94 protein-coding genes and 1 tRNA gene are annotated in these 104665 nt (G+C 62.7%); 84 read left to right on the top strand and 11 right to left on the bottom strand.

Going from position 1 to position 104665, the window contains the following annotated elements:
* Window positions 1-1077 (top strand): hypothetical protein (locus KA419_07710; GenBank protein MBP7865822.1); only part of this gene is annotated, 1077 nt, incomplete at its 5' end.
* Window positions 1078-2164: 1087 nt separating this feature from the next.
* Here the strand turns inward: KA419_07710 and KA419_07705 are convergent.
* The 3 genes from KA419_07705 to KA419_07695 all read right to left on the bottom strand — a co-directional run bounded on the left by KA419_07705 (window position 2165) and on the right by KA419_07695 (window position 4257).
* A complete protein-coding gene (locus KA419_07705; protein ID MBP7865821.1) occupies window positions 2165-2581 on the bottom strand; it encodes a polymer-forming cytoskeletal protein in 417 nt (138 codons plus the stop codon).
* Between the two features lie 70 nt (window positions 2582-2651).
* Window positions 2652-3503 (bottom strand): ParB/RepB/Spo0J family partition protein, encoded by an 852-nt coding sequence (locus tag KA419_07700; protein MBP7865820.1) that lies wholly within the window; start codon window positions 3501-3503, stop codon window positions 2652-2654.
* On the bottom strand, window positions 3481-4257 hold the full coding sequence (locus tag KA419_07695; GenBank protein MBP7865819.1) for a ParA family protein: 777 nt from the start codon (window positions 4255-4257) through the stop codon (window positions 3481-3483). The genes KA419_07700 and KA419_07695 overlap by 23 nt, the downstream gene beginning before the upstream one ends.
* Before the next feature lie 1069 nt (window positions 4258-5326).
* Between KA419_07695 and KA419_07690 the strand changes: the two genes are divergently transcribed.
* Complete coding sequence (locus tag KA419_07690; GenBank protein MBP7865818.1) at window positions 5327-6112, top strand: N-acetylmuramoyl-L-alanine amidase; 786 nt, start codon at window positions 5327-5329, stop codon at window positions 6110-6112.
* 1058 nt (window positions 6113-7170) lie between these two features.
* On the opposite strand, the gene KA419_07685 is transcribed toward KA419_07690, so the two are convergent.
* Window positions 7171-9735 (bottom strand): fused MFS/spermidine synthase, encoded by a 2565-nt coding sequence (locus KA419_07685; protein MBP7865817.1) that lies wholly within the window; start codon window positions 9733-9735, stop codon window positions 7171-7173.
* Between the two features lie 1836 nt (window positions 9736-11571).
* Here KA419_07685 and tnpA (KA419_07680) point away from each other — a divergent pair.
* The 72 genes from tnpA (KA419_07680) to KA419_07325 all read left to right on the top strand — a co-directional run bounded on the left by tnpA (KA419_07680) (window position 11572) and on the right by KA419_07325 (window position 83401).
* A complete protein-coding gene (tnpA, locus tag KA419_07680; protein ID MBP7865816.1) occupies window positions 11572-12033 on the top strand; it encodes an IS200/IS605 family transposase in 462 nt (153 codons plus the stop codon).
* 1038 nt (window positions 12034-13071) lie between these two features.
* Complete coding sequence (gene tnpA / locus KA419_07675; GenBank protein MBP7865815.1) at window positions 13072-13530, top strand: IS200/IS605 family transposase; 459 nt, start codon at window positions 13072-13074, stop codon at window positions 13528-13530.
* Between the two features lie 1192 nt (window positions 13531-14722).
* The gene (locus tag KA419_07670) at window positions 14723-16441 is read left to right on the top strand and encodes a GDP-mannose dehydrogenase (protein MBP7865814.1); all 1719 of its coding nucleotides are present in this window, start codon (window positions 14723-14725) and stop codon (window positions 16439-16441) included.
* A 560-nt stretch (window positions 16442-17001) separates the two neighbouring features.
* Window positions 17002-17760, top strand: coding sequence for a hypothetical protein (locus KA419_07665; GenBank protein ID MBP7865813.1), 759 nt, complete (start codon window positions 17002-17004; stop codon window positions 17758-17760).
* A 546-nt stretch (window positions 17761-18306) separates the two neighbouring features.
* Entirely contained in the window at window positions 18307-18711 is a 405-nt protein-coding gene (locus tag KA419_07660) for a nucleotidyltransferase domain-containing protein (GenBank protein ID MBP7865812.1), read from the top strand.
* Window positions 18696-19157 (top strand): DUF86 domain-containing protein, encoded by a 462-nt coding sequence (locus KA419_07655; protein ID MBP7865811.1) that lies wholly within the window; start codon window positions 18696-18698, stop codon window positions 19155-19157. The genes KA419_07660 and KA419_07655 overlap by 16 nt, the downstream gene beginning before the upstream one ends.
* A 472-nt stretch (window positions 19158-19629) precedes the next feature.
* The gene (locus KA419_07650) at window positions 19630-19962 is read left to right on the top strand and encodes a hypothetical protein (GenBank protein ID MBP7865810.1); all 333 of its coding nucleotides are present in this window, start codon (window positions 19630-19632) and stop codon (window positions 19960-19962) included.
* 3 nt (window positions 19963-19965) lie between these two features.
* The gene (locus KA419_07645) at window positions 19966-20646 is read left to right on the top strand and encodes a nucleotidyl transferase AbiEii/AbiGii toxin family protein (protein ID MBP7865809.1); all 681 of its coding nucleotides are present in this window, start codon (window positions 19966-19968) and stop codon (window positions 20644-20646) included.
* A gap of 915 nt (window positions 20647-21561) precedes the next feature.
* Complete coding sequence (locus KA419_07640) at window positions 21562-21792, top strand: DUF433 domain-containing protein (GenBank protein ID MBP7865808.1); 231 nt, start codon at window positions 21562-21564, stop codon at window positions 21790-21792.
* A 3-nt stretch (window positions 21793-21795) separates the two neighbouring features.
* On the top strand, window positions 21796-22158 hold the full coding sequence (locus KA419_07635) for a DUF5615 family PIN-like protein (GenBank protein MBP7865807.1): 363 nt from the start codon (window positions 21796-21798) through the stop codon (window positions 22156-22158).
* A gap of 244 nt (window positions 22159-22402) precedes the next feature.
* Complete coding sequence (locus KA419_07630; protein MBP7865806.1) at window positions 22403-23368, top strand: Gfo/Idh/MocA family oxidoreductase; 966 nt, start codon at window positions 22403-22405, stop codon at window positions 23366-23368.
* A gap of 189 nt (window positions 23369-23557) precedes the next feature.
* Entirely contained in the window at window positions 23558-23866 is a 309-nt protein-coding gene (locus KA419_07625) for a DUF4258 domain-containing protein (GenBank protein MBP7865805.1), read from the top strand.
* Between the two features lie 2 nt (window positions 23867-23868).
* A complete protein-coding gene (locus KA419_07620; GenBank protein ID MBP7865804.1) occupies window positions 23869-24099 on the top strand; it encodes a YgiT-type zinc finger protein in 231 nt (76 codons plus the stop codon).
* Window positions 24100-24699: 600 nt separating this feature from the next.
* Window positions 24700-25350 carry an N-acetyltransferase gene (locus KA419_07615; protein MBP7865803.1) on the top strand — a complete coding sequence of 217 codons (651 nt, stop codon included), beginning with the start codon at window positions 24700-24702 and terminating at the stop codon, window positions 25348-25350.
* Window positions 25351-25683: 333 nt separating this feature from the next.
* A complete protein-coding gene (locus tag KA419_07610) occupies window positions 25684-25941 on the top strand; it encodes a UPF0175 family protein (GenBank protein MBP7865802.1) in 258 nt (85 codons plus the stop codon).
* The gene (locus KA419_07605; protein ID MBP7865801.1) at window positions 25934-26446 is read left to right on the top strand and encodes a DUF3368 domain-containing protein; all 513 of its coding nucleotides are present in this window, start codon (window positions 25934-25936) and stop codon (window positions 26444-26446) included. Before KA419_07610 ends, KA419_07605 begins: the two co-directional genes overlap by 8 nt.
* A 431-nt stretch (window positions 26447-26877) precedes the next feature.
* The gene (locus tag KA419_07600; GenBank protein ID MBP7865800.1) at window positions 26878-27165 is read left to right on the top strand and encodes a hypothetical protein; all 288 of its coding nucleotides are present in this window, start codon (window positions 26878-26880) and stop codon (window positions 27163-27165) included.
* A 1222-nt stretch (window positions 27166-28387) separates the two neighbouring features.
* A complete protein-coding gene (locus tag KA419_07595) occupies window positions 28388-29335 on the top strand; it encodes a DegT/DnrJ/EryC1/StrS family aminotransferase (protein MBP7865799.1) in 948 nt (315 codons plus the stop codon).
* A gap of 194 nt (window positions 29336-29529) precedes the next feature.
* On the top strand, window positions 29530-30654 hold the full coding sequence (locus KA419_07590) for a DegT/DnrJ/EryC1/StrS family aminotransferase (protein MBP7865798.1): 1125 nt from the start codon (window positions 29530-29532) through the stop codon (window positions 30652-30654).
* A 218-nt stretch (window positions 30655-30872) separates the two neighbouring features.
* Window positions 30873-31997, top strand: a complete 1125-nt coding sequence (locus KA419_07585) for a TDP-N-acetylfucosamine:lipid II N-acetylfucosaminyltransferase (protein MBP7865797.1) — start codon at window positions 30873-30875, stop codon at window positions 31995-31997.
* A 217-nt stretch (window positions 31998-32214) separates the two neighbouring features.
* Window positions 32215-33369: a GNAT family N-acetyltransferase gene (locus KA419_07580; protein MBP7865796.1), complete on the top strand. Its 1155-nt coding sequence runs from the start codon at window positions 32215-32217 to the stop codon at window positions 33367-33369.
* Complete coding sequence (locus KA419_07575; GenBank protein MBP7865795.1) at window positions 33369-34136, top strand: ChbG/HpnK family deacetylase; 768 nt, start codon at window positions 33369-33371, stop codon at window positions 34134-34136. The genes KA419_07580 and KA419_07575 overlap by 1 nt, the downstream gene beginning before the upstream one ends.
* Before the next feature lie 197 nt (window positions 34137-34333).
* On the top strand, window positions 34334-35809 hold the full coding sequence (locus KA419_07570) for a lipopolysaccharide biosynthesis protein (GenBank protein ID MBP7865794.1): 1476 nt from the start codon (window positions 34334-34336) through the stop codon (window positions 35807-35809).
* 177 nt (window positions 35810-35986) lie between these two features.
* Window positions 35987-37291, top strand: a complete 1305-nt coding sequence (locus KA419_07565; protein MBP7865793.1) for an O-antigen ligase family protein — start codon at window positions 35987-35989, stop codon at window positions 37289-37291.
* A 58-nt stretch (window positions 37292-37349) separates the two neighbouring features.
* Complete coding sequence (locus tag KA419_07560; protein ID MBP7865792.1) at window positions 37350-38630, top strand: glycosyltransferase family 39 protein; 1281 nt, start codon at window positions 37350-37352, stop codon at window positions 38628-38630.
* Window positions 38627-39826, top strand: coding sequence for a DegT/DnrJ/EryC1/StrS family aminotransferase (locus tag KA419_07555; protein ID MBP7865791.1), 1200 nt, complete (start codon window positions 38627-38629; stop codon window positions 39824-39826). Before KA419_07560 ends, KA419_07555 begins: the two co-directional genes overlap by 4 nt.
* Window positions 39823-40332, top strand: a complete 510-nt coding sequence (locus KA419_07550) for a GNAT family N-acetyltransferase (GenBank protein MBP7865790.1) — start codon at window positions 39823-39825, stop codon at window positions 40330-40332. The genes KA419_07555 and KA419_07550 overlap by 4 nt, the downstream gene beginning before the upstream one ends.
* Window positions 40333-40444: 112 nt before the next feature.
* Entirely contained in the window at window positions 40445-41515 is a 1071-nt protein-coding gene (locus tag KA419_07545) for an ATP-grasp domain-containing protein (GenBank protein MBP7865789.1), read from the top strand.
* Window positions 41508-42218, top strand: coding sequence for a glycosyltransferase family 2 protein (locus KA419_07540; GenBank protein ID MBP7865788.1), 711 nt, complete (start codon window positions 41508-41510; stop codon window positions 42216-42218). The genes KA419_07545 and KA419_07540 overlap by 8 nt, the downstream gene beginning before the upstream one ends.
* 149 nt (window positions 42219-42367) lie before the next feature.
* Window positions 42368-43069 carry a class I SAM-dependent methyltransferase gene (locus tag KA419_07535; GenBank protein MBP7865787.1) on the top strand — a complete coding sequence of 234 codons (702 nt, stop codon included), beginning with the start codon at window positions 42368-42370 and terminating at the stop codon, window positions 43067-43069.
* Window positions 43070-43073: 4 nt separating this feature from the next.
* Window positions 43074-43463 carry a DUF2304 domain-containing protein gene (locus KA419_07530; GenBank protein MBP7865786.1) on the top strand — a complete coding sequence of 130 codons (390 nt, stop codon included), beginning with the start codon at window positions 43074-43076 and terminating at the stop codon, window positions 43461-43463.
* Between the two features lie 60 nt (window positions 43464-43523).
* Entirely contained in the window at window positions 43524-43715 is a 192-nt protein-coding gene (locus KA419_07525; protein ID MBP7865785.1) for a hypothetical protein, read from the top strand.
* Window positions 43716-44096: 381 nt separating this feature from the next.
* On the top strand, window positions 44097-45269 hold the full coding sequence (locus KA419_07520; protein MBP7865784.1) for a glycosyltransferase family 4 protein: 1173 nt from the start codon (window positions 44097-44099) through the stop codon (window positions 45267-45269).
* Window positions 45266-45985 (top strand): NTP transferase domain-containing protein, encoded by a 720-nt coding sequence (locus tag KA419_07515; protein MBP7865783.1) that lies wholly within the window; start codon window positions 45266-45268, stop codon window positions 45983-45985. Before KA419_07520 ends, KA419_07515 begins: the two co-directional genes overlap by 4 nt.
* Window positions 45982-46914, top strand: a complete 933-nt coding sequence (locus tag KA419_07510; GenBank protein ID MBP7865782.1) for a GDP-mannose 4,6-dehydratase — start codon at window positions 45982-45984, stop codon at window positions 46912-46914. The genes KA419_07515 and KA419_07510 overlap by 4 nt, the downstream gene beginning before the upstream one ends.
* Window positions 46911-48098: a glycosyltransferase family 4 protein gene (locus KA419_07505; GenBank protein ID MBP7865781.1), complete on the top strand. Its 1188-nt coding sequence runs from the start codon at window positions 46911-46913 to the stop codon at window positions 48096-48098. The genes KA419_07510 and KA419_07505 overlap by 4 nt, the downstream gene beginning before the upstream one ends.
* A 21-nt stretch (window positions 48099-48119) precedes the next feature.
* Entirely contained in the window at window positions 48120-49343 is a 1224-nt protein-coding gene (locus KA419_07500; protein ID MBP7865780.1) for a polysaccharide biosynthesis protein, read from the top strand.
* 256 nt (window positions 49344-49599) lie between these two features.
* Window positions 49600-49785: a hypothetical protein gene (locus KA419_07495; protein MBP7865779.1), complete on the top strand. Its 186-nt coding sequence runs from the start codon at window positions 49600-49602 to the stop codon at window positions 49783-49785.
* Window positions 49782-51251, top strand: a complete 1470-nt coding sequence (locus KA419_07490) for an ISNCY family transposase (protein ID MBP7865778.1) — start codon at window positions 49782-49784, stop codon at window positions 51249-51251. The genes KA419_07495 and KA419_07490 overlap by 4 nt, the downstream gene beginning before the upstream one ends.
* A 638-nt stretch (window positions 51252-51889) precedes the next feature.
* Window positions 51890-52342: a hypothetical protein gene (locus KA419_07485; GenBank protein MBP7865777.1), complete on the top strand. Its 453-nt coding sequence runs from the start codon at window positions 51890-51892 to the stop codon at window positions 52340-52342.
* Window positions 52335-53267: a glycosyltransferase family 2 protein gene (locus KA419_07480; GenBank protein ID MBP7865776.1), complete on the top strand. Its 933-nt coding sequence runs from the start codon at window positions 52335-52337 to the stop codon at window positions 53265-53267. Before KA419_07485 ends, KA419_07480 begins: the two co-directional genes overlap by 8 nt.
* A 12-nt stretch (window positions 53268-53279) precedes the next feature.
* Window positions 53280-54473 carry a glycosyltransferase family 4 protein gene (locus tag KA419_07475; GenBank protein MBP7865775.1) on the top strand — a complete coding sequence of 398 codons (1194 nt, stop codon included), beginning with the start codon at window positions 53280-53282 and terminating at the stop codon, window positions 54471-54473.
* A complete protein-coding gene (locus tag KA419_07470; protein MBP7865774.1) occupies window positions 54470-55528 on the top strand; it encodes an ATP-grasp domain-containing protein in 1059 nt (352 codons plus the stop codon). Before KA419_07475 ends, KA419_07470 begins: the two co-directional genes overlap by 4 nt.
* A 285-nt stretch (window positions 55529-55813) precedes the next feature.
* Window positions 55814-56119: a hypothetical protein gene (locus tag KA419_07465; GenBank protein MBP7865773.1), complete on the top strand. Its 306-nt coding sequence runs from the start codon at window positions 55814-55816 to the stop codon at window positions 56117-56119.
* A gap of 210 nt (window positions 56120-56329) precedes the next feature.
* Window positions 56330-57262 carry a GNAT family N-acetyltransferase gene (locus KA419_07460; protein ID MBP7865772.1) on the top strand — a complete coding sequence of 311 codons (933 nt, stop codon included), beginning with the start codon at window positions 56330-56332 and terminating at the stop codon, window positions 57260-57262.
* Between the two features lie 146 nt (window positions 57263-57408).
* On the top strand, window positions 57409-58836 hold the full coding sequence (locus KA419_07455; GenBank protein MBP7865771.1) for a glycosyltransferase: 1428 nt from the start codon (window positions 57409-57411) through the stop codon (window positions 58834-58836).
* Complete coding sequence (locus tag KA419_07450) at window positions 58836-59498, top strand: sugar transferase (protein ID MBP7865770.1); 663 nt, start codon at window positions 58836-58838, stop codon at window positions 59496-59498. The genes KA419_07455 and KA419_07450 overlap by 1 nt, the downstream gene beginning before the upstream one ends.
* Window positions 59495-60469 (top strand): aldo/keto reductase, encoded by a 975-nt coding sequence (locus KA419_07445; GenBank protein MBP7865769.1) that lies wholly within the window; start codon window positions 59495-59497, stop codon window positions 60467-60469. Before KA419_07450 ends, KA419_07445 begins: the two co-directional genes overlap by 4 nt.
* Window positions 60466-61740, top strand: a complete 1275-nt coding sequence (locus tag KA419_07440) for a glycosyltransferase family 4 protein (GenBank protein MBP7865768.1) — start codon at window positions 60466-60468, stop codon at window positions 61738-61740. The genes KA419_07445 and KA419_07440 overlap by 4 nt, the downstream gene beginning before the upstream one ends.
* A 386-nt stretch (window positions 61741-62126) precedes the next feature.
* A complete protein-coding gene (locus KA419_07435; protein ID MBP7865767.1) occupies window positions 62127-63098 on the top strand; it encodes a thiamine pyrophosphate-dependent dehydrogenase E1 component subunit alpha in 972 nt (323 codons plus the stop codon).
* Window positions 63091-64086 carry an alpha-ketoacid dehydrogenase subunit beta gene (locus KA419_07430; GenBank protein ID MBP7865766.1) on the top strand — a complete coding sequence of 332 codons (996 nt, stop codon included), beginning with the start codon at window positions 63091-63093 and terminating at the stop codon, window positions 64084-64086. The genes KA419_07435 and KA419_07430 overlap by 8 nt, the downstream gene beginning before the upstream one ends.
* 269 nt (window positions 64087-64355) lie before the next feature.
* The gene (locus KA419_07425; protein ID MBP7865765.1) at window positions 64356-64649 is read left to right on the top strand and encodes a hypothetical protein; all 294 of its coding nucleotides are present in this window, start codon (window positions 64356-64358) and stop codon (window positions 64647-64649) included.
* The gene (locus tag KA419_07420) at window positions 64646-65035 is read left to right on the top strand and encodes a hypothetical protein (GenBank protein ID MBP7865764.1); all 390 of its coding nucleotides are present in this window, start codon (window positions 64646-64648) and stop codon (window positions 65033-65035) included. The genes KA419_07425 and KA419_07420 overlap by 4 nt, the downstream gene beginning before the upstream one ends.
* A 182-nt stretch (window positions 65036-65217) precedes the next feature.
* Window positions 65218-65466 carry a UPF0175 family protein gene (locus KA419_07415; protein MBP7865763.1) on the top strand — a complete coding sequence of 83 codons (249 nt, stop codon included), beginning with the start codon at window positions 65218-65220 and terminating at the stop codon, window positions 65464-65466.
* On the top strand, window positions 65463-65951 hold the full coding sequence (locus KA419_07410) for a DUF3368 domain-containing protein (protein ID MBP7865762.1): 489 nt from the start codon (window positions 65463-65465) through the stop codon (window positions 65949-65951). Before KA419_07415 ends, KA419_07410 begins: the two co-directional genes overlap by 4 nt.
* A 109-nt stretch (window positions 65952-66060) precedes the next feature.
* Window positions 66061-67218: an aminotransferase class I/II-fold pyridoxal phosphate-dependent enzyme gene (locus KA419_07405; GenBank protein ID MBP7865761.1), complete on the top strand. Its 1158-nt coding sequence runs from the start codon at window positions 66061-66063 to the stop codon at window positions 67216-67218.
* A gap of 545 nt (window positions 67219-67763) precedes the next feature.
* Window positions 67764-68033: a DUF4160 domain-containing protein gene (locus KA419_07400; protein MBP7865760.1), complete on the top strand. Its 270-nt coding sequence runs from the start codon at window positions 67764-67766 to the stop codon at window positions 68031-68033.
* A gap of 11 nt (window positions 68034-68044) precedes the next feature.
* On the top strand, window positions 68045-68320 hold the full coding sequence (locus tag KA419_07395; protein MBP7865759.1) for a DUF2442 domain-containing protein: 276 nt from the start codon (window positions 68045-68047) through the stop codon (window positions 68318-68320).
* Between the two features lie 296 nt (window positions 68321-68616).
* Entirely contained in the window at window positions 68617-68937 is a 321-nt protein-coding gene (locus KA419_07390; GenBank protein MBP7865758.1) for a UPF0175 family protein, read from the top strand.
* A 19-nt stretch (window positions 68938-68956) separates the two neighbouring features.
* Window positions 68957-69304, top strand: coding sequence for a UPF0175 family protein (locus tag KA419_07385; protein MBP7865757.1), 348 nt, complete (start codon window positions 68957-68959; stop codon window positions 69302-69304).
* A 324-nt stretch (window positions 69305-69628) separates the two neighbouring features.
* On the top strand, window positions 69629-69865 hold the full coding sequence (locus tag KA419_07380) for a hypothetical protein (GenBank protein MBP7865756.1): 237 nt from the start codon (window positions 69629-69631) through the stop codon (window positions 69863-69865).
* A 162-nt stretch (window positions 69866-70027) separates the two neighbouring features.
* Complete coding sequence (locus tag KA419_07375; protein ID MBP7865755.1) at window positions 70028-70249, top strand: hypothetical protein; 222 nt, start codon at window positions 70028-70030, stop codon at window positions 70247-70249.
* A gap of 244 nt (window positions 70250-70493) precedes the next feature.
* Window positions 70494-70679: a UPF0175 family protein gene (locus KA419_07370; GenBank protein MBP7865754.1), complete on the top strand. Its 186-nt coding sequence runs from the start codon at window positions 70494-70496 to the stop codon at window positions 70677-70679.
* A gap of 10 nt (window positions 70680-70689) precedes the next feature.
* Window positions 70690-71934: an ATP-binding protein gene (locus KA419_07365; GenBank protein ID MBP7865753.1), complete on the top strand. Its 1245-nt coding sequence runs from the start codon at window positions 70690-70692 to the stop codon at window positions 71932-71934.
* Between the two features lie 428 nt (window positions 71935-72362).
* A complete protein-coding gene (locus KA419_07360) occupies window positions 72363-73271 on the top strand; it encodes a nucleotidyltransferase family protein (protein ID MBP7865752.1) in 909 nt (302 codons plus the stop codon).
* 1421 nt (window positions 73272-74692) lie between these two features.
* On the top strand, window positions 74693-76567 hold the full coding sequence (locus KA419_07355) for a polysaccharide biosynthesis protein (protein ID MBP7865751.1): 1875 nt from the start codon (window positions 74693-74695) through the stop codon (window positions 76565-76567).
* Between the two features lie 404 nt (window positions 76568-76971).
* Window positions 76972-77217: an AbrB/MazE/SpoVT family DNA-binding domain-containing protein gene (locus tag KA419_07350; protein MBP7865750.1), complete on the top strand. Its 246-nt coding sequence runs from the start codon at window positions 76972-76974 to the stop codon at window positions 77215-77217.
* 3 nt (window positions 77218-77220) lie between these two features.
* Window positions 77221-77628: a DNA-binding protein gene (locus tag KA419_07345; GenBank protein ID MBP7865749.1), complete on the top strand. Its 408-nt coding sequence runs from the start codon at window positions 77221-77223 to the stop codon at window positions 77626-77628.
* Between the two features lie 657 nt (window positions 77629-78285).
* On the top strand, window positions 78286-78681 hold the full coding sequence (locus KA419_07340) for a VanZ family protein (protein MBP7865748.1): 396 nt from the start codon (window positions 78286-78288) through the stop codon (window positions 78679-78681).
* Window positions 78682-79599: 918 nt separating this feature from the next.
* Window positions 79600-80763, top strand: coding sequence for a GDP-mannose 4,6-dehydratase (gmd, locus tag KA419_07335; GenBank protein MBP7865747.1), 1164 nt, complete (start codon window positions 79600-79602; stop codon window positions 80761-80763).
* 970 nt (window positions 80764-81733) lie between these two features.
* On the top strand, window positions 81734-82798 hold the full coding sequence (locus KA419_07330) for a GDP-L-fucose synthase (protein ID MBP7865746.1): 1065 nt from the start codon (window positions 81734-81736) through the stop codon (window positions 82796-82798).
* A gap of 228 nt (window positions 82799-83026) precedes the next feature.
* Window positions 83027-83401, top strand: coding sequence for a hypothetical protein (locus KA419_07325; GenBank protein ID MBP7865745.1), 375 nt, complete (start codon window positions 83027-83029; stop codon window positions 83399-83401).
* 679 nt (window positions 83402-84080) lie between these two features.
* On the opposite strand, the gene KA419_07320 is transcribed toward KA419_07325, so the two are convergent.
* The 6 genes from KA419_07320 to KA419_07295 all read right to left on the bottom strand — a co-directional run bounded on the left by KA419_07320 (window position 84081) and on the right by KA419_07295 (window position 92822).
* Complete coding sequence (locus KA419_07320; protein MBP7865744.1) at window positions 84081-86009, bottom strand: aminotransferase class I/II-fold pyridoxal phosphate-dependent enzyme; 1929 nt, start codon at window positions 86007-86009, stop codon at window positions 84081-84083.
* 807 nt (window positions 86010-86816) lie between these two features.
* Window positions 86817-87713, bottom strand: coding sequence for an aldose 1-epimerase family protein (locus KA419_07315; protein MBP7865743.1), 897 nt, complete (start codon window positions 87711-87713; stop codon window positions 86817-86819).
* A gap of 438 nt (window positions 87714-88151) precedes the next feature.
* Window positions 88152-90116 (bottom strand): hypothetical protein, encoded by a 1965-nt coding sequence (locus KA419_07310; GenBank protein MBP7865742.1) that lies wholly within the window; start codon window positions 90114-90116, stop codon window positions 88152-88154.
* A 221-nt stretch (window positions 90117-90337) separates the two neighbouring features.
* The gene (locus tag KA419_07305; protein ID MBP7865741.1) at window positions 90338-90874 is read right to left on the bottom strand and encodes a hypothetical protein; all 537 of its coding nucleotides are present in this window, start codon (window positions 90872-90874) and stop codon (window positions 90338-90340) included.
* Window positions 90875-90960: 86 nt separating this feature from the next.
* The gene (locus KA419_07300; GenBank protein MBP7865740.1) at window positions 90961-91740 is read right to left on the bottom strand and encodes an RsmE family RNA methyltransferase; all 780 of its coding nucleotides are present in this window, start codon (window positions 91738-91740) and stop codon (window positions 90961-90963) included.
* A gap of 8 nt (window positions 91741-91748) precedes the next feature.
* A complete protein-coding gene (locus KA419_07295) occupies window positions 91749-92822 on the bottom strand; it encodes an NADH-quinone oxidoreductase subunit H (GenBank protein ID MBP7865739.1) in 1074 nt (357 codons plus the stop codon).
* 754 nt (window positions 92823-93576) lie between these two features.
* Here KA419_07295 and uvsE point away from each other — a divergent pair.
* The 6 genes from uvsE to KA419_07265 all read left to right on the top strand — a co-directional run bounded on the left by uvsE (window position 93577) and on the right by KA419_07265 (window position 98966).
* Window positions 93577-94458: a UV DNA damage repair endonuclease UvsE gene (uvsE, locus tag KA419_07290; GenBank protein MBP7865738.1), complete on the top strand. Its 882-nt coding sequence runs from the start codon at window positions 93577-93579 to the stop codon at window positions 94456-94458.
* Between the two features lie 706 nt (window positions 94459-95164).
* Window positions 95165-95743 carry a hypothetical protein gene (locus KA419_07285; GenBank protein ID MBP7865737.1) on the top strand — a complete coding sequence of 193 codons (579 nt, stop codon included), beginning with the start codon at window positions 95165-95167 and terminating at the stop codon, window positions 95741-95743.
* Window positions 95744-96064: 321 nt separating this feature from the next.
* Window positions 96065-97024 (top strand): L,D-transpeptidase, encoded by a 960-nt coding sequence (locus KA419_07280; protein MBP7865736.1) that lies wholly within the window; start codon window positions 96065-96067, stop codon window positions 97022-97024.
* Window positions 97021-97689: a L,D-transpeptidase gene (locus tag KA419_07275; GenBank protein ID MBP7865735.1), complete on the top strand. Its 669-nt coding sequence runs from the start codon at window positions 97021-97023 to the stop codon at window positions 97687-97689. Before KA419_07280 ends, KA419_07275 begins: the two co-directional genes overlap by 4 nt.
* A gap of 9 nt (window positions 97690-97698) precedes the next feature.
* The gene (locus tag KA419_07270; protein MBP7865734.1) at window positions 97699-98370 is read left to right on the top strand and encodes a hypothetical protein; all 672 of its coding nucleotides are present in this window, start codon (window positions 97699-97701) and stop codon (window positions 98368-98370) included.
* A 443-nt stretch (window positions 98371-98813) separates the two neighbouring features.
* Window positions 98814-98966: a hypothetical protein gene (locus KA419_07265; GenBank protein MBP7865733.1), complete on the top strand. Its 153-nt coding sequence runs from the start codon at window positions 98814-98816 to the stop codon at window positions 98964-98966.
* A gap of 798 nt (window positions 98967-99764) precedes the next feature.
* Here KA419_07265 and KA419_07260 read toward each other — a convergent pair.
* Window positions 99765-100775 carry a diguanylate cyclase gene (locus KA419_07260; protein ID MBP7865732.1) on the bottom strand — a complete coding sequence of 337 codons (1011 nt, stop codon included), beginning with the start codon at window positions 100773-100775 and terminating at the stop codon, window positions 99765-99767.
* A gap of 261 nt (window positions 100776-101036) precedes the next feature.
* Here KA419_07260 and selD point away from each other — a divergent pair, with 261 nt between their 5' ends.
* The 4 genes from selD to KA419_07240 all read left to right on the top strand — a co-directional run bounded on the left by selD (window position 101037) and on the right by KA419_07240 (window position 104220).
* A complete protein-coding gene (selD, locus tag KA419_07255) occupies window positions 101037-102014 on the top strand; it encodes a selenide, water dikinase SelD (protein MBP7865731.1) in 978 nt (325 codons plus the stop codon).
* 30 nt (window positions 102015-102044) lie between these two features.
* Complete coding sequence (locus KA419_07250) at window positions 102045-102287, top strand: hypothetical protein (protein ID MBP7865730.1); 243 nt, start codon at window positions 102045-102047, stop codon at window positions 102285-102287.
* A gap of 25 nt (window positions 102288-102312) precedes the next feature.
* A complete protein-coding gene (locus KA419_07245) occupies window positions 102313-103539 on the top strand; it encodes a metallophosphoesterase (protein ID MBP7865729.1) in 1227 nt (408 codons plus the stop codon).
* A gap of 605 nt (window positions 103540-104144) precedes the next feature.
* Window positions 104145-104220: transfer RNA gene (locus KA419_07240), tRNA-Ala, on the top strand.
* Window positions 104221-104665: the final 445 nt, after the last annotated feature.

Raw genomic sequence — 104665 nt, 5'->3', positions numbered from 1 at the left:
CCGCCCGCCCGCCCGGCCCGCCGCCTCCTCCCGTTCCTCGTGCTCCTCGTGTCCGCGCCGGCGTCCCCGGTGGCGTTCGACGGGTTTTCCCAATCCACCGGGACCTTCCTCCAGGGGCCGGCCGTCCCCGAGCAGGCGTTTCTCCAGGAACTTCTCGAGGCCGCGGGCCCCGACGCCCCGATGCTGCGCAAGCTGGGCGTCAAGCGCTGCGAGAAGGTGAGGGGGAGCGTCGGGAAGATGCCCATCGACGTGGAGACCTACGAGTTCCCCACCGTCGACCGGGCGTACAGCGCCTTCTCCTTCTTCCTGGAAACGGGCGCGAAAGCCCTGTCGGAAGGCGATCCCCCCGGGTGTTTCCTCCAGGGGGACCGGGTGGTTTTCTGGAGCGACCGGGTCGTGATCCGGACCACCTTCCCGGACCGCTTCGGGGCCCGGCTCTTCAGCTACGTGGAGTGGCTCCACAAGGAACACCCCGCCCGCGACGACGCCCCCGCCCTGGTCCTCAAGGCGCCCCGCCGGGACCGCTGGGGGACCTCCTCCCGGCTGGCGCTGACGGACCTCCAGGGCGACAGCCTGTTCCCGTCCCTGGCGAAGGGCTTCTGGAACCTGGACCGCGGCAACGCCCTCTACCTCGACGCCTACGTCCGGGCCGGGGTCCGTTTCCGCGCGGGGTGGGTCCTCCCGAGGACGCCCGCGGAGCGGTCCCGGCTCCTGGCCGCCGACGGCGCCCCGACGGGGGTGGCGGGCGAGGTCCTCCGGCTGCGGGCCTGCGGCGACGCCCTCGCCGTCTACGCGGGCCCGCCGGCGCCCGCCGCCGAGCGCGAGATCCTCGCCGAGCAGGAGCGGCGCTTCGCCTGGGACCTCAAGGGCGAGGACCCCGACCTGGCCGGGAGCTTCCGGCAACGGGACCTGACCGCCATCGACCTCTTCCTGACCGGCATCCGCCTCATCGGGCTCATCGTCCTGATCTGCGCCGGGGGCGCCGCCCTCGTCAGCCTCGTCCGCTTCGCCCTGCGTCGCCGCGCCCGGAAACGGCGCGCCGAAGCGGACCTCAAGTCGCCGCTGGGGCTCTCCTGAAGGCTGTTAGGCTGAAGGCTGTTAGGCTGAAGGCTGATTAGACTGAAAGTTGCCGGATGCTTTGACGGCTGCGTTCTGATCCGCATGGGGTCGATTCCGCTTGCCTGCCGGGGCCGCGGTTGCCGGGGGTAAATCGTGCCCCGGGGCGAAATCCCGGCCGGCGGCGCGCGGGGCGGGCGGAAATGAAAACAACGCCGTTTCTACACAGATTCATCCCCTGACGGGGATGAAGAAAGCCGTGGGGGGGAGGGAAACCCGTTCGTACGCGCCGTCCCGGGGCGAATTTCAGGTTCACCCGTTCGTACGCGCTGTCCCAACGGGGTGGACCGCCTTTCGCGGGAGGGATTCAAGGGTCTCTTGAAACAACGCCCACGAATCTCCTATCCCGAAGGGATAGAAGAGATTAGCCGGTGGGAGTTCCCCCGGAGGGGCGAACTCCCACCGGTCGTAACCCCTTCAACCCGCCGCACCCCGGAGGGGTGCCGGAAATCCACGAACGATCCAGGCGCCGCCTCCGGGGCGCGGCCCGTCAACCGGACCGGTTTTCCGGTGGGAGCACCGCCTCCGGCGGAGCACCCACCGGCTAATCTCTTTAATCCCTTCGGGATAATGTGTTCCCATCGGCTTTTCCCCGATTCCCGGGGCAATTCCTGAATTCCGTGGGGATTCCAGGTTTGTCGCGAGGGCGGCGGGGGCGCCGTCCAACCGGCCGGAAACAGCATTTCACAACCTATGATTTCTAGGTGTTTTGCGAATATGCTTCTGGAGAGCCCAAGGGCGCACGAAGCTTTGTGCCAAAAACCGGCGAGAATCGAACACATCGCTTCCTCCCGCCGCCTTCGGGGCGGGTTTGCCCCCGCGATGCATCGTCTTGTACCCGGGGCGGCGAGGGATGGAAACGCACCCTGAAAGGGTGCGGGGAAGACGGGTCCGTCCCGGGCCGAATTCCCCGGACCGAAAACGGCATCCGGAGATGCTGTCACTTTTCATCCCGGCCGGGATTTCCCTCCCAAGACCGGTCCTTGTTCGTGTGGTTCGTGGTTATAATCTGTCTTATCTGGGTCTTACTGTTCGTGGGGTTCGTGGTTTACTCTTCGTGCGTGCCGTGGTCACCGGCCGGGGCGCTCATCTCCATCCCCCGCCGGGCCGCCACCTCCCGCAGGGCCCCCTCGGCGAAATCCCCCAGCCGGCAGTGGCCGTCCAGGAGGGCCCCCTCCCGGATGCAGAGCGCCCGGGCCACGATGTTCCCGCTCATCTCCGACCCCCGCTCGAACTCGGCCATCTCCAGCACGAAGAGGTCGCCCTCGAGTTTCCCGGAGGCGTTCATCCGCCGCACGACGATCTCCCCCCGGATCCGGCCCGTCTCCCCCAGGACGAGTTCGTCCCGGGCCACCACGAGCCCTTCCACGCTGCAGTCCAGGCGGAGCGTGCAGCCGGTGGCCAGCGTCCCGCGGATGGCCACGGGCGTCCCGATGAACCCGGCGACGTCGGACGGATCTCTCATGCTCCCTCGGTTTGGCGCTTCGCCCCCCCCGGCCGGGGCCTTCGGTTTTCCGGGCCCGCGGCGGGGAGCCTCAGGCCTCGACCCGGCAGATCTCCTCGAAGAGGCGCTCCAACTCGTCGTCGGAGGTGAAGTGGATCACGATCTTCCCGCCCCGGTTCCCCGTCTCGATCCGCACCCGGGCCCGCAGGTGGCGGGCCAGGCGTTCCTCGGCGGCCAAGAGGTTCGGGTCCCCGGCCTTGCCCGCGGCTTTTGCGGCGTTTGCCGCCTTCTTGATCCGGTCCACGAGCTTCTCCACCTCCCGGGCCGACAGGCCCCGGCGGACCACGGCGTCGGCCAGCCGCGCCTGGAGGGCCGCGTCGTCCACGGCGAGGAGCGGGCGGGCCTGCCCGGCGGTCAGGGTGCGGGTCTCCAGGAGGTCCTGGACGTGGCGGTTGAGCTGCAGGAGCCGGACCGCGTTGGCCACCGCCGCCCGGGACTTGCCCAGCCGCGCGGCGAGGTCCTCCTGCCGGTAGCCGCGGTCCTTCAGCAGCATCTCGTAAGCCCGCGCCTCCTCCACGGGGCTGAGGTCCTCCCGCTGGATGTTCTCCAGGAGGGCCAGCTCCAGCAGCTTCTCGTCGGGGACGTCCAGGACCACCACGGGGACCTTCGGCAGCGCGGCGAGCTGGGCGGCCCGCCAGCGGCGCTCGCCGGCGATGATCTCGTAGCGGTCGTCGCCCGACCGCCGGACGACGATGGGCTGGAGGATGCCGTTCTCCCGGATGGACGCCGCCAGTTCGTCGAGGGCCTCGGGTTGGAAGCGCATCCGCGGCTGGCGGGAGTTGGGCGCCAGGAGGTCGAGGTCCACCGCGAGGGGCTGGCCCTCCTCGACCCCGAAAGAGGGGAGAATGGCGTTGAGGCCTTTACCGAGCGCTTGCCTTTTCATGGTCGATGATTTCCTTTGCCACGGAGATGTAGGCGTTCGCGCCCCGCGAACGGGCGTCGTGGAGGATGATGGGCTTGCCGAAGCTGGGGGCCTCCGCCAGCCGGATGTTGCGGGGGATGATGGACTGCAGCACCTGGTCGCGGAAGAAGTTCCGGAGGTCGTCCTTCACCTGCTGGGAGAGGTTGAGGCGCTCGTCGTACATGGTCAGCAGCAGCCCCTCCACGGCCAGCCGCGGGTTGAAGCCGCGCCGGATGCGGATCAGGGTGTCCCACAGCTCCGAGACGCCCTCCAGGGCGAAGTACTCGCACTGGATCGGGACCAGGACCGAGTCCGCCGCCACCAGGCTGTTTATGGTGAGGAAGTCGATGGCCGGCGGCGAGTCGATGACGATGTAGTCGAAGACCTCCCGCAGGGGGGCGATGGCCTCCTTGAGCACGAACTCCCGGTTCTCGCGTTCCGCCAGCTCGATGTTGGCCCCGGCCAGGTTCTTGTCGGACGGGGCGAGGAAGAGCCCCTCCATCTCCGTGGGGCGGATGATCTTCTCCATGGGTTCGCCCATGACCAGCACGTGGTACATGGTCCGGGGCAAACCCTGCCGGCGGCACCCGAGGCCGCTGGTACAGTTGGCCTGGGAGTCGCAGTCCACCACCAGGACCTTCTTCTCCGCCAGGGAGAGCGAGGCAGAGAGGTTGATGGCCGTGGTGGTCTTGCCCACGCCCCCTTTCTGGTTGGCGATCGTGATGACTTTGCCCATGCGCCGCAGCCGGTCCTTGTTCGGGTTTCGGAAAACGCGAAGGGTCGCCGAATTGCGTAAATTATCACAAAAGGGGGGAAGGCAGAAGGGGAAATGTGGGAGGGGGGAGGAAACAGGCTGCAGGTGGTAATAGTTACAATTTCGACATATTTGACGCGGTCGCAAAAAGTTCTGATTGAGATCTCACAGAGGCACGGAGAAGAATCATAAAGAGTGTTGATTCTATTGAATACGATTTGCATTTCTCCGTGCCTCCGTGCCTCTGTGAGAGAAAGGACTTTTTGCGAACGCATCAATATCGAACCGCTGACGGGGTTCAGGCCAGTTGCCCTCGCCGGTCGACGGCCCCCAGCCCGCCGTCCTGCGGAGTGCGGCGCGAAGGCTGCCGGAGCGCCGCTTTGACCGCGCCGCGCAGGCCGCCGGAGCGGCGCGACCCCGGCGATGAACACGGATGGACACGGATCATCCGGACGCTCCAGAAAAAACAGGCGGTCTTTACCTCTCGCAAAGGCGCAAAGACGCCAAGCCTCACAAAGCCGGAAGCGGAAAAAGGGGATTCCGTTGCGAGGCTTTGCGTCCGGACGTCTTTGCGACAGACCGGATCCGTCGATTCCGGACCCGGATCGGCACACGCGGGGCCTTTTAGCCCCGGGGCATCGCCCGGAAAAGTGGCCTCGGAAGGCAACCGGGCTCGACAACATGGTGGTAAGGACGCAGCCGCTAAAGCGCCTAAAGGAGCTGACGGGGCCGACGGGGAAGATGGGTTGTCGGCGGTCATCGCGCGCCTCGGCTCGACACGCGTACCCCCATCGCGCGCCTCGGCTCGGCGCGCGTACCCCCATCGCGCGCCTCGGCTCGACACGCGTACCCCGATCGCGCGCCTCGGCTCGGCGCGCGTACCCCGATCGCGCGCCTCGGCTCGGCGCGCGTACCCCGATCGCGCGCCTCGGCTCGGCGCGCGTACTCCGCCGCCTTCGGGGAACGTTGCGAATTTCGTGCGTGCGGCGGGTGCGCTTGCCGGTTATAATGCCCCTGCCCCGCGAGTTCCCCCGCACCCGGAGGCCGGCCCGTGAAAAACGCCCTCGTCGCCCTGCTCGTGCTGCTCGCCGCCGGGTGTTTCCGGGGGCCCCGCATCGACACCTCCCGCCACGCCCGGAGCCAGGACAGCCGGGTGCGCTTCCTCGTGCTCCACTTCACCCAGGAGTCGTGGTCGAACTCCCTGCGGATCCTCACCGAGGGCGACGTGAGCAGCCACTACCTCGTACGGGACAACCCCGTCCGGATCTACCGGCTCGTGGACGAGAACCGGCGGGCCTACCACGCCGGGCTCAGTTCCTGGAAGGGCCAGACCCAGCTCAACAGCGCCTCCATCGGCATCGAGATCGTCAACGGGGGGGCGCGGGAGGGCCCCGAAGGCCTGTCCTTCGCCGACTACCCCCCCGCCCAGGTCGACGCCGTGATCGACCTGGTCCGGGACATCGCCGCCCGTCACGGGATCCCGGGAGAGAACATCCTCGGCCACGCCGAGATCGCGCCCCAGCGCAAGCTCGACCCCGGCCCGAAGTTCCCCTGGCAGCGCCTGGCCGACGCGGGGCTGATCCCCTGGCCCGACCCGGCAGCCGTGGCCGGGAAACTCGCGGCCTACAGAAGCCGTCTCCCCGCCGTCGCCTGGTTCCAGGCCCGGCTGGCCCAACACGGTTACGAGACACCGCGGACGGGCGAACTCGATCCCCCCACCCGCCGGGTCTTGGGCATCTTCCAGATGAAGTACCGTCCCCGGTGCTGCGACGGGACCCCCGACGCCGAAACCGCCGCCCTCCTGGACGTCCTGACGACGCCCCCGCCCGAGGGGTGACCCGTCGCTTTCCGGCCGGGAGAGCGGCCGTCAAAACAGAAAAGCAGGTCGAATTTCAGCATGCCCCCTCGTTTTTCGATCAACGGCCGAAACCCGAGCCATGGAAGCGCTTTCGTCAATCCACCCAGATTTCCAGGTGGTTATCCGGGGGGTCGTTTTGATAGTCTACCGTCACATTCAGCGCGTGTCTGCGCCCTCACCCCGTCAGGGGTGTAATATTTGTAGTATAAGAGGTTGTATTAAATCCCCCCGCGCGCCGCCGGGGGTGAAGCGTGCTCCGGAGCACCCTCCCGGCCGGCGGCGCGCGGGGGAGGAGAATTTTTATAACTGCCCTTTCTACAAACATTTCACCCCTGACGGGGTGAAGACACAGCGGGCACGATTCAGGTTCAGGACACCCACCCGTGATTCAGACCCAGGACACCCACCCGTTGCTGAGGTGGACGTTCCGTGCTCATGAAACTCTCGCAGAGGCGCTGGGGCGCGGAGAAGTCCCGGGGAAATGCGTAGTACCTTCAGGGCAAAGTCGTTGTCAAATTGAGCGACACCAGGGAAGTTCGCTTTGCTCCCGCCGCCTTCGGGGCGGGTTTGCCCCTGCGATGCGATGTCTTGTCCCCGAGGCGGCGGGGGAAGCGGGGAAGGCGGGTTCTCCCCGGCCGCTACCCCTCGGACCGGAATTGCGTTCCCGGAGGCACGGCGATACGGCGCAGGCGAGCTTTCACGGCCCTTGGCCGTATCCGGGGGCTCTCCGTTCTTCTTTGCGTTCTTTGCGCCTTTGCGAGGTCAAAATCCGGATCAGCTCTCGCCAAGGCGCAAAGGGGATGCGGTCGCAAAAAGGCCTGTTTCCTCACAGGGGCACGAGGAGATGCAAATCGTATTCAATACAATCAACACTCTTTATGATTCTTCCCCGTGCCTCCGTGCCTCTGTGAGATCACAATCAGGACCCTGCGAGGTCGTCAACCGTCGCCAAGACGGACCGCACCCGCCGCAAGGTCCGCTCCCGGCCGACCTTTCAAGCGATCGGCCCCACGATTGTGCGCGATTGGGCAACGAGATCACTTTGAAGGGACGACCGGGTCGAGCGCCTCCTTCAGCCGCAGCGCCGGGGGGTAGCCGGGGACCAGGGCGAGGCTGTCGGCCACGCGGCGGCGGGCCTCCCCGGCGTCGCCCCGCCGGACGGCGGCGGCGGCGAGGTCGCACAGCAGCAGGGCGCGCTCCGGGGGCGTCCGCGCCGTCTCCAGGCCGGCCCCGAACGCCGCCGCCGCCTGGTCCGGCAGGCCCGTGTCGAGGTAAAAGCCGCCCAGCAGCCGGTACGAGTCGAGGGCCCACCCCTGCCGGCAGCGCTCCGCGTCCGGGGAGGGGCTCAGGGGAAGCCGCTCCGCCAGGCGCTGCCGGTACACGGCTTCCAGGGCCTGCGCCTCGTTGAGGCCCAGGAGGCCGACGACCCTCCGCCCGCCCAGCCACAGGGGCGCGTGGGTCTCCAGGAGGGGGAAGTCGTCGGTGACGAGCGCCGCGTCGCCGGCGACCCGCCGGGCCCCGTCGGGGCCCAGCATGTACAGGTCCACGAACGCCGCGGCGCCCCTCACCCCGAAGCGGGCGAGTTCCCCCCGCAGGCCCGGGTCGGCCAGCCGGGCGCTCACGCGCCCCGGGTCGATCTCCACGGGCCCGTCCGCGCGGGCGACGATGATCCCCGTGAGGCCGTGAACCCACAGGGTCGTCTCGGGGAACACCGCCTGCACCGTCCCCAGGATCGACCAGGCCTCGGAGGCGCTCACGAGGTGGAAGGGGAGCCACTGGACCAGGAGCCCGCCGGGCTTGAGACGCCGCCGGGCGAGTTCGTAGTACTCGCGGGAATAGAGGTTCGTGACGCCCGCGAAGACGGGCGGCATGGGCTCGGAGGTGATGACGTCGTAGCGGCGGAGGGTGGTGAGCAGGTAATTCCGGCCGTCGTCCACCACGAGGCGGGCACGGGGGCTTTCCGCCACGCCGCCGTTCACCTCCCGGAAGTGACCCGCCATGGCGAGGACGTTGGCGTCGATGTCCACCACGTCCACGCGCGCCCCAGGGTAGCGCAGCCCCGCCCCCGCCGTCGTCCCGGTCCCGAAGCAGATCACCAGCACCGCGCGCGGGTCGGGGTGGAGCAGCATGGGGATGTGGGTCATCATGCCCATGTAGGCCCCCACGGCGTCGGAGGAGGCCGCCTCGAAGCCGTCGATGCGCAGGGACTTCCCCCCGCGCTCGTTCCGCACCACGCTGACCGACGCCGAGACCCCGTCACGGTGGGCCACGACGTCCCTCCCCGGCACGGGATCGAAGGGGTTGGGCCCGCGCAGCAGCACCGCCGCCCCCGCCACCCCGGCCAGCAGCCCCAGGCCGGAGAGCAGCGCGAGCCGGCGGGCCGCGGCCCGGCCTTCCGCCCAGGGGAGCAGGGCCCAGCCCATGGCCGCCTGGACGGCGGCCAGGGTAACCAGGGCGCCCTTGAGCCCCAGGAGGGGGATGAGGACGAAGCCCGTCGCCAGCGACCCGAGGACCGCCCCGACGGTGTTGACCATGTAGGCCCGGCCGATCCCCTTCCCGGCGTGGCGGAGATCGGGGGTGAGCAACCGGCTCACCATGGGGAACACGAAGCCCATCAGGGTGGCGGGCAGCAGGATCACGAGGCCCGCGGCGAGCGCCATGCCCGCCGTGACGGCCCCCGGGCCGCTCGACGCCCCGGCCGCGAACCAGCGGACGATCTCCGTGGCGCGCAGGCTGAGCGGGACCATGACCAGGGCCAGCAGCCCCCCGAAGGACAGGGCCGCCGAGAGGAGCCGAAGGCGCGGCCCCCGCCGCTCCACGAGGGCGAAGAGGCCGCTCCCCAGGGCGAGCCCCGCGAGGAAGGTGGCCAGGATCAGGGCGAAGGCCTGCAGGGTGCTGGTGAAGGCGAAGAGCAGCACCCGCGTCCACAGGACCTCGTACCCCAGCGAGGTGAAGCCGGAGACGAACGCGGTCGCCGTGAGCAGGGCGCGGAGCCGGTCCGCGGGGGGCCGCGCGACGGGGGCGCCCCCGCCCGCCGTTTCGGTGACCGCCGCGGGCCCCCGGTCGCGCGCGTTCCACGCCAGGGCCGCCAGGCCAATCCCGAGGTTGGCCAGGACCGCCGACACCGTCGCCCCCCGAAGCCCCAGGGCGGGGATCAGCAGGAAGGCGGCGGCGAGGCTTCCCAGGCACGCCCCGACGAGGTTGGCGCCGTAGAGGGTCCCGAGCTCGCGGCCGAAAGTGCGCTCGCAGCGGCCCACGAAGCGGGCGAGCACCGGCAGCGTGCCGCCCATCAGGATCGTCGGCGGGAGCACCAGCACGGCGCCGTAGGTCGCCCGCAGGACCAGCAGGAGGGCGGGGCTCTCCGGGACGGACCGGGCCAGCGCCACGTAGACGGGGCCCGCCCAGGACGCCAGGACGGGAAGCAGCAGGGCGTACAGGCCGATGGCGAGTTCCAGGAGGGCGTACAGCCGCAGGGGGGCCCGGCTCCGGTCGACGAGCCGCCCGAAGGCCGCCGCCCCCAGGGCGAGGCCGCCCATGTAGACGGCCAGGAGGGTGCTGACGGCCGCGGTGGTGGCGCCCACCGTCAGGCGGATTTCCCGCATCCAGACCACCTCGTAAACGAGGGCGCTCGCCCCGGACAGGAGGAAGCAAACGACGATGAAAACCCGTGTCGGGAGGGCCAGGGGCGCTCGTCCCGGGGCGTCCCCGCCCGCCCGGCCCCCTGAAGTGCTTTCGCTTTGTTGGGCTGACATGGGGCGAACATAGGGCGTAAGGGGCGGGAAGTCAAGCGAAATGCGCGCCCTCGCCCCGGCCCCGGAACCGGCGGCGCCCGCCCCAAGCCGGATAATCCGGAAAGAAACCACGGATAAACACGGATGGACACGGATCATCCGGACGCTCCAAAATAAACAACAGGCGGTCTCAACCGCTCGCCAAGACGCAAAGCCGCCAAGCCTCGCAAAGACGGGACCGGAAAAGGGGGATGCCTTTGCGAGGCTTTGCATCCTGGCGTCTTTGCGAGAGGCCTTTCTTCTCCGCACCGGTGAGGAAGAAGGCCAGGAGCAACGGTCAGGGATTGGACCAGCCCCATCCGCGGAGAGGCGGCAATGAACTTTTTCGTGTCTTCACCGCGCCAGGGTCGGGTACGCCGCGTCCCCACCCTGCCGGGATCGTGCCCTCTGCGCCTTCGCCCCACCGGGATCGCGCCCTATGCGTCTTCGCCCCAACGGGACCGTGCCCTCTGCGTCTTCGCCCCAACGGGATTCTACCCTCTGCGTCTTCGCCCCGTCGGGATCGTGCCCTCTGCGTCTTCACCCCGTCGGGATCGTGCCCTCTGCGTCCTCACCCCGCCGGGATCGTGCCCTCTGCGTCTTCGCCCCGTTGGGATTCTGTCCTCCGCGTCTTCGCCCCGTCGGGATCGTGCCCTATGCGTCTTGGCCCCAACGGGACCGTGCCCTCTGCGTCTTGGCCCCGTCGGGATCGTGCCCTGTTCGTCTTCACCCCGTTAGGGGTGAAACATTTGTAGAAGAAACAGTTACAAGATCCCCCCCCCGCGCGCCGCCGGCCCGGGAGGATGCTCCGGAGCACGCTTGGCCCCCGGCGGCGCGCGGGGGGAATTAAAAACAACCGCTATTCTACAAATATTACACCCCTGACGGGGTGTGGACCCGGCGGCGCGCGGGGAAAATGAATAATAACCTCTTTTGTCATTTCAAGGGTCTCTCGAAACAACGCCCATGGATCTCCTATCCCATAGAGATCGAAGAGATTAGCCGATGGGAGTTCCCCCGGAGGGGCGAACTCCCACCGGTCGGAGCCCCTTAAACCCGCCGCACCCCGGAGGGGTGCCGGAAATTCCCGAACGATCCAGGCGCCGCCTCCGGGGCGCGGCCCGTCAAACGGACCGGTTTCCCGGTGGGAGCACCGCCTCCGGCGGAGCACCCACCGGCTAATCTCTTTAATCCCTTAGGGATAATGTGTTCCCATCGACTTTTCCCCGAATCCCGGGGCGATTCCTGAAGTCCGTAGGGATTCCATGTTTGTCGCAGGGGCGGCGGGATGGCCGTCCAATCGGCCAGAAACCGCATTTCGCAACCTCTTTTTTTGCGAATTTGTTTCTGGAGAGCTTGGGGGGGCCGCGTTTCCCCCCCCCCGCGCGCCGCCGGCCCGGGAGGGCGCCCCGGAGCACGCTTGGCCCCCGGCGGCGCGCGGGGGAAATTAAAAACAACCGCTTTCACTACAAACATTACACCCCTGACGGGGTGTGGACCCGGCGGCGCGCGGGGGAAATACTCAATAACCGCTATTACTACAAATATTTCACCTGCGGGGTTCGAGGACAGGAGCCAAATTTCATCTCTACCTCCCTAAAAAACTTCGGAAAAATCCCGAGAGAAACGTTAGTAAAGGTGAAGGCACACGCTCCGGAGGAACCAACCATGCCAAACACCTTCACCCGGATTTACATCCATTTCGTCTTCGCCGTCAGCGGACGGTGCAATCTCCTCCACGGTGACCGACTGGACGACGTCTGCCGGTACGTCACCGGCATCGCGCAGAACCAGGGCCACAAACTCCTCGCCATCGGGGGCATGCCGGACCATCTCCATGTCCTCGTCGGCCTCAACCCTACCGGGGCGATCTCCGCCCTGGCCCGGGACATGAAGAGCGGATCCACCCGCTTCATCAAGGAGAAGGGTTGGTTCGGCGGATACGCCTGGCAAAGCGGGTTCGGAGCCTTCTCCTATTCCCGTTCGCAATTGGACCGGGTGGTGCGATATATCCTCAACCAGAGATCCCACCATGCCCGGGTCCCCCCCTTCCGAACGGAATATCTCACGCTCCTGGACCGTTTCGACATTTCCCATGACGAACAATACCTTTTCGAATTCTACGATTGACGGTCGAGCCGGCAAACCGTGTTTTCACAAGGAACAATCAACCGCGGCCTTTCGTGCTGCCGTCGTTCGCCCCCGCGGCCGACCGTCACCGTCCCCGCAGGAGACGAACATATGTAGCCTGGCGGGTTACCGGTTTTCCTCCCCCCGCGCGCCGCCGGCCGGGAGGGCGCCCCGGAGCACGCCTCACCCCCGGCGGCGCGCGGGGGGAAATTAAAAACAACCTGAAGCGTGTGGATCAGCCCAGGCATCCCCCGGAATGTCTCCGCGCCACAGCGCCTCTGCGAGCGCTTCAGGAGCACGGAACGCCCCCGCCGGCAACGGGTGGGTGTCCTGTCCCTGGGTCACGGGTGGGTGTCTTGGACCTGAATCGTGCCCGCCACCCCTTTGCCCCGTGCGGATCGCGGCCTTTCGTGTCTTCACCGCGCCAGGGGCGTGTACCCCGCGTCCCCACCCCGCCGAGATCGTGCCCTATGCGTCTTCGCCCCACAGGAATCATGTCCTCTGCATCCTCGCCCCATCGGTATTCTGCCCTTTGCGTCTTCACCCCACCGGGCTCATGCCCTCTGCGTCTTCTCCCCGCCGGGATCTTGCCTTCTGTGTCGCTACCCCACCGGGATCATGCCCTCTGCATCTTCGCCCCACCGGGACCCTGCCCTCTGCGTCTTCGCCCCGTCGGGATTCTGCCCTCTGCGCCTTCACCCCGTCAGGGGTGAAACATTTGTAGAAGAAACAGTTATAAGATCCCTCCCCCCGCGCGCCGCCGGCCCGGGAGGGTGCTCCGGAGCACGCCTCACCCCCGGCGGCGCGCGGGGGGAAATTAAAAACAACCGCTTTCACTACAAACATTACACCCCTAACGGGGTGTGGACCCGGCGGCGCGGGGGGGAAATACTCAATAACCGCTATTACTACAAATATTTCACCTGCGGGTCTCGAGGACAGGAGCCAAATTTCATCTCTACCTCCCTAAAAAACTTCGGAAAAATCCCGAGAGAAACGTTAGTAAAGGTGAAGGCACACGCTCCGGAGGAACCAACCATGCCAAACACCTACACCCGGATTTACATCCATTTCGTCTTCGCCGTGAGCGGACGGTGCAATCTCCTCCACGGTGACCGACTGGACGACGTCTGCCGGTACGTCACCGGCATCGTGCAGAACCAGGGCCACAAACTCCTCGCCATCGGGGGCATGCCGGACCATCTCCATGTCCTCGTCGGCCTCAACCCTACCGGGGCGATCTCCGCCCTGGCCCGGGACATGAAGAGCGGATCCACCCGCTTCATCAAGGAGAAGGGTTGGTTCGGCGGATACGCCTGGCAAAGCGGGTTCGGAGCCTTCTCCTATTCCCGTTCGCAATTGGACCGGGTGGTGCGATATATCCTCAACCAGAGATCCCACCATGCCCGGGTCCCCTTCCGAACGGAATATCTCACGCTCCTGGACCGTTTCGACATTTCCTATGACGAACAATACCTTTTCGAATTCTACGATTGACGGTCGAGCCGGCAAACCGTGTTTTCACAAGGAACAATCAACCGCGGCCTTTCGTGCTGCCGTCGTTCGCCCCCGCGGCCGACCCTCACCGTCCCCGCAGAGACGAACATATGTAGCCTGGCGGGTTACCGGTTTCCCTCCCCCCGCGCGCCGCCGGCCCGGGAGGGTGCTCCGGAGCACGCCTCACCCCCGGCGGCGCGCGGGGGAAATTAAAAACAACCGCTATTCTACAAATATTACACCCCTGACGGGGTGTGGACCCGGCGGCGCGCGGGGAAATACTCAATAACCGCTATTACTACAAATATTTCACCTGCGGGGTTCGAGGACGCCGCACCCCTGCGGAGTTCAAGGCCGCGGCACCCCGAGGGGTTCGCAGACGCAGCACCCCAGCGGGGTTCAAGCCGGCGCGACCCCAAAACGCCCAGCGGGTGTGGCCGAACCCCGCCCCCCCGGCCCGCATCGAAACGGTTGGCGGGGGAGTGAAGGCTCCCGCCCGGGGTCGGTTTCAAGATTTGTGTGATATAGGACTTGATTTGAGCGAAACGATTGACTAAAATACGGCTTCCGGTGTTTTCCAGATGCCGGAAACGTCATTTGGGTTGTGAGCGCGAAACAAGTGAACCCGGCCTTTCACCGTGTGCCCCGTGCACATCACGGCGGAGCTACGTACTGGGGAAGGCTGAAGGCTGTTAGGCTGAAGGCTGTTAGGTCGGAGCAAATCTTATCGGTATCGGTATCGGTATCGCAGTCGGAATCGCAGTCGCTATCGCCATCGCCATAGGGTTTCCCCGTCGCCATCGCCTCGCCGTCGCTCTCGAACACGAAAGCCGGCCTTCACCCAGTCACCGCACCGCCGAAAGAGACCTTCCGGACTCTCTCTCTCACGAAGGCCCGATGAGGAATCACAAGTTTTTTCTATCAAATACGATTTGCATTTCTCCGTGCCTCCGTGCCTCTGTGAGAGAAAAGGGCTTGTTGCGAACGCCTCGCTTGTAGCCCGGGTTGACAAAAACGATCCGCTGAAGGGGCGACAAACCTTTCCGATAGCGATACCGATACCGACTGCGATACCGATACCGATACCGTCTGCGATACCGATTCCGACCCCGATTCCGACCCCGAAAAGATTTTCTCCGGCCTAACAGCCTTCAGCCTAACAGCCTTCAGCCTACCCAGAGGAGCCCCCCCCATGCCCAAGCCCGTTTCCCTCGCCCCCGACGGCAGCGCTTGGCCCCTCCCGGCCGAGTCCGACTACCCCGCGGAATTCGCGCGGGTGAAGGCCTTGGCCGACGCCGCCCGGGCCGAGGGCCGCGAGATCGTGGTGGTCATGGGCGTCGGCTTTGTCGGCGCCGTCATGGCCGCCATCGTGGCCGACACCGCCTTCCCCGACGGCCGCCCCGCGAAGTTCGTCATCGGCATGCAGCGCCCCAGCGCCCGCAGCTTCTGGAAAATCCCCTTCCTCAACCGCGGCGAGAGCCCGGTGCGCGCCGAGGACCCCGAGGTGGCGCCCCTGATCGCCCGCTGCGTCCTGGAGAAGAAGAGCCTGACGGCCACCTACACCTACGAGGTCCTCACCCTGGCGGACGTGGTGATCGTGGACGTCCAGCTCGACTACGCCAAGAAGGACCTGGGCAACGTCCGCTCCGGGCACGTGGAGATGGGGGCCCTCGAGGAGTCCCTGGAGATCATCGCCCGGAACATCCCCCCCCACGCCCTGGTGCTCATCGAGACCACCGTGGCGCCCGGGACCACCGAGCAGGTGGCCCTCCCCACCATGCGCAAGATCTTCCGCCAGCGCGGCATCCCCACCGACCCCCTCCTGGCCCACTCCTACGAGCGCGTGATGCCGGGGCGCCAGTACGTGGCCTCCATCCGCGACTTCTGGCGGGTGTGCTCAGGCGTCAACGAAGCCGCCCGGGAGAAGGTGGTGAAGTTTCTCAACGAAGTCCTCCACACCGAACAGTACCCGCTCACCGTCCTGGACCGCCCCATCGAGTCCGAGACCGCCAAGATCGTGGAGAACAGCTACCGGGCCACCATATTGGCCTTCCTGGACGAGTGGAGCCTCTTCGCCGAGCGCAACGGCATCGACCTCGTCAAGGTCATCGAGGCGGTCCGGCGCCGGCCCACCCACTCCAACCTGATCTTCCCCGGCCCCGGCATCGGCGGCTACTGCCTCCCCAAGGACGGCGGCCTGGGGGTGTGGGCCCACCGGCACATCCTGGGCTTCGACGACGACATCTTCCGCTTCACCCCGCTGGCCATCGACGTCAACGACACCCGCGCCCTCCACGCCGCCCAGCTGGTGCGCGACGCCCTCAAGGAACTGGGCGTCCCCGTCGCCGGCGCCGAGGTGCTGGTGCTGGGCGCCTCCTACCGCGAGGACGTGGGCGACACCCGCTACAGCGGCTCGGAGGTCCTGATCCGCAAGCTGGCGGAGATGGGGGCGGAGATCCGGGTCCACGACCCCTACGTGGACATCTGGTGGGAGTTAGCCAACCAGGAGGACTACCCGGGTCACTCCAAGGCGGTCTTCTTCCGCAACCAGAAGAAACTCAAGGACCTGAAGGTGGAAAAAGACCTCGACGCGGCCCTGGCCGGCGCCGACGCGGTGGTCCTGGCGGTGCGCCACGCCCCCTACCTCGACCTCGACCCCGACGCCGTCGTCGCCGCCGCGCGGAAAAGCCCGTCCCCCGCCCCGACCCCGGGCGGGACCGGGATCCCCACGGGGCCGGAGGCCCGGCGCGACACCCCCGCCACCCTTCCCGAGAAGCCCCTGGCCGTCGTCGACTGCTTCGGTATCCTCGACGACGCCCGGATCCGTCGCTACCTCGAGCTGGGCTGCGAGGTGAAGGGCCTGGGAAGAGGCCACATCCACCGCCTCCGTCCCGCACAGTCAAGGCTGTAGGGGTTTAGGCTGTAGGCTGTAGGTTCGGAGGGATTCCCATCGGGGTCGGTATTGGTATCGCAGTCGCCATCGCCATCGAAAGGTGGATAGACTGAAGGCGGTTAGGCTGAAGGTCGGAGTAGAATCCCTCGGTATCGGTATCGGAATCGGGGTCGGTATCGGGGTCGCCGTCGCAATCGCCGTCGCCATAGAAAGGTCGCCAGGCTGAAGGCTGTTAGGCTGAAGGTCGGACCAGAGCCTCTTCTCATGAGTGCCCATTAGTGCAATTAGTGGTTAACGATCCCATCTCCTGTCTCCTTTGTTCGTGTGGTTCGTGTGGTTCGTGGTTCAAATCCCCCGTCCCCTTTTCGTCTGATTCGTGGTTGTAAATCCATCCGTCCGAATCGGTTTGTGACCGGCCCTGAAGCAACCGGAGTCCCCCGTGATGCCGATCCTTCCTTTGTTCCCCGCCCCCGAAACCGTCGAGGACGAGTGGCTGGACTGGTACCGTCTCACCCCCGCCCGACGTTTCACGGAGTCGGAAAAACTCTGGGCGGCCTACCTGTCCCTCGGAGGAAGCCTTGATCCTGAACCCGATTCGCAGAGTCCTTTCGACCTTCTCCGCGAGGAAGGTGAAGGCCCTGCTGATGGGCGGACAGGCCTGCATCTTGTACGGCGCGTCTGAGTTCAGCCGGGACAGCGACTTCGTCGTCCTGCCCGACCCCGGCAACCTGGAGCGCTTGAGGGAGGCCCTTTCCGACCTGGCGGCCCAACCCGTGGCCGTCCCGCCCCTGGGGCCCGAGGTGCTCCGGCGCGGGCACGCCGTTCACTTTCGCTGCACCCACCCCGACGTGGCGGGCCTGCGTATCGACCTCATGTCGAACCTGCGGGGGGTGGATCCCTTTGCGTCCCTCTGGGAGCGCCGCACCACCGTGACGCTGGAGGACGGCCTGCCGGTGGACCTTCTCAGCCTTCCCGACCTGGTTGCCGCCAAGAAAACCCAGCGGGACAAGGACTGGCCCATGATCCGACGCCTGGTGGAGGCCGACGCCCTCTCCGCAGTGGACGCTACCCCGGAAAGGGTCCGTTTCTGGCTGCGGGAGGCGCGGACCCCCGGTCTGCTCGCCCGACTGTGCGACCGATACCCAACCGAGGCGTCGGACGTCGCCAAGTCCCGGCCGGCCGTCAAGCGGGCCCTGGACCACGACCTCTCCGGGATGTCGGGCGCCCTCGACCACGAGGAGCGTGAGGAACGCCGCCGCGACGCGGAATACTGGGCCCCCCTCCGCCAGGAACTCGAAACCCTGCGCCATAATCGTCCCCGCCCGGAAGAAGGCTGATAGGCTGAAGGCGGTCAGACTGAAGGTCGGAACGGATTTAATCGGGGTCGGAATCGGTATCGCCGTCGCAGTCGAAAGGTCGATAGGCTGAAGGCGGTCAGGCTGAAGGTCGGACCGGAGCCTCTTCTCATAAGTGAGCATGAGTGAAATCAGGGGTTCGTTCCCCTTCCCCGTCGCCGCGCGGTTCGCTCCGTGGAGTGCGGCGCGCAGGCGGCCGGAGCGCCGCTTTGACCGCGCCGCGCAGTCTTCGGAGCGGCGCGGCTTGCACTCAACAAGCGTGCCACCGGGCTCGGACGAGAAAAGAAAGCGGGACCAGGCCAAACGCGGTCTCCGGCCTCCTGGCCCCTTCTCTTCCGCCTCCGGTCTCCGGATTGCCGACTCTCCGCTCCTGACTTCCGCCTCCTGGATTCTGGATTCCGCCTGTCTCGTCCGTTTATTTCGTGTATTCCGTGGTTCATTCTCCGATCAATCCGCGTTCATCCGTGGTTAGAATTTCCGGTTTGCGGTTTACGCGACGGCGCCCCCCCCGAAACCGGGTCCAATTCCATGTCCTTCCCTCACGACATTCTTGAATCCTGCATCCGCCTCTGCCAGGAGGATCCCCGCCTGCAGCTGGCCTTTCTCTTCGGATCCGTCGCCCGGGGCGAAGCCGGGCGGGAGAGCGACCTGGACCTCGCCGTGGCCGACGCGGACCGGATCGGGTGGGAGCGCAAGATGGAGCTGATGGAGCGATTCTCCTTGGCTTCGGGCCGCCCCGTGGACCTCGTGGACCTCCGGACCGCGACGGGGCCGCTGCTGAGGGCCGTCTTGTGCCGGGGGACCCGGCTTCTTTGCCGGGACCCGCTGCTGCTCGCCGAGCTCCTTCGCCGCCTGTGGTACGATGCGGCGGATTTCCAGCCGCTCGTCCGACACATCCGGGAAAGCAGGGTGTTGCGATGGACCACGATGTGACCCTCGCCAAGCTCGAGTCCCTGGAACGCTGCCTCCGGCGGTTGGAGGTAAAGCGCCCCGAGCACGTCGAGGAACTGACGGACGACCTCGACCGGCAGGACATCCTGGCCGTGAACCTGGAGCGCGCCGTCCAGCTGTGCGTGGACCTCGCGGCCATGCGAATCGCCGATGGAGGGGTCCCCGCGCCCGAGACCATGGGGGAAGCCTTCGCGGTTCTCCGCGACACCGGCGTTCTGAGCGCGGTTGTGGCGGATCGGATGATGAAGGCGGTCGCCTTCCGCAACATCGCCGTCCATGCTTATCGCCGCATCGACTGGGAGATTGTCTTCGCCATCGTCCACCACCACCTCGAAGACTTCCGCGCCTTCTCCCGGGAGATCCTCGAGTCGCCGGGGGCGAGTCCTCGAACTCCCGGGACCGGGCCCGTGCCCCCCCCGGAGGCCTGAAGGGCCGGCCAGGGAATCCGGGGCGAAGCGGACAACTCGACCGCCGGAAAACGACAGGGACCAAAAGGACGTAAAGGACCAAAAGGACAGCGGGGGTGGGGTCCTGTATCCGTGTACATCCGGGGTTCAGATTGGGTTGCGGCCAATGGCTGCCCTGTGCTCCCTGCGGCCATCCCCCGTTCGTGTCTTTCGTGTGGTTCGTGGTTAAAAAAGGCTGTAGCTGTTTAGGCTGTGGGCTGTAGGTCCGGAAGGATTCCCCTCGGGATCGGGATCGGTATCGCCGTCGCCATCGAAAGGCCGATAGACTGAAGGCGGACAGCGAGGCGGCGGGATCGCCGTCCATTCGACAGAAACGAATCGGAGCCGCGCGCGTAAGCAAGCGGTAAGTTTTTCTAATATTTCCCGCTCCCTGGCAGTCGTGGCTCTGGAAATGGCTGCTGGAGAGGTCCTGACGCCGTCTGACTTCTGACCCATGACGACTACTGACACAAATCCCGAACCGGACCTCTCCCGCCCCCTCCCCTTCGTCTGGGACTACCGGGTTTCCGAAGGGGAGTTCCGGGAGATCCTGGCCGGCCGTCTCCGACGGGGTCGGTTCGGCCGGGACTGGGCCTCCCTCAGGCTCCTGGAGTACGGGTCCTGGGCCGACATCGTCGGTTTTCTCGGTTATGCCGGGCTGGTCTCTGGGTGGCCCTCCTGGCGTGACCGGGTTCGCTCCGAATCCCGAAGGCGTGGCCTGGACTTCATCTGCCGATGGGTCCCCCGCCGCCACCCGGAGTGGATGACTTCCCCGTCTCGGGACTGACCCATGGACAGCCACCTCTACCTTGAACGGCTCTACCCTTTTCAGGACAAGGTCCTCGGTGTACTTGCCCCTTTGGGGACCGGTTTCTACCTGACCGGCGGGACCTGCCTCTCCCGTGCGTACCTCGGTCACCGCTTCTCCGACGACCTGGACTTCTTCGTCAACCACCGTCCGGAATTCGGACTGTGGCGCGATCAGGCCATCCACGCCCTCGCCGCGGACGCCCGGTGGTCCTGCGAGGTCCTTTCCCGCGAGGAACGCTTTGCCCGCCTGATCCTCAGGGACGGGGAGACCGCCCTCCGGATCGAGTGGGTGAACGACGTCCCCTGCCGGATCGGAACACCCCGGGAGCACCCCGCCCTGGGGCGGATCGACTCCCCCGAGAACATCCTGTCGAACAAAGTCACCGCGCTGGTGGACCGGGAGGAACCCAAGGACCTGGTCGACATCTGGGGTCTGTGCACGACCCTCGGCCTGTCCCTCTCCCGGGCGGTGAGCGACGCCGCGGGAAAAGCGGCCGGCGTTTTCCCTCCGGACGTGGCCCGGCGCCTGGCCTCGGCCACCGAGGAGGACTGGAAACTCGTCAAGTGGATCGCCCCCCCCGACCCCGCCCGTTTCCTCTCCGACCTCCAAAGCCTGGCCGAACAACTCCTCTCGGAAACCGCCTCGAGAGAAGGTGGATAGGCTGAAGCTATTTAGGCTGTAGGTCCGGAGAATTTCCCCTCGGGGTCGGTATCGGAATCCCAAGCCGGCGAAGCCGGAACCTAACCCGGGATCTTTCTGGTTGGCTGATGGCCGTATCTCCGAAATACATGCATGAGGCTCGGAGCATCGGGTCGGAACGACCTTGGGCTTTTTCGCCCGTCTGATCGCTCTCATCCTGTCCATCCTGACCATCCATGTTCGATCATTGCTGGTGGATCCGGAATTTCTCTCTCACAAAGGCGCCAAGGCACGGAGAAAACCGGAAGGCCCTCAGAATCGGTTTTTCGACACTCGGTCCTCTCTGTGCCGTGCCTCCGTGCCTGGTGCCTCCATGCCTCCGTGCCTCCGTGAGAACTCCTTCCGGGCTTATTTTCACCACGGCAGCACACGGAACCAACGGAGAATCGGAAGCCGGAAGGAGTGATCCGCGGGCGCTGCGGGATTTGCGACCCATGCCGTCTTCCTTTGCGAGCTTGGCGCCTTGGCGAGAGCCGCCCCGGATCCTGATCTCGCAAAGGCGCCAAGATCGCAAAGAAAACCGGGGCGCCAGGGATGCGGCCAAGAACCACGAAAGCCCGCCTTCACCGGGTCGCCCCGCCTCCGGGAGGATGCTTCCGGAATGTCTCTCACGAAGGCACGGAGAAGAGGGGTTTCCGTTCACCGTGAACCGACCAGGCACCGTCTCCGGTTTACGGTCTCCCGACCAAGGCCTCCAGAGGGCTGTCTCTTCCTCCTGCCTCCTGAATTCTGAATTCTTCGTCCGTGTGGTTCGTGTGGTTCGTGGTTCTTATTCCGTGTATTCCGTGTATTTCGTGGTTGATATTCAGTTTCTTCCGCGTATACAAAACCGCGACTGTGCTCTTCCGGCAATCCTGCTTCAGGAGGGAAACAACGATGAACTGGCGCGACCGTATCAAGGCCGATCCGGCCATCCTGGTCGGGAAACCGGTAATCAAGGGGACCCGGCTGGCCGTCGATTTCATCCTCTCCCTGATGGCCCAGGGGTGGACAGAGGCCGACCTGGTCTCAAATTACCCCGGGCTTGCCCACGAGGACATCCAGGCCTGCCTCCAATATGCCAGTGAGGTGATCGGCGGGGAGAAAACGTTCCCCCGGGCGGTATAAAGGATGCGTCTCCTGGCTGACGAGAACATTCCCGGGATGCTCATCCGAGCATTGAGGGACAACGGGGTTGATGTTCTTTGGATTTTGGAATCGCACCGGGGGGATTCGGACCGTGCGATCCTCGACCTGGCCCGCGGGGAGAATCGCATTCTCCTGACCTGCGACAAGGACTTCGGCGAACTGGCCTTTCACCAGCACCTGCCGGCCGGGTGCGGAGTGATCTTGCTTCGGGTGGCCATGATTCCGTCGGTCGACTGCATGGCGACTCTTGCGGCTATCCTTGCTTCCCGCACGGATTGGGGAGAGCATTTCTCAGTGGTCGAAACGGACCGGATTCGCATGCGCTCTCTACCTTCAGCACCATGAGTTTTTCCCCACTTCGCCCGTCGTTCGTGTGGTTCGTGGGATTCGTGGTTCTTTTTCCGTGTCTTCCGTGTATTTCGTGGTCCTAAAATGCTGTTAGCGATTCAGGTTCCAACCGGAAGGATCATGACCCTTTTGAATACCTATTCCCCGCTTCGGCCTCCCGTTCGTGTGGTTCGTGTGGTTCGTGGTTAAAATCCCCTCCGTCCCCTTTCGTGTATTTCGTGTATTTCGTGGTTAAACCCGCATGAGTGCCCCCCCCCTCAACTTCGCCCTGGTCGGCGCCGCCGGCTACATCGCCCCGCGCCACCTCCAGGCCGTCCGCGACACCGGGAACCACCTGGTGGCCGCCGCCGACCCCCACGACGCCGTGGGGATTCTGGACAGCTACTTCCCCGAGGCCCGGTACTTCCGCGAGATCGAGCGCTTCGACCGCCACCTGGACAAGCTGCACCGCGCAAAGGCCGAGGAGCGCATCCACTGGGTCAGCATCTGCTCCCCCAACTTCCTCCACGACGCCCACGTCCGCCTCGCCCTGCGCAGCGGCGCCGACGCCCTCTGCGAGAAACCCCTGGTCATCAACCCCTGGAACCTGGACGCCCTGGAGACGCTCGAGCGGGAGACGGGCCGGCGGGTCCGCACCGTGCTGCAGCTCCGCGTCCACCCTTCGCTGGCGGCCCTGCACCGTTCGATGAGCGCGGCGCCGCCCGCCGCCCCGCGCGACGTGGTCCTCACCTACGTCACCGCCCGCGGCCCCTGGTACCGCTACTCCTGGAAAGGGGACCCGGGCAAGTCCGGCGGGGTGGCCGTCAACATCGGCATCCACTTCTTCGACCTGCTCACCTGGCTCTTCGGCCCCCCCGAGCGCGTCGAACTCCACCGCCACGAGCCCGGCCGGATGGCGGGCTTCATCGAACTGAAACATGCCCGGGTGCGCTGGTTCCTCTCCATCGACGCCGCGGACCTCCCCTTCCCCCTCGAGCCGGGCAAGAAGTCCACCTACCGCAGCATCACCATCGACGGCGAGGAGATCGAATTCACTGAAGGTTTCAAGGACCTCCACACCCGGGTCTACGAGGAGACCCTCGCGGGCCGCGGCTTCGGCATAAACGACGCCCGCCCCTCCATCGAGCTGGTCCACCGCCTGGTAACGTCTCCCCTTGTGACCCCGACCCCCGACACGGCGCATCCCTTTTTAGGCTGTAGGCTGTAGGGGTTTAGGCTGTAGGTCCGGAGGGATTCCCCTCGGGGTCGTTATCGGAATCGGTATCGGTATCGCAGTTGCCATCGCAAGGTCGATAGGCTGATGACTTCCAGCCTGAAGGGGTTTAGGAAAAATCGCCCCGGGGTCTTCTCCTCCGGACCTTCAGCCTGTCTTCCTGTCCCCTGACCTGTCTTTGTCATGAAATCGATCCAGAGCATACGCCAGGATTTCATCTCCGGTGATGTTGAGTTCACCCGCCACGCTCTTCGAAGAGTGGTGGAGCGAAATATTTCGCTTGACCAGATTCTTCAGGCATCATCCAACGCCGAGATCATCGAGGACTATCCGGACGACAAGTACGCCCCCAGTTGCCTGCTGCTTGGGTTCACGGCCGATGGACGCCCTTTGCATTTGCAAATCACGCGCGATGAAGAAACCGTTACCCGCATCATTACGATCTATGAACCCGACCCGGCCCAGTGGTTCTCTTACCGGGTGAGGAGGTGACCATGTTCAAGTGTTCCGCCTGTGGTTTCACGGAGTCCGTGGATCATCCCGTTCAGGAGGTGTTTTTTATCGATGGACGCCACGTCCTCGTCGAGGAGATCCCCGCCCGGGTCTGCACGCGATGCGGGGAACCATCGTTCTCACCGGAAACGGTGGAGAAGATCCGCCGGATGATCCACGAGCACATCCCCCCTCTCCGGACGATTCCCCTTGACGTTTTCCGCTGCGCCTGACTGATAGGGAAGAATGCTCGTTCTTTGTCACACCGATCGGGAGGAATCCGCCGTTGGGGCGACCGTCCGCATCATCTCCTGCCGCAAGGCGACAAAATCGGTATCGCAGTCGCAGTCGAAAGGTCGATAGGCTGAAGGCTGATAGGCTGAAGGCCGGAACAGAAATCCTCGGGTTCGGTATCGCAGTCGCAGTCGAAAGGTCGATAGGCTGAAGGCTGATAGGCTGAAGGCCGGAACAGAAATCCTCGGGTTCGGTATCGCAGTCGCCGTCGCCTCAGGGCTCGACATCGAAACCGCCCCCCGAATTATTAATTATTAGTGCTCATTAGTGCAATGAGTGGTTAACGATTCCGTCTCCTTCGTTCGTGTAGCTCGTGTAGTTTGTGTGGTTCGTGGTTAGAATAGGCTGTAGGCTTTAGGTCCGAAAGCATCGGAATCGGAATCGGGATCGGAAACGGTATCGCAATCGCCGTCGCAATCGAAAGGTCGATAGCTGAAGGCTATTAGACTGAAGGGGATTAGGGTAAATCTCCCCGCAATATCCCCCTCCGGACCTACAGCCTACAGCCTAAACCCCTACAGCCTTCCCTGGAGCCCCCCATGCCCGACTACTTCAAGCACGCCTCCGCCTTCGTCGACGAGCCCTGCGCCATCGGCGAGGGCACGAAGATCTGGCACTTCTGCCACGTCCTGAAGAACGCCCGCCTCGGCCGCAACTGCATCCTGGGCCAGAACGTCCACATCGCAGGCGACGTGGTGATCGGCGACAACGTCAAGATCCAGAACAACGTCTCCGTCTACACCGGCACGGTGATCGAGGACGACGTCTTCCTGGGCCCCTCCTGCGTCCTGACCAACGTCACCAACCCCCGCTCCCAGGTGAACCGCCACAGCCTCTACGAGCGCACCCTCCTGCGTCGCGGCTGCACCATCGGCGCCAACGCCACGGTGGTCTGCGGCATCACCGTGGGCCGCTACGCCTTCGTGGCCGCCGGTGCCGTGGTGGCGAAGGACGTCCCCGACTACGCCCTGATGGTGGGCGTCCCCGGCCGCCGCAAGGGCTGGATGAGCCGCCACGGCCACCCCCTGACGAATCCGGACGCCGACGGCGTCTACCGCTGCCCCGAAAGCGGCTTCCGCTACAAAGAAGTAGAGCCCAACATCCTCCGCTGCCTGGATCTCGATGAAGACTCCCCCCTCCCTCCGGCCCTAGCCGTCGGCCACAAGCCCTACGACGACTTCAAGAAGTAGGGGTTTAGGCTGAAGGCTGTCAGACTGAAGGTCCGGAGCCCAAATCCTCGGGGTCGGAATCGGTATCGCAGACGCAATCGAAAGGTCGATCGACTGAAGGCTTTTAGACTGAAGGGGTTTAGCAAAATCACTCCGTGCCGCCCCTCCGAACCTTCAGCCTTCAGCCTAAACCCCTTCAGCCTGTCCTCCTGTATCCTGTCTCCTCCGTTCGTGTGGTTCGTGGTTTAAATTCTGTGTATTCTGCGTATTCTGTGGTTGAATAGTCTGTAACGGTTCAGTGCTCCGCAACCCGCGGCCCCCTCCGGACCTTCAGCCTTTGAATTGGAGACCCGTATGAGCAAATCGCTTCTGACCGTTGAATACCCGGACACCCTCCCCGACGCCCTGCAGGAAACCCGGGAAGAGTTCGAGCAGGAAGCCCGGTTGGCCATGGCGGTAAAGCTGTTCGAAAGGGGGCGAATCTCTTCGGGGACCGCGGCGAAGATGGCCGGAACGGAACGTGTCCCTTTTCTCCTGGCCCTCCATCAAGCCGGTGTGCCCATGATCGACCTGAAGGAAGACGAACTGACCCGGGACCTTCTGAATGCCTGAAAATTCCCGCCAAACGCTCATCATCAATACCGGGCCGATTCTGGCCCTGATTGCAGCGACAGGCTCGTTGGAGGTTCTTCGCGGCCGGTATGGAACGGTCAGGACCACCTGGGAAGTCGCCCGGGAACTCGAAGCGGGCGGGGGGGACAGATTCGGTGCCCGTGCGTTTCGGGAAGCTTCCTGGCTGCAACTCGAGGAACACCCTCTGACCCTCACGCCTTACCTTGTCAATCTCCTGGATCCGGGTGAGGCTTCCGTGATCCAGCTTTGCCTGCAGGTGAAAGAAGCGATGGTTTGTATTGATGAGGTGGTCGGAAGGAGGGTGGCACGCTTGCACAATATGAAGTTGACGGGATCCATCGGCATTCTCTTGAAAGCCCGCGCCAAGCGATTCCCTGTTTCGATCCCTGACGCGCTGCGAAACATGAGGGAGAAAGGGATCTGGCTGAGCGAAAAGGTGATCCAATTTGCTCTCGACCATGATCCCGACAGGTGCGAACGGTGACGCTTGATGAGTGCCGATGAGTGTGATGAGTGGTTAAATCCCTTCTGTGTTCTTTGTGCTCTCTGCGTTCTCTGCGGCCCTCCCCCGTTCGTGTCTTTCGTGTAGTTCGTGGTTGAAAAAAGGCTGTAGCTGTTTAGGCTGTAGGCTGTAGGTCCGGAGGAATTCCCCTCGGGGTCGGTATCGGAATCGGTATCGCAGTCGCCGTCGCAATCGAAAGGTCGACAGGCTGAAGGCTGTCAGGCTGAAGACCGGAAGGGGTGTAAACACCCTTCAGTTAGAAGGACCTGAACCACAAGTCCGATGAGTGAAGATTAGTGCTATTAGTGGTTAATTCCTTTCTGTTTTCTTTGCGCTCTCTGCGTTCTCTGCGGCCCTCCCCCGTTCGTGTCTTTCGTGTGGTTCGTGGTTAATCCTTCTCCCGAGGCTGTCCCATGCAAGTCAAAGCCCGAAAAACTCCCTACGGCCTCCTGATCCCCCTTGACGGCGAACTGGCCAATCTCCCGGACGACGTCATCGACCTTGAGGTCACCCTCCTCCCTCGGGAGAAGACAGACAAGGCCCTCGTCGCCGAGGCCGCGGTGGAGCGCTACCTGGAAAAGCAGCGCAGGGAGGTGCCTTCGACCCTTTCCGTGGAAGAACGCGAGGAAGCGTATCGCCGGCTGGGTGTGGAGGAAGTCCATTCCATCGAGGACGCTCTCCACCGCCTCCCGAAAAATTGACACCTTCAGCCTGTCCTACTGGCTCATGTCTTCTTCGTTCGTGTGGTTCGTGTGGTTCGTGGTTAAAATCCGAACCGCCCCCTCCGAACCTTCTGCCTCTCCTCCTGACTCCTCCGTCCGTGTATTTCGTGGTTGAAACAGTTTGAAAGGACCCCCTGACATGTTCCTCCTGGACGTGAACGTCGTCATCGATGCCGTCAGCGGACGCCCGCCGAGGGGTGAAGACTCTGCCCGGCTCCTGGCGTCCCTCCTCGAACGTCGTCTCGCCGCCGTATCGTCCGCTTCCCTCCCCATCATTCAGTACGTCGTGGGACGGCGATACCCCGACCGCCTGGAAGCGCTTCAGCGGCTTTTTCGCCAATGTCCGATCGTTAAGACCCCCGCCTACGTCGACTTCGACGACGACCTGGCCCGTCACGACCTGGAGGATTATTTGGTCGCCTTGTCCGCCAGGGCGATCGGCGCGAAGGTCCTCACCGCCGACGCCGCCTTCCTGGACCGCTGCCCGGATGCCGTCCACCCGGACGAACTGCTGTCCGAACCGGCCAAAACAGCCCCGTTGATCCCCTTCTGCGACCTCCGCCGCCTCCACGAACGCCTGGCCCCCCGGATCGAGCATCGCCTCGACACCGTCTTCCGCCACGCCGGCTTCGTCAACGGCCCCGAGGTGAAGGAACTGGAGGAGCGCTGCGCGGAATGGGTCGGGGTGGACCACGCCATCGGCACCGCTTCGGGCACCGACGCCCTGCTGGTGATCCTGATGGCCCTTGGCGTCGGCCCGGGAGATTACGTCCTGACTACTCCGTTCACCTTCATCGCCACCGCCGAGGTCATCGCCTTTCTGGGCGCAACCCCCCTCTTCGCGGACATCGACCCCGAAACCTACAACCTCGACCCCGGGGCCGTTGAGCAGGTCCTGGCCGACCCCCGCGACCCGAGAACCGGCGCCCCCATCCCCCTCGAACGCCTCAAGGGGATCATCGCCGTGGACCTCTTCGGCCAGATCGCCGACTACGACGCCCTGTCCGCCGTGATAAACAAGCACAACCCCGGCATGTTCCTGATCGAAGACGCCGCCCAGTCCTTCGGCGCCGAATGCGCCGGCCGGCCGGCCGGCGCATTCGGCCACGCTGCCGCCGCCTCCTTCTTCCCTGCCAAGCCCTTGGGCTGCGCGGGCGACGGCGGCATGGTCTTCACCAACGACGCGGCCCTCGCCGCCGAGATTCGAAAAATCGTCAACCACGGCCAGTCCAAGCGCTACCACCACGCCCGCTTGGGTCTCAACGCCCGGCTCGACACCCTCCAGGCCGCCCTCCTCTTAGCCAAGCTCGACGACTACCTCGGCCCGGAGAAGACCCATTCCACTGGTTCGTCCCCTGCTCCGGAGGCGGCCAGTCAAGCATCTTCGTCCCCTGTCCCGGAGGCAGCCAAGCCCACCGGGCCTCTCCCCGGCCAAGAGACAACCGAACACGCCGCCATCACCCCGAACCCGTCGGCACCCGGGCACACTGCGCCCCCCATCCCGCCGGCACCCGATAATGACACGCTCCCCCCTGGCCCGGCCCAACGCAACCAGGTGGCCGCCGCCTACACCGAAGCCCTGTCCCCCCTGGCCGCCCAAGGCCTCCTCCACCTCCCCACGCCGATACCGAACCCAAAGTGGTGGCGCAGGCTTCAGCCTGCGCGGCACGATCAAGCCAAATCCTCCTCTTGCGCCCCAACACCCGACACCCCGCCCCGCCAGGGGCGCAATGTCGGTAGCTCCGAGTCGTTAGTTCTGTCCGTTCCACCCCGGCAGGGGTGGGACCCGTGCTGTGAATCCTCCGGATCGCAACGGGATGAAACACTCCCTGATTCCCCGGCCTCCCTCTCCGCCTGGTCCCAATATTCAATCCAATTCCTGACGGGCCCGGCCCCCGCAACCCGCGACGCCGCCGCCGACTTCCTGAAAAACCATGGCATCCCCACTGCCGTTCACTACCCGGTCCCCCTCCACCAGCAACCGGTCTTCGAATCCCTCGGCTACCAGCAGGGCGCCTTCCCGGTCGCCGAGTCCGTCTCCCAAAGAATCCTCAGCCTCCCCTTCGACGCTTTGAAAACAAAGGAAGAAATCCACCAAGTCACCCAATCCCTCACCGCTTTCTTCCACACAAATATCAGTGAAGATTAGTGCAATTAGTGGTTGATACCTCCCCGGTTCATGTGGTTCGTGTGGTTCGTGGTTAAATCCGTCCCTTGCCGGACCTACAGCCTACAGCCTAAAATGCTACAGCCTATCCTCACCATCGTCGGCGCCCGCCCCCAGTTCATCAAGGCCGCCCCTGGAAGACAACAACAAAATACTCCACTCAAGCGAAATTCAAAATGGCACATGCTGATCAACCTCACAACATCTACGTCACCCAACCCTTCATGCCCCCACTGGACGAGTTTGTGGCCTACTTGGAGAAGATCTGGGACAGCCGCTGGCTTACCAACGTGGGAGAGTTCCACCGCGAACTGGAGCGAGCCTTGGCAGAATACTTGGGGGTCAAGTATATCGCGCTCTTCGCCAACGGCACCCTTGCTTTGATCACCGCCCTTCAGGCCCTGCGGATCACGGGGGAGGTCATCACGACGCCCTTCAGCTTCGTGGCCACCGCCCACGCCCTTCACTGGAACGGCATCAAGCCCGTCTTCGTGGACATCGAACCGGAATTCTGCAACCTGGACCCGGAGAAGGTGGAGTCCGCCATCACCCCCCGGACCACGGCGATCCTCCCGGTTCACGTCTACGGCAACCCATGCAATGTCAAGAGACTCCAGCAGATTGCGGACATCTACGGTCTCAAGCTGATATACGACGGTGCCCACGCCTTCGGTGTGACCCTCGACGGCATGTCGGTCTTCAACCATGGAGATCTCTCCGTACTCAGCTTCCACGCCACGAAAGTCTACACTACCATCGAGGGGGGCGCCATCGTCTGTCCCGACGAGAAGATGAAGCAGCGCATCGATTTCCTCAAGAACTTCGGTTTTGCAGGCGAGGTAACCGTGGTGGCACCGGGGATCAACGCCAAGATGAACGAAGTTCAGGCCGCCTTCGGCCTCCTGCAGCTTAAATACGTGGGCGAGGCTATCGCCCGCCGGGGACGTATCGCCAAGCGCTATCGGGAAGCGCTGGCGGACGTGCCGGGGATTCGCCTCCTCCCCGAGATGGACGGCGTTCGACAGGCTCACCCCTACTTCCCCATCTTCATCGACATCAAAGATTACGGGGCCAGCCGTGATGATGTCTACAACGCTTTCAAACGCGAGTCAATCCACGTCCGCCGATACTTCTATCCTCTCATCAGCCAGTTCCCGACCTATCGTAACCTGGAGACCAGTCGAAAAGGGAACCTGCCTGTCGCTGAATGCATCACCGACCAGGTTCTCTGCCTCCCGATCCACCCGGAATTGCTCGAAGACCAGCAGGACCGGATCATTTCGATCTTGAGGGAAGCTTGAACAGTGCTGTCGTGGAACCTGCCGCTTCCTATCAAATCGGCAATTACAACAACCCTAAAGAGCCGATTTCCGGTAATGTCCCCATAACATTGACATCCAACCGGGTAGGCCAACTTTTGTGCAACTGACCAGACATGATCGGTAACACCTGCCGCCATGGTCGGAGTTTTTGCACGGAATACTTTTAATGCAACTTCCATCCTCATGGGGGAAGACCAATGAGAATTGTTCACATATTGTCTGGAAGTAGCGGCAGGATAAATCCACAGATTGTAAAGTTTTTTTTAGATTATGTAGCACTGATTGACGGCCGAATAGGCGAACAGGTATTCTATCTTTTTCAAAAATATGAGCTAATATCCGAAAGAGGCAAGCAGGATTACGGATCTTTGATTGACAACAATGCCAGTATTCATTTTGTCAATCCAACAAAATTCAATATACTTAGAACGTTTCTGAAATTTAGACGTGATGATATTGTAGTTTTACATAGCGGACGATTAACGAGGCTCTGGTTCATACTGATGCTTCTTCCCTGGCTATGGGATAGGATTGCGATGATTTGCTGGGGATGTGATATTGGGAATTTCATTGGATATAGTGAGTCCAGGGCCTTTAGTGGGAGGTTCCTCCATCAAATTCAGAGTTGTATAGTTCCTAAGTTGCGTGCGGTCTGTACGTTAACCCCAGGCGAATTCCCTAGAATTCGCTCAATCTTCAGAAATTGCGATAATTACCTTAACGTGTTCTATTCAACGATATCTCCGGAAGAGGGGATTGCAGAGTATCCTGAAGACAAGAAAAAAACCGACGTTACTCGTGTAGTTGTCAATCATGCCGCATCTCCTCATGGCAATCATGAAGAAGTATACGGCTGGTTGTCTGAGTATAAGGATGAACAACTACAGGTACTGAGTATACTGTCGTCAGGTCCAAGCACAGAGGCGTCCAGAATAGCTCAACTAGGTTCGGATATTTTCAAGGACAAATATTCGACATTGAGTGAGATCCTGCCTTATGTCGAATATGTAAAATTTTTTGATGAGTATGATATCCTGGTAATGAATTACAAGGTACAAGCGGGCTTGGGGATCACTAAGATATTCTTATCTAAGGGGAAACCGGTCTATCTCCGTAGCGAATCTCCGGTGTTCGAGATGTTGAAAGGTATGGGTATTGAAGTGAGAGATACCAATTCAATACCATCACTTTCATATGATGATTTCACAAGACCTTTGAGCCGCGAAACGATTGAGAACAACGCCCGGATATTGTCTCAAAAGCTCTCTCTGGAATCATCACTTATGTCTTGGAAGCGTTTGTTTGTTCGCATGGCCAAATGACGTTGCCAGTGACTACCTGCGTCTCAATTGGTCCCATGCTCTGTAGTGATGACTCGACCTTGCGACCACTGAGGGCTAGCAACTCATGAGGAGGACCAAACAAGTGACATGCGAACAAAAGCCGCGGGTCTAGATCATCGCATGCACGTGCGGGTTCTATATGAGGTTGGAACCGAAGTGGCGCAGGCCGATCTGAGAGCCGGGAGGTTTTTTCCAGATGGATGTTACTGTCAGGCAAGCTAGCTATGACGATGCAAGGGAGTTGGAAAAATACTACTACTTTGCGTACGGGAAAAGGGCTCGCTATAAATATCCTGAAAGATGGAATTGGCTGTTCAGAGATAATCCTTGGAGTAAAAAAGACAAACCAGATATCTTTGTTGCTGAATCAGTTGATGGCGAGATCGTTGGGCACGTTGCATCTTTTAGCGTTCCTTGCAAAGTATTGGAGAGATCAACTGTTCTTGGATGGGGCTGTGATGCAAAAGTTTCTCCTTCTTTGAGGGGACAAGGCGTAGGCAAAAAACTCTATGAACGGAGGCAGGACTGCAGTCTGTTCGGTAGTTTTAATAGTGCAAAGATATCTACAAAAATAAAACTCAGTCTAGGGGCAATAGTTGGTCCATCGGCACGTTTCTTCGTATATTTCAATAAATTCACTCACAAATATACTTTGGAAAGTCTTAGGTCCAGATCGCTTGAGACAATTCCAAGGTCCTTGCTCAATTGCCTGTTGTTTTTAAGATACTATCGCTTGATTAGTAAATTGCATTGCACCCCAAATAGGTCAGATGTGGCAATAGAAAGCCGCATCGGTGACCCCAAGCCGGCCGATTTCGGAGATCGTGATACCAAGTTATGGACAACGGTTCGGAACAAATACGATTTCGCAATAGAGAGGAACGCAGATTATCTGAATTGGCGATACAGGGAAGAACCTTGGGGAAAGCACTATTGTTGTCGAGCATATGACAATACAGACAATGTTATTGGTATATCGATATTTAGAATCTCTGAGAGACAATCTATCCGCTGTGGGGTGTTGCTGGAATTGTATGCCGTTGATGGCAATGCAGATTTACTGAATGCATTGTTGATCAAGTCAATGCACTTCCTGGCAAAGCAGCGAGTTCACCAGATTCATATTGCATCAAGTGAAAGAGTATTGGCAGAAGTGGTTAAATCAACCGGATTTTGGGAGGTTAATCAGTTTCCGGTTCTTTTGAGTGGTGATGAGTCCATAATCATGAATATCAACTCTGAGTCTAGCGCCATGCTTTCTTTGGGGGATCATGACTGGGATCGGCCACCAGAATTCTATTTATCTATTGACCCCCTTGATTTCGTAAGGAAGCTCAGTCGGGAGAGATGATGGCATTCATAATTAATGCGGACGATTTGGGGCAAAGTCAGACAATAAATCGTGCCATCAGGGAATATGCCGAAAGAAATCTGATCTCATCAGCAACCATTCTCGCGAATGGCCCCTGTTTTGATGAAGTTCGGAGCATTGCCCAAAACTACCCAAACATATCTTTCGGTGTTCATTTGAATATCACCCAGTTCGAAGCATTGACAAGCTTAAATGATTTGAAAGAATACGGTATCGTTGATGGCGGCAATACACTCAAACGGTTTGCGACATGGGGAAATTTTCGTTGGAATAGCAGAATCAGGGCAGCTATCCATGGCGAGTGGGCGGCGCAGATTGAAAGACTGCTAGATAACAAGATTCGAATTTCGCATATCGATGGTCATCAGCACAAACATCTGCTCAAAGAACTCTTTGTCGTTCTGAAACGTCTGCAGATGAAATATCGGATAAGAAGAGTAAGGGTCGTCAGTAGGGGACCTTTGGCGGCCAAGATTGATAAGGCATTTCTGTCGAACCGTATTCACTATTACATGCTCAAGTATATTTATCGCACAAAAACACCGGCTATTTTTAGTACATATTTGGATATGTATAATCTCCTGAAAGGTGGACATAAATTGCCCGCTAATCGTGTAATTGAGCTAATGACCCATCCTGGTGGTACGAGTTTGCCGTATTTTCGGGAAGAAAATGAATTGATGGAGCAATCGAGCATTCCGAAAGTTGTCGCAGGTTTTAAGCTGATATCCTATTGGGATCTATAGGGTATTGATTCGCTTTTTGCTGCGGGGCAGTAACTGCTCCAAACATGACTATATGCGCTGGGCGTGACCGTTGGCCTTTATCGTCTCGGCCGGTCTCTGCCCGAACCTGATTTTCCTCCGGAGTGGTGTACACGTGGGTAGTTGCGGTGTGCCCCTTTGTCTAGACAAAAATCAACCAATTCATCTTCGATAACTTAATGTCAACAGAACGTCTCAAGAGCAAAACAATCAGGGGAATACTCTGGAGTTTTACTGACCGAATTGCTCAACAGGCCGTCGGATTCGTCATTTCGGTGCTCCTGGCCCGATTGCTTCTCCCGGCCGAGTTTGGGTTGATGGCAATGTTGACGGTTTTCATCGCCGTTTCCCAAGTGCTCATCAATGGAGGCTTCGGGGCTGCCCTGATACAGAAGAAAGACGCGTCCTTCCTCGACGAGTGCTCGATCTTCTACTTCAACATCGTGGTCAGCATCCTTTTCACCGCCATCCTGTTCCTTGCTGCGCCGCTCATCGCAGACTTCTTTCGGATGCCGCTCCTCGTGCCGATGACGAGACTGCTGTCACTGAACCTCATCATCAGCGCCTTCGGCCTGATCCAGGTCTCGTTGATGATCAGGCGCATCGACTTCCGGAAACAGATGATCGTCAGCCTCGTTTCGGCGGTCTTCTCGGGCATCGTCGGAGTCACGATGGCCATGCGCGGCTTCGGGGTGTGGAGCCTGGTCTGGCAGGCCCTCCTGGGAAACCTCCTTCGGGTCACTCTGCTCTGGTTGGTTCACAAGTGGCGGCCGGCTTGGAGATTTAGCTTGTACTCCTTGCGCCAAATGTTCAATTTTGGGGCGAAAATGCTCTTCATCGGTCTGATCGACCAGCTTTTCAAGAATATCTACCTCGTGGTGATTGGCAAGGTTTTTTCTCCCGCAGATCTCGGGTTCTACGTCCGCGCCCAGTCCATCCAGCAACTTCCGGGCAAGGACATCGCCATCAGCTCGGATCTGGTTTCTTTCCCGGTGTTCTCCTCGATCCAGGACGATAAGGCCAGGATGAAGAGGGGCCTTCGGCAAGGAATGATGATGCAGGCGTTGCTGAACATCCCCATTATGATCGGTCTCGCTTGTGTCGCAGAATCTTTCGTGCGCGTTCTCTTGACCGACAAATGGCTCCCCTGCGTGCCCTATCTACAGGTTCTTTGTCTTGCGGGGTTGTTCTACCCGTTGAGTGTCATGAACATCAGCGCCCTGAAGGCCCAGGGTAGGTCGGACCTGTTCTTCCGGTTGGAAGTCATCAAGAAAACCCTGGCTCTAATCGTTATCGCCGTCACATTCCGATGGGGAATTATGGCGCTGGTCATCGGGCAAGTGATTATCAATTGGCTCTGCTATTACCTGAATTCATATTATACGGCCCGGTTCCTTGATTATTCGATCAAGGAGCAGATCGTCGATGTACTGCCGACCCTTGGCATCGCCGGCCTGATGGGCGCGGGAGTCTTCTTCATGGGTCTATTTAGTCTCTCCTCGCCGACATTGACGCTTTTGCTGCAGGTAGCTGCTGGAACTACTCTCTTCCTGACGCTTTGCCTGATTTTTCGATTGGCGCCCTTCATGAACTTACTGAGAATGGCCGAGAACCAATGGGCAAAGTTCAAGAAGGTGGATCCGGCCCTTTCGTGAATCGGTAGGGAAACCAGGTTTGCTTCGACTCGGTCGGCATTGAGCGGCGAGCGATGTACATATTGGGTGAGTCACGGAAGCGACTATCTTGCAGAGCGATGGGTACCTTCGAGAGACACGCACCGAGAGCATCGGTTCGGTGGAACGATAACCCACCTCACCGGGAGCAGAATCAGGATGAGAACCAACCAATTAATTTCACATAATATTGGCATTGGAGCCAACAGTAATTCGCATGGCGCAGAGCGGTTGAATCGACCCCCTCACTCACCAGAGGATATACCCAAACCAATACAACCAATCCTGTTCGCTTTTCTGGCCATGGTCTATTTACCTGTCCAGATTGTGGAAATGAACCTCTTCAAGTATATTGGTTTCATTCTGGCGGCAATTGCATTAATTTCAGTGTTGCGCACAAAAAACAGACTATTAGTTCATCCTTTTTCAATAGCTTTATTCGTGATGATCCTTGCTGGAACTCTGGGCACACTGGATAGTGGTCTCGGGGCGATTACAGGAATCATAAAAATGGTAATGAACCTATTGCTGTTTTGGATTATCGCCTATTACATCTCATCTCCAAGAGCGGAGACATTCCTGGTGTTCTCTCTGGCATTTGGAGGACTCCTGACTGTTATCTCTGGTCTGGCCGAAATTGGGAATTTCGAGACTGCGATGAGGTTGTCGGGTTTCATCGGCAATCCAAATGGTTATGGCCAGACCTGTATACAGTCGGCCATATTGGCGATTGGTTTTATAAACTATTTCAGATATAAGCGGCAAAGATTACTTAGTCTGATTATCCTGATGCTATGCGGAATCGGCCTCCTTTTTTCTCAATCTCGCGGTGCCACGGTAGCCATGCTCTCCGTCCTTTTCGGTCTTCTTATATTGAAACACACGCGTAATTGGGGCCTGGTGTTAGCCGCAGGAGTGATGATTGCTGCCAGTGTTATAATTCCGGCAAAGCTAATAGACAGATGGGAAACAGCATTCTCTACTCAGAAAGGAGGGAGAGAATCAGGGATAGAAATGCGCCTCGACCTAGTGAATAGAGGTTGGCGTATTTTTGAAGAACATCCTTTAATAGGTGTTGGCTTTAACAATACTCGCTACGAGATGTTGAGGGACGACCCAAATAAATCGAAAGTAACACATAATTTTTTTGTAGAAGGCCTCTCGGAAACCGGAATCATCGGTATGGCGGGATTTCTTTTCATCCTGTTTAGAACCGGTTGGGCATTTTTTACCAGAGCAAGACAGAAGACTCTAACACGTGACTTCTTGGGCATAACTTTTTACCTATTATTAATCTCCGTTTGCATCGGCCAACTATCCAGCGGGAATTATCTTCATCCGATTTGGTATATATTATTTGGAATTGGCGCCAACGTTTCGAGAAGGACAAACAAGAATACGCAAATAGCGATAAATTATCTGGGAAATGGTTATGTTGTTTCAAGAAGGACTTCGACCGCTTAAAATCAAAACCCTTTCCGCTGAAAAATCCAAAAGCTATCAAACGAAGCTGGATTGATAAATGAAAAAGAACATCTATAGCTCACCGTTGATTTGGGCATTGATCTTTTTAGGCCTGATCCTGCGCACAGGTTATGTGCTGACACTTCCCAACGAAAAACTCATGCCGGATGAAAGAGACTATGTTCAATCGGCCATAAATCTTTTGAACGAAGGCTCCTTCGACAGGACAGTATATTACCATGTTCCACCCGGTGTTCCGGTTCTCTTTGCAGGTCTGTTTGCAATAACAGGGCCCGATTACAGGGCGGCAAGGCTCTTTCAGGCTCTGCTCTTCATCCCTCTGGGTTTTATTCTCTTTTCTCTTGGCCGTGAACTGGCAGGGTCAGCCGCCGGGTTTCTGACCCTCGTCGGAGGTGCCATCTACCCATCCTTCATCTTTTTTACAGGCTATGCGCTGACCGAGACCGCTACCACCTTGGCCATCACAGCTCTGGTGCTGACGGCGATTCAGGCTGTGCGATTGCCGGGATGGCGGCCTGCCGTATTGTTCGGAGCAATCCTGGTGGCAGGGGCCCTAACCCGAGCCTCGATTTTTTATTTTGTCCTGTCTGTCCCCTTCATCTTCATCCTGGGAAGAGGTATTCGACTTAGGGCCTGGCTGAAACCGGTATTAGTGACCTTGGCAGTTTTCATTGCCCTTTACACCCCCTGGGTGCTGGTTAACCGGTACTACTTCGGGGAAGTGATCCTTGCCCCCACCATCGGGGGAGGCGTGATGCTCTACCAGACTGCCCTCAGGCTCACTATACCAGATGAAAAGGAACGTAGCGCTTTTCTCAAGCATGAGATACTGCCAAAGTACTATTACCCGGCAGGAGCCGGACACCCTGAGCGTCTGGCTGGAGACCGTTTCCTGACCACAGAGGGAAAACGGCTTATCCTCGAGAACATCAACCAGTATCCGGCCGTGATCTGGCATAACATCAAGTGTTTTTGGCAGTTGTACCCAGAGAATTCGGAAGACAACCGAAAAGCCAGGTTCTATTTTATCGTCGGTCTCGGTTCATTCGGCCTCATTCTGCCTCTGGCCATCGTTGGCGCATGGGGAATCCGCAAAGAGTTCCGGAAATTCGCCGCCCTCTACGGTTTCATCGCATACTTTACCATCCTGCATGCATTACTTTACGGAAAACTCCGCTACCGGGTGCCCATGGACGGATTACTCATTGCCCTGGCAGCCTGCGGGGTCATCTTCCTCCTATCACGCTTCAGGCCCACGTGGCAAAAAGCAGTTGAACGTCTGATATCCTATCCTGAACTCAAGGAGAATTCCCCATGAGCGAACGCTTGGCGTTAGAAGGCGGCACCCCGGTCCGCGAATCCTTCCTGCCCTTTGCCCTGCCCTCCATTGGGGAGGAGGAGATCGCCGAGGTGGTGGATACCCTCCGCTCCGGTTGGCTCACCGTGGGCCCCAAGACCCGACGCTTCGAGGAGGCCTTCGCCGAATACGTCGGAGCATCCTATGCCGTTGGGGTCAATTCCTGTACCGCTGCTCTCCATCTTTGCCTTCTGGGTTACGGGATCGGACCGGGGGACGAGGTTATCACCAGCCCGCTTACTTTCGCAGCAACCGGCAATACCGTGATGATGGTGGGAGCTCGACCCATCTTCGTGGACATCGAAGAATCGACCTACAACCTCGACCCTTCCCGGATCGAAGATGCCATCACCAAGAAAACTCGGGCGATCATCCCCGTCCATATCGGGGGATTGCCTACGGATATGGAACCCATCCTCAAACTGGCAGAGCGGTACAACCTTCGTGTCATCGAGGATGCTGCCCACGCCGCGGGCGCCCGTTACGGTCAGGAGCGGATCGGCAATGTCTCCGACGCCACCTGCTTCAGTTTTTATGCCACCAAGACCATCACCACCGGGGAAGGCGGTATGATCACGACCCGGAGCGAGGAATTCGCCAACCGCACCCGGATGCTTTCACTTCATGGGCTATCGCGTAACGCATGGCTGCGATATTCGAAGATGGGATCCTGGTATTACGAGATTGTCGATCTGGGTTACAAGTACAACATGACCGATGTTCAAGCGGCAATTGGCCTTTGCCAGATCAAGAAGATCGAATCTTTCACCCGTCGCCGGAGGGAAATAGCACAGCGGTATGACCAAGAATTCAAAAGCAAGAGCGAATTGATTCTGCCGCCCAGAGACAATTCAAATTCCGAGCACATTTATCATCTTTACACTATCCGTCTGTCACCAGATTGCAGGAGACTCTCCCGAGACCACTTCATCGAGGCGCTGCGGGCAGAGAACATCGGCACCAGCGTCCACTTCATTCCTTTGCATCTGCATCCCTTGTACCGCAAGGAATTCGGTCTCCGCGCCGGAGCCTATCCCAAGGCGGAAGCGGTTTTCAATAGCATCATTTCCCTGCCCATCTATCCTACGATGACCGACGCGGATGTTCATGACGTAATCCATGCGGTGGAAAAAATCATTGCGGGTTCAGTTCTATGACATCCTCTCAATTCATACTGAGAGAGTATACCCAAGCGGATCACGAGCACACCTTCCGCTGGTTGCAGCAGATTGAACTCCGGCGTTACCTGGGAACCCGATCTGCTCCGACAGAGGCATCCCATGTCGACTGGTTTGCACGGATGCGAAGCAGAACGGATGTGCGACTGTTCGCTGTCGACTTCAAGACTATACATGTCGGTAATCTCTACCTGGTTGATGTTGATACAGGCGACAGCCGGGCTGAAGTTCAGCTCTTCATCGGAGAAGCCAAACTCAGAGGGCAAGGTATCGGAACTTGCACGCTCCGGCTGATTCAGGAGGAGGCTTTTAAAAAGATGAACCTTCACCGCCTTTATGCCTATGTTTTCGACTTCAACCACCGTGCCCTCAAGTGTTTTCTGGAGTCCGGATTCGTTCGGGAAGGCTTTCTCCGGGACCATAGACATACGGAGAATGGATTTGTGGGAGTTCATATCCTGGGAAGGTTGAGACACGATGGCTAGAATCCTCGTGGTCGGGGCAGGCCCCCTGCAGGTTCCGCTCATCCGTGCTGCCCGCGAGCGTAAGCATCGGGTCATTGTCGTGGACCAGGACGCTAGAGCGGCAGGCCGCCCAATGGCCGATATCTTCGAGACCGTAAGCACCATGGATGCCGAAGGGCTTGTTCGGGTCGGTCGCTTGCATGCGGTGGAAGCCATCGTCACGATGGCCACCGATCAACCTCTCAATGCCATCGCTCACGCCAACAAGGAACTGGGACTTCCTGGAATATCGCCTGAAACTGCAAGGATATGCACTCGAAAGGATCTTCAGCGCAGGGCATTGTCCGCCAAAGAAATACCCTCCCCTCTATCCATTGCGACTCAGACCGAAGCAGAAGCCCTCTCCGCTTTTGAAGCTCTGCATGGGCCAGTTGTCTTAAAGCCCGTAGATTCTTCAGGCAGCCGTGGAGTTTCACTGGTGTCAGAACCAGACCGGATACGCCAGGCCTTCCATCATGCAAGGTCCTTCTCCCGCATCGGGAAGGTGGTCGTTGAACAATTCGTGCAAGGTCCTGAGTTCAGTGTGGAAACCCTGTCGCATCAGGGTGAGCTCTCGGTAGTCCAGATTACGGCAAAAAAAACCTCCGGGCCTCCCCATTTCGTGGAAACTGGGCACACTCAACCAGCCAGGCTCGGGAACGAGGTCCGGTATGCCATTGAAACCCTCACCCGCCAGGCTGCCCTTGCCCTCGGTATACTGGAGGGGCCCACTCATACCGAGATTATCCTCACAGAAGGCGGTCCCGTAATCGTCGAAGTCGGAGCCCGCCTCGGAGGAGATTTCATCACATCGGACCTGGTACCCCTCTCAACAGGCGTGGACCTGGTCGGTCTGGTTCTGGAGAGCGCTCTCGGGTGTGTTTGTAAAATGAAACCTTCATGGGAGCGTGGAGCAGCCATTAGCTATTTCCAACCGGGCACCGGATATCTTGTCGGCGTTCAGAACCTGAGAGAAGCAGCGGCTCTCCCCGGAGTCGTCAGGCTGGAACTCTATGCCACGGAGGGCCAGATGCTCCGCCCCTTGACCGGGAGCCATGAACGGGCTGGTTTTGTGATCACCCAAGGGGATACCGCCGAGGAAGCTGAGCATGCCGCCGAAAATGTTCTTTCCACACTGCATTTCGAGGTTATACCCCATGCGTGAGTCGGAGATTCTGGTCCTGGTTCCGGCCTTCAACGAGGCAAACAACCTGCCACTGGTCTTGAAGGAAATTCAAAACTGCGAAGAAAAAGTGGATATCCTGGTGATCAACGATGGTTCTACCGATGGCACCGAAGAGGTTGCACGCCGGATGGGGGCAAGGGTCATCAGCCTCCCGGTAAATGCCGGAATGTTCTGTGCGCTTCAAGCGGGTTTCAAGTATGCCCATCGCAACGGATATTCCGTTACTCTGCAAGTTGATGCGGATGGTCAGCATGACCCTGCCTCCATCCCGGACCTTGTTCGTCCCTTGCGTGAAAATCGCGCAGATATAGTTATAGGCTCTCGATTCCTGGGCCGGACCGACTATCGCATGCCAATTGCCCGGGCAGTGGGTACACGGGTCTTCGGTTGGATCACTTCCCTGATTGTCGGGCAACGGATTTCCGACACCACGTGCGGGTTCCGATCTTACAACCGCGAAGCTATAGCTTTATACGCAAAGGACCAGAGCTTTGAGTATCGGGATGCCATCGGGTTGGTCATGCTTCATTTAAAAAGATTTAAGTTAGTCGAAGTCCCCATCGTCATCCGGCCCCGTCGGAGCGGTCGCAGTTCAATCAATTGGGGAATGACCTTCATCTACCCCTTTCACTATCTCCTGGCCTTGATCGCGCTGCTGCTGAGAAAACCGGAAGATCGATGATATCCATGGCCACTACCGGTCATTTGCCGTCCTGCATACTCTGCGGTCCAGATCAGGTCAAAGAATGGACCGTAAAGAATCGAATTAATCTGTATCGATGCATTCGTTGTGGTTCCCATTTCGTTGATCGAAAACAGATTCCTGATCGAATGGATCAGTACTACGAAGAATCCTATTACCGAAACGAAAAGGGAGTTGCTTATCTTGATTATGAGGCTGAACACGCAAACATCCTTCGCAACGCCTTCCGGTTGATCCGATGGATAGAGCAGCACGCCAATCCCGGCACTCTGGTCGAGGTAGGATCCGCCATGGGTTTCTTTCTGGAGGCGGCACTCCGATCGGGATGGAATGCAACGGGCTTCGAGATTTCAGAGTATGCCTCAATCTTGGCAAAAGAAAAGTATGGATTGCCCGTTCGGTTCGCTGATATTCTTCGGGACGAACCTGGAATCAAACCTGCGTCGGTGGATGCATTCGTCGCCCTCGACACCATCGAACACCTCACGGATCCTTTGAGACTTCTCGAGATTGCACACCAACTACTTCGAAATGGCGGATTATTACTGATTTCAACAGGGAATGCTTCAAGTTGGCATGCCAGAATCGCCGGGACACGTTGGCGACTCGTTTCCCCCCCAGAACACCTTTTCGGTTTCTCCAAGAGAGCTTTGGTGGATCTCCTGAGAAACAGCAGGTTTTCAACCATAAAAATTCGATACTTTTCAAAGCTATACTCTCTGGCCTTCCCTGCAGCTTGTTTTTCCATCCCCCTCCCCCGTCGGATGAAAAAATGGGCAATACCTATTAATGCATTCGATGTCATGCATATACTTGCCCGCAAGGATTGACAACATGCCCATCCAAACCAAGATTTTGGCGATTGCCTGCTGCCTCGCTCTCGCTTTATGTGTCGTAGAACTGGTTCGGAAGAAATCAATGCGAGAAGAGTATTCGTTGCTCTGGCTAGTATCAACAATTGTTTTAGCCATTCTGATTTTTTTCGATGGTTTCACGCTAAAACTGGTCCGTTGGCTGGGCGGGATTAACCCGGCTTCTCTCTATTTTTTTGCCGGCGTTTTCTTCTCCATACTCTTACTGCTTCATCTGACCGTCAGGATCTCCGAGTTGAAGAGAAAGCAAAATGTACTTCTTCAGGAGGCTGCCTTGTTGAGGGAGCGGATAGAAAATCTCGAAAGATCTTCTGTCGACACTGTAAAGCAAGATAACGGCAGTCAGACCTGATGCTCCAAGTAATGCAATATTCTCGATTGTCTGTTCGAGAGTTACAAATGAGTCGCGACATTGTTTATCGAATTTTTACTTCTTCTCTATCAGGCAAAGGATCTGCATAATGAAAATGGCTACGAATACGCTGCTGATGGTTCTTGCATTGAATGTGTTGTTAGCCGGCGGGCAGATCCTTCTCAAGCAGGCTATAACGGCAACAACGCCCGGGGCTGGGATGGCAAGCCTTGTCAGAGCTTTTTTGGTTGATTGGCGAGCCTGGACAGCGGTGGCTTGCACAGGTTCCGTGGTTGTCCTCTGGTTGAAGGTTCTTGCTGGGGCACCGCTGAGCATTGTATACCCGATGATCAGTATTTCATATGCATTCGGTCTGTTGGGGGCGTGGCTCTTATTGGGGGAGGACGTCTCACTGTCAAGGTGGGTTGGCGTGCTTCTCATCTGTGCGGGTTGCTGGCTCATTGGGGCAAAATAATGGCTTTTCAGAAACATGTTGATTGGCATTTTTCCGCATTGGAGAGCAGTCTATGATCAAGGAAACCGGCGCTAAGTGACGGATTTTTGCAAAAAGAAACCCGAACTGGCTGAGTCGGATGGGATAAGGCAACCTCTTTTTATCCCGGGATCCAACAGATGAGAATCGCCTGCCTGATCGAAAGCCTTGGATCCGGCGGTGCCGAGCGGCAGATGTCCGAACTGGCCGCCGGCTTGCGGGAGAAAGGCCACCCGGTCGCACTCTGTTACTATCACGGGCAGGAGTCGGTCAGCGACTTTTACGAGACACGGCTGAAGCGGAGCGGGGTGACTGTCGAAAGGCTTGGTGTAACGGGGAAGCTCGGCCGGATCCGGGGAGCCCGGTCCTGGTTGAATCGGGTAAAGCCCGACGTCGTGCAAGCCTACCTTCCTGGCTCCAACGCGATCGCTGTGCTGAGCGGGCTCGGGGGAAGACAGTGGAAGGTCGTCGTCTCGGAGCGGATCGACCCGGATTATGGCAGAAGAGGGAACCTCCGGGCCAAGGCGATCACCCGTTTGTACCGGGGCGCGGACTGGATCGTGGCGAATTCCCATTCCATTCTCGAGGCGCTGGTGACGTACATGCCGGCCTATCGGAAGAAGGCTTCCGTGATCTGGAACTGCGTCGACTTGGACCGGTTCCGACCCCGGGAAAACCCCAAGGAGCCGGCACGGTTCCGGTTCGTCTGCGTCGCGTCCATGAATACCCGCAAGAATTCCCGCCGGCTGGCAGAAGCCTTGGCCCTGCTCAAGCATCGATCGCCCCAACCGTTCGATCTGCGGTGGGTGGGCCGGTACAACGACCAGATTCCCGACCAGCGGAACAACATGGCGGAAACGCGGGAAATCATCGAGCGGTCCGGGCTCGGCGGGGAGTTCACTTTCGCCGGGGAGATCGAGAACGTGGAATCCGAATACCGCCAGGCCGACGCGGCGGTCCTCGTCTCCACCCGGGAAGGGCTCCCGAACACGGTCTGCGAGGGCATGGCCAGCGGGTTGCCGATCGTGGCCGGTGCGGTCGCCGACATTCCCCGGATCGTCCAGGACGGTGAAAACGGGTTCCTTTGCGACCCCTGGAATGTCTCAGACATCGCCCGGGCCCTGGAACGGTGCCTGGCCCTCTCGCCGGAAGAACGGGCTCGGTTCGGGAAGGCCTCGCGGCGTTTTGCTGAAGAACAGTTCGGAAGGAGCGGGTTCATCCGGAATTACGAGTCGCTTTACCGCTCGTTGTTCGACGGGCGATCCGACAGTTCCATGGGACGAACCAGTCTCACGGGAGGATTCACGACATGATGGCGGTCCTGTTGGCGGGGGGCAAGGGCACCCGGCTCAAACCCTTCACGGTCACGATCCCCAAGCCGCTGCTCCCCCTGGACGACGTCCCGATCCTGGAAATCGTCATCCGGCAATTGGCGGCGGCGGGATTCGACCGGATCGTGCTCTCGCTCGGCCACATGCACCACCTGTTCGCTGCGATTTTCGGCGACGGGCGGCGGCTCGGGGTGAAGATCGAATTCAGCATCGAGGACGAACCCCTGGGGACGGCCGGCCCGCTCAAGCTGATCACCGATTGCGAGGACGATTTCCTGGTCATGAACGGCGACATCCTCACCACCCTGGACTATCGCCGACTGTTCGAGTTCCATCGGAGCGAGAACGCCTGGGCGACCCTCGCCGTGCACGCGAGGGACGTCCAGATCGATTACGGTGTCGTCGAGGTCGCCCCGAACGGCGTCCTGTATAAGTACATCGAAAAACCCAGGCTGTCCTATTCCGTCAGCATGGGCATCAACATCTTGTCGCGCCCGGCCCTCGACTTCATCCCTCCTGGACGAAAGTTCGACATCCCCGACCTGATGTTGGCCTTGAAAGACGCCGGGAAGACAGTCTTTTGTTACGAGACCACCTGCTACTGGCAGGATATCGGCCGTTTCGACGACTTCCAGAAAGCGAACGATGACTTTGTGACCGATCGGGCAAAGTTTCTTCCCGAGCCCAGGCATTCATGAAAACAGCCCTCGTAACCGGTGTCAACGGTTTCAGCGCGTCACACCTGGTAAAGCGCCTGCAAGCTGACGCCGTCCGGGTGATCGGCCTGGACGTCCAGGCGCATCTTCAGGCTGTTCTGCCCGACATGGAATATCACCGCGTCGACGTGGGTGATTTCGAGGCGCTTTCCCGGACGATTCGCAGAATCAGGCCCGACGGCATCTTCCACTTGGCCGCGATCGGCGACGGCCCGTTCCAGGACGTCTTCCGGACAAACGCGCTGGGGACGATCCACCTCCTCGAATCGGTTCTCGCCGCCGGGATCGATGCCAGGATCCTCCTGGTCGGTTCGGCGGCCGAATACGGCCGGGTCGGCGGATTCGACCTGCCGGTAACGGAAGAGACCGCCTGCCGTCCGGTCACGCCTTACGGCCTGAGCAAGCACTTCGCCACCCTCGCAGGTCAGAGCTATTTCCGCCGCTATGGCCTGAAGGTCGTGATTGCCCGAGTCTTCAACCTGGTCGGCGCCGGAATCCCCAAATCGCTCGTCGTGGGGGCGCTCCTGGCGCGGGCCCGGTCGGCCCTGCGCGACAGCGCCCCGCCCGTGGTCAAGGCCGGAAACATCAACAGTCGCAGGGATTTCGTTTCGGTTACCGACGCCGTGGAGGTTTACCTGCAGATGGCGGGCGGGGAGTTCTGGGGGGAAATCTTCAATATCTGCTCAGGCCGGGACTGGAGCATTGACGAGGTCGTGGGGATGTTGTTTGCCCACTCGCCCCGCCCGATCGACCTCGAGGTGGACCCGGCCCTGGTCCGCGCTTCCGAGGTCGACACTATCTATGGCTGCAACGACAAGGCCAGGCGGTTGCTTGGGTTTGAAATCCGGACCACCCTGGAGGAGGCGCTCAGGGCCGCCTGGGAGCATGAGTTCGGCGGGGGTGGTCAATGAACGTGGCCGTCCTGATGTCAGGGGACTCCCCCTGGTCCCGGCAGGTCGTACGCGGGATCGCCGAAAACGGGCATCGGGTCACCACGGTCGAGGTTCCGGATCATCCCCTCTCGGGCATTGCCCCTTCGGACCGGCTGCAGGAATCCGGTGAGGATCCTGGTGACGGTACTATTCAGAGACGCTCTGTACGGTTTGGGCGCCGTTCCATCAAAGGGCCCGGGATCCTCCGGCTTGCCCTGACGCTGCGGGAAACCGTCCGGAAAAGCGGATCGGAGCATCTCCTGACTCTGTACGGAGGCAGTTTCGCCCTGGCCGCCTGGTTGAGCCGGGTCCGACCCTTTGCCGTCTACGTCGTGGGCAGTGACGTCCTGTTCATGCGCGGATTCCGTCGGGTCTTGACGCGGGTTGCGTTGAATGCCGCCCGGGCGGTGTTCGTCAACGGAGAGTACCTGGCCCGAAAAACTCGGGAACTGGCCCCGCGGGCCCCGGTCATCCCCCTGTTGATGGGCATCGACACCGACCGATTCTCGCCGGTGGGAAAGCCGCCTCACCCTGTCCGGATCGTCTGCACCCGGGCCTTCAAGCCCGTTTACGACAACGAACGGCTGATCGATGCCCTCCGTCTCCTGGAAGAGTGGGACGGAGATTACACGGTGACCTTTACCTCCGCCGGCCCCCTCCTGGAACGCGCTCGGTCAGCAGCCCGGGAGCGTTTGTCGCCCGAAATGCTGGACCGTGTGGAATTTCTCGGTGGGGTCTCCGACGACCTCCTGCTGGATACCGTTCGGAAATCCCATATCTATGTTTCCATGTCCCTCTCCGATGGCACATCGACCTCGCTGCTGGAAGCTCTGTCCTGCGGCGTTTTCCCGGTCGTGTCGGACATTCCCCAGAACCGTGAGTGGATCGACCCGTCGATCGGCAACGGGCTCCTGTTTCCCCTTCGGGACACGGAAGCCTTGGCAGAGGCGCTACGTCAATCCATCTCCAACCCGGTGATGCGGGAACGGGCCGCCGGCCCGAACCGGGCCAGCGTCGTCGAGCGGGGATGCAACCGAAAGAAAATGAAACAGTTGTCTGAGATCCTGTTCTCCGGTGAGTTCCCGGATTACCCCCGCCGGAGTACCGAAGAGCATGACCTTCTGGCCAAGGACGGATCAAGCAGACGATCTCCAGGATGTTAAAAAGTATGGCAAGGAATCATCATGCGGATTGATGACGAAATCGCTTCGATCGCCACGGGCCGGGACTTCGATCTCTTCAGCCCTGACATCGCCGCGCGCAGAGAAGAGATCGCCGGCTGCGTCGAGGGGAGGCGGTTCCTTTTCATCGGAGGGGCCGGGAGCATTGGCTCGGCCACCCTCCGCGCCCTGCTGGACTTCGTTCCCGCCGCCGTTCACGTCGTCGACCAGAACGAAAACAGCCTGGCCGAACTGGTGCGCGACCTGCGGAGCAGCCCCCGGGGATTGAATGTTCCCGATTTCCGATGCCTGCCCCTCGACTTCGGCTCCCCGATCATGCACCGGTTCTTGCTGGAGCAGCCTCCCTACGACGCTATCCTGAATTTCGCCGCCATCAAGCACGTCCGCTCGGAAAAGGACACCTGTTCCCTCCTTCAGATGTGGGACACCAACGTCCTCAAGAACGCCCGACTGCTGCGCTGGCTCAACGGGCCCCTCGCCCCCGCCCGTTTCTTCAGCGTGTCCACCGACAAGGCCGCCAACCCCGTCAACCTGATGGGCGCCAGCAAGCGGCTCATGGAGGACGTCATCTTCGCTTCGTTGTGGACAAAGCCGCCCGGCCCCCGGGTTACCTCCGCCCGGTTTGCCAACGTCGCGTTCTCGGAGGGGAGTCTTCTGCAGAGTTTCCAGAAACGTCTGGAAAAACGGCAGCCCCTCGCCGTTCCAAAGGGCACCCGCCGGTATTTCATCTCGCTGCGAGAAGCCGGTCAGATCTGTCTCCTGGCCCTGGTTTGTGCCCCGCCCGGGCACCTACTCATCCCGCGGCTCGACCCCGAGAGCGACCTGCGTGAACTGGAGGCCATCGCGGTTGCGTTTCTCCGCCAACACGGCTGGGAGCCGAAGGTTTACGAGAATGAATTGTCAGCCCGAACCAATGTCGAGAATGATACGGGAGCCGGCAAGTACCCGCTCCTGCTCACCCCGCTGGACACCTGCGGCGAGAAGGCTTTCGAGGAATTCGTCGGCGAGGGGGAATCCGCCGTCGAGGTCAGGCTGCCGAACCTGGTCGGGATCGAGGCGCGACCGGGGCCTTCGGGAGTACTTGAGAGGTTCCTCAAACGGATCGAGTCGATCATCGAGGACAACGCGTCGCCCGCCGGGAAGGAATGGCTAAAAAGAGAGATGCGGTCCCTGATGCCGACCTTTCGGCACAAAGACACCCCCAACAGCCTCGATGACCGAATGTGAGTTTCGGCATGAAACTCTATCACATTCTCTTCGGCAAGGTCGTGAACATCAATTCGATCATCGTCCGGTATTTTCCACGTATTACAGGGAGATGTCGACCGGAAAAGACGGCCATATCTTCCACATTTTCCAGAACAAGGCGGATTTGAGCCACGAGGAATCGAAGTTCTTCGAGGGCCTGACGGTAGATGCTAACCGGTTATCCTTCGTGGTACCCTGCCGGGCCAATATTATTTAGTGCCTGGCCGGAAACCCGATGATTAGCTTCTGGAGCGGCTTATTGAGAAATTTGGAACAAGGGAAAGCGGCGGTAACGCCAATTTTGTTTTGTAAAACATTCTACACCAGAACTCATTATATTCTTGACTTGAAAGACGATGAGCGCTATATTGCCGTCATGATTCTGGCGGGTTTTCCGCCGATTCCACGGAGGACGGCATGAGACAGGTGAGGGATTCACAGCTCCAGTTCGGACAAACCCCCATCGACCAGGTTGCGTTCAGCCCGCGGTCCAGAGACGACATTCCCCAGTTGCTCCGGGGGCTCCAGTACATCTACGTCACGCCGGGGGTACGGGAAGAAGTGTTCCGGATCCTGGAGGAGATGGCGGCGAAACGGGCGGACTCGGGAAACGGACGGCCGGGAATGGAACTGTGGAAGATCCTGGTGATGGGGACGCTGCGGCTGAACCTGGACTGGGACTACGACCGGCTGCTGGACCGGGTGAACTACCACCGGCTGATCCGCCAGATGCTGGGGCACGGGCTGCTGGACGACGACCGGGAGTACAAGCTGCAGACGCTGAAGGACAACGTGGGTCTGTTGACCGTGGAGACGTTGGACAAGATCAACCAGGTGGTGGTGAAAGCGGGTCACACGGTGCTAAAAAAAAACGGCGGAGACGGCCTCGACTGCCGTTGTGACTCGTTCGTGGTGGAGACGGACGTCCACTACCCGACGGACATCAACCTGCTGTGGGACGCCATGCGGAAAGTGGTGGAACTGACGGCGGCGGCGGCGGAAGCGGCGGGTGTGGGCGGGTGGCGAAAGAGCAAGCACCTGTTGAGGGAGCTCAAGCGTCTTTTCCGCCGGGCGCAGCAGGCGAAGCGGTCGACGTCTTCGGACCCGGTGAAGAAGGCGAAGCAGGACGAAGTGGTCCGGGCGGCGCACGAGGCCTACCTCCAGCTGGCGGGTAACCTTTACGAACGCGCGATGGAGACGGTGGTCCTGTTGCAGTCGATGAAGATGGTGGACGGTTTGGAAGAGGTGGCCCGGTTCGCCTCCCACGCCCGGCGGCAGATGGACCAGGTGGATCGGCGGGTGCTGAAGGGGGAGGTCATCCCGCACGAAGAGAAGGTGTTCTCGGTGTTCGAGGAGCACACGGAGTGGATCAGCAAGGGGAAGGCGGGAGTGCCGGTGGAGCTGGGTCTGCGGGTGTGTGTGGTGGAGGACCAGTACCGGTTCATCCTGTTTCACCGGGTGATGCGGAAGGAGACGGACGACCAGGTGGCGGTGGCCATGGTGGAGGAGGCCAAGGCGCGTTTCCCGGAGGTGAGGACCTGCAGTTTCGACAAGGGGTTTCATTCGCCGGACAACCAGGAGGCGCTGCGGGGGCTGCTGGAGCGGGTGTTTCTGCCCCGGAAGGGGAAGCTGTCCCGGGAAGCTCGGGAAGCGGAGAACGAGGATGGTTTTGTGCGGGCACGGCATCAGCACTCGGCGGAGGAGTCGGCGATCAACGCGCTGGAAGTGCATGGGCTGGACCGTTGCCCCGACCACGGGGTCGAGGGGTTCGAGAAGTACGTGGCGCTGGCGGTGCTGGCGCGGAACGTGCAGCGGCTGGGGGTGGTCCTGCTCAAACAGGACCGGCGGCGGGCGAAGCGGGCGGACCGCCGGCAGAAAACCGCCTGACCAGACCGCAACGGAGTGAAAGAAGTCAGGAGACGGGGGGAGTGTCTCTAAAAAGGCCATAATTTCTGCGTATTACGCTGATTTTGTGTGGTTCGGCCGAAAAAGCAGCCCCTTACGGTGCGGATATCTCGAAAGCGTCATTCAACCCGCCAGAAAATAGGGGTTTCCGTTCGAGCACTATTTAGCTGTTACTACGAATCAGCAAAAATGATATAATTTTTGTCCACAGCGGCCGATCGAGTGATCTCTTCCTGATGCTGTTGCTTACACCCTAGTTATGGAAACGGGCGGCCCTTATCTGTTTCGGCGGTGAGCCTTTGATCTGGCGTCGAATAGCTGCCGCGAAGGATTACAAAAACAGAGTTCTCCGACTCAGTCAGAAGATCGTGATGCCGAGCATCAAGGCCGTCTGTACTTTGACCCCGGGAGAATCTGCTCCAATCAGGTCATTATTTAAGCGAGCGAATAACTTCCAACGTGTTTTCATGATCTCGTCGAATCTAATCAACGAAGAGTTCATTGACCAGCAACAACATAAAGCAGGGTCAATCGCCCAAATCCTTCTGAACCAGTCGGCGAATGCGAGTGGTCGGCACCGGAAAGCCCTGAAATGGTTAGGGTGATACCGTAAAGAGGACGTGCGGGTCACCTGCCTTCTTTCCTTCGGCGATAGAAATGAGGCAGAGACTATAATACTGACTGGCCAGGAATTGTTGGGTGACAAATTCGCATCCATCCAGGACAAGCTGCCGTACGATGAATACAGCCGAATGATAAGGGAAGAAATGGACATCCTTGTGCTGGCCCACCTGGCCCAGGCCGGCCTGGGCCATTTGTACATGTTTCTCAGTCTTGGAAAACCAGTCTATATCCGAAGGGAAACACCGGTATTCGGCTTCATGAGCCAATTGAATATCGAGGTCAGGGCGACGAACGACATTCCGGCAATGTCATTCGAGGAGTTTAGGAAACCGCTGACCTATCAATCTGCAAAACGCAATATCCAGAATTTCAACCGGTATCTGTCGACCGAGGCCTCGGTCGAATCCTGTAGGCATCTGATCCGGTTGTTAAGGGGAGGACATGAGTGAAAACCCCATTATCTCCGTTGTCATCCCGTTGTACAACAAGCGGGCATCCATCGGACGCACACTCGAATCCGTCCGTCTCCAGACGATTGAGGATATCGAGATCCTCGTGGTTGACGACGGCTCCACCGATGGATCCGGTGAAATCGTGGAAGCGTTTCCGGACCCTCGCATCCGATATCTTCAGCAGCCGAACACTGGGCCCAACCAGGCCCGTAACAACGCCGTAAAAGTCGCCCGGAGCGACCTGTTCGCTTTTATTGACGCCGATGATGAGTGGAAGCCCACTCATCTCGAGAACATTCTCGAGGCAGAAAAGCGATTCCCCAGCTTCGGGCTCTACGCAACAAACTTTTACTGGGTCATGCCTGACGGAACCATCAAGCATCCGGTTTTCCCGGGACTGGTGGAAGATCATGGCTTCTGCCAAGTCAACAACTATTTTGCCGTCTCAAAAAAAAACCAGATTCTGACATGCTCATCCGTCGCCTTGAACCGGCAAGTCCTGGAACAGGCCGGGGGCTTCCCGGCCAGCGAGTTCGTTAAGCAGGCCCAGCCACTGTGGGTCAAACTCGTTCTGAACCATCCGATCGGTTTCTGCCTCGAACCTACCCTGATATATCGGCTCGATGCGGAAAACCGGTGGGATGCTCATATTCGGAAGATTAGAAGCCGGCTTACGGACTGTGACACGGTTCTCCTGAAGAACCTGGATGAAGCTCTTTCTAAACGGCATTTCCGGAATACCGCCGTGCCGATAGAAGACATCCGGGCCTACCGTCGTCAGGTTCTCTTTTGGCGTGCTAGTGATCTTATCCGAATCGGACAACTCAGGAAAGGCCGCATCGCTGCCCTCAAAATGTTTATATTTCCAGAGTACTATATTCGCAGTATAAAATTGATCATAAAATCCTTCATCTACAGATAGGACGAGAAAACCATGGCAACGGGGAATCGAGAGGAAACTTTAAAACTGCTTGTGTATATGCCAGCCTATTGGCCCCTGTTCGGTGGTCACGCACATCATCTCCGATCACGTTTACGACTGTTGCCGCAATACGGAATCGAACCCTGGGTTCTGACCCCGCGGATAGGGAACACGGCGAATAGAGAGATAGTCGATGAAGTCTTGATAAAGCGGGTTCGGTTACCTTGGCCGCTTTCCCGGAGAATCTTCCTCTCAGAGGCCGCTCTCTTTCCAGAATTCTTTTGCAATCGGTATCGCTATGATCTTGTATCCATGATGTCAGCAAGTGTTTCAGGATATTTTATCAGTAAGGTTTGTAGGCGCCCTGTCATCCGTGAATCCGTGATCGGCGAGAATCATGCTGGAAAATTCAAACAAGGACTTGGTGGAAAAGTGAGGAGGTTTCTCTTCCGTCACGCCGATTTTGCGGTCACGGTTTCCCCGGCCCTCGAGCAGGCATATTTGGACGTTTCCTGGCCGAAAGACAGGTTGTGCCTGATACCGTACGGAGTGGATCAAAGGGTTTATCGCCCTCCTGACTCCGTTGAAGAGATCGATCGCCTGCGCTCCGAGCTGAATCTGCCGAATCGGCAGAGTACGCTTTTCCTCACGGTTGGAGCGATCCAGAAGCGAAAAGGCCACCTCGAGCTGGTACAGGCCTGGCGTCTCCTGTCTGCCGGTGTGCCCGACGAGCATCTGATCATCATCGGGCCGATCAACGAGGAGTCTTACTACCGGACGCTCCTGAATACAATCGAGGAGATGAACTTGAATGGACGCGTTCATCTTCCCGGCCGGAGCGAACGGATCGCCGATTACATGCGCTGCGTGGACGGTTTCGTCTTCGCCTCCAACAACGAGGGTTTACCCATTTCTATCATCGAGGCCATTTCTTCAGGATTGCCCGTTGTGGCTTTCGACCTCCAGGGAATCCTTCCGTTCATCATCGATGACGGGAAAAACGGGATTCTCATTCCGGGAAGAGATCAGGTGGCTTTGTCCAGAGAAATCAGACAATTGTCCAGCGATCCCATACGGCGGGCCGAGATGGGGCAGGCGGCGAGGGCGAAGGCGGTCGAAAAATTTTCCCTGGATAAGGAAGTCGAGTCGCATGCCGAACTTTGTTGGACCGTTTATCGGGACAGTCGGATGTCTAGCCGGTCATGAAGGACGTTCTCAATCTTTTGATCACCTCGGTCGGCCGGCGGAGCTATATCGTCGAATACTTCAAGGCTGCCATAGGGGGCCGGGGAGAGGTCCACGCGGCCAACAGCGTGATGACTTATGCCATGCAACTGGCCGATCACGCGGTCGTCACGCCGATGATCTATGCCGAGGGCTATATCGACACCCTCCTGTCCTATTGCCGGGATTGGCGGATCGACGCCGTGCTCTCCTTGCTGGATATCGATATACCGATCCTGGCTGCGAACCGTGACCGGTTCCGCGAGACCGGCGTGGCAGCCCTCGTCCCGAGTTCCGAGACCGCCCTGATCTGCAACGACAAATGGCGGACCGCCGGATTTCTTCGCGGGCAAGGCATCAAAACTCCGGCGAGTTTCCTCACCCTCGGCAACTGCCGGCAGGCGCTGGCCAGCGGCGAGGTCGACTTTCCCCTGGTCGTGAAACCCCGCTGGGGGATGGGTTCAATCGGGATCTTCCACGCCGAAAACGCTGAGGAACTCGATGTCTTCTACGAAAAAACGAAACGGGAAATCGGGCGGAGCTATCTCAAGTATGAATCGCGACAGGACCTGGAACATTGCGTGATTATCCAGCAGAAACTGGCCGGCGAAGAATACGGTCTGAACGTCCTGAACGACCTCGACGGACGGTTTCTTACCTGTGTCCCCATGAAAAAACTCGCCATGCGGGCCGGCGAAACGGACGCGGCGGAGATTGTCGCGGACCATGAACTCCAGCGCCTGGGACGGAAGCTGTCGGAAAGTCTCGGGCACGTCGGCAACCTCGACGTGGACTGCTTCCGGGCCGAGGGGGCCTGCTGCGTCCTGGAGCTGAATTGCCGCTTCGGCGGCCAGTACCCTTTCGTCCACCTGGCCGGCGGCGATTTCCCGGGAGCGCTAGTCGCGATGCTGCGGCACGAGACGGTCCCGGCCCGGATGCTGGTTGCCCGGCCTGGTGTCATCGGGTACAAGGACCTGCGGCCAGTGGTCCTGCACCGATCGGACCCCGGGGGCGGGAGTACCTCTCCCCGTCCATGACCGGCGTTCAGAGTGACAAGGAATCCGAACAGGTGACAAGCGTATGACGACAAGAGCCCGATCGCGAACGATGTTGACCCAGGCGAGGCTGTTTCTGCGGGGTGCAGGGCACGCTCGTAACAACGGCGCTTCGCCGCCCATGAAATAGAGGTCCCTCGGGGCAGCGCGGAATGGTTGATCCGGACGGAAATTCGTTATGGGGGTTACGTCACGAACATCCCCAAGAAAACGTCGAGCCGCTTGGATCCCTCGAAAGCGGGATTTCTGACGGGTGGAGACCGCACGTTGACGCACGGCTACGCGGAGCTGTACGCGAAGCACCTGTCCCGGTTCCTGCAGGCCGGCTCGGACCTCACAATAGTGGAGATCGGCATCCTGCAGAGAACCGGACTGTCCGTTTGGTGCGATCTGTTCCCGGAGGCACGGGTCATCTGGCTGGATATCGACCTCAGCAATTACCAGGGGAATCTGTCCGAACTCAAGCAACGAGGGGCTTTTCAACACAACCAGCCGGAAGTCTTCGAATTCGACCAGTTCCTGGACACACGGAGTACTTGGGCCGGATCCTGCAGGGCCGGCGAATTGATGTGATCATCGATGACGGCTGCCATAACGACCAGGCGATTCTGAACACCTTATAGAGCGTCATCCCTTATCTGGCCTCGTCTTTCGTGTATTTCATCGAGGATAACCGGACGGCGCGAGAGACCATAAAGAATCTCCACCAAACCTACAGGATGGAGAGTCAAGGAGATTTGACGGTTCTTACTGCCCCCTGAAACTGTTCTCAGAGAGAGACCGATGGATTATGAGATCCGACAAGCCCGAATAGGCGATCTGGATGCCGTGTTGACTTTCTGCCGACGTATCTGGCCGGAGAGGGATTACTCGGAATCGACGTGGCCGGCTTGGTTTGGCGACCACAAACGGGTGATTTTGGTTGCTGCAAGAGGGGAGCGGCCAATAGGGGTCATCCGGGGCGAGATGATGTCGTCCTGTGAAGGATGGGTGGAAGGTGTCCGAATCGATCCAGACTATTCTTCCTGCGGTATCGGGAGTCAACTTTTGGCCGAGATCCTTCCGATCCTGAGATCAAGAGGTGCAAAATATATCCGTAGCCTGATTTCAATGGATAACCTGGCATCGCAACGGGTTTTTATAAAAAATCTCTTCCGGTCCCCTCACCGAGTGCGACCGTTTGCGATCAAGCGAAGGACGAAACGAATCGACATCGGGAATTATCCGGCAGAACTGGTGAAACTAGGCCCGCTTGATGGTTCTCTGGCTCTTGGGTTCCTCTCCGACAGGAAGAATTCCCGAAAATGGCGAACATACCTGGAAACCACTGGAAATTTATACTGTTACGATGGTGTTCATTGGCGATACTGGAACAAGGACCATCTGGCGAAACACCTTGAAACCGGCGAGGTCTGGATTTGGGCCGATCCGACACTGCGAGCCATCGCAGTGGTTAGCACAAATGCCATCAGGCCGGGAGTATCGGACGTCGGTCTCTTGGAGGGCTCACGTGAGGCCTGCCGATGCCTTCTAGAGGGGCTGACCCGAAGCGTGATCATGCCAGAAGGAGCCAAGGAGTTCCCTCCTTCTGCCCGCACCTTCCTTCCCCTTGAACTTTCACGAATGCAACGAGCGGCCTGTGACGCCGGATATCAGTCCGACCGGGCCCGTCACAAAGCGATGCACCTGTATGAATGGCACGCAGAAGAGACCTGACAGGAACCAGTACCGCGAACGTTAACCACCCTCGATGATGGTGACGGATTCTTCCCATGAGGATATGGCTTCTCAACGCCAGTGGACAGCTTCCATAAGCAGAACACCAACGCCGTCCCATTCTCACCGGCCGGATGGAGCAGGCGTTGGTCGATCAAAGCTACGAAGTGTCGAGTAGCCATGGTCGGGCAAATTCATCAGTGCGACGTCTTCAAGCCCGCCGCGTATTCCGCCAAAACACAGGGCACATGAATATCTGGTTGCTTAAAATTGGAGAACCGGTGCCGGTTGTCGCCTCTTTTAAAGAGCGTCTGCACCGGTGCGGGATGCTGACTGATTACCTTTCGGAAGGAGGCCACAATGCCACCTGGTGGACATCGACGTTTGACAGGATCAAGAGAGAGAATCTCTACGAACGGGATGTTGTCGTAAATCCCAAGCCGGGTCTCACCATCCGTTTGCTTCATAGCCCTGGATACAGTCAGAGCCTTTCCCTCGCCAGAATTCGGGACCAACGTCATGTGGCAAAGAAATTCCTCAAACACTCTCAGGGACTCCTTCCTCCCGATCTGATTCTTTCCGCCTACCCGACCATCGATCTCTGCAAAGCAGCCATTGTCTATGGAAACAGACACGGCATCCCGGTGATTCTGGACATGCGGGACATGTGGCCGGATATTATCTTCGAGTCGGTTCCGCGAGCGATTCGTCTGCCAGCCAGAATCCTCACCTGGCCCATGATGCGGGATTCGCGATTTGTCTGTTCGAAGGCGTTTGCCATAACAGGAATTACCGAGGAATTCGTCCAATGGGGGTTACACCGAGGAAATCGGCAACGGACACCGCTCGACAGCAGTTTCCCATTGGCCTTCTCAACAAAAGTGCCACCGGCGAAGGACCTGGAGGCGGCTCAACGTTTCTGGGACCAGATGGGAGTCGGGCAGTCCGAACAGGAATTCATTGTGTGTTTCATCGGAACCCTTGGGCATCAATTCGATCTTGGTCCGGTCATCCATGCGGCGCGCATCCTGAAAGACGCCGGTCGCCGTGTTCGATTCGTGATCTGCGGCAGTGGCGATTTGCTGGAATCCCATCGGAAAGCCGTCTGTGGTGATGACACTGTTCTGTTCCCGGGATGGATAGACGCGGCGAAATTATATTCACTTCTCCGCCGCGCTTCCGTGGGACTGGATCCTGTCCCGGATCGATATGACTTTCTTTCGACAATCAATAACAAAGCAATAGAGTACTTCAGTGCCGGGCTTCCAGTCATTTCAAGTCCGAAACGGGGAGTTCTTTTTGAGTTACTCCATCGGGAAAATTGTGGGTTCAGCTATGCTACTGGGAATGCCGAGGAATTGGCTCTTCATATCTCAAGATTGATGGATGATCCCCTTCTGTTGGGACGCATGTCGGAAAATTCACAGCGATCATTTCATTCCTCCTTTGATGCAGATCGCGTATATCGCGGTATGATCAAGCATCTCGAGAAAGTCGTTAAAATCTATAAAGGGCAAGATCACTCGGAGGAATCGAGGAAGAAAGCACCAGTCTCCGAGGTCTTGATACCCTGATGGCGGAACCAATCGAGACCGGGTGTTTTCCTGTTCTGCAGTATCCCAAATGGATTCTATTTTTTAAACGGGCTTTCGACGTGGTCGTGTCTATTGTCGTCCTTTTGCTGGTTTGGCCGCTCCTGCTCTTCGTCGCCTTAGCCGTTAAGCTCTCGGGCCCCGGGCCTGTCTTCTACCGGGGGGTGCGTACCGGACTCCGCGGGATTCCCTTCCGGATCTTCAAGTTCCGCACCATGGTGGCGGACGCGGAACGGTTGGGCGGGCCCACCACGGGGACCCGGGACCCCCGCGTGACCCGGGTCGGCGCCTTTCTTCGGAAGACCAAGTTCGACGAACTCCCCCAGCTCCTCAACGTGCTGCGCGGCGAGATGAGCCTGGTGGGGCCCCGCCCCGAAGTCCCCGAATACACCCGCCGGTACCGGGGGGAAGAGGCCCTGATCCTGAGCATGCGCCCTGGGATCACCGACTACGCGTCGGTGGAGTTCGCCGACCTCGACGACCGGGTCGGGAGCACGGACCCCGACGCGTACTTCCGGGAACACATCCTCCCGCGGAAGAACGCGCTCCGGGTCCTCTACGTGAAGAACTGGTCCTTCACGGGGGACCTGAACATCCTCTGGCGGACCCTGCTCCGGGTCCTGAAGCGGGTCTTCTCACGATGAGCGGCCTCGATCTCATCCAGCCGTGGGACGACGGACCCCGGTTCACCCGCCTGGGGATGGGGTGCTGGGCGATCGGGGGGCACGGATGGGGCAAGGTGGACGACGACGCCTCCGAGCGGGCCCTTCGCCAGGCCCGTGAGCGGGGGGTGACCTTCTTCGACACGGCGGACTGTTACGGCCTGGGCAAGTCGGAGCGGATGCTGCGGGACACCTTCGGGGACGGCCTGCGCTCGCTCTTCGTGGCCTCCAAGGGCGGCGTGCGCTGGAATGACGCCGGGCGGGTCCGGGCAGACTGCTCCCCAACCTACCTGCGGAGCGCCGCGGAGGCCAGCCTGCGCCGCCTGGGCCTCGAACGGCTCCCCCTCTACTACATCCACAAACCGGACGGCTTCACGCCCATCCCCGAGATGGTGGGAGCCTTGGTCCGCCTCCGGGAGGAGGGGAAGATCGGCGAGATCGGGGTGTCCAACTTCTCCGCGGGCCAGTTGGCGGAGGCTCTTTGCGCGGCCCCCGTCCGCTTCGTGCAGAACCCCTTCAACCTGCTGCAGCGGGAGAGCGGCCTCGAACTGGCGGACCTCTGCCGGCGCTCCGGGATCCGGCTGGTCGCCTGGGGGGCGCTCGCCGATGGGCTGCTGAGCGGCAAGTTCAACCGGGAAACCACCTTCGGGGACGACGATCACCGCAGCCGCCTGGCGGCGTTCCAGGGGGAGACGTTCCTCCGGAACCTGCAGGCGGTGGACGCGCTCCGGGAGTTCGCCCACGGACGGGGGGTGACCCTGGCCCAACTGGCCCTGCGCTGGGTCCTGGACGCCTTCCCCTTCACCTGCGCGCTCTTCGGGGTGAAAACCGCGGCCCAGGTGGACGAGAACCTGGGCGCCGACGGCTGGCGGCTGGCGAAGGCGGACATGGCGCGCATCGACGCGTGCGTGGGGCCCTTGCCCCGGACCCGCCTGCCGGAAGGCCCGCGTTGAGGGTCTGGCTGGCCGCCGTCGGCGAACCCCTGCCCATCGACCGGCCGGGGGGGGAGCGGCCCCTGCGCATGGGGTTGATCGCCCGGGAGCTGGCGCGCCGCGGACACGCGGTCACGTGGTGGACGTCCACCTTCGACCACGCGGCGAAGCGCCAGCGCTTTCGGGAAGATCGTGACCTGCAGCCCTCCCCCGGGCTCCGGCTGGTCCTTCTCCGGAGCCGGGGATATCGCCGCAACATCTGCGTGGGCCGGCTGCTGGACCACCGGGGCCTTGGCCTTGCATTCCGCCGGAAGACGGCGTGCGAGCCCCCGCCCGACGCGGTCCTCGCCAGTCTCCCCCCCCTGGAGATGCCCTGGGAAGCCTGCCGGTACGCCCGCCGGCACAGGGCGCCATTCTTCGTCAACGTGAGCGACACCTGGCCGGACGCGTTCTTCAAGCTCGTCCCGCCCCGGGCGCTCCCCGTCGTCCGCCTGCTCTGCCGGCCTTTCACCCGGATGGCCCGGCAAACCTGCGCCGGGGCGGCGGGGATCCTGTCGATCTCCCGGGACTACCTGGCGTGGGGGCTGGGCATGGCCGGGCGGGAACGGCGGGCGGCGGACGGGATCTTCCCCCTGGGCTACGACCCGGTGGGGCTTTCACCCGGGGAGCGGGCACGGCTCACCGACCAGTGGGTGGGCGCCGGCGTGGACCCGGGCCGTTTCGTCTGCTGCTTCTTCGGGACCTTCAGCCCGCTCCGGGACGTCGAAACCGTGATCGAGGCGGCCCGGGTGCTGGAACGGGCGGGGGAGAGGGACTTCCAGTTCGTCCTCTGCGGCGGCGGGGATTCCCTGGGAAAATGCCGGATAGCCGCCGCGGGAACCGCCTCGGTTCTCCTCCCCGGCTGGGTGGAGGCCCGTGACATCGCGGTCCTCATGGGCTTGTCGAAAGCAGGGTTGGTCCCGTATTCCCGGCGTGCCACCCAGTCCCTCCCCAACAAGCCCTTCGAGTACTTCTCGGCCGGCCTTCCCGTCCTCTCGAGCCTGGGGGGGGAACTGGCCGAACTGGTTGAGGAGAGCCGGTGCGGGTTGCCGTACGAGCCCGGGGACGTGGCCGGTTTCCTGGGCGCCCTGCGGCAGCTCCGGGACGATGAACCGGGGCGCCGGGCCATGGGGGAGAGGGCGCGGGGACTCTTCGAGGAGCGCTTCTCGGCCCGGGTGATCTACCCTGCCCTGGTGGAACACCTGGAGCGGTGCGTCTCGGAACACACGGACTGTGATGGAGGAGTTCCGTAAATGATCAGGCCCTGTGAAACACCCCATGGACCCGAATCAGGGATTTTCCTCACCAATCCCCGAAACAAACCGCACGAGCGAAGAAGACAGGAGACAGGGATCAGGAGACTGGAGATGGCGTCCGGCAGAATTCCGGTGAGCAGAGACAGTTCTTCTCCATGCGGCCGTGCCCTGGTGAGAGAAATTCCGGAAGGAACTCTCACGGAGGCGCAGAGGCACGGAGAAGACGCAACGGGGGTTGCGGGCTCTCCATCGGAACATTCCCCTCGAACCGCTCCCGGCCGCCGTCTCGAGAGATCGGCCCCAAAATCTTGCTCGACTTGGCAACTCTTTTACTTTGAAGATATTACAGCCAACTACTACAGCCTTGAAAGGAGGCCCGCCTCATGACCCATCCGCCTGAGTTACTCTTGCGGCTTTACGAGACCATGGTCCTCATCCGGACCGTGGAAGAGAGTTTCGTCGAGCCCATCCTGTCGGGGGAGGTCCGCTGCCCCTGCCACCTCTATTCCGGGGAGGAGGCCATCGCGGCCGGCATTTGCGCGGCCCTGACCGAGCGGGACGCCGTTTTCGGCACCCACCGATCCCACGGGCACTTCCTGGCCAAGGGCGGCAGCCTCGACGCGATGGTGGCGGAGGTGTACTGCCGGGAAAGCGGGTGCTGCGGGGGACGCGGCGGTTCGATGCACCTGGTCGACCCCGCCGTGGGGATGCTGGGGGCCGCCCCCATCGTGGCGGGAACCATCCCGCTGGCCCTGGGCGCCGCCCTCGCGTCAGACATCCGGGAGGACGGCACCGTGGCCGTGGCCTTCTTCGGCGACGGCGCCGCCGGCGAAGGCGTCCTGTACGAGTCGCTGAACTTCGCCGCCCTCAAGCGCCTGCCGCTGATCTTCGTCTGCGAGAACAACCTCTACTCCACGCACCTCCCCCTCCGGGAGTGCCGGGTGGAGCGGCCCATCGCGGAGGTGGCCCACCCCTTCGGGATCACGGCGAAAACCCTGGACGGGAACGACGTCCTGGCCGTGCACGAGGCGGCCCTGGAGGTGGTGAGGGAGTGCCGGGAAGGCCGGGGCCCCGTGTTCCTGGAGTGCCTGACGTACCGTTTTAGAGGCCACGTGGGGCCTGACGACAACATCCAGGGCTCCCACACCGACATCCGGCCGGCCGAGGAGGTCGCCCGCTGGCTCCAGCGGGACCCCATCCTCCTCCTGGAGGGGAAACTGAAGTCCTCCGGTCTTCTCGACGACGCGAAAATCGGGGAAGTCCGCCAGGCCGCCGCCGTCCGGGTGGCCCAAGCCCACGCCCGGGCGACGCGCGCGGCGTTCCCGGAGGCAAAGGAGTTGCTGCACCATGTCTAACCCGATGCCCGGCAGATCCTTGAGTTTCAGCCTCGCCATCAACGAGGCGCTGCACCAGACGATGGCGGCCGACCCCCGGGTCATCCTCCTGGGACAGGGGGTAAAGAGCCCCTGGTACGTCGGCAACACCGCCCTCGGCTTGCTGGAGCGCTTCGGAGAAAAGCGGGTCATCGACACCCCGGTCTCCGAGAACGCCATGACGGGGGCCGCGGTAGGCGCCGCCATCGCCGGGATGCGCCCGGTGGTGGTCCACCCCCGGATGGACTTCATGTTCTACGCCTTCGACCCCATCATCAACGAGGCCGCCAACTGGCGCTACATGAGCGGGGGGCGCTCCCGGGCGCCGGTGGTCTTCTGGGGCATCATCAACCGGCGCGGCGAGCAGGCCGCCCAGCACTCCCAGGCCATCCAGGCCATGTTCGCCCACGTCCCGGGCCTGAAGGTGGTGATGCCGTCGACCCCCGCCGATGCGAAAGGGCTGATGGTGGCGGCCATCCGTCATGACGACCCCGTGGTGTTCATCGACGACCGCCTGCTGCACCGCACGGTGGGGGAGGTCCCCGAGGCGGTGTACGAGGTGCCCATCGGGAAAGGGGTTGTCCGCCGGGAGGGAGCGGATGTCACCGTCGCCGCCTGCTCCTCGCTGGTCACCGAGGCTCTGGAAGCTGCCGCGGCCCTGGCCGGGGAGGGCATCGGCCTGGAAGTCATCGACCTGCGGTCGGTCAAGCCCTTTGACGGGGCGTTGATCCTCGAATCCATCCGAAAGACCGGACGCCTGGTGGTGGCCGACCCGGGATGGGCCTCTTTCGGGGTCTCCGCGGAAATCGCCGCCTTCGCCGCGGAGAAGGGGTTCCGGGTTCTGAAGGCCCCCGTGGCCCGGGTGGCCCTCCCCGACTGCCCCGCCCCGGCGGCCCGGACGCTGGAAGAAGCGTACTACCCGAACCGGGGGGACATCGCCGGAGCGGTCCGAAGAACCCTCGCGAAGTAGGCGGCCGCCCTTCGACGCCCCCGGGGAGGGAGGGTTTTCCCGTCCATCCCCGAGGGCGTTTGTTGCGTAAGCGGGCAGGCGCCGTGAACCGACCGTCACCACGAACCACACGAACGGGGGGTGGGGCCGGATTCGAACCACAAATTCAAACCACTAATCGACACTAATCTACACTAAATAACGAACCCGGGCCGTTCCTCCCTGACACCCGCCCCCTGACACCCATTATGCTACAATATAATCGTGCACGGCCTTTTCGGAGGTGAACCTTGACAACCTCGATGGAAACCCTATTGGAAACCCTGTCCCACGAACTGCGGATTCCCGAGGAGGACCTTCTCCGGGAAGGGATGCGGGCCCTGCTCGAGCGTCAGTTGAGGGACGTCAAAGTCGGGATCTTCGAGATCACGGGTCGGTACGGTGTCGCATCGGTAGAGGAGATGGAATCCCTCTACAGGCAGGGGACCCTGGACGAAGCCCTGTCGCTGAAGGATTTCCAAAGACTCGATCATCTGGAGTACAAGCGGGACCAACTCATCCGCCTTCTCGCGTCGGTCGCATGAGCCGCGTCAACGTCTCACAGCTTGTTGAAATGGCCCTCGTCGAGTTTTCGGATATCGTCATCGACGCATTTGTTCCAGGTCCGAACGAGCTGCGAATCTTCCTTGTGGAGGGAAGTTACCTGGATGCCTGGTACTCCTTGAAGCTCGAAGGGCGGTTCAGCCTGCACTGGGAGCGCCGCGCCATCGACGGCCGGATCTACCGACATGACAACGCACCCCATCTCCGATGGCAGACTGTTTCCTCCTTTCCCCTGCACTTTCATGACGGGGATGAAGAGACCGTCACCACCAGCGACCTCCACCCCTTACCTGAGAACGCTCTGCGTGAGTTCCTGTGCTTCATCCGGAAAACAATCGAGACCCCTTCCCGCCCTGTATCGGACTAAAACCGTTTTCGATCAACTTCTTCTCCTCATCCAGCCCATGACGCCCGCCGCTCGACACCCGAGACCCGACACCTTCCACTCGACATCCACTATGCTACAATGTAATCGTGCCCGGCCCTTTCGGAGGCGAGCCTTGCCGGCCACACCGGTTCATTGTGTGATTGGAGGCCAAGATGTCACCCATGATTTCCATCGAGATCCCCCGCGAGGTGATCCATGCCACCCGGATGAAGCCGCTCGAGTTGAAACAGGAACTGGCGATCCACCTTTTCCAGCAAGGGAAGCTTTCCTTCGGCCTGGCCCGCGAGATGGCGGGTTTGTCGGTCTGGACGTTTCAGCAGTTGCTGGGCAGCCGGGGCATCCCCGTCCACTATGACCTCGAGGATTACGAGGAGGACCTGAAAACCCTGAAGGGGATGGGCCGGATATGAGGGTGGTGAGCAACTCCTCCGCCTTGATCAACCTGGCGCGTATCGGCAAGCTGGCCCTGTTGCAGGAACTGTACGGCGAGATCATCGTTCCCGAAGCGGTCTGGAGAGAGGTCGTCGTGGAGGGGGCCGGACAACCGGGGGCAGAAGACGTCGGGTCTGCTCCGTGGATTCGGAGGAAAGCCGTCACGAACCAGCAACTGGTGCACGCCTTGGAACAGGACCTTGATGCGGGAGAGGCGGAGGCCATCGCCCTGGCGTTGGAAACCGGGGCGGAGCTGCTGTTGATGGACGAGCGCCTCGGGCGGGAAACCGCGAACCATCTGGGGCTTCGATATACAGGACTGATCGGCGTTCTGGTCGAAGCCAAGCACAAAGGTATCATCCAATCCGTGCGGAGCTGTCTGGATTCCCTGCGGGATTCTGCCGGATTCCGAATATCCGAGGCGCTTTACGCCAGGGTGCTGCAGGATCATTCCGAATCCTGAAACCCTAAACCTCGCCCCCCCGCCTCACCCCGTTTCCCGGCCTGCGCTCCCTCCTGCCCCTCCCCGACACCCGACACCCGACACCCGACACCTTTTCATCGAGGCAACCATGCTCAAACTCGGCTCCCGAACCGCCTGGGTCCTGCAATCCGAGATCCGGGCCATGTCCATCGAATGCGACCGCGTGGGGGGGATCAACCTCTCCCAGGGCGTCTGCGACACCGAGGTCCCCTTCCCTGTCCGCGAAGGCGCGAAGCGGGCCATGGACGAGGGCGTCAACACCTACACCCGCTACGACGGACTGGAGGCCCTCCGCACGGCGATCGCGGACAAGCAGAGCCGCTTCACGGGCTGCGCGTACGACCCCGAGACCGAGGTGATTGTCAGCGCCGGCGCCACGGGGGCCCTCTACTGCGCCTGCCTGGCCCTCCTGGACCCCGGGGACGAGGTGGTGCTCTTCGAGCCGTACTACGGTTACCACCTCAGCACCCTGGTGGCCACGGGGGCGGTCCCGGTGTACGTCCGACTGGCGGAGCCCGCCTGGGCCTTTTCGGACCCCGACCTCGAGGCGGCCCTCACGTCCCGGACGCGGGCCGTCCTGGTGAACACGCCCGCCAACCCCTCCGGCAAGGTCTTCACCCGGGCGGAGCTGCTCCGGATCGCGGCCTTCGCCGAGGCCCACGACCTTTTCGTCTTCACCGACGAGATCTACGAGCACTTCCTCTACGACGGGCGGGAACACCTTTCCCCCGCCGCGCTCCCCGGGATGCGGGAGCGGACGATCACCGTCTCCGGCCTGTCGAAGACCTTCAGCATCACCGGGTGGCGGATCGGCTACTGCCTCTGCGATGCGCGGTGGGCCCGGGCCATCGGCTACTTCAACGACCTCGTATACGTCTGCGCCCCGGCGCCATTGCAACTCGGGGTGGCCGAGGGGTTGCGCGCCCTGGGCGGGGAGTACTACCAGGGGCTCTCGGTGGAGTATTCGTTGAAGCGCGACCTTATCTGCGGGGCGTTGCAGCAGGCCGGGTTAGCCCCGCACGTCCCGCAGGGCGCCTACTACGTCCTGGCGGACCTTTCCCGCCTCGACGGGCGAACGAGCAAGGAGAAGGCCATGGCGCTCCTGGCGTCGACGGGGGTGGCCTGCGTCCCGGGCGAGGCGTTCTACCACGACGACGCGGGGGAAAACCTGGGGCGCTTCTGCTTCGCCAAGGAGACGCCGGTCCTGGAAGAGGCGTGCCGGCGGCTGGGGGAAATCAGGCTGTAGGCTGTGGGCTGTAGGTTCGGAGGGGGGCGGATTCGGGTGGATTTCCCTGGGCCCCTTCAGCCTATCGACCTTTCGACTGCGACAGCGATGGCGATACCGATTCCGATACCGATATTTCCGGACATAAAGCCTACAGCCTGAACCGCTACAGCCTTTTTCAACCACGAACCACACCAACCACACGAACGGGGGCCGGGGCCGGACTCGAACCACTGATGCGAGCCACAAATTCAAACCACTAATCTACACTAATTTACACTAATTCGGGAACCCTGGGCATTGCTCTCCGACACCCGAGACCCGAAACCCGACACCCGAGACCTGAGACCTGACACCCGCCTCCCGACACCCACTATGCTACAATGTGATCGTGCCCGGCCTTTTCGAACCGGTTGCCGATCGCGGGACAGGTTGGGTCGATGGTGTTCTTTCCAGTGTTTCCAGGATAACAGAAGCGTGAGTGTTACCCGCAACCTAACAGTGGGTTACGTAATAAAGCGAGTTCTTTTACAGATCTTGCGAGTTTGTAGGACAAAGGAGACAGGATGCCAACCATCAGCATGTTCTACGGGATCATCGTCAGAATGCTGTTCATGGACAACCAACGGCACAATCGCCCGCACATCCATGCCGAGTACCAGGGTACACAGGCCGTATTGTCAATTCCGGAAGGCGAATTGATGGAAGGCGAACTGCCGGGGAAAAAGCTACGTTTGTTACAGGCCTGGATCGACATTCATGAGGAGGAGCTCATGGCGGACTGGTCTCTGGCCGTTCGAGGCGAGCCGGTCTTCCCGATCGAACCGCTTCGTTGAGGAGTGTTGCCATGATCGAAGTACGTTCCGTGGAGGCGGCGGCGGATCATCTGCTCTACCTGACCTTCAGCAACGGGGAGATCCGGTGTTTCGACGTGAAGCCTTACCTGGGACTCACGGTTTTTCACCGCCTCCGGAACCCGGCTTTTTTCTCCCTGGCCCGGCTGGATTATGGGACCGTCACCTGGCCCGGGGACATCGACATCGCCCCGGAGACGCTCTACCACGAGTCACAGCCCCTAACCGGACGGACGGAGGCCCAGGTCATTGTCGAGCACACCGGTTGAAGGACTTTCGATCCATCCGGGATCTCTCGCGCAGAGGCGCCGGGACGCGGAGCGGAGGGGCAACGGATTCGAACCACTAATCTGCACTAATCTGCACTAATCTGCCTGATCTGAAATGCCTTGGCTGGCCTCCCCTCCCCGACCCCCGACACCCGACCCCTCCTTCTCCACCACCCCCTGTGCTACGATGAAGACGTCCCTTCCCTCCTACAGGCAAACCGCGCTGTCGCCGAGGGGACCCGCGACCGGTAATTTACAGCCGTTTCTATCGGTCACCTATCGAAAGGGGTCAGGCCATGAGCGTTCACGTTGAGTTCCCGGACGAACTGCTGACGGCGGTAGGCGAAGAGCCGAAAGCGTTTTCGCGGCAGGTGATGCTTTTCACCCTCGGTCATCTCTACGAGCAAGGGCGCATCTCCGCCGGCCTGGGCGCACAGGTCCTGGGGTGTGACCGGCTCGAATTCTATCACTTGCTGAGTGAGGCAGGCTTCTTTGTCATAGACTACCCTGCCGAAGAACTCGACCGCGAAGCCGTGACAAGCCGCCAGATCGCAGAGACGAGGCGCTCGCGATACCCGGAGACGGATGGGTGTACCATGAAGGGGTGGGCGGATTGATGACCCGCAGGGGGTGGCAATGGCTGAGGTTCTTCAAATTACAATCCCGGAAGACGTCAGGGCCAGGCTGAATCGTACGCCCGAGGAGATGGGCAGAGATCTGAGGCTCTATGCCGCGTTGATGCTTTTCCGCCTGGGCAAGCTTTCGTCCGGAGCGGCCGCCGAACTCGCGGGTGTGCCCCGGGTGGACTTCCTGGACCTTTGCGCGGAATACGGTCTCACGGTGTCGGCCCTTTCCGTCGCGGACCTTCACCAGGAAACGGCGGCGTGGGGCCCCCCCGCATCGTCTTTATCGCCGCCGACAGGCGGTCAGGCTGAAGGCGGGTCGGCCGCAGGTCCGGAGAGCGGCGGATTCGAGAGGGTTTGATTGAACCTCTTCAGCCTTTTACGAGGTGGACCCTGACGACCTCGATGGAAACCCTTCTGGAAACCCTGTCCAACTCGCCCGCCTGCTCGCTTTGGTAGCGTGAGCCGCGAGGATCGCGCGTTGCGGGAAGACCGTCCGGACAATCTCTCGCGCTGAGGCGCCGAGGCCGCGGAAGCGGGGCGGAACACGCACGTCATCCCGCTGGGCCCGGGTCGGGTCTTCTCCGCGGGCTCCGTGCGAGCGCTGCACAGATTGAACTCCTACGGAGTTCCGGGGCTCAGCCACACGCTTTGCTACACTAATTGCACTCCTGACGGAGTGCGGGTGCCGAGGCGGAGTGCGGTTGTCGAGGCGGCGCGCTGCATCTGCACCGATGGCACTTCCGATGCGTCCGCTTCGCGCCTTCGCGGCTTGGCGGGAGATAATCCGGATGAATCGCTCGCGGAGGAAAATGCCCGATCCGAAGAGAAGATTGAGAGAATTTACCTCTTCCCCAACGATGACGAGATCCGTTTTGTGGAACTGGATGAATCCATGATCGAAAGTAGGGGGAAACAATGAACCCTCATGAACGGGACCTTTCGGAATCGGCCAGAGAGTCCTTGAGGGGACGGGGGCGGGGCGAGGGGTTGAACGGGAGGCTCCTCGAATCGAGGACGGAAGACCTGGACCTCGAGGGAGAGCGGCCCGTCTCGCCCGCTGCGGGAAAAAGGGCTGGCGGGCGTGGAGGGGTACCGGGATGCCTTCTACCGCTCGGTGCTGCTACCGTGGAAGCTGGCGGGGTACGCCGCGTACCTGAAGCGGCGGACGGCGTGGAGCGACCTGGGGGTGCTGTGGCGGACGGCGGTGGCGGTGGTGATCCCGTCGCGGACGCCGACGCCGAATTTTAACCACGAACCACACCAACCACACGAACGGGGGGCGGGGCCGGGTTCGAACCACTGATGCTAACCACAAATTCAAACCACTAATCTACACTAATTTACACTAATCCGAGAACCCGGGCCGTTCCTACCTGGCACCTGACACCTGACACTCTGCACCTGACCCCTGACACCCCTGACACCCCGACACCCTGACACCCCGACACCCGACATCCGACACCCGGCACCTTGTACGCTAACAAGTAATCGTGTCCAGCCTTTTCGAACCGGTTGCCGATCGGACCGCTTCGGTGAGGAGGGTTGCCATGATCGAGATCCCCCGGGAGGTGATTCATGCCATCCGGATGAAGCCGCTCGAACTGAAACAGGAACTGGCGATCCACCTTTTCCAGCAGGGCAGGCTTTCCTTTGGTCCGGCCGGCGAGGCGGAACGGAGATCGGCGTCGAAAATCCGGAAATGGATGGTTGATTTTCAGCCATTCACTGGTTGATAATACAAGCATGATTCGGCGCAATATCACCGACAATCTCCTGGCGGCCCTCTCGGACAGCCCCGTCGTGCTGTTGAACGGCGCCCGGCAGACCGGCAAGAGCACGCTCGTGCAGGACCTCATCAAGGGAGGGTACCCGGCCCGGTACCACACCCTGGACGATCCCTCCGTGCTCTCCACGGTGAACAACGACCCGGCCGGTTTCCTGGCCGCCCAGCGCGGGCCGGTCGTCATCGACGAAGTGCAGCGGGCTCCGGGCTTGTTCATGGCCCTCAAGGCGGAGGTCGACCGGGACCGCCGGCCAGGGCGTTTCCTGCTCACCGGCTCCGCGAATGTCCTGCTCCTTCCCTCCCTGGCGGAGTTCCTCGTCGGAAGGATGGAAATCCTTGCCCTGTGGCCCTTTTCCCGCGGAGAGCGGGCGGGGGTCCGGGAGACCTTCATCGACGCGGTTTTCGCTTCCGCCCCGCCCGCCTACCCCCCCCCACCCGGGGACGAGGAACCCCTGTTCGAGAGCGTCCTCCGGGGTGGATATCCCGAAGCGCTCCGCCGAACCACGGCGGCCCGGCGGCGGGCCTGGTTCGGTTCCTACCTGACGACCCTTCTCCAGCGGGACGTCCGCAGCTTGGCCAACATCGAGGGTCTCCTGACCCTGCCGCGACTGCTCGCCCTCCTGGCGACCCGCGCCACCGGCCTCGTGAACTATGCGGAGTTCTCCCGGACGGCGGCCCTTCCCCAGAGCACCCTCAAACGGTACCTGGCGCTCCTGGAAACAACCTTCCTGGTGCGCCACCTCCCGGCCTGGTCCGGCAACCCCGGCAAGCGCCTGGTCAAGGCGGCGAAACTCGTCCTGTGCGACAGCGGCCTGATGGCGCACCTGCTCGGGGCCGCCGCGGAGGGCGAGCCGGCGGAGGCCTGCCGGGGCCCGCTCCTGGAGAATTTCACGGCGGTGGAGTTGATCAAGCAGGCGACCTGGAGCCGCACGGAACCCCGGCTGTTCCACTTCCGGACCGCCGCGGGACAGGAAGTGGACCTGGTGCTGGAGGATGCCGCGGGGAGGGTCGTCGGCATCGAGGTGAAGGCCAGGAGCCGGGTCGGGGCCCGCGACTTCGACGGGCTGCGCCAGCTGGCGGAAGCGGCGGGGGGGGACCGTTTCGTCCGGGGTGTTGTGCTTTACACGGGGCAACAGGACGTCCCGTTCGGCCGGGGCCTCGTTGCGCTGCCGGTGGACGCCTTGTGGCGGCTGGGGACGTTATGAGCAATCCAACCACGAAATACACGGGCGGGATTCAGGGCAGAGGCACGCTGTTCGAGACGGCAACCCCGCTTCGGTTCCGGACCTAAACCCCTTCAGCCTAAACCGCTAACAGCCTATTCAAACCACGAAACACACCAACCACACGAACGGGGGCCGGAACCATGGGTCACGGCCGCGGAATCCAATCACCAATTCAAACCACTAATCTACACTGATTTACACTAATCTGAAATCCCTTGACAGGCATACCCGATACTCGAGACCCGAACAGAAGACAACCGCTATTGATGGGATCGCAGAAAGTCGGAGATTCAGGATTTTGTGTGTCTTAACTCCTTTGTTTGTCCGCCGCCCTGGAGGGCGGCGCCACTTTTTGCGACAGCATCAATCTTCACTGACCGGACCGATCCGGATGGGATTCGATCTCAATGGCTGACACGGTGGCGACGGCATTGGCGGGGGGGGCTTCACTGGGGAAAGTGCCCGGGGGGGCGGCGCTGGCGCTTTTGGTGCGGACGAAGGCCACCCTGGCGAAGGCGTCGGAGGTGCTGGACGGCGCCGGGGTGCCCTGGGTGGTGCTCAAGGGGCCGCAGCTGGCCTGCACGGTCTACCCGAGCCCGGTGGACCGCGACTGGGTGGACCTGGACCTGCTGGTGCCCCCGGCGCGCTTCGCCGCGGCGACGGCGGCCCTGGCGGGGGCGGGCTTCGCCCCGCTGCCCGGGGAGCCGGGGCGGGCGGCCACCGAGGCGCGCTTTTACCACGCGGCGCTGGAGGGGCCCCACGGGCTGCCGGTGGAGCTGCACCGGGACCTGTGCTCCCAGAAGCGCTACCCCGTGGACGTGGACGCGATGCTCCGGCGCGCCGTCGCCTTCGACTTCCTGGGCCTGCCCGCCCGGGGGCTGGGCGCCGAGGACCTCCTGCTGCACCTGTGCCTCCACATGGCGGGGTCCCACTTCAACGTGGCCCGCAAGCACGTGACGGACCTGGCCCGGGTCGCGGCGCGGCTGCCGCTGGCGTGGCCCGTGTTCCTCGAAGGGGCCGCCGCCGCCCGGTGCCGGGTGGGGGCCTTCTACGCGCTGACGGCCGCCGTGCGCCAGGACGGGGCGGCGGTGCCGGGGGCGGTCCTGGCGGCGCTCGAACCCTCGGCGCGGCGCCGGCGGTGGCTGGACCGTCACCTCGACCCGGCGGCCTTCCCGGTGAGCCGCCTCGCGGCGGGGGGGGCCTGGGCGGCCCGGTGGAAGCTGGGCTTCGCCCTCATGGACCGGGTGCGGGACTGGCCGGGGGTGGCGCTGCGGTATTTGGGGGTGCGGGGGATGGATGTGGTGAAGAGGCTGTAGGCTGTAGGGGTTTAGGCTGTAGGGGTTTAGGCTGTAGGTCCGGAGGGGAACCCTTCGGTATCGGGGTCGGAAAGGGGTTTAGGCTGTAGGGGTTTAGGCTGTAGGTCCGGAGGGGAACCCTTCGGTATCGGGGTCGGAAAGGGGTTTAGGCTGTAGGGGTTTAGGCTGTAGGTCCGGAGGGGAACCCTTCGGTATCGGTATCGGTATCGGGGTCGGTATCGGAATCGCAGTCGCAATCGCAGTCGCAATCGCAATCGCCGTCGCCGTCGCAATCGCCGTTGCCGTCGCAATCGCCGTCGCCATCGCAATCGGAGCCGCGCGCGTAAGCAAGCGGTCAGATTTTCAACTCGAAACCGTTCGGTTTAAACTCCAACCCGGACACCCCGAAGAAGGGACCCCGAAATACACGCAAGATCGAACGGGATTCCGGGGCCCGGGCACGATGTTCACGACGGCCACGATCGAAGAAGACAGAATCCAGAATCCAGAATACGGGATCAAGAACACGGGAGTCAGCGGCGGGGAGACCGCAAGAAAGAGTCCTGTGACCGGAGAGATCGTTTGTCTGGTTCACGGCACCTCTTCCCCGTGCCTCGGGGAGAGGAATTCCGGAGGGATCTCTCACGGAGGCCCCGAGGCACGGAAAAGTGCAGATTGTCCTTGAGAGAATCAGCAATCCGCAGGATTCTTCTCCGTGCCTCTGAGAGAGAGCTTCCGGAAGCTTTCTCCGGGAGGCGCGGCGATTTGGTGAAGGCGAACTTTCGTGCCCTTTGGCCGTATCCCTGGCGACCCGTTCTTCTTGGCGAACTTGGCGCCTTGGCGAGATCCTGATCCGGATCGATTCTCGCCAAGGCGCCAAGACCGCAAAGAAAGACGGCATAGCCGCAACTTCCGTTCCCGGCGGACGTTTTTAGGGATCGACCCCGCGGGCTTGCGCGATGGGGAAACGAGTTTCGTTTTCAGGTACCCGGGGGTGGGTCAGGGATGTTGCCCGGGAGAAGCGGTTTGGGGAGGCAAGCGGGATCGGCAACATGAGGGTAACGCGCAACCGTGTGAGCGGCTGAACCCTTTTACGATGGCGGTGGCGGTAGCGATGGCGGTGGCGATGGCGAATGGCGGTGGCGGTGGCGAATGGCGATGGTGACGGCGATGGCGACGGCAATGGCGAATGGCGATGGTGACGGCGATGGCGAATGGCGATACCGATTGCGAGACCGATTGCGATACCGATACCGATTCCGACCCCGATAAAATCCGTTCCGACCTTCAGCCTAACAGCCTTCAGCCTAACAGCCTTCAGCCTAACAGCCTTCAGCCTACAGCCTAAACAGCTCTTCAACAAACAAAGGACTTGCACAAGAGCCTCCGAAAGGTGTACTATGGAACTTCACGACGACCCTGAGTTTGGGGGACAGGGCTAGATGATGACGCTTCGGCAGGTGATGACGCCGACGCCGTGGAAGCGGCGCTTCGGTTTCCTGGCGGGGGACCTCGTCCTCATCGCCGGGGCGTTCACCCTGAGCTTCCTGCTGCGCTTCGACTTCCACCTCCCGCCCGACTTCAGCTTCTTCGCTTCCCGGTGGCTGCCCCTCTTCGCCCTGGTCCAGGTGGTGCTGCTGCGGCGCTTCGGGCTCTACCGCTGCGCCTGGTCCTACGTGGGCCTCAAGGAGATGGCGGGCCTGCTGACGGCGGCGGCGCTGTGGACCGCCGTCTTCTTCGCGGTGGTCCAGGGGGCCCAGTGGACGGCCACCCTCCGCGTCCCCCCCCGCAGCGTGGTGCTGCTCCACGGGGTCTTCTCCGCGCTGCTCATCGCCGCCTACCGCATCGCCCGGCGGGTGTGGCGGGAGGTGCTCAGGGAGCGGCACTCCGGCCAGCGGGCGCTGATCATCGGCGCCGGCCCCACGGGGGAGCGCCTGGCGCGGGAGCTGCTCCGGGACCCCGACAGCGTCTTCCACCCCGTGGCCTTCGTGGACGACGACCCCGTCAAGGACCAGGCCTTCATCCACGGGGTCCCCGTGGCCGGAACCCTGGCGGAGATCCCCTCGGTGGTGAAGGCCTTCGACGTGGAGGCGGCCGTCATGGCCATCACCTCCGCCAAGCACACCCTCGTGCAGGGGCTGTGGGACACCCTCACCGCCTGCGGGGTGCGCACCCTCAAGGTGGTCCCCCCCATCGCGCGGCTCCCCGAGCAGTCGGTGTCGGTCCGGGACCTCCACGACCTCAACATCGAGGACCTGCTCTACCGGGAGCCGGTGGAGACCGACGCGACGGCCATCCGGGGCTTCCTGGCCGGCAAGCGGGTGCTGGTGACGGGGGCGGCGGGGTCCATCGGCTCGGAGATCACCCGGCAACTGCTGCGCCACGGGCCCGCGGCGGTGATCGTCTTCGACGTGGACGAGACGGGGGTCTACGACCGGCTGGCGGAGCTGAACCGCCTGCGCCCCCCCGAGCTCGCCGTCCACCCCTTCGTGGGGGACGTGCGGAAGCCCCGCTCGGTGGACGCCGTCTTCCGCGCCCACCGGCCCCAGGTGGTGTTCCACGCCGCGGCCTACAAGCACGTTCCCATGATGGAGGCCTTCCCCGAGGAGGCGCTGGAGACCAACGCCGGGGGGACCCACACCCTGGGCCGCGCCGCGCTGGTGCACGGGGTGGAGCGCTTCGTGAACATCTCCACCGACAAGGCGGTGAACCCCACCTCGGTGATGGGGGCCTCCAAGCGCCTCGCCGAGGCGGTCTGCAGCACCCTCAACGCCCTGGACGGGACCCGCTTCGTCTCGGTGCGCTTCGGCAACGTCTTAGCCAGCCGGGGCAGCGTGGTGCCCCTCTTCCTCGACCAGATCCGGCGCGGGGGGCCGGTCACCGTCACCCACCCCGAGATGTCCCGCTACTTCATGACCATCCCCGAGGCGGTGAACCTGGTCTTCCAGGCGGCGGCCATGGGGGCGGGCGGGGAAGTCTTCGTCCTGGACATGGGGGAGCCGGTGAAGATCCTCAAGCTGGCGGAGGACCTGATCCGCCTCAACGGCATGGAGCCGAGGGAGGACATCCCCATCGCCTTCACCGGCCTGCGGCCCGGCGAGAAGCTCTTCGAGGAACTCCTCACCGCCGAGGAGGGGACCGTCTCCACCAGCCACGCCAAGGTCTTCGTGGCGCGCCAGCCGTCCCGCTTCTCCGGGGCGGAACTGGAGGCGATGCTGCGCGAGATGGCCGACGCCGTGGCCGGGGGGGCCGAGGCGATCCGGGCGTTTCTGGCGAAGAACGTGCCGTTCTATCGGGGGGGGGGAGGGGCAGGCTGAAGGCGGTTAGGCTCTGAGATGCAAGTGCATTGACAGATCGCGCGAGGCATTGGGGTCGATCGCTGGCGAGGTCATCCAGGAGGGGAAGTCGCGGCGGATGCGGTCCTCCTTTGCGAGCTTGGCGCCTTGGCGAGAGTCGATCCGGATCCGGGTCTCTCAAAAAGTCCTTTTCTCTCACAGAGGCACAGTGGCACGGAGAGATGCAAATCGTATTTAATAGAATCAACAATCCTTATGATTCTTCTCCGTGCCTCTGTGAGAGTGTTTCCGAAAGCTCACCCCCGGCGGCGGGGCGACCCGGTGAAGGCATGCTTTCAGACCCCCTGGACGTTACCTTCCAAGCCCTGGCATAGTTTGCGAGATTCTGATATACTGATTTACGGAATCTGGTGTGGGAGGTCAGCATGCGCGAGAGCATCGCCGTGTCGGCACGGGGGCAGATCACCCTGCCGGCCGGAATGCGCCGGCGGTTGGGCATCGAGGCAGGCGGCGTCCTGATCGCCGAGGAGGACGACGGAAAGATCATCCTCCGGCCGGCGGCGACCCTGGAGATCGAGACCTACAGCGACTCCGACATCGAGCGCTGGAACGCCGAAGACCGTCTCGACGACGCCGAGCGCCAGTCCATTCTGCAGCGCCTCGTGAAATAGGCCATGCCCCTCCTTCTTTTTCTGGACGCCAACGTGCTCTTCACGGCGGCGCACAATCCGTCGGGGAAAGCGGCCCTACTGGTAGAACTCGGGGTCCGGGGGCACTGGAAGGTCATGACGTCCGCCCTGGCCGTCCACGAAGCGCGCCGGAACCTGGGCATCAAGTACACCGGCAGCCTGCCCCGGCTTGACGCGCTTCTCCCGGCCCTGAGGATCGTTGCCTCCGATTCCGGTTCAGCCTGCCCTCTTGATCTCCCCGAGAAGGACAGGTCGATTTTCCTCTCAGCCCTCCGGTTCAAGGCGACGCACCTGTTGACCGGCGACCTGCGGCATTTCGGGCCGTTGATCAACGACCCGGCGAAGACCTGCGGGGTGACGGTCATGACGGTGGCGGAATTCTTGAAGGCGTGACGGGAACGCAATCTGACGGCGATCCCGATTCCGACCCCGACGATCTTCAGCCCAACCCGGGAAAACCGGAACAGGAACCACGAAAGGGAAGAAAACCACGAACCACACGAAAAAGATCGGACAGGAAATCGTCGCCAACATGACAAAAGCGCACTTTGAAGGTGCTACGTTGTTCCCGGGACATCGCCCGGTAACAGTGGTCCCGGCAGGCGACCGGAAACGACTACAGGTTGGCATTATCGCAGCCGCTAAAGCGCCTACAGCCCAAACCGGATAAACCGGAGAGAAACCACGGATGAACACGGATGGACACGGATCATCCGGACGCAACAGAAAAAAACAGGCGGTCTTTACCTCTCGCAAAGGCGCAAAGACGCCAAGCCTCGCAAAGCCGGAACCGGAAAAGGGGGATTCCTTTGCGAGGCTTTGCGTCCTGGCGTCTTTGCGAGAGACCGGATACGTCGATTCCGGAACCGGATCAGCACAAGTGGGGCATTTTAATCCCGTGGCATGCCGGACGACGCTGCCGGGATTCCCTCCTCCGTCCCCGCATCGGGTTTCCCCGCTCTGAAAGCGGTGGGAGCCCACCGATGATCTCAAATCTTGCTCATTTTGCCAAAGATCTTACTTCGTAGGGACTATAGCCTTCTGACTGCCATGATCCCCTTCGCCCTGCGCCACCCCCGGATCCTGTACGCCCTGACCCTCGCCTGGTGGGGGGCGATGCTCTTGGGGACCAGCCTGCCCGGGAGCGCGGCGCCGAAGCTGCCCTTGGGCGACAAGCTCGTGCACTTCACCGCCTACGCCGGGATGGGCCTGCTGGCGGCGCTGAGCCTGCGCGTGCAGCGGCGCGCGCCCCGGCTGGCGGCCCGGCCGTACCGGGCGACCCTCCTGGCGGCGGGGGCGTACGCTCTGCTGGACGAGCTGCACCAGCTGATGATCCCCCGGCGCTCCTTCGAGGCATGGGACCTGCTCGCCGACGTCCTGGGGGCGGCCGCGGGGATTCTGATCGCCCGGGTGCTGGCGGAACGGGGGAGGGCCCCGGCGGAATGAGCGGGGCGCGCGCCTGACAAACGGTCGCGTCGCCGGAGGGCGGCCACCGCCTGGGGAGTGCGGCGCGGAGGCGACGGAGCATGCCGCGGCCGTTCTTCCTGCCCGGAGCGTGCCCGGGGCTTGCCGTCCACTTGTGGAGTGCGGCGCGGAGGCGGCCGGAGCGCCGCTTTGATCGTGCCGCGCAGAAGGGAAGCCGCGCACGAGGGGGTCAGGATGAGGGTCAGGGGCTCATTCTGATCCGCGTCCATCATCAGGGCCGCAGTGGAAGACCGCATGCCGTTTCCGAGCGGTCCGAGGGGATCGGCGGATGCGGGAAGGCGGCGCTCCGGCGGCCTGCGCGCCTTGCGTGTCCGGTTTGTTTAAAGCGGCGCTCCAGAAGCCTGCGCGCCGCACTCCGCAAATTCCGTTCCCTCCCCGGCCGCCTTCGCGCCGCACTCCGCAGGGCCGAGCGGAACGTCGGCCGCCTTCGCGCCGCACTCCGCAGATGCCGTTCCCGCCCCGGCCGCCTGCGCGCCGCACTCCGCAGATTCCGTTTTCGTTCCGGAAGCCTTCGCGCCGCACTCCGCAGGGCCGAGCGGAACGTCGGCCGCCCATTTCCGTGTTTTTCGTGTATTCCGTGGTCCTTACCCCGCCGCCCGTTTCAGTGTTTTTCGTGTATTCCGTGGTCCTTACCCCCCCGCCCGTTTCCGTGGATTTCGTGTATTCCGTGGTCCGTTTTCCGCCGACCCCCGTGTGGGGACCGGCAGATTGGCCTTGCGGGACCGGGCCCGGCGAGAGTATGCTGAGACCCGCGTGAGCGGCCGCGGCAGCCCGGGCGCCGGCGGGACGCCACGCTTTCCCCCCTCTTTCCGCCCCCCCCCGCCCCCGGGCGACCCGGGCCAAGGCGGGGCCGGAAAGCCGAAGCGAAAGGAAGGCAGCATGAAGAAGACGGCGTTGATCACGGGCGTGACGGGGCAGGACGGGAGCTACCTGGCGGAGCTGCTCCTGTCGAAGGGGTACGAGGTGCACGGCATCAAGCGGCGCTCCTCCTCCTTCAACTCCCAGCGGGTGGACCACCTCTACAAGGACCCCAAGTCCTACCCGACCGGCTTCTACTTCCACTACGGGGACCTCTCCGACGCCGCCACCCTCATCCGCATCGTCCGCGAGATCAAGCCCGACGAGATCTACAACCTGGCGGCCCAGAGCCACGTGAAGGTCTCCTTCGAGAAGCCCGAGTACACCGGCGACGTGGACGCCCTGGGCGTGCTGCGGCTCCTGGAGGCCATCCGGCTCCTGAAGCTGGAGGGGACGACGCGCTTTTACCAGGCCTCGTCCAGCGAACTGTTCGGCAAGGCGGCGGAGGTCCCCCAGACGGAGCGGACCCCCTTCCACCCCCGCAGCCCCTACGCCGTGGCCAAGGCCTACGGCTACTGGATCACCGTGAACTACCGCGAGGCCTACGGGCTCTTCGCGTGCAACGGGATCCTCTTCAACCACGAGTCCCCCCGGCGGGGCGAGACCTTCGTGACCCGGAAGATCACCCGGGGGGCCGCACGGATCGTCCTGGGCCTCCACGACCGCCTCTGGATGGGCAACCTGGACGCCCGGCGCGACTGGGGCCACGCGAAGGACTACGTCCGGGCCATGTGGATGATGCTCCAGCACCACACCCCCGACGACTTCGTCATCGCCACGGGCGTGACCCGCTCGGTGCGGGACTTCATCGCGGCCGTCTTCGGGGCCCTGGGGATGACCCTGCGGTGGGAAGGCGCCGGCGTCGAGGAGAAGGGCTACATCGACACCTTCGACCCCGCCGCCTGGGCGCGCTTCCTCACGGAGATGGGCCCGGCGGAAGCCGAACACCGGCCGCAGGTGAAGCCCGGCGACTGGGTGGTGGGGGTCCACCCCGACTACTTCCGCCCCTCCGAGGTGGACGTCCTCCAGGGGGACCCCGCCAAGGCGAAGGCGGCCTTCGGCTGGGAACCGGAGATTTCCTTCGAGGGGCTGGTGTCGGACATGATCCACACGGACCTGCGCGACGCCCTGCGGGACATCCACCTGAGGAGCGGCGGGTTCGACGTGCACACGCCGAGGGAGTAGGGGGTAGGCTGTTAGGCTGAAGGCTGTTAGGCTGTAGGTCCGGAGGATTTCTTGTCGGGGTCGGAATCGGGGTCGGAATCGGAATCGGGGTCGGGATCGGGATCGCAATCGGGAGCGGGATCGGGGTCGCAAATCGGGATCGGGATCGGAATCGGTTCAGGCAACCCTCCGGACCTTCAGCCTAAAAGCCTCCCGCCTTCCCTGCGGAGTGCGGCGCGCAGGCGGCCGGAGCGCCGCTTTGACCGCGCCGCGCAGGTCCCCGGAGCGGCGCGACCCGCGGGAACACAAGGGTCACGGGGGCGTTCGTTCTTTCCATTGATTGCGAGGGCGGCGGGATGGCCGTCCAATCGACCCGAAACCGCATTTCGCAAGCTCTTCTTTCCAGTGTGTTTCGAATTGGTTTCTGGAGAGAAGCTGCCCCAGCGGACGGTGGCGCCTGTTGGAGGACGGGAAACGGCGGGAGCGGGAAGACGGCGCTCCGGAAGCCTGCGCGCCTTACCCTTCCGGTTTGTTCAAAGCGGCGCTCCGGCAGCCTTCGCGCCGCACTCCCCAAGACCAAGCGGGACGCCGGCAGCCTTCGCGCCGCACTCCACAAGGACGCGCGGGACGCCGGCAGCCTGCGGCCGCACATTGCAGGGCCATTGCGGCGGGTGCGCTCTCGCTTCCGGATTGATTCAAGCGGCTCGGATTTCCGGGTTCGCAGGGTTTGTGGGTCGCCTCTCGTGCTTTTCGTATCGTTCTTGTCGTTCGTGACGCTCGTGCCTTTCGTGTGGTTCGTGGTTTGCCTCTTGGGCCTTTCGTGTGGTTCAGGTGGTTCGTGGTTTGCCTCTTGGGCCTTTCGTGTGGTTCGTGGGGTTCGTGGTTTGCCTCTTGGGCCTTTCGTGGGGTTCGTGTAGTTCGTGGTTTACTTCTCGTGTCTTTCGTGGTCGGAGGTTGAGCGGTGACGGGCGCTTTTCTGGGAACGCCGGGGTTGAAGGTTTTCGTCGCGGGGCACCGGGGCCTGGTGGGCGCGGCGCTCTGCCGGCGGCTGGCGGCGGACGGCCACGGACGCGTGCTCACCCGGACGAGGGCCGAACTCGACCTCCGCCGCCAGGCGGACACGGAGGCCTTCTTTGCCGCCGAGCGCCCCGACGTGGTGTTCCTCGCCGCCGGACGGGTGGGGGGCATCCTCCCCAACAGCACCCGCCCGGCGGACTTCATCGCCGACAACCTGGCCATCGCCCTCAACGTCATCGAGGCAGCCCATCGCTCGGGGGTCGCCAAGCTCCTCAACCTGGGCTCGTCGTGCATCTACCCCCGCCTGGCGCCCCAGCCCATCCGGGAGGCCGACTTCCTCTCGGGCCCCCTGGAGCCCACCAACCAGGCCTACGCCGTGGCCAAGATCGCCGCCATCCAGCTCTGCGCCAGCTTCAACGCCCAGCACGGCACCCGCTTCCTCTCCCTGATGCCCACCAACCTCTACGGGCCCGGCGACAACTACGACCTGGAGACGGCCCACGTCCTGCCGGCGCTCATCCGGAAGTTCACGCTGGCGGCCGGCCTCGCGGCGGGCGACGCGGACGGGGTCCTCCGCGACCTGGAGCGCCGGCCGCCGGACGCGTGGGCGTCGCTCACCCCGGCCGAGCGGGGCTTCAGGGCGGCGGAATCCCTCCTGGCCGCCTTCGGGGTCACGGCGGAGCGCGTGACCCTCTGGGGGACCGGGACCCCGCGACGGGAGTTCCTCCACGTGGACGACCTGGCCCGGGCCTGCGTGACGGTGGTGGACCGCTTCGAGCCCGCCGACACCGGGCTGTTCCTGAACGTGGGGACGGGGGAGGACCACACCATCCGCGAACTGGCGGAACGGGTGCGGGAAGCGGCGGGGTTCAACGGGGAGATCGCCTTCGACGCGTCCAAACCCGACGGCATGCCCCGCAAACTCCTGGACGTGTCGCGGATCCGCGCCCTGGGCTGGGCCCCCCGGGTCCCCCTCGAGGCGGGTATCCGGCGGACCGTGGCGGCGTACCGGGAGGAGGTTGCAGGCTGCAGGCCGTAGTCCCTACGAAGTAAGATCTTTGGTAAATGCACAATAAATCGGGAGCGGTCGGCGGCATCCCGAAGGGATGGAGGAGCTTGTTCGTGTGGTTGGTGTGGTTCGTGGTTCTTTTCCCTTTCGTTTATTCCGTGTATTTCGTGGTTCTCTTTGACCCCCGTGCTTTCCGTGGTTCCCCTTGACTTGCCGGCGGAATTCCAGCATAGTGGCAATCGCGGAAGCGGAGGCCCCATGTTCAAGGCGTGCACCATGTGCGGGAAAGGGTGGGAAAGCCCCGACGCCCTCCTCGACGACCCCGGGATGGAGTTCGCCGGCTACCAGCCCCACTTCCGGGAACCGAGCCGGGGGCTGTTCCTCTTCACCCACGCCGTCCCCGGGTGCGGCAGCACCTTTGCCGTCGACCTGGCGGAGTTCGCCTATCTCGCCCCGGCCCCCCTTCCCTCCGAGAGCCTCAGGCCCGGGTCCGAAGGCTGCCGGGGGTACTGCCTGGACATCCGCGAAGAACGGGTCTGCGACAACCCGAAGTGCGTCGGCAACTTTTACCGGCGGCTCATGGCGCTCGTGCGGCTGCGGATGGCGAGGGGGAAGCCGTCCTCGCCAAGCTGAGGCCGGCGGCCGATGCGGCTTTTCCAGGCGAGCTTTGCGTCTTGGCGAGATCCGGATTCGGGCAGGCGCTCGCCAAGGCGCCAAGCCCGCCAAGAAAACCGCTTAACCAGGGATGCAGCCAAGGGGGCAGGAAAGCGCGCCTTCACCGGAACGCCGTGCCGCCGGGAGCGATCTTCCGGAACAGTTCTCTCATAGAGGCGCGGAGGCACGGAGAAGAGGCGCCTCCGATCACGGCCAACCACCCAGGCATTAACTTCTTTATAATATATATTTTACCCATTGTCGTCTGTCCTGTCTCATTTTTCCTGCCTCATTTATCCTGCCTCCCTTCTCCTGCCTCCCGGCCATAGCCTCCTCCCGGCCATAGCCTCCTTCCGGCTGCCTCCCCCTACTGACTCCTGCCTCCTTCCCAACCCGGACAAACCGGAAAAAGCCACGGATGGACACGGATCATCCGGACGCTCCCCAAAAAAAACAGGCGGTCTTTACCTCTCGCAAAGGCTCAAAGACGCCAAGCCTCGCAAAGCCGGAAGCGGAAAGGGACTTCCTCCGAACGGCTGCCTCCCCATTCTGAATTCTGGATTCTGGATTCTGGATTCTGAATTCTGAATTCTGGATTCTGGATTCTGGATTCTGAATTCTGGATTCTGGATTCTGGATTCTGAATTCTCTGCCCGCTTCAAAGGTCCGTCAGTTCGTAACCCCGGCGAACGAGCTCGTCTTCCTCCGCCCGGGTCGCCACCTTGATCATGCCCTCCCGGACCCCGTGGATCTCCACGCCGAACTCCCGGTAGACCTGCAGGGCGTTCACGATAGCCTCGGTGATCACCTGCCCCGGCACCAGGAGCGGGATCCCCGGCGGGTAGGGGGTCACCATCGCCGTGGCGGTACGCCCGCAGGCGTCCCGCAGGGGGACGTGCTCCCCGTCGCAGTAGAAGGCGAAGCGCGGCCGGAAGCGGATCCGGGACAGGGAGAGGTGAAACTCCGACAGCACCTTGGCCGACTCGCTGGTCTTGAGGGTGCCGGACATCCGCTCGATGTTCTCCAGGGCCAAAAAGAGACGGTTGACCTTGGAGTAGGTGGCGCCGATGGTGATGAGCACCGAGATGGTGTTGAAGGTGGTCTTCTCGATCTGGATGTTGTGCTTGGAGAGGAGCAGGTGCTCGATCTCCCGGTTGGTGCAGCCCGACTGGGAGATGTCGATGGTGAGCTTGGTCTTGTCCAGGCGGATGCCGTCGTTTCGCACCTCGTCGGCGAGAAGGTCCTCCAGGCCCAGCACCCGGAACTTCTTCAGGGAGTTGATGGAGTTGACCAGGGCGTCCGAGAGCTCCAGGGTCCGCTGCAGCAGCGAATAGCCCTCCATGGCCATCTGCTTGCGCGCCGCGTCCAGCGAGGCGATCATGGGGTACTGGGGTGACGTGGACGTGTGCATGTTGAAGTTTTCCTGGAAGAAGTCCCGGATCTTCTCGAAGTCGGGGTCCTTCACGTGGATCATGGACGCCTGGGAGAAGGCGCTCATGGTCTTGTGGGTGGACTGGGTGGCGTAGTCGGCCCCGGCGGCCATGGCGCAGGGGTAGAACTCGCGGTGGAAGTTGGCGTAGCCGAACCAGGCCTCGTCCACGATCACCTTGATGCCGCGCCGGTGGGCTTCCTGCACGATCTCCCGGATGTCGTAGATCAGCCCGTCGTAGGTGCAGTTGGTGAGGATGATGGCCTTGAGCTTCTTCCCCGCCTTGAGGGCCTGGTCCATCCCCTCGTAGATCCGCTGCTTGGGGACCGGCCCGAAGATCCCGTAGCGGTGGTTGACGGAGGGCATGAGGTAGAGGGGCTCGGCCCCCGAGATCACCACGCCGTAGTGGACCGACTTGTGGCAGTTGCGGTCCAGCAGGATGGCCTCGCCCGGCTTGAGGAGGGTCTGGATGAGGACCTTGTTGGAGGTGGAGGTCCCGTTGGTGGAGAAGAAGGTGTAGCGGGCGTTGAAGGCCCGCGCCGCCAGCTCCTGAGCCTCCTGGATGACCCCCTTGGGGTCCATGAGGGAATCGAGGGCGGGCACCGAGACCGAGACGTCGGACTGGAACAGGTTGGGGCCGAAGAACTTGAAGTAGTCCCGGGCGTAGTCCGAATTCTTCACCGAGTAGCCGGAGGCGTGGCCCGGGGTGTGCCAGGCGTCGTTGGCCTGCCGGGCGTACTGCACCAGCGCCTCGAAGAAGGGGGCCCGGTTCTTGCTGGAGTAGACCTCGGCGCGGACCTTGCTGGCGATGTCGTCCCAGTCCTTCTCCGACTTCAGAAAGTAGCCGTTGATGCGCCCCCCCGTGCTGAAGTGCCGGCAGTCGTGGTGCTGGGTGTAGAGGAAGAGGTTCAGCTCCCACCGCAGCTCCTGCAGCTTCTCGAAGAGCTCCGGCCCCTCCAGGGTCTCCTTGCCCCGGGGGTCCAGGGGGAGTTTCCACTCGGTGAGGACCACGTGGAGGGTCCCGTCGGCCGCGAGCAGGCCTTCCGCCTCCCGGTAGCAGCCGGCGCCCACGAGGTTGAGCCCCCGCTTGGACAGTTCCCGGATCTCGGCCTCGCGTTCCTTGGCCTTGGGGTTGATGAGAAGGACCTTGTAGCTCATGGGGGGGCTCCTTGCGCGATGTCGGGAAGGATTATAACCGATGTCGGGGGCGGAGGGAAGGAGCGAGGCGTAGGGTGCAGGGTGTCGGGTGTCGGGTGCAGGGTGTCGGGTGTCGGGTGTCGGGTGTCGGGTGTAAGAAAGTGAACCCATCGGGGTCGGTATCGGTATCGGTATCGGTATCGCAATCGCAATCGCCGTCGCAATCGCGGTCGCTGTCGCAATCGCGGTCGCCGTCGCAATCGCCGTCGCAATCACAATCGCGGTCGCAGTCGCAATCGCAATCGCCGTCGCAATCGCCGTCGCAATCGCAATCGCCGTCGCCGTCGGGGAAAAGCGCCAAGCCGTGGGCTTTGGGCTGCCGGCCCGAAAAAACGTTGCTCAACGATCCCGGGAGGGCGGGCACCCTCCCCGAACCCTTCCCCCCGGCCGTCCTTTGGGTCCCTTTGGTCCTTTATGTCCTTTAGTCCCTGATGGCCGCCATCCTCGCCGGAGCCCCATCGGAGCCGCGACCGTGAGGGAGCGGTAAGAGTTTAAAAATCTTGCCGCTTGCTTACGCGCGCGGCGCTGATTCGTTTGGCGCCTGGCGGATGAAAGCCCTGCCATCCACCCCCAAGAGCCCATCCCCGGGCCGGGCGACCCGGGCGAAGCTCCCGCGCGGCATCAATCTCTCCGGGATGTTGCGATTGCGATTGCGACTGCGATTGCGACTGCGATTCCGATACCGATTCCGATTCCGATGCCGATGCCGATACCGATACCGATGCCGATGCCGACAGGTTCTCCTCCTGACTCCTGAGCTGAACGCCGTCAGCCCCCCGTCTGAACCCCTGCCGCCTCCTCCAGCGGCCGGACGGCGAAGACGCCCTCGAACACCTCGCCCGGCCCCAGCCGCCGGAGACCTTCCTTCGTGTCCAGGCTGCCGTCGTGGTCGACCCGGTCGGCGACGCCGTGCCAGGGCTCGATGCACAGGAAGGCCCCGTCCCCCTTGGTCCAGAAGCCGAGCCAGGGGAAACCGAGGACGCTGCACGCCACCCCGTTCCCCGTGGCGGGGTTGTGCAGCCGCACCCAGCGCGAGCGCACCCCGTTGAGCACCACGGCCCCTGAAGCAAAGAGGCCGCGCTCCAGGGGGAATTCGCGCCCGCCGTCCAGGAAGGGTTCCGTTTTCCCCGTCCGCAGGCCCCCGGCCAGCTTGTGGCGCTCCAGGGTCTCGGGCAGCTCGAAGCTCACCCGGTAGTCCTCCCAGCGCTCGCCGGGCGCCAGGGGGCAGCGGAACCCGGGGTGCAGGCCCAGCGAGAAGCGCAGTTCCTGCTCCACGGGGTTTTCCACCCGGAACGTCTGCCGGAGCGCAGGGCCCTCGAGGGCGTACGACACCGTCAGGGTGAAGGGGAAGGGCCAGGCCCGCAGGCTCTCGGGGTCCGACGTCAGGCGGAGCACGACGCGTTCGGGCCCCGCCCGGAGCACCTCGAAGGCGCGCTCGCGGGCGAAGCCGTGCTGGGGAAGCGTGTACTCCTCCCCGCCGTGACGGAACCGGTCCCGCTCCAGTTTCCCCACCACCGGGAACAGGATCGGGGCGCGGCCCTTCCACCAGCGCGGGTCGCCGTCCCACAGGTACTCGAGGCCGGTCCGGGCCGAGCGCAGGGACTGCAGCTCCGCCCCGAGCGTGGAAACGGAGGCGGAAAGGAAGTCATTGTGGATGTTCAGCATGAGAGACCTCGGGGGGGGAATGAGAATTCAGAATTCAGAATTGAGAAGCCGGAAACCAGAAGCCAGGAGTCTGAAATTTGATGGGGCCGCAAAAAGTATCCTCACCCTCCGGGTGATGGCTCAAACAAAGGCCTTACAGACACTTCCCCGCTCGTTTTCCGACTTTTTGCGAGGGCATCAAATTTGATGCGTTCGAAAAAAGCCCTTTTCGCTCACGGAGGCACGGAGAAAGGCAAATCGTATTTAATAGAATCAACCATCCTTGTGATTCTTCTCCGTGCCTCTGTGCCTCTGTGAGATCGGAATCCGGGCTATTTGCGGGGATGCCAGAATTGACGACCCCGTATCAGCCCAAGCCCGCGAAACAAGCGAACGAGCGCGAATCGGAATCCAGCAACGCAAAGAAGGGAGTGGAAAGACCGGGCCCGCCCCCCCGGGTCACATTTTCTTCTTTCGCTTCGAGGGCCCTGGCTTCGCGTCCGTGACGGGCTCGGGTTTCCCCGTTTTCAGCCGGCCGCCCTTTTGCTTTTTCGCTTCCTTCCCCTTCTTTTCCTTCTTCGTCTCCCCGGGCTTGCGGTCGTAGTCCGGCTTCGAGAGCGGGGGCAGCAGGGCCCCGGCCTTGTGGCGGAGCCGGCGCATGTCGGTGAGGATCCGCTCCAGCAGGGCGATGGTCTTGCGGATGTGGGGCCCCTTGTTGAGCATGACGCACTCGGCCCGCTCCGCCATGGCGGCGTCGGTGATCTCGGCGCGGGTGGGGATCCCCTTCTGCGCCGAGGTCTCCAGCACCTGGGTGGCCCACACCACCGGGACGTGGGCGGCGCCGCACAGCCGCAGGATCTCCTCCTGGATGGGGGCGAGGTTCTCCCAGCCGCACTCCACGGCCAGGTCGCCCCGGGCCAGCATGACGCCCACGGGGTGGTGCTTGAGGGCCGCCAGGAGGATGGCCGGCAGGTTCTCGAAACCCTGGCGCGTCTCGATCTTGAGGATGATGCCGGCCTCGGCCGCCCCGTTCTCCCGGAGGGCCTTCCGCAGGGCTTCCACGTCCTCCGGGCCGTTGACGAAGGAGAGGTTCACGACGTCCACCTTCTTCGCCAGGGCGGCCAGGTCCGCGCGGTCCTTGGCCGTGAGGCCGCCGAAGCCGAAGCGGGTGGCGGGGAGGTTGATCCCCTTGTCAGCGCCCAGCCGGGCCGCCTCCCCGCGGGTGGCCAGGATCTTGACGTGGAGGCCGTCGTCCCCCGCCGAGGTCACGAGCCCCTCGATCTTCCCGTCGTCGAAGAGGATGGGGTCGCCGGGTTTCACGTCGGCGAAGATCTCCGGCGCGGTGCAGGCGATGCGGGCGGGGCGGGCGAGCGTCCCGTCCGCCGCGTACACCGCCGGTTCGCCGGGGACGGGGTCCTTCAGGAGCAGCAGGGTGTCGCCCTCCCGGAGGGTGAGGCGCTGCTCCAGGGGGGGCAGGTCGCCCGTGAGGGCCGCCGCGATCCGCCGGCCCTCCCGTTCGGCGGTCAGGGGGGTGCCCGGCACCAGGAACACCGTCTCGTCGAGGGGGAGAAGGGCGCGGCCCGCCGCGGCTTCGGCCACCCGGACCCGGCACTTCTTCCCCCGGGCGTCGGTGAAGAGCACCGTGTCGCCGGCCTGGAGACGGTCGACGAAGGCCGGGTCCAGCGCCAGGGCGGGGGGCGGGGCCGGCGTCCCCTCGGCGACGAGCTGAAGCGGGACCGGGCCGACCACCCGCCCGAAGGCGTCCCGGGCGGGGTGCAGGTGCAGCACCCGCGGCCCTTCCGCCAGGGCGCCGGTGCGGATCTTCGGCCCGCCCAGGTCCACGGCCACGCGGCAGTTGCGGCCCGTCTTCCTCCGGGCCCGGCGGACGTGGGCGATCATCCGCAGCCAGGCCTCGGGGCCGTCGTGGGCGCAGTTGACCCGGGCGGCGTTCATCCCCGCCAACACGTACTGCCGCACCAGGCCGGGCTGGTCGGCGGCGTCCGACGGGAGGGTCACCATGATGCGGGTCGGGCTTCCCTTGAGCTTGTGGCCGAAGAGGGCCCGGGTGTTGCACCGCAGGAGCCGGTCGGCCTGGCGGGGGGTCACCGGGGCCTGGCCCGGGCCGTCTTTTTTCCCCAGCAGGCGCCGGAGGGTGTCCCGCAGCGAGAGCAGCCCGGCGAGGATGTGGCCCTCCATGTCCCCGAGCCCCGACAGTCCCATCCCGGCCAGTTCGTCCTGGACCTGGCGCAAGTCGTCGTTGGCGCGGACCCGGAGGTAGTGCAACAGGTTCCGCGCGCTCCGCCGGTTGTCGGGGTGCACGGCCTCCAGCCGCGCGCGGTGCTCCCGCTCCTCCTTCCGGACCCGGACACAGACCTCACCCAGCCGCTTGGCCAGCAGGGCCACCCTGCTCTTTTTCACCTTCACGTGCGGTTTCTCCTTTGTGACAGCCCCGTAAAATGAGCCATCGCCCTCGGAGGCGATGGCTCAAAAAGGCCTTAAATTCACTTTCCCCTTCGATTTTAGACTTTTTACGGGCTCGTCAATTGTGATGGGGCCGCAAAAAGTACCATCACCCTCCGGGTGATGGCTCAAACAAAGGCCTTACAGACACTTTCCCGCTCGTTTTCCGACTTTTTGCGAGGGCATCAATTGTAGGCGACAGAGAGGGAACCAAACCGCCCGATCTTGATGTAGGCCGTGGATTCGAAACCCAGGTTTTGCGCTTTCAGGCTGACTTCCGGTTCCGGAGACCCCGTTGCCCCGATGGGGGGGGGCGTCTGGTACTTGGACAGAATCGAGCCGGACGGCTCGACCATCAGGAAGTTGTTGCCCGGCGCTCCCAGGTAAGTGCCGAAATCGATCTCGACGGACACTCTCTTATCGATGGGGAACTGGAGGGTTTTGATGGGGGAATTGGCATCCTCCAGGAAATTCAGGTCATCGTCGGGATAGACGCTGACGGTCTTCGTGGTTTCATCCAGTTTCAACACGTAGGGGCGGTTCTGCGACGTGGCGAGATAACGGGCCCGGTGCAGGCCGTTGGCGAAGACCTCCCGTGCGGTGGCGACCCGCTGCTCCGCCGAGGCGCGGATGACGTAGGGGACCCCGATGGCGGCGGCCACCAGGAGCACGATGATGACGATGAGTGTTTCGGCGACCGTGAAGCCTTTCTTGTCCAGCATGGGGGTTCCCTCCGTCCCGTTTTCTCCATTATAGCCCAATCCCCCGGCCGCTTGGCAATCCTTTTTTCGAGCCGGCGGCCGCGGCGTCACGCGGGGTCGCCCCCCCCTTCGGGAGGGCGGGCGAGGGCGAGGGACAGGGCGGCCACGAGGGCGGTCTCGGCGCGGAGGACGTGGGGCCAGGGGTGGAGGGCCGCGAACCCGGCCGCCCGGGCTTCCGCGGCTTCGGCTTCCGTCCACCCCCCCTCGGGGCCGACCGCCAGGTCGAGGGTCCGGACCGTCCCCCCCGTCGCCGGCGGGCGCCCCGGCCGCGGCTCGCCCCCGGGCACCGGATCGCCGGGGTGGAAGAACCAGCGGAGGTCCGCCGTGGAGGCGGCGAACCACGCCCGGGCCGGAAGCGGCGGGGCGAGGGTCATGCGGTGAAGGCGGCGGCACTGCTTGAGGCTCTCCAGGGCGATCCGCTCCCAGCGCTCGAGCCGCCGCCGGGCCTGCGCCTCCGCCTCCCGGAGGGAGGTGCGCCCCGCCAGCAGGGGGACGAAGCGCTCACACCCCAGTTCCACGGCCATCCGCACCGCCAGGTCCATGAGTTCCAGGCGGACGACGGCCAGGCCGGCGCTCACCCGGGGCCCCGCCGGGGGCGGCGCGCCCGCGACGGCGGTGACCCGCAGGCGCCCGCCCGCGGGGGAGAGGGAGGCCAGGACGCCCCGGTACAGCCGGCCCTCCCCGTCGAAGCCCTCCACCGCCGCGCCGGGCGCGAGCCGCAGGGTTCGGGACAGGTGGGCGGCGTCCTCGGGGCGCAGGCTCACCTCCCCGCCGGGGGCGCCGGCGGGGACCCAGACGCGGGGGACGTGCCGGGCGGGCCCCGTCACCGCGCCGCTCAGCGGGTGAGGAGGAAGCCCGTCACCATGATGTTGACCAGGGAGACGGGGAGGAGGAACTTCCAGCACAGGTCCATGAGCTGGTCGTAGCGGAAGCGGGGGAGGGTCCAGCGGACCGCCAGCTGGAGCCAGCAGCAGAAGAAAACCTTGAAGCCGTAGGCGAAGACCTGCAGGAGCGTGACCAGCCCGGGGGCGAGGGCGAGGCCGCCGCCCCACGGGAAGGCGAAGCCCTCCCGCCCCAGCCAGGGCAGCTGCCAGCCGCCCAGGAAGAAGTGGGTGGCCAGGGCGCCCACCAGGATCACCTCGATGAAGTCCGTGAGGAAGAACATCCCGAAGCGCATGCTGCTGTACTCGACGAAGTAGCCGATGATCTCCGACTCCCCCTCCGGCAGGTCGAAGGGGGTCCGCTTGCTCTCCGCCACCCCCGCCGTGAGGAAGACCAGGAAGGCCACCGGCTGGAGGAAGATCCCCCAGGACGGGAGGAAGCCCAGCAGCAGCCCCCCCTGGGCCCGGGCGACCTCCTGGAGGTTGAGGGTGCCGTAGACCATGAGCGGGCCCACCAGCGACAGGCCGAGGACCACCTCGTAGGAGAGCATCTGGGCGGCGCCGCGCAGCGACCCCAGGACCGCGTACTTGCTCCGGGAGCTCCACCCCGCCAGGAACACCCCGTAGATGCCGAAGGACAGCAGGGCCAGGACGAAGAGGACCGCCGCGTCGGTGTTCACCACCTGCAGGTCGATCACGCGGTCGCCCAGCCGCAGGACGTCGCCGAAAGGGATGCAGGCGAAGGCCCCCAGGGCGCAGAAGGCCGAGACGAAGGGCGCGACGAGGTGGAAGAAGCGGTGGCCGAAGGCGGGGGTGAAGTCTTCCTTGAGGAACATCTTCAGGGAGTCGGCGATGATGTGAAAGAGCCCCATGCAGCGGAAGCCCAGGACCGTGGCCCGGTTGGCGCCGATGCGGTCCTGCATGAGGGCGCTCTGCTTGCGCTCCATCCAGGTGAGGAGGGCCGCCAGGTTCAGCACGGCGCCGAAGACCACCGCCACCTTGGCCGCCAGGATCGCCCATTCCATCATCGCGCCATCCCCGGGAACCGTTTTGCCGCGAGGCTGAGGGCATGATAACCGGTTCACCGGGGAATGGCAAGAGGGGATGTTGGGGGGAAGACAGAAGGCAGAAGGCTGTAGGCTGTAGGCTGTAGGTCCGGAGGAATTCGCATCGGTATCGGTATCGGTATCGGTATCGCTATCGGTATCGCTATCGGGATCGCTATCGGGATCGCTATCGGGATCGGGGGCGCCTCACGCGCAGCGTCGCTTCCGGTTTTCACTCCGGGGAGTGCGGCGCGAAGGCTTCCGGAGCGCCGCTTTGACCGCGCCGCGCAGGCCGCCGGAGCGGCGCGGCCCGGCGCCCGGTGGCGCACATTTTGCCAGATCCCTGGGGGCTCAACCCTAGTCCGAACGACAAGACGGCGCTCCGGAAGCCTGCGCGCCTTTCGTTTCGGGTTTGATCAAAGCGGCGCTCCGGCGGCCTTCGCGCCGCACTCCACAGCCGGTCGCCCCGCTCCGGCGGCCTTCGCGCCGCACTCCACAGCCGGTTGGCACCCTCCGGCCGCCTCCGCGCCGCACTCCACAGCCGGTCGACCCGCTCCGGCAGCCTCCGCGCCGCACTCCACAGCCGGTCGGCACCCTCCGGCGGCCTCCGCGCCGCACTCCGCGAGGCATTGTCCCCCCCTGGCCGTCCCTTTGGTCCTTTGGGTCCTTTGGGTCCTTTCGTCCCTTTTTCCCCACCTTTCCCCCCTCGGCCGCATCCAAGGCACCGGAGGGCAACGTGCGCATCGGCTACCCCTGCATCAACCGCTCCATCGGCTGCAGCGCCAACCGGACGTTCCGGCTGGCCTCCTGGTCCCCCGACCGCTTCCTGGAGACGGTCGCCGCCAACCTGGACTGCCTGGGGCGCATCCTGTCCTTCAACGCCGCGAACGGGATCCGCTTTTTCCGGGTCACGTCCGACCTGGTGCCCTTCGCCTCCCACCCCGTCTGCGACGTCGACTGGCCGGTACGCCTCGGGGAGGCCTTCGCGACGGCGGGCGCCCTCGCCCGAACCCTGGACGTCCGCCTCGCCATGCACCCCGACCAGTTCGTCGTGATCAACTCCCCGGACCCCGGCGTGCGGGAGCGCAGCACCGCCGAACTCGTCTACCACGCCCGGGCCCTGGACGCCCTCGGCTGCGGGCTCGAGGCGAAAATCCAGATTCACGCGGGCGGGCTCTACGGGGACCGCGGGGCCGCCCTGGACCGCTTCGCCCGGACCTGCGACACGCTCCCCGACGCCGTCCGCCGCCGGCTCGTGGTGGAGAACGACGACCGGCTCTTCCCGCTGGCGGACGGCCTGGAAATCCACCGCCGGACCGGCCTCCCCGTCCTCCTGGACGTCTTCCACCACGCGGTCCTCAACCGGGGCGAACCCCTCCGGGAAGCCCTGGAGGCCGCCGCGGCAACCTGGGGGAAATCCGACGGCGCCCCGATCGTGGACTACAGCTCCCAGGAGCCCGCCCGTCGCCCGGGGACCCACGCACAGACCCTGGACCCGGCCGATTTCACCCGTTTCCTGGCCGTCGCCCGCCCCCTCGACCCGGACGTCATGCTGGAGATCAAGGACAAGGAAAGCAGCGCCCTCGCCGCCCTCGCCCTGCTCCCCCGCACCCCCTGACCCCGCTGGTCCTTGGGTTCCCTTCGCGCCCCGGCGCCTGCGCGACACCCTCTCGACGGCTGCAAGGCCGACGCCATCCCCCGGGTTCCTTCGTACCCTCGTGTTTCTCTTTCCGGAAAGCGCGTGGCTTGCGTTGGGACGATGCCGCACTTCGGCATCAACACCCGGGGGGAAAAAAGAAAGGCGGATCCAGGTCCGCCCGTAAAAGGAGGGGTTATGAATTCGAAGCCACAGTTTAACCGCCCCGCCGGTGCATTTCTGTGGCAATCGTCACCAAACAAACCCTTCTCCGACATTCTCAACCCAATATCCCGGCAAAGGGCTTCGATCGCCGGGGACAGTGGGTCGCCGGACCCGTTTCCGACGGCCTGGAGGCTCCGAGGTTGCCTCCCCGGCGGTCCACTGCCTTGGGATGCGTTTCGCCCGGCCCGGGATTCAACCGGCCGGTTCACCCGCGCTTGCATCTTACCGCAGATTGGGCTTGAATCGCCACCCGGAAAATGATATTTTATTCTGTTTGTGACCGCCCGACCGGCCTGCCGCTCTTTACGACCCGGACGAACCCGCACCCGACCGACGCCCCCCGACGTGCCTTCCAGCCGCCAGTCTGCGGCCGTGTCCCGACACCCGGGGCCGACGTCCGGCCCGGGGCGGCCCCCCGGGGGCGGGACCGATCGAGGCTAAATCCATTTCGAGGAGAAGAACCATGAAGAACCTGATGCTGCTGACCGCCGTCGCGATGATCCTGGTCCTGGGCGCCTGCGCCGCCCAGCCGCCCAAGGAGAAGATCGAGGCCGCCCAGAAGGCCCTGAAGGAAGCCAAGGACGCCGGCGCCGAGACCTACGCCGCCGAATCCTTCAAGCCCATGGCCGACAAGAACACCGCCATGGAGGCCGCGCTGACCGAGAAGAAGTACGACGAGGTGGAGAAGCTGGCCGACGAGATCAAGGCCCTCTCCCCCACGATCGTCGCCGACGCCCAGAAGGGCAAGGACAAGGCCAAGGCCGACGCCCAGGCCGCCGTTGACGCCGCCAACACCGCCGTGACCGCCGCCGAGGAAGCCTTGGCGAAGGCCCCGACCGGCAAGGGGAGCGCCGCGGACCTGGCCGCCATGAAGGGCGACGTGGACGCCGCCAAGAAGTCCGTGGCCGAGGCCCAGGCGGCCTGGGACGGCGGTCGTTACAGCGACGCCCTGACCACCGCCAACGCCGCCAAGCAGACCGCCGACAAGGTGGCCGCGGACGTCCAGGCCGCCATCGACATGAAGGCCGGCGCCAGGAAGTAACCCCCCCCGACGGACTCCGGGCCGGCCGGCTGGCCGGCCCATTTTTTTAACCCCGACATGAGTTCGACCCTTCAAACCGCCGTTCCCCCGGCCCCGCCGGGCGCCGTCCGGGCGGCCGCACCGCCCCGGAAACGGGCGCGACGGCTGCGCAAAACCGCGGCCGCCCTCGTGCTGGGCCTCCTGGCCGGGCTCGTCCTCCCGGCGGTCCTCGACCGGCGCTGGGTCGCACCCGGGCGAGCGGACCTGTCAGCCCTTCGAACCCGGTACCACCAGGACCTCGGTCGCGAGGCCGTCCGGCTTCTCCCCGAGGCCTCCCGGGCCATGGGGTCCGTCCTGGACGCCGTCGCCGCGGAGTGGGACCGCCAGGACGACCGGCTGCCCCCCCTGCGGGACTACCGCTACCTGAAAAACCTCCTGGACGACGCCCGGGCCGCCCTGGACCACTTCGAGGCCAACCTCGCCGCCCGGCGGCTGAGGGAGTCGGCCGAGGCGGCCCGGCGGACCGGTGTCCTCGAGGCGGGCATCGCCGCGGCCCGCCGAAGCGCCCGGGGGGTCTCGGAGATCGACGTCCGGCGAGACCTGGCGTCCGCCGAGATCCGGGCCCGGGAAGCCCGGTCCTACCTCGGGCGAATGGACTTCCCCACCGCCCTCCGGAAGGCCGCGGAAGGGGAGGACCGGGTCGCGTCCGCGAACCGGCGGACCGGCGAGGTCCGCTCCCACTTCACCTCGGCGGACAACCTCGCCGCGTGGAAGCGCCGGGTCGCCGCGGGGATCGCCGCCAGCCGCGGCGGACGGACGTCCCTCGTCGTACTGAAGGCGAAGCACCGGCTCGACGTTTACCAGGACGGGCGAAAGCTCCGGTCCTTCCCGGTGGAGCTCGGGGGCCGCCCGATCCTCCCGAAGCTCCGCGAGGGCGACCGGGCCACGCCCGAGGGGAGCTACCAGGTGGTGGAGAAACTCGGGAAGGGCCGCACCGTCTACACCCTCGCCCTCAAGCTGAACTACCCCAACGCCGAGGACCGGGCGCGGTTCGAGGACCTGCGCCGCCGGGGCGCCCTCCCCCCCACGGCACGGATCGGCGGCCTCATCGAGATCCACGGAAAGGGGGGGCGGGGTTTCGACTGGACACTGGGCTGCGTCGCCCTCCGGGACGCGGACATGGCCTGGCTCTTCGACCGGGTGCCCCGGGGTTGCCCGGTGGTCATCGTGGGAAGCGACGGCTCAGAACCGGGGGAAACAGCGCCCGAACGGTCGGCAGCGAAAAAAAGGAGCGTGAAATGAACCGATGGATCGAAGCGGTCCTGGCCCGACGCCAGCAGATCGTGAAGTGGGCGGTCCGGGTCGCGGTGGCGGTCCTGGCGCTCTGGCTGGTCTGGACCGGCACCGGTTACCGGTACCGGCCGCTGTCCGACGACGAGATCCGGCGCGGCCTCGCCCCGGTCTCGGGAGACGGGGTGCCCGGGCCGGACCAGGCCGCGAAGGTCCTGGCGAAAGTCCGCCCCCGCGGCCTTTTCATCGTCATCGACCGCTACGAGAACCGCCTCTGGCTCCGGGACGGTGACAAGGTCCTGCTGGACGCCGTCATCTCCGCCGGGGCGGGTTCCCGCCTGGAGAACCCGGCCAAGAAGGAGGACTGGGTCTTCGAGACCCCCATCGGCCGGTTCAGCGTCACGGGCAAGCGCCGGAACCCGGTATGGACGGCCCCGGACTGGGAGTTCGTCGAGACCGGCCAACCCATCCCCTCCAACTACGGCGAGCGCGTCCAGACCGGCATGCTCGGCGAGTACGCCCTGGACCTGAACACCCCGGGCTACATGATTCACGGGACGCTCTACACCCGCCTGCTGGGACGCAACGTCAGCCACGGGTGCATCCGGGTGGGCCGGGACGACCTCCGGGTCCTGTGGAAGCTGGTGCCCCCCGGGACGCCGGTCTTCATCTACTAGGGGGAGAACATGAGCACGAATCACGCTGCACCGTCGATGGTCTTCGTCGCGGCCCTGCTCCTGGCGGCGGCCTGCGGGGGAAAAGCCACCCCCCCGGCCGGCGCCGGCGGCGCGACGGACGTGGACCGCCTCCGGGCGGCCCTGGCCGACTCGGGAACGTTCTACCTCGAACTCCGGCTCGGTGAGAAGGCCCTCCACCTCTGCCACTCCGGGGTCAGCCTCCGGCGCTACCCGGTGAAGGGCCTGGCCGTCGGGTCGCCGAAGTTCCTCTTCATCCCCCGCGCCACCCCGCCTGCCTGGGTCAACCGGGTCTGGCGACACGGGACGTTCCACCCCGCCCGGGTCGTGAACCGCGTCCGGATCATCCCGGGCGACGAGAAGACCCGCCCCACGCCCGACACGCCCGGCGTCCTGCCCCCGACGCTCCAGGAACTGACCCCCGTCGCACCCCTCTGGCGACTCCGCTTCGAGGGGGGGCTCGGGCTGCAGTTCGCCCTGTCGGGGAAGGTCCCGGGGGCCGAGGGGACCGACCGCTGGGGGACCGGCTGGCGGGAGTTCATGGAGGGGGCCTGGATGCGCGAGGCGGTCCCGGTCCAGGTCCGCCTCGAGATGGACGCGGCGGACGGGGCTTCCCTCTACCGCTCGAGCCCCGACGCCCCCGACCTCCTCGTGACGGAGTGAGCCTGACCCGCGCCCAGTCAGCCCCGCGCCCAGTCAGAGCCCCGCGCGCCCAGTCAGAGCCGCGCGCGTCAGCAAGCGGCCCGTTTCCGTCAGACCCGCGCCCAGTCAGAGCCGCGCGCGTCAGCAAGCGGCCCGTTTCCGTCAACCCCTCGCCCAGTCAGAGCCGCGCGCGTCAGCAAGCGGCCTGTCTCCGTCAAACCCGCGCCCAGTCAGAGCCGCGCGCGTCAGCAAGCGGCCTGTCTCCGTCAACCCCTCGCCCAGTCAGAGCCGCGCTCGTCAGCAAGCGGCCTGTCTCCGTCAAACCCGCGCCCAGTCAACCCCGCGCGCGTCAGCAAGCGGCCCAAAGCCCATATCTCACGCCGCCCGCATCCGGCAGGGTCCCCCCCTCCCCCTGCGGCGCGGCCGGGGCGGCAACCCGACCCCGGGACCCGGAGGCATAGCAATTGAAACGGTGGCACCAACTCCTGGAACGTGCGCGCAAGCGGCGGGACGCCCTCCGCAACTTCTCCCTCCGCCAGCTGTGGGGCCTGTGGTTCCTGGCGGCCCTGCTGCTGCTGTGGCTTGCGATGAAGAGGGGCTGTGGCTATAGGCTGTAGGCTGTAGGTCCGGAGGGTTTCCCCTCGGGGTCGACATCGGAATCGGTATCGCAATCGCAGTCGAAAGGTCGATAGGCTGAAGGCTGTTAGTCCCTACGAAGTAAGATCTTTGGCAAAATGAGCAAGATTTGAGATCATCGGTGGGCTCCCACCGCTTTCAGAGCGGGGAAACCCGATGCGGGGACGGAGGAGGGAATCCCGGCAGCGTCGTCCGGCATGCCCCGGGGCTAAAATGCCCCACTGGTGCTGATCCGGTTCCGGAATCGACGTATCCGGTCTCTCGCAAAGACGCCAGGACGCAAAGCCTCGCAAAGGAATCCCCCTTTTCCGGTTCCGGCTTTGCGAGGCTTTGCGTCTTTGCGCCTTTGCGAGAGGTAAAGACCGCCAGTTTTTTTTCTGGAGCGTCCGTATGATCCGTGTCCATCCGTGTTCATCCGTGGTTTCTCTCCGGTTTATCCGGGTTGGGCTGTAGGTCGGAACGGATTTTATCCGGGTCGGAATCGGAATCGGTATCGCAATCGAAAAGGGGTTCAGGCGCTTTAGCGGCTGCGTTTTACCAGCATGCTGTCGTTCTCGGTTGCCTTCCAGACCACTTTTACCGGGCGAGGGCCCGGGAAAAGCCGAGTACCCATAGCGTAAAATCGTTGCCAAAACGCGCAGGATCGTGGGGCCGATCGATCGAAAGCATCAGCTGGAGAAGAATCCGCGGCCCCTGCCGTCTTCCTTTGCGAACCTGGCGCCTTGGCGAGCGCCGATCCGGATCTGGATCTCGCCAAGGCGCTAAGCTCGCGAAGAAAGTCAATCCTCGTCGTCGGGCATGGGCCGGGCCCCGATGGGGGGCGGGGTCTCCTCGTCCAGCCCCATGGGGGTGACCAGGACGTAGGACCGGTCGGGGAACTCCCGGAAGAGCACGGTCCGGTTCCGGCCGCTCTCCTTGGCCTTGTACATGGCCTCGTCGCTCCGGGCGATGAGCTCGGCGGGGGTCTTCATGGAGGGGCTCTTCTCGGCGATGCCGATGCTCACCGTGACGTGGATCCGGTCGCCCTTGCGGGAGAGGTACTCGTGGTTGGCCACGAGCTTCCGGACCTTCTCGGCGACGTAGATGGCCTGGAGGGCGGTCGTGTCCTGCAGGATGACGATGAACTCCTCCCCGCCGTACCGGCAGGCCAGGTCCGAGGACCGCAGGTTCGAGAGCAGGAGCCGGCCGAACTCCGACAGGACGTCGCTCCCCGTCAGGTGGTCGTAGGTGTCGTTGACCAGCTTGAAGTGGTCCAGGTCCAGGAAGAGGATGGTGAGCGGGTGGTACTGCTTCCGGGCCTTGAAGGCCAGCTCGAGGTGGTTGAGAAGGTACTTCCGGTTGTACAGGCTGGTCAGGTCGTCGAAGGTGATGAGGTGGTAGACCATGTCGTGGAATTCGCTCTCGTCGGTGTCGGCGAATTCGAACTTCATGGCGGTGTTGCCGACGCGGATCTTGTCGCCGTTGGCCAGGCGCTTCTTGAGGACCCGGTCGCCGTTGACGTAGGTCCCGTTGGAACTCTGGAGGTCGATGAGGGTGACGTGGGAGGGGTTGACCTCCAGCAGGAAGTGCTTCCGCGACACGGTCTTGTCGTTGAGGCGGATGTTCGCGTTCGACCCCCGGCCCACCGAGACCGCGCTGGTGGTGAGCTTGTAGACTTGGCCGCTGTCGTTTCCGTCGATGATGATCAGGGACGGGATCTTCTCCAGCGCCCGGAGCTTCTCGTCCAGGTCGCTGGTCAGGATGATCTGGGTGGTCTCGTCCGTTTCGTGTGGGTTGCGATGTCGTTCCATTGCCCGCTACCGGCCCGCGAAGGTCCTCTACCGAAGTCCCTTCGTCCTTCCCTTCAACGTGTTGTGTCGCGGCTCCCGAGAACGCGAGGGACTGGTTGACTCATTATAACGGAATTCCATCATTGCCGACAAGTCAAAATATCATTTTCCCCTTGTGCCCGGGTACGGGGGAAAAGATAATGGGCAGCTGCGGGAGGTGACGACATGGATGAGAGAACGCGACTGACCGGGCTCGTCCGCTGCGCGGGTTGAGCGTCCAAGATGGGCCCGGCGGAGCTGGGCCGGCTCCTGGAGGGCATCGGCGGACACCGCGATGCCCGGTTGCTGGTAGGGTACGAGACCTCCGACGACGCGGCGGTCTTCGAGATCGCCCCGGGCTTGCTCGTGGTCCAGACCCTGGACTTCTTCACCCCGGTGGTGGACGACCCCCGGACCTTCGGGCGCATCGCCGCCGCCAACGCCCTCTCCGACGTCTACGCCATGGGCGCGGTGCCCCTGTCGGCCCTGAACATCGTCTGCTTCCCCCGCGGCCTCGACCCGGAGATCCTGGGGAAGATCCTCGCGGGGGGCGCGGAGAAGGCGGCGGAGGCGCGGGTCGCCATCGCCGGGGGGCACACCGTGGACGACCCGGAGCCCAAGTACGGTCTCTCGGTCATCGGGACGGTATCCCGGGAAGCCCTACTGACGAACCGCACGGCCCGGGAGGGCGACGTGCTGGTCCTGACCAAGCCGCTGGGGATCGGCGTCCTGACCACCGCCTTCAAGCGGGGGGACATCGGCGAGGCGGAACTGGGGCCGGCCGTGGAGGTCATGGAGCAGCTGAACGCCGAGGCGTCGCGGCTCATGACCCGCCACGGCGCCCACGCCTGCACCGACGTCACGGGCTTCGGGATGCTGGGGCACCTGTGGGAGATGGCGTCCGCTTCCGGCCTCGGGGCCGAGGTCCGCGCGGAGGCGGTCCCCGTCCTGCCCGAGGCGCTCCCCTTCTGCGCCGCCGGCCGGCTCCCCGGCGGCAGCTTCGCCAACCAGGACCACCTGAAGGACGCTGTGCGCGCGGCGCACGGCGTCGAGGCGGCCCGGCTGAACGCCCTCTTCGACGCCCAGACCTCCGGGGGGCTCCTGGTCGCCCTGGACGCGGACCGCGCCGAGGCCTTCGTGGCAGAGCTCCGCGCCGAGCACCCGTGGGCCGCCGTCGTGGGGCGGTTCACCCGGACGGGCGGCATCCGCGTCCTCCCCTGACGCGATCGCAAGAGCAAGGAGAAGAAGACCATGACCGACGACATCCTGAGCGACGAGATCCTGATGGACCTGGACGAGCCGGGCGGCGTCGCCAAGATCTGCCCGATCCTCAACGCCAAGTGCTTAAAGTCCAAGTGCGCCTGGCACGTGCGGGACTGGAACGAGGAGCGGAACCGCTACAACACCGACTGCGCCCTCGTCCTGATCGCCATCGGCGTCAACGACGAGTCCCTCTTCCGCTTGAGAGGGCGGAACCCGTCCCAGGCCGTCTGACCCCCCGGACCGGGACCGACCCTCCATGGACCTCGCCGGACAAGTGCTGGTTCGATGCATCGCCGCCATGCTGGCGCTGTGCGGGGTGCTCTACCTCCGCGACACCCTCCGGGTGCAGTGGTCGGGCCCGGCCGGCCGCCGGGTGGTGATGGCGGCGGCGGTCTGGGCCGCGGTGGCCGTCCTCCCCCCCCTGATGATCGTCGTGGCCGGCTTCAGGGGTTTCGTCCCCTTGCGCAGCATCCCGGAAGGACCTGCCATCTTCCTCCAGATGTGGAATTTCGCCCTGGTCTGTTACGGGGTGGCCCGGGTGTCGGCCAAGGGGGTCGAACTCCTCCGGAGCGCCTTCCGGGGGCTCGCCCGCGCGACGCCCCCGCCGAAGGGGCCCCCTGGCGACCCTCCCGACCCGGCCCCGCCGGTCCCCCTCCCCGGGCCCCGCCGCCCGGCGGGGTGGTCCCGGCTGGCCGCCGTGCCCCTGGTCGCCGCGCTCTTCACCACCTACGCCCTCGTCACCCGCCACGACCTGGCGGTGACGCCGCTGGTGATTCAGACCGGCCGCTCCCCCGACGGCGCCCGCGTGCGCATCGCCCACATCACCGACCTCCACCTGGGGCAGTTCTTCGGCGTAGAGTCCCTGCGCTTCTACCTGGGGGAGGTGAAGAAGCTCCAGCCGGACCTGGTGGCCGTGACGGGGGACCTCATCAACTCGGACAACGCGTTCTTCCGGGAGGCCGTCCCGCTCTTTCGCGACCTCGCCGCCACGGCGCCCGTCTACGCCTGCCTGGGAAACCACGACAACATCGACAACCCCGCGGAGTTCCGCCGTCTGGCCCGGGACGCGGGGATCCGGCTCCTGGTGAACCAGCGGGAAACCCTGGCGGTCCGGAGCGTCGAGGTGGAGATCGCCGGTCTGGCCTACGCCTACCGGGACTCTGCCACCCCGGGCTTGTTGCAGAAGACCTACCGGGGCGAGCGCCGCGGGCGCTTCTCGGTGCTCCTGGCCCACAACCCCCGGGTCTTCGACGCCGCCGGGGGCCTGGGGATCGACCTGGTCCTCTCGGGGCACACCCACGGGGGGCAGATCGTCTTCCGGCGCGGCATCAACGCCGGCAGCCTCATCGACCCCTTCTTCCCCTACTCCCGGGGCCACTACACCCGCCGGGGCCTCCACCTCTACGTCAACAGCGGCCTGGGGAGCTGGTTCCCCTTCCGCGTCAACTGCCCGCCGGAGATCACCCTCGTCGAGCTGCGGTAGCTGGGACCGTGGAGGTTTCGCGGAGGGGCGGCGAGGAACGCTCGGTTTCGCGGCGTGCAGCGGGGCAGATGCGCCCGAGGGGCCGCTGCCGCTCACGGACGAACTCGGGTTTCCCCTGCATCGAAGGGCTGATTCCCGGAATTTCCGGCCCTCCCCCGCTGCCCCCCTTTTCCCGCTCCCCCTCTGGTTCCCGCTGCTCTTGTTCCCGCTGCCCCCTCACCACAGAGCCCCCCCTGATTCTGGTCGCCCCTGACTTCCTCATCTCCGTCCTTTCGGTCCTCTCCGTCCTTTTGGTCCTTTATGTCCTTTTGGTCCTTTCGTCCTTTCCGATCGCTGTCGAGCGATGACTCCCCGGCCTTTCCCCTGCCCCACCGACCGCCCGGCCGCCACGATCGACGGATTCGTAAGAGCCGGTAATCGCACGCGAATAGAGTGGCAACCCCTCTTTTGACCTCGGCCGAAGCGCGATGAACTGTCGACGAGCGCATCACGATTGTTCAGGCCCTGAAAAAAATCCTCTTGACAGGAACCCTCCCGGCGCGTATATTGCGCCTCTTCGCGCGACCCGGACGGGCATCGCCCCCCGGCGCGTCCTTTGAAAACACGGGGCTATAGCTCAGTTGGAAGAGCACCTGACTGGCAGTCAGGGGGTCAGGAGTTCAAGTCTCCTTAGCTCCACCAGATAAAAATCCCGGCTTGCGCCGGGATTTTTCTTTTCCCCCCTTTGGTTTCCCCCGCCACGATCGGAATCGTAATCGGTATCGCCATCGTAATCGGTTTCGCTGCTATGATCAACGTTTGTCAAGGCCAAAATCAACCATTGAAACTGTTAGAACGTCTATCCATGACACGCTGCTATTCGATCCTGCGGAATAATCCGCAGATCATTCTTCCTTTTCGGAAAGGGGAGCGGACCAAACTATCGCGTCGTGATCGGTATCGTTTCCATCATCCCCTTCCGCCGAAGCCGGGTCCGTACCCGAGATCTCCCGGGCAGTCTATAATGCTCCCCAGAATCTGGACAGAGGGTTAAGTTAAAATTCGAGGGCAGGAAGTCAAGAAAGGAGCGAGCAAGATGGGAGGAGTGAGACGGCGGCACAGTCCGGAGTTCAAGGCGAAAGTGGCG

The sequence above is a fragment of the Acidobacteriota bacterium genome (genome assembly GCA_018001935.1).
Taxonomy (GTDB): domain Bacteria; phylum Acidobacteriota; class JAAYUB01; order JAAYUB01; family JAAYUB01; genus JAGNHB01.
Note: the sequence above shows the minus strand (reverse complement) of the source record. Positions and strands in the feature narration are given on the sequence as shown.

What these genes read in the sequence shown, in the direction of transcription:
- KA419_07340 (MBP7865748.1), top strand. Translation starts at nt 78,286, where the DNA reads ATGATCCCCTTCGCCCTGCGCCACCCCCGGATCCTGTACGCCCTGACC.
- KA419_07530 (MBP7865786.1), top strand. Translation starts at nt 43,074, where the DNA reads ATGCCCATCCAAACCAAGATTTTGGCGATTGCCTGCTGCCTCGCTCTC.
- KA419_07495 (MBP7865779.1), top strand. Translation starts at nt 49,600, where the DNA reads ATGATTAGCTTCTGGAGCGGCTTATTGAGAAATTTGGAACAAGGGAAA.
- KA419_07390 (MBP7865758.1), top strand. Translation starts at nt 68,617, where the DNA reads ATGAGCGTTCACGTTGAGTTCCCGGACGAACTGCTGACGGCGGTAGGC.
- KA419_07610 (MBP7865802.1), top strand. Translation starts at nt 25,684, where the DNA reads ATGAGCAAATCGCTTCTGACCGTTGAATACCCGGACACCCTCCCCGAC.
- KA419_07280 (MBP7865736.1), top strand. Translation starts at nt 96,065, where the DNA reads ATGGGGTCCGTCCTGGACGCCGTCGCCGCGGAGTGGGACCGCCAGGAC.
- KA419_07460 (MBP7865772.1), top strand. Translation starts at nt 56,330, where the DNA reads ATGGATTATGAGATCCGACAAGCCCGAATAGGCGATCTGGATGCCGTG.
- selD (MBP7865731.1), top strand. Translation starts at nt 101,037, where the DNA reads ATGGGCCCGGCGGAGCTGGGCCGGCTCCTGGAGGGCATCGGCGGACAC.
- KA419_07615 (MBP7865803.1), top strand. Translation starts at nt 24,700, where the DNA reads ATGCCCGACTACTTCAAGCACGCCTCCGCCTTCGTCGACGAGCCCTGC.
- KA419_07575 (MBP7865795.1), top strand. Translation starts at nt 33,369, where the DNA reads ATGGCATTCATAATTAATGCGGACGATTTGGGGCAAAGTCAGACAATA.
- KA419_07415 (MBP7865763.1), top strand. Translation starts at nt 65,218, where the DNA reads ATGATTTCCATCGAGATCCCCCGCGAGGTGATCCATGCCACCCGGATG.
- KA419_07245 (MBP7865729.1), top strand. Translation starts at nt 102,313, where the DNA reads ATGGACCTCGCCGGACAAGTGCTGGTTCGATGCATCGCCGCCATGCTG.
- KA419_07505 (MBP7865781.1), top strand. Translation starts at nt 46,911, where the DNA reads ATGAACGTGGCCGTCCTGATGTCAGGGGACTCCCCCTGGTCCCGGCAG.
- KA419_07605 (MBP7865801.1), top strand. Translation starts at nt 25,934, where the DNA reads ATGCCTGAAAATTCCCGCCAAACGCTCATCATCAATACCGGGCCGATT.
- KA419_07410 (MBP7865762.1), top strand. Translation starts at nt 65,463, where the DNA reads ATGAGGGTGGTGAGCAACTCCTCCGCCTTGATCAACCTGGCGCGTATC.
- KA419_07480 (MBP7865776.1), top strand. Translation starts at nt 52,335, where the DNA reads ATGAGTGAAAACCCCATTATCTCCGTTGTCATCCCGTTGTACAACAAG.
- KA419_07285 (MBP7865737.1), top strand. Translation starts at nt 95,165, where the DNA reads ATGAAGAACCTGATGCTGCTGACCGCCGTCGCGATGATCCTGGTCCTG.
- KA419_07570 (MBP7865794.1), top strand. Translation starts at nt 34,334, where the DNA reads ATGTCAACAGAACGTCTCAAGAGCAAAACAATCAGGGGAATACTCTGG.
- KA419_07385 (MBP7865757.1), top strand. Translation starts at nt 68,957, where the DNA reads ATGGCTGAGGTTCTTCAAATTACAATCCCGGAAGACGTCAGGGCCAGG.
- KA419_07520 (MBP7865784.1), top strand. Translation starts at nt 44,097, where the DNA reads ATGAGAATCGCCTGCCTGATCGAAAGCCTTGGATCCGGCGGTGCCGAG.
- KA419_07540 (MBP7865788.1), top strand. Translation starts at nt 41,508, where the DNA reads ATGCGTGAGTCGGAGATTCTGGTCCTGGTTCCGGCCTTCAACGAGGCA.
- gmd (MBP7865747.1), top strand. Translation starts at nt 79,600, where the DNA reads ATGAAGAAGACGGCGTTGATCACGGGCGTGACGGGGCAGGACGGGAGC.
- KA419_07545 (MBP7865789.1), top strand. Translation starts at nt 40,445, where the DNA reads ATGGCCGATATCTTCGAGACCGTAAGCACCATGGATGCCGAAGGGCTT.
- KA419_07370 (MBP7865754.1), top strand. Translation starts at nt 70,494, where the DNA reads ATGATCGAGATCCCCCGGGAGGTGATTCATGCCATCCGGATGAAGCCG.
- KA419_07450 (MBP7865770.1), top strand. Translation starts at nt 58,836, where the DNA reads ATGGCGGAACCAATCGAGACCGGGTGTTTTCCTGTTCTGCAGTATCCC.
- KA419_07560 (MBP7865792.1), top strand. Translation starts at nt 37,350, where the DNA reads ATGAAAAAGAACATCTATAGCTCACCGTTGATTTGGGCATTGATCTTT.
- KA419_07655 (MBP7865811.1), top strand. Translation starts at nt 18,696, where the DNA reads ATGGACCACGATGTGACCCTCGCCAAGCTCGAGTCCCTGGAACGCTGC.
- KA419_07645 (MBP7865809.1), top strand. Translation starts at nt 19,966, where the DNA reads ATGGACAGCCACCTCTACCTTGAACGGCTCTACCCTTTTCAGGACAAG.
- KA419_07355 (MBP7865751.1), top strand. Translation starts at nt 74,693, where the DNA reads ATGATGACGCTTCGGCAGGTGATGACGCCGACGCCGTGGAAGCGGCGC.
- KA419_07535 (MBP7865787.1), top strand. Translation starts at nt 42,368, where the DNA reads ATGGATCAGTACTACGAAGAATCCTATTACCGAAACGAAAAGGGAGTT.
- KA419_07695 (MBP7865819.1), bottom strand. Translation starts at nt 4,257, where the DNA reads ATGGGCAAAGTCATCACGATCGCCAACCAGAAAGGGGGCGTGGGCAAG.
- KA419_07470 (MBP7865774.1), top strand. Translation starts at nt 54,470, where the DNA reads ATGAAGGACGTTCTCAATCTTTTGATCACCTCGGTCGGCCGGCGGAGC.
- KA419_07705 (MBP7865821.1), bottom strand. Translation starts at nt 2,581, where the DNA reads ATGAGAGATCCGTCCGACGTCGCCGGGTTCATCGGGACGCCCGTGGCC.
- KA419_07640 (MBP7865808.1), top strand. Translation starts at nt 21,562, where the DNA reads ATGAACTGGCGCGACCGTATCAAGGCCGATCCGGCCATCCTGGTCGGG.
- KA419_07395 (MBP7865759.1), top strand. Translation starts at nt 68,045, where the DNA reads ATGATCGAAGTACGTTCCGTGGAGGCGGCGGCGGATCATCTGCTCTAC.
- KA419_07660 (MBP7865812.1), top strand. Translation starts at nt 18,307, where the DNA reads ATGTCCTTCCCTCACGACATTCTTGAATCCTGCATCCGCCTCTGCCAG.
- tnpA (MBP7865815.1), top strand. Translation starts at nt 13,072, where the DNA reads ATGCCAAACACCTACACCCGGATTTACATCCATTTCGTCTTCGCCGTG.
- KA419_07630 (MBP7865806.1), top strand. Translation starts at nt 22,403, where the DNA reads ATGAGTGCCCCCCCCCTCAACTTCGCCCTGGTCGGCGCCGCCGGCTAC.
- KA419_07315 (MBP7865743.1), bottom strand. Translation starts at nt 87,713, where the DNA reads ATGCTGAACATCCACAATGACTTCCTTTCCGCCTCCGTTTCCACGCTC.
- tnpA (MBP7865816.1), top strand. Translation starts at nt 11,572, where the DNA reads ATGCCAAACACCTTCACCCGGATTTACATCCATTTCGTCTTCGCCGTC.
- KA419_07270 (MBP7865734.1), top strand. Translation starts at nt 97,699, where the DNA reads ATGAGCACGAATCACGCTGCACCGTCGATGGTCTTCGTCGCGGCCCTG.
- KA419_07295 (MBP7865739.1), bottom strand. Translation starts at nt 92,822, where the DNA reads ATGATGGAATGGGCGATCCTGGCGGCCAAGGTGGCGGTGGTCTTCGGC.
- KA419_07275 (MBP7865735.1), top strand. Translation starts at nt 97,021, where the DNA reads ATGAACCGATGGATCGAAGCGGTCCTGGCCCGACGCCAGCAGATCGTG.
- KA419_07365 (MBP7865753.1), top strand. Translation starts at nt 70,690, where the DNA reads ATGATTCGGCGCAATATCACCGACAATCTCCTGGCGGCCCTCTCGGAC.
- KA419_07430 (MBP7865766.1), top strand. Translation starts at nt 63,091, where the DNA reads ATGTCTAACCCGATGCCCGGCAGATCCTTGAGTTTCAGCCTCGCCATC.
- KA419_07400 (MBP7865760.1), top strand. Translation starts at nt 67,764, where the DNA reads ATGCCAACCATCAGCATGTTCTACGGGATCATCGTCAGAATGCTGTTC.
- KA419_07360 (MBP7865752.1), top strand. Translation starts at nt 72,363, where the DNA reads ATGGCTGACACGGTGGCGACGGCATTGGCGGGGGGGGCTTCACTGGGG.
- KA419_07490 (MBP7865778.1), top strand. Translation starts at nt 49,782, where the DNA reads ATGAGACAGGTGAGGGATTCACAGCTCCAGTTCGGACAAACCCCCATC.
- KA419_07260 (MBP7865732.1), bottom strand. Translation starts at nt 100,775, where the DNA reads ATGGAACGACATCGCAACCCACACGAAACGGACGAGACCACCCAGATC.
- KA419_07620 (MBP7865804.1), top strand. Translation starts at nt 23,869, where the DNA reads ATGTTCAAGTGTTCCGCCTGTGGTTTCACGGAGTCCGTGGATCATCCC.
- KA419_07670 (MBP7865814.1), top strand. Translation starts at nt 14,723, where the DNA reads ATGCCCAAGCCCGTTTCCCTCGCCCCCGACGGCAGCGCTTGGCCCCTC.
- KA419_07345 (MBP7865749.1), top strand. Translation starts at nt 77,221, where the DNA reads ATGCCCCTCCTTCTTTTTCTGGACGCCAACGTGCTCTTCACGGCGGCG.
- KA419_07635 (MBP7865807.1), top strand. Translation starts at nt 21,796, where the DNA reads ATGCGTCTCCTGGCTGACGAGAACATTCCCGGGATGCTCATCCGAGCA.
- KA419_07590 (MBP7865798.1), top strand. Translation starts at nt 29,530, where the DNA reads ATGGCACATGCTGATCAACCTCACAACATCTACGTCACCCAACCCTTC.
- KA419_07350 (MBP7865750.1), top strand. Translation starts at nt 76,972, where the DNA reads ATGCGCGAGAGCATCGCCGTGTCGGCACGGGGGCAGATCACCCTGCCG.
- KA419_07325 (MBP7865745.1), top strand. Translation starts at nt 83,027, where the DNA reads ATGTTCAAGGCGTGCACCATGTGCGGGAAAGGGTGGGAAAGCCCCGAC.
- KA419_07515 (MBP7865783.1), top strand. Translation starts at nt 45,266, where the DNA reads ATGATGGCGGTCCTGTTGGCGGGGGGCAAGGGCACCCGGCTCAAACCC.
- KA419_07650 (MBP7865810.1), top strand. Translation starts at nt 19,630, where the DNA reads ATGACGACTACTGACACAAATCCCGAACCGGACCTCTCCCGCCCCCTC.
- KA419_07305 (MBP7865741.1), bottom strand. Translation starts at nt 90,874, where the DNA reads ATGCTGGACAAGAAAGGCTTCACGGTCGCCGAAACACTCATCGTCATC.
- KA419_07405 (MBP7865761.1), top strand. Translation starts at nt 66,061, where the DNA reads ATGCTCAAACTCGGCTCCCGAACCGCCTGGGTCCTGCAATCCGAGATC.
- KA419_07585 (MBP7865797.1), top strand. Translation starts at nt 30,873, where the DNA reads ATGAGAATTGTTCACATATTGTCTGGAAGTAGCGGCAGGATAAATCCA.
- KA419_07580 (MBP7865796.1), top strand. Translation starts at nt 32,215, where the DNA reads ATGGATGTTACTGTCAGGCAAGCTAGCTATGACGATGCAAGGGAGTTG.
- KA419_07600 (MBP7865800.1), top strand. Translation starts at nt 26,878, where the DNA reads ATGCAAGTCAAAGCCCGAAAAACTCCCTACGGCCTCCTGATCCCCCTT.
- KA419_07550 (MBP7865790.1), top strand. Translation starts at nt 39,823, where the DNA reads ATGACATCCTCTCAATTCATACTGAGAGAGTATACCCAAGCGGATCAC.
- KA419_07500 (MBP7865780.1), top strand. Translation starts at nt 48,120, where the DNA reads ATGCGGATTGATGACGAAATCGCTTCGATCGCCACGGGCCGGGACTTC.
- KA419_07555 (MBP7865791.1), top strand. Translation starts at nt 38,627, where the DNA reads ATGAGCGAACGCTTGGCGTTAGAAGGCGGCACCCCGGTCCGCGAATCC.
- KA419_07475 (MBP7865775.1), top strand. Translation starts at nt 53,280, where the DNA reads ATGGCAACGGGGAATCGAGAGGAAACTTTAAAACTGCTTGTGTATATG.
- KA419_07510 (MBP7865782.1), top strand. Translation starts at nt 45,982, where the DNA reads ATGAAAACAGCCCTCGTAACCGGTGTCAACGGTTTCAGCGCGTCACAC.
- KA419_07565 (MBP7865793.1), top strand. Translation starts at nt 35,987, where the DNA reads ATGAGAACCAACCAATTAATTTCACATAATATTGGCATTGGAGCCAAC.
- KA419_07250 (MBP7865730.1), top strand. Translation starts at nt 102,045, where the DNA reads ATGACCGACGACATCCTGAGCGACGAGATCCTGATGGACCTGGACGAG.
- KA419_07625 (MBP7865805.1), top strand. Translation starts at nt 23,558, where the DNA reads ATGAAATCGATCCAGAGCATACGCCAGGATTTCATCTCCGGTGATGTT.
- KA419_07320 (MBP7865744.1), bottom strand. Translation starts at nt 86,009, where the DNA reads ATGAGCTACAAGGTCCTTCTCATCAACCCCAAGGCCAAGGAACGCGAG.
- KA419_07445 (MBP7865769.1), top strand. Translation starts at nt 59,495, where the DNA reads ATGAGCGGCCTCGATCTCATCCAGCCGTGGGACGACGGACCCCGGTTC.
- KA419_07420 (MBP7865764.1), top strand. Translation starts at nt 64,646, where the DNA reads ATGAGCCGCGTCAACGTCTCACAGCTTGTTGAAATGGCCCTCGTCGAG.
- KA419_07435 (MBP7865767.1), top strand. Translation starts at nt 62,127, where the DNA reads ATGACCCATCCGCCTGAGTTACTCTTGCGGCTTTACGAGACCATGGTC.
- KA419_07700 (MBP7865820.1), bottom strand. Translation starts at nt 3,503, where the DNA reads ATGAAAAGGCAAGCGCTCGGTAAAGGCCTCAACGCCATTCTCCCCTCT.
- KA419_07685 (MBP7865817.1), bottom strand. Translation starts at nt 9,735, where the DNA reads ATGCGGGAAATCCGCCTGACGGTGGGCGCCACCACCGCGGCCGTCAGC.